103 protein-coding genes and 1 tRNA gene (2 of these 104 running past the window's edge) are annotated in these 115,343 nt (G+C 36.7%); 72 read left to right on the top strand and 32 right to left on the bottom strand.

What is annotated here, in order from left to right; all coding sequences use genetic code 11:
* The 5 genes from EL165_RS08525 to EL165_RS08505 all read right to left on the bottom strand — a co-directional run.
* Positions 1-1,217, bottom strand: the 5' portion of a protein-coding gene (locus EL165_RS08525) for a SusC/RagA family TonB-linked outer membrane protein (RefSeq protein WP_002977837.1). It extends 1,738 nt beyond the left edge of the window; 1,217 of the gene's 2,955 nt are visible here — the first part of the coding sequence; its start codon is at positions 1,215-1,217; the stop codon falls past the left edge of the window.
* Positions 1,218-2,191: 974 nt separating this feature from the next.
* The gene (locus EL165_RS08520; protein WP_002977842.1) at positions 2,192-3,661 is read right to left on the bottom strand and encodes a TolC family protein; all 1,470 of its coding nucleotides are present in this window, start codon (positions 3,659-3,661) and stop codon (positions 2,192-2,194) included.
* On the bottom strand, positions 3,654-6,815 hold the full coding sequence (locus EL165_RS08515) for an efflux RND transporter permease subunit (protein ID WP_002977844.1): 3,162 nt from the start codon (positions 6,813-6,815) through the stop codon (positions 3,654-3,656). The genes EL165_RS08520 and EL165_RS08515 overlap by 8 nt, the downstream gene beginning before the upstream one ends.
* Positions 6,816-6,830: 15 nt before the next feature.
* Entirely contained in the window at positions 6,831-7,916 is a 1,086-nt protein-coding gene (locus EL165_RS08510) for an efflux RND transporter periplasmic adaptor subunit (RefSeq protein WP_002977846.1), read from the bottom strand.
* Between the two features lie 106 nt (positions 7,917-8,022).
* Positions 8,023-8,448: a hypothetical protein gene (locus EL165_RS08505; RefSeq protein ID WP_126358606.1), complete on the bottom strand. Its 426-nt coding sequence runs from the start codon at positions 8,446-8,448 to the stop codon at positions 8,023-8,025.
* A gap of 349 nt (positions 8,449-8,797) precedes the next feature.
* On the opposite strand from EL165_RS08505, the gene EL165_RS08500 reads away from it, so the two are divergent.
* Positions 8,798-10,306, top strand: coding sequence for an amidohydrolase family protein (locus EL165_RS08500; protein WP_002977854.1), 1,509 nt, complete (start codon positions 8,798-8,800; stop codon positions 10,304-10,306).
* 81 nt (positions 10,307-10,387) lie between these two features.
* On the opposite strand, the gene EL165_RS08495 is transcribed toward EL165_RS08500, so the two are convergent.
* Positions 10,388-11,599 (bottom strand): winged helix-turn-helix domain-containing protein, encoded by a 1,212-nt coding sequence (locus tag EL165_RS08495; RefSeq protein WP_002977856.1) that lies wholly within the window; start codon positions 11,597-11,599, stop codon positions 10,388-10,390.
* A 309-nt stretch (positions 11,600-11,908) separates the two neighbouring features.
* Here EL165_RS08495 and EL165_RS08490 point away from each other — a divergent pair, with 309 nt between their 5' ends.
* On the top strand, positions 11,909-13,579 hold the full coding sequence (locus EL165_RS08490; RefSeq protein WP_002977858.1) for a hypothetical protein: 1,671 nt from the start codon (positions 11,909-11,911) through the stop codon (positions 13,577-13,579).
* 111 nt (positions 13,580-13,690) lie between these two features.
* On the opposite strand, the gene EL165_RS08485 is transcribed toward EL165_RS08490, so the two are convergent.
* From EL165_RS08485 to EL165_RS26630, 3 genes are all read right to left on the bottom strand, one after another.
* On the bottom strand, positions 13,691-14,134 hold the full coding sequence (locus EL165_RS08485; protein WP_002977860.1) for a hypothetical protein: 444 nt from the start codon (positions 14,132-14,134) through the stop codon (positions 13,691-13,693).
* A 1,770-nt stretch (positions 14,135-15,904) separates the two neighbouring features.
* Positions 15,905-18,301, bottom strand: coding sequence for a hypothetical protein (locus tag EL165_RS08480; protein WP_002977861.1), 2,397 nt, complete (start codon positions 18,299-18,301; stop codon positions 15,905-15,907).
* A gap of 203 nt (positions 18,302-18,504) precedes the next feature.
* The gene (locus EL165_RS26630; protein ID WP_425551525.1) at positions 18,505-18,645 is read right to left on the bottom strand and encodes a bacteriocin-like protein; all 141 of its coding nucleotides are present in this window, start codon (positions 18,643-18,645) and stop codon (positions 18,505-18,507) included.
* A 210-nt stretch (positions 18,646-18,855) separates the two neighbouring features.
* Here EL165_RS26630 and EL165_RS08470 point away from each other — a divergent pair, with 210 nt between their 5' ends.
* Entirely contained in the window at positions 18,856-19,527 is a 672-nt protein-coding gene (locus EL165_RS08470) for a hypothetical protein (RefSeq protein ID WP_002977864.1), read from the top strand.
* A 404-nt stretch (positions 19,528-19,931) separates the two neighbouring features.
* Positions 19,932-20,570: a hypothetical protein gene (locus tag EL165_RS08465; RefSeq protein ID WP_002977866.1), complete on the top strand. Its 639-nt coding sequence runs from the start codon at positions 19,932-19,934 to the stop codon at positions 20,568-20,570.
* A gap of 150 nt (positions 20,571-20,720) precedes the next feature.
* Here EL165_RS08465 and EL165_RS08460 read toward each other — a convergent pair whose 3' ends face one another.
* From EL165_RS08460 to EL165_RS08445, 4 genes are all read right to left on the bottom strand, one after another.
* Entirely contained in the window at positions 20,721-21,134 is a 414-nt protein-coding gene (locus tag EL165_RS08460) for a hypothetical protein (RefSeq protein ID WP_002977868.1), read from the bottom strand.
* A 206-nt stretch (positions 21,135-21,340) separates the two neighbouring features.
* The gene (locus EL165_RS08455; RefSeq protein ID WP_002977870.1) at positions 21,341-23,683 is read right to left on the bottom strand and encodes a DEAD/DEAH box helicase; all 2,343 of its coding nucleotides are present in this window, start codon (positions 23,681-23,683) and stop codon (positions 21,341-21,343) included.
* The gene (locus EL165_RS08450; RefSeq protein ID WP_002977871.1) at positions 23,677-24,375 is read right to left on the bottom strand and encodes a Hachiman antiphage defense system protein HamA; all 699 of its coding nucleotides are present in this window, start codon (positions 24,373-24,375) and stop codon (positions 23,677-23,679) included. The genes EL165_RS08455 and EL165_RS08450 overlap by 7 nt, the downstream gene beginning before the upstream one ends.
* A gap of 175 nt (positions 24,376-24,550) precedes the next feature.
* Complete coding sequence (locus EL165_RS08445; RefSeq protein ID WP_002977873.1) at positions 24,551-24,784, bottom strand: helix-turn-helix domain-containing protein; 234 nt, start codon at positions 24,782-24,784, stop codon at positions 24,551-24,553.
* A gap of 88 nt (positions 24,785-24,872) precedes the next feature.
* Between EL165_RS08445 and EL165_RS08440 the strand changes: the two genes are divergently transcribed.
* Positions 24,873-25,415 (top strand): hypothetical protein, encoded by a 543-nt coding sequence (locus EL165_RS08440; protein WP_002977875.1) that lies wholly within the window; start codon positions 24,873-24,875, stop codon positions 25,413-25,415.
* Positions 25,416-26,863: 1,448 nt separating this feature from the next.
* Here the strand turns inward: EL165_RS08440 and EL165_RS08435 are convergent.
* Positions 26,864-28,081, bottom strand: a complete 1,218-nt coding sequence (locus tag EL165_RS08435; protein WP_002977879.1) for a hypothetical protein — start codon at positions 28,079-28,081, stop codon at positions 26,864-26,866.
* A 476-nt stretch (positions 28,082-28,557) separates the two neighbouring features.
* Between EL165_RS08435 and EL165_RS08430 the strand changes: the two genes are divergently transcribed.
* The 11 genes from EL165_RS08430 (at position 28,558) to EL165_RS08385 (ending at position 39,392) form a co-directional block, all read left to right on the top strand.
* Positions 28,558-31,056, top strand: a complete 2,499-nt coding sequence (locus EL165_RS08430; RefSeq protein WP_002977881.1) for a PIG-L family deacetylase — start codon at positions 28,558-28,560, stop codon at positions 31,054-31,056.
* 100 nt (positions 31,057-31,156) lie between these two features.
* Entirely contained in the window at positions 31,157-32,848 is a 1,692-nt protein-coding gene (locus EL165_RS08425) for a sodium:solute symporter family protein (protein WP_002977882.1), read from the top strand.
* A gap of 35 nt (positions 32,849-32,883) precedes the next feature.
* Complete coding sequence (locus EL165_RS08420; RefSeq protein ID WP_002977885.1) at positions 32,884-33,402, top strand: DUF2911 domain-containing protein; 519 nt, start codon at positions 32,884-32,886, stop codon at positions 33,400-33,402.
* 128 nt (positions 33,403-33,530) lie between these two features.
* On the top strand, positions 33,531-34,427 hold the full coding sequence (locus EL165_RS08415) for a helix-turn-helix domain-containing protein (protein ID WP_002977887.1): 897 nt from the start codon (positions 33,531-33,533) through the stop codon (positions 34,425-34,427).
* A 102-nt stretch (positions 34,428-34,529) separates the two neighbouring features.
* Complete coding sequence (locus EL165_RS08410) at positions 34,530-35,333, top strand: enoyl-CoA hydratase/isomerase family protein (RefSeq protein ID WP_002977889.1); 804 nt, start codon at positions 34,530-34,532, stop codon at positions 35,331-35,333.
* A 4-nt stretch (positions 35,334-35,337) separates the two neighbouring features.
* Positions 35,338-35,631: an alcohol dehydrogenase catalytic domain-containing protein gene (locus tag EL165_RS26575; protein WP_002977891.1), complete on the top strand. Its 294-nt coding sequence runs from the start codon at positions 35,338-35,340 to the stop codon at positions 35,629-35,631.
* A complete protein-coding gene (locus EL165_RS26570) occupies positions 35,588-35,911 on the top strand; it encodes a zinc-binding dehydrogenase (protein ID WP_002977893.1) in 324 nt (107 codons plus the stop codon). Before EL165_RS26575 ends, EL165_RS26570 begins: the two co-directional genes overlap by 44 nt.
* 301 nt (positions 35,912-36,212) lie before the next feature.
* Complete coding sequence (locus tag EL165_RS08400) at positions 36,213-37,091, top strand: helix-turn-helix domain-containing protein (RefSeq protein ID WP_002977896.1); 879 nt, start codon at positions 36,213-36,215, stop codon at positions 37,089-37,091.
* A 90-nt stretch (positions 37,092-37,181) separates the two neighbouring features.
* Positions 37,182-38,237 carry an alpha/beta hydrolase gene (locus EL165_RS08395; protein ID WP_002977898.1) on the top strand — a complete coding sequence of 352 codons (1,056 nt, stop codon included), beginning with the start codon at positions 37,182-37,184 and terminating at the stop codon, positions 38,235-38,237.
* Positions 38,238-38,310: 73 nt separating this feature from the next.
* Positions 38,311-38,874 carry a DapH/DapD/GlmU-related protein gene (locus tag EL165_RS08390; protein WP_041461674.1) on the top strand — a complete coding sequence of 188 codons (564 nt, stop codon included), beginning with the start codon at positions 38,311-38,313 and terminating at the stop codon, positions 38,872-38,874.
* Positions 38,871-39,392, top strand: coding sequence for a cupin domain-containing protein (locus EL165_RS08385; RefSeq protein ID WP_002977902.1), 522 nt, complete (start codon positions 38,871-38,873; stop codon positions 39,390-39,392). The genes EL165_RS08390 and EL165_RS08385 overlap by 4 nt, the downstream gene beginning before the upstream one ends.
* A 170-nt stretch (positions 39,393-39,562) precedes the next feature.
* Here the strand turns inward: EL165_RS08385 and EL165_RS08380 are convergent.
* A tRNA-Arg gene (locus EL165_RS08380) sits at positions 39,563-39,636 on the bottom strand.
* A gap of 59 nt (positions 39,637-39,695) precedes the next feature.
* On the opposite strand from EL165_RS08380, the gene EL165_RS08375 reads away from it, so the two are divergent.
* Genes EL165_RS08375 through EL165_RS08365 form a run of 3 tightly spaced genes read left to right on the top strand, consistent with a single transcriptional unit; the run spans position 39,696 to position 43,474 of the window.
* Complete coding sequence (locus EL165_RS08375) at positions 39,696-40,742, top strand: ABC transporter substrate-binding protein (protein ID WP_041461425.1); 1,047 nt, start codon at positions 39,696-39,698, stop codon at positions 40,740-40,742.
* A 43-nt stretch (positions 40,743-40,785) separates the two neighbouring features.
* Positions 40,786-41,430 (top strand): monofunctional biosynthetic peptidoglycan transglycosylase, encoded by a 645-nt coding sequence (gene mtgA, locus EL165_RS08370; protein ID WP_002977905.1) that lies wholly within the window; start codon positions 40,786-40,788, stop codon positions 41,428-41,430.
* Positions 41,431-41,443: 13 nt separating this feature from the next.
* Entirely contained in the window at positions 41,444-43,474 is a 2,031-nt protein-coding gene (locus EL165_RS08365) for a recombinase (protein ID WP_002977907.1), read from the top strand.
* 45 nt (positions 43,475-43,519) lie between these two features.
* Here EL165_RS08365 and EL165_RS25790 read toward each other — a convergent pair whose 3' ends face one another.
* The 5 genes from EL165_RS25790 to EL165_RS08345 form a co-directional block, all read right to left on the bottom strand.
* Complete coding sequence (locus tag EL165_RS25790) at positions 43,520-43,687, bottom strand: hypothetical protein (protein WP_002977909.1); 168 nt, start codon at positions 43,685-43,687, stop codon at positions 43,520-43,522.
* Between the two features lie 76 nt (positions 43,688-43,763).
* Positions 43,764-44,057, bottom strand: a complete 294-nt coding sequence (locus EL165_RS08360; protein ID WP_002977911.1) for a DciA family protein — start codon at positions 44,055-44,057, stop codon at positions 43,764-43,766.
* A 58-nt stretch (positions 44,058-44,115) separates the two neighbouring features.
* A complete protein-coding gene (locus tag EL165_RS08355; RefSeq protein ID WP_002977913.1) occupies positions 44,116-44,493 on the bottom strand; it encodes a four helix bundle protein in 378 nt (125 codons plus the stop codon).
* A 131-nt stretch (positions 44,494-44,624) separates the two neighbouring features.
* On the bottom strand, positions 44,625-45,704 hold the full coding sequence (recF, locus tag EL165_RS08350; RefSeq protein WP_002977915.1) for a DNA replication/repair protein RecF: 1,080 nt from the start codon (positions 45,702-45,704) through the stop codon (positions 44,625-44,627).
* A 3-nt stretch (positions 45,705-45,707) separates the two neighbouring features.
* The gene (locus EL165_RS08345) at positions 45,708-46,463 is read right to left on the bottom strand and encodes a UbiA prenyltransferase family protein (protein WP_002977917.1); all 756 of its coding nucleotides are present in this window, start codon (positions 46,461-46,463) and stop codon (positions 45,708-45,710) included.
* An 18-nt stretch (positions 46,464-46,481) separates the two neighbouring features.
* Here EL165_RS08345 and EL165_RS08340 point away from each other — a divergent pair, with 18 nt between their 5' ends.
* The 9 genes from EL165_RS08340 to EL165_RS08300 all read left to right on the top strand — a co-directional run bounded on the left by EL165_RS08340 (position 46,482) and on the right by EL165_RS08300 (position 59,422).
* Positions 46,482-52,415, top strand: a complete 5,934-nt coding sequence (locus tag EL165_RS08340) for an alpha-2-macroglobulin family protein (protein WP_002977919.1) — start codon at positions 46,482-46,484, stop codon at positions 52,413-52,415.
* 149 nt (positions 52,416-52,564) lie between these two features.
* Positions 52,565-53,053 carry a serine protease inhibitor ecotin gene (eco, locus tag EL165_RS08335; protein WP_002977921.1) on the top strand — a complete coding sequence of 163 codons (489 nt, stop codon included), beginning with the start codon at positions 52,565-52,567 and terminating at the stop codon, positions 53,051-53,053.
* Positions 53,054-53,595: 542 nt separating this feature from the next.
* On the top strand, positions 53,596-55,014 hold the full coding sequence (locus EL165_RS08330; protein ID WP_002977923.1) for a TolC family protein: 1,419 nt from the start codon (positions 53,596-53,598) through the stop codon (positions 55,012-55,014).
* 11 nt (positions 55,015-55,025) lie between these two features.
* The gene (locus EL165_RS08325) at positions 55,026-55,982 is read left to right on the top strand and encodes an HlyD family secretion protein (RefSeq protein WP_002977925.1); all 957 of its coding nucleotides are present in this window, start codon (positions 55,026-55,028) and stop codon (positions 55,980-55,982) included.
* Between the two features lie 66 nt (positions 55,983-56,048).
* Positions 56,049-57,257, top strand: coding sequence for an ABC transporter permease (locus tag EL165_RS08320; RefSeq protein WP_002977930.1), 1,209 nt, complete (start codon positions 56,049-56,051; stop codon positions 57,255-57,257).
* A gap of 277 nt (positions 57,258-57,534) precedes the next feature.
* Positions 57,535-57,990 (top strand): DUF1569 domain-containing protein, encoded by a 456-nt coding sequence (locus tag EL165_RS08315; protein WP_002977932.1) that lies wholly within the window; start codon positions 57,535-57,537, stop codon positions 57,988-57,990.
* 12 nt (positions 57,991-58,002) lie between these two features.
* Positions 58,003-58,473, top strand: coding sequence for a hypothetical protein (locus EL165_RS08310; protein ID WP_002977934.1), 471 nt, complete (start codon positions 58,003-58,005; stop codon positions 58,471-58,473).
* A gap of 70 nt (positions 58,474-58,543) precedes the next feature.
* Positions 58,544-58,915 carry a VOC family protein gene (locus EL165_RS08305; RefSeq protein WP_002977936.1) on the top strand — a complete coding sequence of 124 codons (372 nt, stop codon included), beginning with the start codon at positions 58,544-58,546 and terminating at the stop codon, positions 58,913-58,915.
* A gap of 57 nt (positions 58,916-58,972) precedes the next feature.
* Complete coding sequence (locus tag EL165_RS08300) at positions 58,973-59,422, top strand: VOC family protein (RefSeq protein ID WP_002977938.1); 450 nt, start codon at positions 58,973-58,975, stop codon at positions 59,420-59,422.
* Positions 59,423-59,511: 89 nt separating this feature from the next.
* Here the strand turns inward: EL165_RS08300 and EL165_RS08295 are convergent, their stop codons facing one another.
* Positions 59,512-60,357 (bottom strand): T9SS type A sorting domain-containing protein, encoded by an 846-nt coding sequence (locus tag EL165_RS08295; protein WP_002977939.1) that lies wholly within the window; start codon positions 60,355-60,357, stop codon positions 59,512-59,514.
* Between the two features lie 265 nt (positions 60,358-60,622).
* Between EL165_RS08295 and EL165_RS08290 the strand changes: the two genes are divergently transcribed.
* The 14 genes from EL165_RS08290 (at position 60,623) to EL165_RS08225 (ending at position 71,604) form a co-directional block, all read left to right on the top strand.
* Complete coding sequence (locus EL165_RS08290) at positions 60,623-60,949, top strand: hypothetical protein (RefSeq protein WP_002977940.1); 327 nt, start codon at positions 60,623-60,625, stop codon at positions 60,947-60,949.
* Positions 60,950-60,966: 17 nt separating this feature from the next.
* Positions 60,967-61,599: a hypothetical protein gene (locus EL165_RS08285; protein ID WP_002977941.1), complete on the top strand. Its 633-nt coding sequence runs from the start codon at positions 60,967-60,969 to the stop codon at positions 61,597-61,599.
* Between the two features lie 21 nt (positions 61,600-61,620).
* A complete protein-coding gene (locus EL165_RS08280; protein WP_002977942.1) occupies positions 61,621-62,397 on the top strand; it encodes a sensor histidine kinase in 777 nt (258 codons plus the stop codon).
* A gap of 11 nt (positions 62,398-62,408) precedes the next feature.
* On the top strand, positions 62,409-63,098 hold the full coding sequence (locus tag EL165_RS08275) for a response regulator transcription factor (RefSeq protein WP_002977943.1): 690 nt from the start codon (positions 62,409-62,411) through the stop codon (positions 63,096-63,098).
* A 304-nt stretch (positions 63,099-63,402) separates the two neighbouring features.
* Positions 63,403-64,080, top strand: coding sequence for a DUF2490 domain-containing protein (locus EL165_RS08270; protein ID WP_002977944.1), 678 nt, complete (start codon positions 63,403-63,405; stop codon positions 64,078-64,080).
* Between the two features lie 72 nt (positions 64,081-64,152).
* Positions 64,153-65,157 (top strand): bestrophin family protein, encoded by a 1,005-nt coding sequence (locus EL165_RS08265; RefSeq protein WP_002977945.1) that lies wholly within the window; start codon positions 64,153-64,155, stop codon positions 65,155-65,157.
* A 121-nt stretch (positions 65,158-65,278) separates the two neighbouring features.
* Positions 65,279-66,892, top strand: coding sequence for a Na+/H+ antiporter (locus tag EL165_RS08260; protein WP_002977946.1), 1,614 nt, complete (start codon positions 65,279-65,281; stop codon positions 66,890-66,892).
* A gap of 215 nt (positions 66,893-67,107) precedes the next feature.
* Positions 67,108-67,533 (top strand): SRPBCC family protein, encoded by a 426-nt coding sequence (locus EL165_RS08255; RefSeq protein WP_002977947.1) that lies wholly within the window; start codon positions 67,108-67,110, stop codon positions 67,531-67,533.
* Positions 67,534-67,536: 3 nt separating this feature from the next.
* Positions 67,537-68,043 carry a GNAT family N-acetyltransferase gene (locus EL165_RS08250; protein ID WP_002977948.1) on the top strand — a complete coding sequence of 169 codons (507 nt, stop codon included), beginning with the start codon at positions 67,537-67,539 and terminating at the stop codon, positions 68,041-68,043.
* Complete coding sequence (locus EL165_RS08245; protein ID WP_002977949.1) at positions 68,040-68,423, top strand: VOC family protein; 384 nt, start codon at positions 68,040-68,042, stop codon at positions 68,421-68,423. Before EL165_RS08250 ends, EL165_RS08245 begins: the two co-directional genes overlap by 4 nt.
* A gap of 35 nt (positions 68,424-68,458) precedes the next feature.
* Positions 68,459-69,481, top strand: coding sequence for a glutaminyl-peptide cyclotransferase (locus EL165_RS08240; RefSeq protein WP_002977950.1), 1,023 nt, complete (start codon positions 68,459-68,461; stop codon positions 69,479-69,481).
* A 91-nt stretch (positions 69,482-69,572) separates the two neighbouring features.
* Entirely contained in the window at positions 69,573-70,523 is a 951-nt protein-coding gene (locus tag EL165_RS08235) for a hypothetical protein (RefSeq protein WP_041461426.1), read from the top strand.
* A 27-nt stretch (positions 70,524-70,550) separates the two neighbouring features.
* The gene (locus EL165_RS08230; protein WP_002977952.1) at positions 70,551-71,165 is read left to right on the top strand and encodes a deoxynucleoside kinase; all 615 of its coding nucleotides are present in this window, start codon (positions 70,551-70,553) and stop codon (positions 71,163-71,165) included.
* 88 nt (positions 71,166-71,253) lie between these two features.
* Positions 71,254-71,604: an ArsC/Spx/MgsR family protein gene (locus EL165_RS08225; RefSeq protein WP_002977953.1), complete on the top strand. Its 351-nt coding sequence runs from the start codon at positions 71,254-71,256 to the stop codon at positions 71,602-71,604.
* Between the two features lie 46 nt (positions 71,605-71,650).
* On the opposite strand, the gene EL165_RS08220 is transcribed toward EL165_RS08225, so the two are convergent.
* From EL165_RS08220 to EL165_RS08210, 3 genes are all read right to left on the bottom strand, one after another.
* Positions 71,651-72,127, bottom strand: a complete 477-nt coding sequence (locus EL165_RS08220) for a hypothetical protein (protein WP_002977954.1) — start codon at positions 72,125-72,127, stop codon at positions 71,651-71,653.
* A gap of 65 nt (positions 72,128-72,192) precedes the next feature.
* Entirely contained in the window at positions 72,193-72,498 is a 306-nt protein-coding gene (locus EL165_RS08215) for a DUF493 family protein (RefSeq protein WP_002977955.1), read from the bottom strand.
* Between the two features lie 40 nt (positions 72,499-72,538).
* A complete protein-coding gene (locus EL165_RS08210; protein ID WP_002977956.1) occupies positions 72,539-73,210 on the bottom strand; it encodes a DUF4197 family protein in 672 nt (223 codons plus the stop codon).
* Between the two features lie 359 nt (positions 73,211-73,569).
* Between EL165_RS08210 and EL165_RS08205 the strand changes: the two genes are divergently transcribed.
* The 18 genes from EL165_RS08205 to EL165_RS08130 all read left to right on the top strand — a co-directional run bounded on the left by EL165_RS08205 (position 73,570) and on the right by EL165_RS08130 (position 95,335).
* Positions 73,570-76,398 (top strand): SusC/RagA family TonB-linked outer membrane protein, encoded by a 2,829-nt coding sequence (locus EL165_RS08205; RefSeq protein WP_002977957.1) that lies wholly within the window; start codon positions 73,570-73,572, stop codon positions 76,396-76,398.
* Between the two features lie 11 nt (positions 76,399-76,409).
* Positions 76,410-77,834 carry a RagB/SusD family nutrient uptake outer membrane protein gene (locus EL165_RS08200; RefSeq protein WP_002977958.1) on the top strand — a complete coding sequence of 475 codons (1,425 nt, stop codon included), beginning with the start codon at positions 76,410-76,412 and terminating at the stop codon, positions 77,832-77,834.
* Positions 77,835-77,910: 76 nt separating this feature from the next.
* On the top strand, positions 77,911-79,302 hold the full coding sequence (locus EL165_RS08195; RefSeq protein WP_002977959.1) for a glucoamylase family protein: 1,392 nt from the start codon (positions 77,911-77,913) through the stop codon (positions 79,300-79,302).
* 75 nt (positions 79,303-79,377) lie between these two features.
* Positions 79,378-79,971, top strand: coding sequence for a carboxylesterase family protein (locus EL165_RS08190; RefSeq protein WP_232529175.1), 594 nt, complete (start codon positions 79,378-79,380; stop codon positions 79,969-79,971).
* Positions 79,911-80,084 carry a hypothetical protein gene (locus tag EL165_RS26275; protein ID WP_232529174.1) on the top strand — a complete coding sequence of 58 codons (174 nt, stop codon included), beginning with the start codon at positions 79,911-79,913 and terminating at the stop codon, positions 80,082-80,084. The genes EL165_RS08190 and EL165_RS26275 overlap by 61 nt, the downstream gene beginning before the upstream one ends.
* Positions 80,084-80,470, top strand: a complete 387-nt coding sequence (locus EL165_RS08185) for a hypothetical protein (protein WP_002977961.1) — start codon at positions 80,084-80,086, stop codon at positions 80,468-80,470. Before EL165_RS26275 ends, EL165_RS08185 begins: the two co-directional genes overlap by 1 nt.
* 46 nt (positions 80,471-80,516) lie before the next feature.
* Positions 80,517-82,844: a beta-glucosidase BglX gene (bglX, locus tag EL165_RS08180; protein ID WP_002977962.1), complete on the top strand. Its 2,328-nt coding sequence runs from the start codon at positions 80,517-80,519 to the stop codon at positions 82,842-82,844.
* 92 nt (positions 82,845-82,936) lie between these two features.
* On the top strand, positions 82,937-83,332 hold the full coding sequence (locus EL165_RS08175; protein WP_041461681.1) for a hypothetical protein: 396 nt from the start codon (positions 82,937-82,939) through the stop codon (positions 83,330-83,332).
* 120 nt (positions 83,333-83,452) lie between these two features.
* Positions 83,453-83,863 carry a hypothetical protein gene (locus EL165_RS08170; protein ID WP_002977964.1) on the top strand — a complete coding sequence of 137 codons (411 nt, stop codon included), beginning with the start codon at positions 83,453-83,455 and terminating at the stop codon, positions 83,861-83,863.
* Between the two features lie 669 nt (positions 83,864-84,532).
* Entirely contained in the window at positions 84,533-85,306 is a 774-nt protein-coding gene (locus EL165_RS08165) for a hypothetical protein (protein WP_002977966.1), read from the top strand.
* Between the two features lie 564 nt (positions 85,307-85,870).
* Positions 85,871-86,014 (top strand): bacteriocin-like protein, encoded by a 144-nt coding sequence (locus EL165_RS25785; protein ID WP_002977967.1) that lies wholly within the window; start codon positions 85,871-85,873, stop codon positions 86,012-86,014.
* Positions 86,015-86,397: 383 nt separating this feature from the next.
* Complete coding sequence (purB, locus tag EL165_RS08160) at positions 86,398-87,825, top strand: adenylosuccinate lyase (protein ID WP_002977968.1); 1,428 nt, start codon at positions 86,398-86,400, stop codon at positions 87,823-87,825.
* A gap of 48 nt (positions 87,826-87,873) precedes the next feature.
* Positions 87,874-88,854, top strand: a complete 981-nt coding sequence (locus EL165_RS08155; protein WP_041461683.1) for a WG repeat-containing protein — start codon at positions 87,874-87,876, stop codon at positions 88,852-88,854.
* Between the two features lie 188 nt (positions 88,855-89,042).
* Positions 89,043-92,738 carry a phosphoribosylformylglycinamidine synthase gene (locus EL165_RS08150; RefSeq protein ID WP_002977973.1) on the top strand — a complete coding sequence of 1,232 codons (3,696 nt, stop codon included), beginning with the start codon at positions 89,043-89,045 and terminating at the stop codon, positions 92,736-92,738.
* Entirely contained in the window at positions 92,719-93,132 is a 414-nt protein-coding gene (locus EL165_RS08145) for a barstar family protein (RefSeq protein WP_002977974.1), read from the top strand. The genes EL165_RS08150 and EL165_RS08145 overlap by 20 nt, the downstream gene beginning before the upstream one ends.
* A gap of 451 nt (positions 93,133-93,583) precedes the next feature.
* A complete protein-coding gene (locus tag EL165_RS08140) occupies positions 93,584-94,213 on the top strand; it encodes an SGNH/GDSL hydrolase family protein (protein ID WP_002977975.1) in 630 nt (209 codons plus the stop codon).
* Positions 94,213-94,545, top strand: a complete 333-nt coding sequence (locus EL165_RS08135; protein WP_002977976.1) for a gamma-glutamylcyclotransferase family protein — start codon at positions 94,213-94,215, stop codon at positions 94,543-94,545. The genes EL165_RS08140 and EL165_RS08135 overlap by 1 nt, the downstream gene beginning before the upstream one ends.
* 331 nt (positions 94,546-94,876) lie before the next feature.
* The gene (locus EL165_RS08130) at positions 94,877-95,335 is read left to right on the top strand and encodes a GyrI-like domain-containing protein (RefSeq protein WP_002977977.1); all 459 of its coding nucleotides are present in this window, start codon (positions 94,877-94,879) and stop codon (positions 95,333-95,335) included.
* Between the two features lie 133 nt (positions 95,336-95,468).
* Here EL165_RS08130 and EL165_RS08125 read toward each other — a convergent pair whose 3' ends face one another.
* Positions 95,469-95,825 (bottom strand): diacylglycerol kinase family protein, encoded by a 357-nt coding sequence (locus tag EL165_RS08125; RefSeq protein WP_002977978.1) that lies wholly within the window; start codon positions 95,823-95,825, stop codon positions 95,469-95,471.
* Positions 95,826-96,009: 184 nt separating this feature from the next.
* Here EL165_RS08125 and dnaN point away from each other — a divergent pair, with 184 nt between their 5' ends.
* From dnaN to EL165_RS08095, 6 genes are all read left to right on the top strand, one after another.
* Positions 96,010-97,140, top strand: coding sequence for a DNA polymerase III subunit beta (dnaN, locus tag EL165_RS08120; RefSeq protein WP_002977980.1), 1,131 nt, complete (start codon positions 96,010-96,012; stop codon positions 97,138-97,140).
* A gap of 310 nt (positions 97,141-97,450) precedes the next feature.
* Positions 97,451-98,284 carry a M23 family metallopeptidase gene (locus EL165_RS08115; protein ID WP_002977981.1) on the top strand — a complete coding sequence of 278 codons (834 nt, stop codon included), beginning with the start codon at positions 97,451-97,453 and terminating at the stop codon, positions 98,282-98,284.
* Between the two features lie 51 nt (positions 98,285-98,335).
* Positions 98,336-99,166, top strand: coding sequence for an AraC family transcriptional regulator (locus tag EL165_RS08110; protein WP_002977982.1), 831 nt, complete (start codon positions 98,336-98,338; stop codon positions 99,164-99,166).
* Between the two features lie 62 nt (positions 99,167-99,228).
* Complete coding sequence (locus EL165_RS08105) at positions 99,229-99,837, top strand: DUF417 family protein (RefSeq protein WP_002977983.1); 609 nt, start codon at positions 99,229-99,231, stop codon at positions 99,835-99,837.
* Positions 99,838-100,050: 213 nt separating this feature from the next.
* On the top strand, positions 100,051-102,453 hold the full coding sequence (gene pheT, locus EL165_RS08100) for a phenylalanine--tRNA ligase subunit beta (protein ID WP_002977984.1): 2,403 nt from the start codon (positions 100,051-100,053) through the stop codon (positions 102,451-102,453).
* A 560-nt stretch (positions 102,454-103,013) separates the two neighbouring features.
* A complete protein-coding gene (locus tag EL165_RS08095; protein ID WP_002977985.1) occupies positions 103,014-103,424 on the top strand; it encodes an META domain-containing protein in 411 nt (136 codons plus the stop codon).
* Positions 103,425-103,473: 49 nt separating this feature from the next.
* On the opposite strand, the gene EL165_RS08090 is transcribed toward EL165_RS08095, so the two are convergent.
* From EL165_RS08090 to EL165_RS08065, 6 genes are all read right to left on the bottom strand, one after another.
* A complete protein-coding gene (locus EL165_RS08090) occupies positions 103,474-103,713 on the bottom strand; it encodes a hypothetical protein (protein ID WP_002977986.1) in 240 nt (79 codons plus the stop codon).
* A 51-nt stretch (positions 103,714-103,764) separates the two neighbouring features.
* Entirely contained in the window at positions 103,765-104,655 is an 891-nt protein-coding gene (locus tag EL165_RS08085) for a 3-hydroxybutyryl-CoA dehydrogenase (protein ID WP_185097074.1), read from the bottom strand.
* Positions 104,656-104,665: 10 nt separating this feature from the next.
* A complete protein-coding gene (locus tag EL165_RS08080; protein ID WP_002977988.1) occupies positions 104,666-105,076 on the bottom strand; it encodes a hypothetical protein in 411 nt (136 codons plus the stop codon).
* A gap of 31 nt (positions 105,077-105,107) precedes the next feature.
* The gene (locus tag EL165_RS08075) at positions 105,108-105,986 is read right to left on the bottom strand and encodes an extended-spectrum class A beta-lactamase CGA-1 (RefSeq protein WP_002977989.1); all 879 of its coding nucleotides are present in this window, start codon (positions 105,984-105,986) and stop codon (positions 105,108-105,110) included.
* Positions 105,987-106,051: 65 nt separating this feature from the next.
* Positions 106,052-107,782 (bottom strand): cellulase family glycosylhydrolase, encoded by a 1,731-nt coding sequence (locus EL165_RS08070; protein ID WP_002977990.1) that lies wholly within the window; start codon positions 107,780-107,782, stop codon positions 106,052-106,054.
* Positions 107,783-108,213: 431 nt separating this feature from the next.
* A complete protein-coding gene (locus EL165_RS08065; RefSeq protein ID WP_002977992.1) occupies positions 108,214-109,176 on the bottom strand; it encodes a Gfo/Idh/MocA family protein in 963 nt (320 codons plus the stop codon).
* A gap of 135 nt (positions 109,177-109,311) precedes the next feature.
* On the opposite strand from EL165_RS08065, the gene EL165_RS08060 reads away from it, so the two are divergent.
* The 5 genes from EL165_RS08060 to EL165_RS08040 all read left to right on the top strand — a co-directional run bounded on the left by EL165_RS08060 (position 109,312) and on the right by EL165_RS08040 (position 112,583).
* The gene (locus EL165_RS08060) at positions 109,312-109,959 is read left to right on the top strand and encodes a hypothetical protein (RefSeq protein WP_002977993.1); all 648 of its coding nucleotides are present in this window, start codon (positions 109,312-109,314) and stop codon (positions 109,957-109,959) included.
* A gap of 101 nt (positions 109,960-110,060) precedes the next feature.
* Positions 110,061-110,711, top strand: a complete 651-nt coding sequence (locus EL165_RS08055) for a protein-L-isoaspartate(D-aspartate) O-methyltransferase (protein ID WP_002977994.1) — start codon at positions 110,061-110,063, stop codon at positions 110,709-110,711.
* Between the two features lie 204 nt (positions 110,712-110,915).
* On the top strand, positions 110,916-111,179 hold the full coding sequence (locus EL165_RS08050; protein WP_002977995.1) for a hypothetical protein: 264 nt from the start codon (positions 110,916-110,918) through the stop codon (positions 111,177-111,179).
* A 74-nt stretch (positions 111,180-111,253) separates the two neighbouring features.
* Positions 111,254-112,240 (top strand): 2-hydroxyacid dehydrogenase, encoded by a 987-nt coding sequence (locus EL165_RS08045; protein WP_002977996.1) that lies wholly within the window; start codon positions 111,254-111,256, stop codon positions 112,238-112,240.
* Positions 112,241-112,289: 49 nt separating this feature from the next.
* Entirely contained in the window at positions 112,290-112,583 is a 294-nt protein-coding gene (locus EL165_RS08040; protein WP_002977997.1) for a hypothetical protein, read from the top strand.
* 114 nt (positions 112,584-112,697) lie between these two features.
* Here EL165_RS08040 and EL165_RS08035 read toward each other — a convergent pair whose 3' ends face one another.
* Positions 112,698-113,135 carry an endonuclease domain-containing protein gene (locus EL165_RS08035; protein ID WP_002977998.1) on the bottom strand — a complete coding sequence of 146 codons (438 nt, stop codon included), beginning with the start codon at positions 113,133-113,135 and terminating at the stop codon, positions 112,698-112,700.
* Between the two features lie 293 nt (positions 113,136-113,428).
* Here EL165_RS08035 and hutU point away from each other — a divergent pair, with 293 nt between their 5' ends.
* Positions 113,429-115,343 carry the 5' portion of a urocanate hydratase gene (hutU, locus tag EL165_RS08030; protein ID WP_002977999.1) on the top strand. 71 nt of this gene lie beyond the right edge of the window, so 1,915 of the gene's 1,986 nt are visible here — the first part of the coding sequence; its start codon is at positions 113,429-113,431; its stop codon lies beyond the right edge, outside the window.

Below are 115,343 nucleotides of genomic sequence, written 5' to 3'. Positions count from 1 at the left end.
TGAAGGTTGCCTACAGGATTTTCAAAAACAGCATAAGATCTTGTGGCGCCGTTGGGTCCCTGGCCGTCTCCATAGTCATATAGAGCATTTCCATACTTGTCGTAAAGTCTTTGGTAATTGTTGTCCCGCAGGAAGACAGGATAGAAAGGAGCAATATTTCTGGCAAACTGGAAAGGGTTGGAAAAACCGCCGGTCTCACCAAAATCCTGTTTGCTGTAAGTATAAGATAAAGCACTGGTTAATTTCAGTTTTGAAGTGATGGAGTAGTCTACATTAGACCTGATTCCGAATCTTTCAAAGCCTGAAGAAATTAAATATCCCTTATCGTCAAGATAATTAAGCGAAGTATATGATTTTACCTGGTCACTATTGGCATTGATTCCTACGGTGGCTTCCCTTCTCAAAGCAGGCCTGAAAAGCAGTTTCTTCCAGTCGTCCTGGTATAATAATTTCGCATCGGGATTGAAGGAACCATCCTTTGAGATCAGTTGATTGAAAGGAACATTATAAGCATTATATCCCAGTTTGGTCAATGCTGCAAGGCCTACATCATGAGGAGAAGCACCAGACGGAACAGAACCCGGTTGTTTCAGCCTTGCAATTTCACCTATTCTGGCTCTGTTGTAGTAGGCTGCATAATAATCCTGCGGAGAAGTATACACAGAATAATCTTCAATAGATCTGAAGTTAACCCCGGTTCGCACATCAGCCTCAATGCTCAGTCCTTTGCTTTTCCCTCTTTTTGTATTCACAATGATTACTCCATTGGCCCCTCTGGAACCATATAAAGCATTGGAAGAAGCATCTTCAAGAAAGGAAATGCTTTCAATATCCGATGCGGCAATACTGTTGAGATTTCCACTGTACGGAATGCCGTCCAGTACAATTAACGGGTCGCTGGATGCATTGATAGAGCCAATTCCTCGCATCCTGATGGTAGGCTGGGAACCTGGCTGTCCTGAGGAGATTACCTGTACTCCCGCTACTTTTCCTCCAATTCCCTGAAGAATATTTCCGTTTTGAAGATTAGAAAGATCCTTGGCCTTCAACGACTGTACAGATCCTGTAATCTCTTCTTTTTTCTGCTTTCCAAAGGCTACCACCACAACTTCTTTGATGGAGGTTTCCCTGGAAAGGCTGTCTTTGCTTTGGGCAAAACCATATTCCGCGAATAGCAGTAAGGCCAATACACCAAGCTTGCATTGTTTCTTTTTCATTATATTAATCTAGGTTTAAAGTTGAATTGTGTATTACTGCTGATCTCTATGTAAGAAATAATAATTCCCTGCCTCCTTTTCCAGGGAGGATATAAAAAAAGATTAAAATTTACAGGAGATGTACCCGGATGAAAGAAGCCTTGAACTCTCTGGCTTTAATTCCTACAGTAATGAATGTATCTCTTAAAAAGTTAGCACATCATCATCATGCACATCATATCAAAGCACATGTCTTGAGAAATGCAGTTGTGCTGTGAAAGGACAGACATTCCACAACAATTTTGCTGTGCAGGAGCTGCCGCCGTAATGGTGCATAGGTAAGAATTAAAGGTATTCTTATTCATGAGAATAAAGTTTATGTTTTTTTAACTGGGTCAAAATTATTTAATAAAAGACAAACACCTGTAAAAGGAGAATATGAGATAAATCATATTAGTCTACTAAATTAGTAGATTAATTGATTTAAATGAAATTTTTAAATCGTAAATATTTGATTTTGAATATATTGATTGTTATTTTGAAAATGTTAAAAAATGATAAAAAAGTTAATTTTCAATTATGAATTAAAATTAAAATTAGAAGTCTATTTATTTTGTAGACTTTTTGTTTATTTTATAGCTGTATTTTCATGAGAATAAGGATCAGGAGCTTCATCCTGCTATCCGCTCATACTCCTCGCACCTGGCTGAATCCACTTTCTGCTGTGGGGTAACCGCTGCTATCAGGGCTAAGGACGATTTGAATTATAAGTGATGAATGATGAATGATCGATTATCAATCATCAATTATGATATAAAATAATCTCAAACATATGTGTTTATCTGTGTAATCAGTGGGAAAATTGAGAATATTCAATAGAAACGGGCTTTAGCCTGTTTATTAAAAAATAAAATTTCATCTGGCTTTAGCCAAAACCATAAAAAAGAAGCCTGCCTTTTGGCAGACTCCTATAAAAACAAGATTGAAAAAGAATTTTATTGTTTGCTGATATCCGGAACAGCCAACGGAGTCTGGTCCCAACCGCCACCCAAGGCTCTGTAGACAGCAACACTCGCTTTGAGCTGATTAACCTTCTTTTCTACCAGCTCAAACTTAGATTCCAGGGCATCCCGCTGAGTAAGCAGGACTTCCATATAATCGGCACGGGCATATTTGAACAGGTCGTTGGAAATATCTATAGATTTTGTTAAAGCATTTACTTCCTTCGATTTGATGTTCACACTGCTTTCCAGATTATGGATTTTCGATAACTGGTTTGCTACCTCAATATAAGCTCCCAGAATGGTCTGTTCATAATGATAGACAGCCTGGATCTGTCTCGCATTCGCATTATAATATGCAGCTTTAATCGCTCTTCTGTTGATCAGTGGAGCGGTAAGCTCTCCTGCAAGAGAAAACAGAAACGACTGAGGTTTGATGATATACAGCGGATTAAAAGCCTGTAACCCGATTCCGGCAGAAAGATCAAGAGAAGGGTAGAACCTTGCCTTGGCTGCTTTGATGTCAAGTTTGGCTGCTGCAAGTTCATATTCTGCCTGCTTGATGTCAGGGCGGTTTTCTAAAAGTTCAGAAGGCATTCCTCCATACACTGCCTGCGGAACAATAGAATCAAAAGAATTCTGGCTTCTTTCTACAGGCTGAGGAAATCTTCCTACCAGATAATTGATTTTATTTTCAGTTTCAACAATTTTCTGCTGAATATCATACTGCATTCCCTGAGTTTTCAGGACCTGGGCTTCAAATCGCTGCACTGCCAGCTCATTGGACCGGGCATTCTTTTTTAAATCCTTGATAATCTCCAGCGCATCATTCTGAATTTTAATATTCTGATTCAGAATAACCAGTTCATTATCCAATGCCAGCAGCTCATAATAAGAATCTGCAATCTCTGAAATAAGATTGGTGGTCATGAAATTTTTGCCTTCAATGCTGGCAAGATATCGCTGTACCTGAGCTTTCGTTGCATTATGAAGTTTTCCCCAGATATCTGTTTCCCATTGTGCCTGGGCACCTACTCCAAAATCAAATAATGGCTCCGGCATTTCACGGCCGGGTTCTATTTCAGTGTTGGCCTCCATAGCCCCGATATTGGTATAGCGGCTTACCTTATCTACTCCTGCACCGGCTTTTAAACCCACAGACGGAAGATATTCCCCTTTTTTGGCTTTGATTTCATTTTTAGACATTTCAATTTCCTGAAGGACAATATTCAGTTCCTGATTATTTTGAAGAGCCTGCGTAATCAGTTCCTGAAGATGCGGGTCACTGAAGTATTCATTCCACTTCATCTTTCCCGTATTGATAGTGTCATTTTCTGCTGAACCGTATTTTTCAGGGACGGTTTTATTTTCAGCACGCTGTTCTATTTCTATAGGTTTACAGGCAGTAAGACTTAATAAGAAGACTGCCAGACCTGCATATTGATATATTTTTCTTTTATTCATAATGGATCATGTCTTCGCTTAATGGAGATTCATCTTCGTCTTTAATCATTTTTTTACCATCAGACCACTTGGCAAATATGTAGTAGAGGCCCGGAATGACAATCACCCCGAATAGTGTTCCTATCAACATTCCTCCCAGTGAAGATGCTCCAATGGTATGGTTTCCAATCGCTCCCGCACCTCTTGCAAATACAAGCGGAACCAATCCTGCAATAAAGGCAAAAGAAGTCATCAGGATTGGCCTGAAACGGGCTTTGGAGCCTTCTACTGCAGCTTCAAGAATAGAATCTCCTGCCTGACGCCTTTTCACGGCAAACTCTACAATAAGTACTGCATTTTTACCCAGTAATCCGATAATCATGATCAATCCTACCTGTGCGTAGATGTCGTTTTCAAGTCCCATTGCTTTTAATAATAAGAAAGACCCGAAAACTCCCACCGGTAAAGAACAAAGTACAGCAAACGGAATCAGGAAACTTTCATACTGAGCCGCCAGAACCAGATACACGAATACCAGCACAACAAGGAATACATAGATGGCTTCATTACCACGCTGCGCTTCATCGTAAGACAATCCTTCCCATGCCACTTTATATCCGTGAGGAAGTGTTTTTGCAGCGGTTTCATTGATGGCCTGAATAGCATCAGCGGTGGTATATCCTGCCGCCGGAAGTCCGCGGATGGCAGCTGAATTGTACATGTTGTAACGGGTAATTTCGTTAGGTCCCTGCGTCTTTTTCATCGTCATAAATGCGGAATAAGGTACCATTTCGTCACGGTCATTTTTCACATACAGATTCATGATATCCGTAGGAAGTCTTCTGAACTCAGGAGATGACTGTACATACACCTTAAAGAATTGTCCGAAACGGATAAAGCCCTGTTCATACGTACTACCGATCAGAATGTTAAGGTTATCCATCGCTTTTCCGATAGAAACTCCTTTCTGCATGGCGGCATTATTGTCAAACACCAGTTCATACTGAGGATAATTGGCAGCAAAGAAGGTAAATACTCCTGAAAGTTCTTTACGCTTTTTTAGCTGGGCGATGAAATCTTTATTGGCTTTGTCAAATTCCTGATAATCGGTAGTTCTGTTCAGATCCAGCAATCTCATAGAGAAACCTCCCGAAGATCCGAATCCCGGTACAGCAGGTGGTTCAAAAAACTCAATCGTAGCGCCAAGGTCTTTTGATTTTTCTTCCAGCTCTTCCATGATTTCCTTTACAGAATGATCACGGTCATTCCAGCTTTTAAGATTGATCAGACAGGTCCCTGCATTGGAGCCGCGCCCTTCCGTCATAATCTCATATCCAGCCAGTGACGATACAGATTCCACACCGTCTACGCCCATACATATTTTCTGTAAGGTCCTCGAAACTTTATTGGTCTGCTCCAGGGTAGAACCCGGAGGAGTCTGAATAATGGCATAAATAGTTCCCTGGTCTTCATTCGGGATAAATCCGCCTGGCAATACTTTGTTGATCACAAAAATTCCGGTGCAGAAAGCAATCAGAATTCCCCATGTCACCACTTTTCGGCTCACAATTTTTCTAAGGAATGAAGCGTATTTTCCGGTTACTTTATCAAAACCGCTGTTAAAGGAGTCTAAAGCTTTGGTAAAAATATTTACTTTTTTAGGTTTTCCATGATGGTTTTTCAATAACATTGCCGCCAAAACAGGAGTCAGCGTAAGGGCTACTACCGCAGAAATTACGATAGAACTTGCCATGGTAATAGAAAACTGACGATAGAAAGTTCCTACAGGACCTGTCATAAACGAGATCGGAATGAATACGGCTACCATCACGGCTGTAATGGCAATAATAGCTCCGGCAATTTCACCCATTACTTCTTTTACCGCTTTGTAAGGTGAAATATTACTGTCTTCCATTTTGGCGTGAACAGCTTCTATCACCACAATAGCGTTGTCAACCACAATACCGATGGCCAATACCAATGCAAAAAGGGTAACAAGATTGATGGTTAATCCAAAAAACTGAATCACAAAGAACGTTCCGATCAGAGAAACAGGTACGGCAATAATAGGAATCAGGGTAGAGCGCCAGTCACCAAGGAAAATGAAAACTACAATAGCAACGAGGATAAATGCATCCCTCAGGGTGTGCATTACCTGTTCTATGGAAGCATCCAGGAATTGCGAAACATCATAACTGATCTTGTAATCAACTCCCGGAGGGAAGTTCCCCTTCATTTCTGCCAGTTTCGCTTTCACATCTCTGATCACGTCATTCGCATTACTTCCGTAGTTTTGTTTTAAAACGATAGAAGCGGAAGGATGCCCGTCAAGATTGGAGTAAATATCAAAGAATTCACTTCCAAGTTCTACTTTGGCAATATCTTTCAGCTTTACATTCTCTCCTTCTGCGTTGGAGCGCACAATGATATTCTCATATTCTTCCGGCTTATTGTACTGCCCTTTGTAGGTTAATACATATTCCAGTGACTGTGCAGCAATACCGGAACTTTGCCCGATTCTTCCCGGACGCCCGATAATACTTTGTTCGCCAATAGCTTTCATCACCTCATCTACCGAGATATCATAAGCACGCATACGGTCAGGATTCAGCCAGATACGCATGGCATATCTGCGGCTTCCCAGGATCTGAGATTTTGCAATCCCGTGGATACGGTTAATTTCCGGGATGATATTTACCATAGAGTAGTTGTACAGGAACTTTTCATCCATACTTTTATTCGTACTGTAAAGATTCACGTACATCAGCATACTCGGCTGGATAGGGTTTACCACAACCCCTTCTTTCTGTACCAGTTCCGGTAATAAAGGCATTACCTGATCCACTCTGGTTTTTACCAGAACTACTGCCTCATTCGGATCAGTTCCGGGATCAAAAACAACGTTTACAGTAGCTTCTCCGGCACTGGTGGCATCGGTTGTGATGTACCGCATTCCCTGAACTCCGTTGATGGCATTTTCAATCGTAATCAAAGATGATTTTACCAATACATCTGCACTTGCTCCGGGATAGGCAATGGAAACAGCTACTGTGGTTGGAGCAATCTTGGGAAACTGCTCCGTAGGAAGCTGCTTCATGGCAATCCCTCCCATAAACAGGATTACAACCGATATCACAATGGCGAAGACCGGTCGGTGTATTACTTTTTTAAACATAATGCTGCTTTGGGGTTACTCGGCGTACAGATCCAGGTTAGACATTACTTTTTCAGGCTTTTGATATTTTGAGCTGATCTTTTGGTTTTCCTGAACCATTCTAAGACCTTCCAGAAGGATTCTGTCATCCTTTCCAAGCCCTGAAGCGACTACATAAATATGAGGTAATTCGGCAGCAACTTTTATTTCTCTGGCATGTACTTTACCATCTTTACCGATCACATAGACATATTTCTTTTCCAGCTCTTCGAAAGTAGCCTTCTGAGGAATCATCATAGCATTGGCGTAAGGTGACGTAATGACGATGTTTCCGGTTTCTCCGTATCTCAGCAGTCCTTTCGGATTCGGGAAAGTGGCCCTGTAAGCGATATTTCCGGTCTCATTGTCAAAATCAGACTCTATGGTCTGTACGATACCATCTTGTGTAAACTCTTTCCCATTGGCCATTCTAAGGCGTACATGCATCGGACTGTTATCCTTTTTCGCATCCATCTGGTTAAGATATTCAGCTTCCGGAACATTAAAATATACCCACATTTTGCTGTTGTCGGAGAGTTCCGTTACCAGTTCCCCTTCATCCACCAGACTACCTTTTCTGACGTGTAATTTTCCTACAATTCCACTAAAAGGTGCACGGATTTCGGTAAATTTTAAATGGGTGTTCATTGAAGCCAGTTCAGCCTGGGCTTTTTCATATTTTGCTTTAGCCATTGCCATTTCCTGGGGAGCGACGATGTCTTTGTCGGAGAGGTTCTTGGTATTCTGATATTCAATTTGTGCATATTTAGACTCTGCTTTGGCACGGTTTACATCAGATTCATAAAGATTAGGCATAATTTTGAACAGCAGCTGGCCTTTCTGTACGAACTGGCCTTCATCTACATAAATAGACTGGATATATCCCTTTTCCTGAGCACGGAGCTCAATATGATTAATAGAACGGATTTGAGCAACATAATCTTTGTTAACCAAAGTATCTTTTACAAGCGGACTTGTAACGTTGAAAGACGCTGCTTCTGTTTTTTCCTTTTTTTCAGATTGGCAGCCTGCCAACAGGAAAATAAGGCACAAGCTGATATACATGAGACTTTTCTTGACCATGATAAGTATTGTTTTTATAATAATTTATAATTGAAAAAATAGAGTTACCGGCTCTCAAAATAAATTAAGAAAGCTGATAAGGTTTTCGGAAAAAATTACTATAAAATCACAGTCGGATGACCCTATACTGGATGTACAGATCATCATGTAAAGGTTTTAAATGTTCTGACTGAGAAAGTGAAACAGCGATTTGTCTGTCGTGAAATGTAGTGACGAAGCCTGAGATCAGATGCCAGAAACCTTCTTTGAAAAGGGCAAGAAGTTCTGTAGAACCGGATGTTTCTACATTATCATCATTTTCGTTGTCATTTTCGGAAAGATTCGCTCTGATTTTGTTGTAGCGGGGATGGCTGATATTGTAAGCATCATTGGTCTCGTGATTTTTAAGAAATGCAAACGATTTTTTAATGCTTTTTTTCTGGTGAACCAGAAGATCCGTAGTAAAGTGAAGATCAGAAGGAATATCTGTTGAGATATACTGCTGGATTTGCCCATAGTACCAACCTAAAACGGTAAGCAATGCAAATAACAAACTGTACAAATATTGATAAAACCTTTTCCGCATCCCAGAGACAAAGGTAATTAAACTTCAAAATAAGTACAACCGTTATAGATTAAAAAAGTGTTAAAAAGTGCCCTGTTTATTGAAAAAAATAAAAAGAAGAATATGATTTTGGCATTTTCAGCAAGAGATATCGGAAACATAAAAAAAGGGTTTGCAGAAAAAGATGGTCTGAGAAATGGTTATTGGTGCATAATTTAGTGTTTTTAACAGAAAAATTAATCTTATTTTTGAAACGGCATTATTCTGCATAATTTTTGCTGTAACAAGCTACTTTTAACGGTTAAGCATAACCGTTGTTACAAAATCTTCCAATATTATGATGAAAAAATACCTTATTTATATATCACTTTTAGGAGCACCCTTATTTTGGGGACAAGGTAAAATGACTGAAACGTCTGTATACCGGCATAATCTGGCTTTATCAGAACAGGAAAACAAAGCGATGGCATTTGATGCTGATATCAGCTTATCTGAGGCGGAACTTCTTTTGGATAAAAAAATATCCGGGATCCGTAAACAGCTCCTCAGTGATACGGAATCGAAGAAAATATCTCTATATAACAGTTCTTTTAATGAATTAAAACCATTAATAGAAGACAGCAATCTGTTTCAGCTTCTCCAGACGATGCCGAAAGGAGGTTTGCTGCATACCCACAGCGGAGGGATAACAGATGTGAAATGGATTATTTCCAGGGTGAGAAAATATCAGGAAAGCTATGTTTACGACCAGAAAGATAATGATCAGTTTATTTTCGGGCAGCTGGCTTTTTTTGAAAAGGGAAAAGTGCCCGCAGGATTTGTGAGCCTTGATAAGAAACTGGCTTCAAGCCCTGGATTTGAAAAAGAACTGCAGGATCTTCTTACGTTGAAACGTGACCATCTTTGTTCTTATACAGATTATTGGATTGAATTTGAAAAACGCTTTAAACGTATCAGCCTGCTGCTTCCGTACCGTCCTTTCTTCAAGGAATATTATCTGAAAGGATTCCAGGATCTGATAAAAGATAAAGTACAGCATGTGGAAATCAGATATATTTTTGATGAACTTTACGATTTTGAGCATGGAAAATATCCTTTGAAAACTTCCATCACAGATCTGCAGGATATTCTTAAGCAGATACACCAATCGGATCCGCAGTTCACGCTGAAGCTTATCTATTCAAGCTTTAAATTCTTAGATAATGAAAGTATTGGAAAACAACTGGAAACGGCTTTCGTAATGAAGAAAGAATTTCCGGATATGATCTCAGGCTTTGATCTTGTAGCAGATGAAGCGGCGGGACATGATATCCGTTTTTTTGAGAAAAGCTGGGCAAAAATGGACGAACTTCACAAAAAGTACGGCGTGGAACTGCCTCTTTTCCTTCATGCAGGAGAAAGTAATTCTGCCCTGAATGAAAATGTTCTCGACGTAGCCTTGTTGAACAATAAGAGAATTGGTCATGGGCTGAATCTTATCTATTTTCCAAAAACAATGGAGCAGATCAGAAAACAGAACAAGCTGGTTGAGGTAAGCCCCATCAGCAATCAGATTTTAGGATATGTAAGCGATCTGAGAAACCATCCTGCCAGGGTTTTATTAAGCAACGGAATACAATGTTCAATCAATAGTGATGATCCTTCTGTGTATGGATATACGGGGCTGAGTTATGATTTCTGGACAACACTGGTGTATTGGGAACTGGATGTAAAGGCATTGAAAAAACTGGTCTTCAATTCTATTCAGTATTCTTCTTTGAATGACAATGAGAAAAAGAAAGCCACAGCCTATCTGAACCAGCAGTGGAATGATTTTGTACAGAAAGCTAACCGGCAATTTAACTAATCAGAAAAGATTTCCCTGATAAAATAAATCGTATCATTGAAGCCAATGATGCGATTTGTCTTTTCAGCGGATCAGTAAAGATTACCTTTTTAGCTTTAATCTGGACAATTCTTTTTTGATAACAGTACCCAGTTTTGAAGGGCTTACTTTTGTCAGAACCAAAGATGCACAACCATTGAACACAGCGAAACGTTTTAAGGTTTCTGCAAAAGGAATAAGCCAAAGTTCAGGGGCGACGGTGCTGTTTTCAATATGTAAATGAATAAGCTCAAGCTTTTTTTCCTTTCTGTGGGCTTTACAGTCGACTCTTCCGATAAACTGATCTCCAAACAGGATGGGAAGACAGAAATAGCCATACTGTCTTTTTTCCTTCGACGTATAGCATTCCAGCCGGAAGTCGAAATCAAAGATCTGTTTCACACGGTCCCGGTGGATAATTGAGTTATCAAACGGAGACAGCAGCCATACTTTGGAATCTGTCAGATCCAATGTTTTGTTCAGTACATCATTCTGTACAAAAGCAGAAGTTCCTCCTTCTGCCTTGATTTTTGATATTCTGCCTTCTTCCAGCATACGTTGCAGTACTTCACTGACATTTTTCTTCAGCTCATTTCCCTTACGGAGATGAGTGATCTGCTTTACTGTCGTAAATCCATAGGCTCGGAGATTGGTTTTGACCAGATATTCTGCAAATTCAAGTGGGGTAGGTTCTGTGGTGTTCACAGAAGAAGGCAGCACTCTTTCAGCCAGGTCATAAGTTTTCTGCATTCCGGAACGGCCGCTGATCATCAGGTCTCCCTGCATGAAAAGCCGTTCAAGGGCTAGTTTGGCAGGTTTCCAGTTCCACCAGCTTCCGGCTTTATGGCTTTCATTTTCAAAATCTCTTGCTCTTTTAGGTCCTTCATTACGGATGGTATCTGTGACGTACTCCATCACTTTAGGATCCGCATTATAATAGCGGGATTCTCCGCGTTTGATGGCCAGCATCTGGGGTAAAACATACCGGAAATCCTGCATGGGAAGATAAGATGCTGCATGAAACCAATATTCAAATACTTTACGTTCTTCTACCAGTTCGTCCAGATAATTAGCCTGAAAATCGGGGATTCTTGTCCAGAGCGTATGATGGTGTGCACGTTCCACCATAGATAAAGTATCAATCTGTATATATCCGAGATGCTCCAAAGCGTTAAGAACCGCATCTTTTCCGGTTCCGAACGGTGTATTTTGCGTTAATCCCTGACTATCCAGCGTTGCAAGTTTCAATTGTTCTAATGCCAGCTTCTTTTCCATATCCGAAGAAAACAGTTTGTGATGTTCTTTTCAAATATAGTGATTAAAAGCTTTTGTGACTTTTGTAGTGGTTTTTTATGGTATATTTTCACAGATTTTCACTTACAAAGTAGGACAGTAATTGTATACGTGAAAATGCTTATGTATTACAGTACAAATACTTAGCGTTAAAATTAGAGATTTATACTCTACAATTCGTTCCTTTTTCGCCGTTACTTTGGTATGTTCAAAAGAAGCTTCATAACCTGAACAACGGCAGCATCCGAAAAGCCATCAAAAAGAGTAGGAACAATACCAATATTATTAATCATGAAAAATCCTGAAAGTGTTGCTCCTTTTGTAGAAGCCTCACAAATTATCACAGAACTGAAAGACAGAGCCAACGAAATCCTGTCAAGCGTTTTAAGTACAGACCTGTCTGCTATTACCATTAACGGAAAAGGAAATTTCCCATATTACTGGCAGGACCCTTCCAATCTGAAATTTAACAAGAAAACCTATGACTGGATAGCCTGCAACCTGAAAGCTGATACTGAGCCGGTGCAGCTGGACCAGGTATTTACCAATTATTTCATTGATGTTTTCTCGAAAGTCAATTATTCCTTATCTGAAGAAGATACAGCTGTACTGAATGATGCCCATTCAAGAGCTACAGATCAGCAGATGGCTTTACTTACTGCATGGGTGGGAGCCTATGGCTCACTTCCTCCTGCTACAGACACTATGCAGCCAATTGATATCATTATGGATAGAATTGCTACGGAATGGGCCAACCCTGCCACTACTTTATATCAGATCCAGAAAAGTGAAAACCTTGATGCTTTACTGAATAAAACACCGGCAAGCGGAAAACCTATTCTTCCTGTCTTGGCCAGTTATCTGGATGCTCTGGGGGCTACCATATCTTTACAGAATAATGTCACGATGAATAATGGTTATCTGTCCAGAGTTCTGAAGAATGTACAGAATCCTAAAAAAGAAAACGGAGGACTGCAGCTGAATGACGACAGTATTTTACCAGCTTTTGAGGTGACAACCCCGCTCGACAAGATTTTAAACGGCCTTAAAAATACTTCACAGGCAGCCCAGATCGATATGGAGGTCAGCCGTGAATCTGAAAGCCGGTTCCGTGTTTCCGTACAGGGGAAAACGGGTTTTTCTATTCCTATCTTTGATTTCTTTACGCTGGGAATAGGCGGTAATGCAAATTATTTCAGTGAAAATATAGCCATCAGCAAAAATTCTATCAAAATATCCATGTCATTTACCGGGGTTACCCTGGTGACCTTTGGTCCGAAGGATTTTAATATTGCCAGCAATTTGTACTGGGCCTGGTTTGATCCTATCCGAAAAGCGCAGATCAACAGCAGAGACAAACAGGAAGAAAAACATATTTCAGGATACAAATTCTCTCCGGATCCGGCAACGAAATTCGGGCCTGACGGACCTTTCGGTTTGCTGAACGGAGTGGCAATTTCCAATTATCCAAGTGTTGAGATCACAGTAACCGGTGAAGATTATAAAAGTATTCAGAAAACTTTTGAGCAGTCTACTTCTGCTACGCTTTCTTTCTTAGGAATTCCTCTGGCAAGCGTTAAGGAATCTACCTATTCTTCTTCTTATTCTGTAGACCATTCAAAATCTACGATCAAGATTACACTGACGCCTCCTCCAAGCCTGGTGGCCGGTAATAATAAAGATTCCATAGCCTGGGTACTTGGTGCTATTGTAGATTATCCTGCCCAGATAGGTGAAGGTGTTGAACTTCTTGATGATGAGGAATTAGTAGCGAAAGGAGCTTATCCTAATTATCAGCTGTATAAAGATAATACCGGAACTACTTACTGCTCGGTAAAAAAAGTAAAATCCCACGCAGTGGGCAGCGAATGGATAAGTGAGTGTCTGGCAGCCCACCCAGGAACAAGCCCATCCGGAAAACCATGGACCAGCCCTCGACAATCAGGAGTAATCTGGCCTTAAACCAATAACAAATAAGCTATAAGAAAACAGACTGTCTCAACGAGGTAGTCTGTTTTTTATATCAAGATCTTCTAATATCGGTATAGTTTAGTATTTTTTCCGGAAAAAATACTATTTGACAAGCAGATAGATTCCAACGCCAATGGCAGCATAGGCCGTCACTGTAAGAATATCAGCAATAGGCTGTGAAAAACGTCTTTCCGCAATCTTCTCACTATTGATCTGATTCTTATGGAATTTCAGATTTTTTTTAGCATTATGTACCGGATGCACTACCAGGCTGTCACCTTCCCATCGGTCAACAATAACTTTGTAGCTCTTGTTATCCACTTCAATTTTAACGTTTTTACCGGCGGCCAGTTTCTCCTGAACATTAACTGGAGCTGGAGGCTGCTGAACATTCAGGGTCTGGGAAGCAGGGTTGCTTTTCGGTTGAGGAGCGGTATTATTAGCAAGCTTATTGTTGGCTGCCGGATCCGCAGGCTTTTTTACCTGGTACGTATAGCAGCTGGTAAGGGAACATAATATAATGATGAAATAAAGATTCTTTCGCATGAGCCAAATTTAAGAATTAAACGGAATATTTGGGAGTTTGTTTTGAAAGATCGTGTTTTTTTGGAAAATACTGTTGAGGAAAGGCTGCTGACTTTGAGCATGTCAATAAAGAACTTTCGAAATCGGAGAATATATATCGAAGGTTCGGAAAGTCTTTGAATGTAACTCTCAGGTGAGGTTCTTCCTTCGTCAGAATGACAATGATAGGTGAAAATTAAACGCAAAGACCTAACAGCATTATGTCATATTTAAGTGAGCAAAGATATTAATCAACGAGGTTGATTTTTCTAAGCGAACGCATAACCATGCAGCTTCATCTGCGACTTTGTCGCCTTCTTTGCTCCCTTAAAGATGGAACAGTTTGAATCTGAACTTTGCGTTTTAGAAATAAGACTTGAGATTAAAGGGTTAGAAGTTGAGGTTTTTTGAGTACAGGGAATAAATCATTGTGGAAAGTTGAAAGTCTTTTGAATGTAACTCTGAGGTGAGATTCTTCCTTCGTAAGAATTACAATGATAGGTGAAAATTAAACGCAAAGATTTAATGGCATTATCGTCATATTTTAAGTGAGCAAAGATATTAATCAACGAGGTTGATTTTTCTAAGCGAACGCATAACCATGCAGCTTCATCTGCGACTTTGTCGCCCTCTTTGCTCCCTTAAAGATGGAACAGTTTGAATCTGAACTTTGCGTTTTAGAAATAATACTTGAGATTAAAGGGTTAGAAGTTGAGGTTTTTTGAGTGCAGGGAATAAATCATTGTGGAAGGTTAAAAGTCTTTGAATGTAACTCTGAGGTAAGATTTTTCTTTCGTCAGAATGACAGTGATACAGGTGAAAATTAAACGCAAAGATTTAATAGCATTATGTCATATTTTAAGTGAGCAAAGATATTAATCAACGAGGTTAATTTTTCTAAGCGAACGCATAACCATGCAGCTTCATCTGCGACTTTGTCGCCCTCTTTGCTTCCTTAAAGATGGAACAGTTTGAATCTGAACTTTGCGTTTTAGAAATAAGACTTGAGATTAAAGGGTTAGAAGTTGAGTTTTTTTGAGTGCAGGGAATAAATCATTGTGGAAAGTTGAAAGTTTTTTGAATGTAACTCTGAGGTAAGATTTTTCCTTCGTCAGAATGACAATGATAGGTGAAAATTAAACGCAAAGACCTAACAGTATTATGTCATATTTTAAGTGAGCAAAGATATTAATCAACGAGGTTGATTTTTTGAAGCGAACGTATAACCATGCAGCTTCATCTGCGACTTTGTCGCCCTCTTTGCTTCCTTAAAGATGGAACAGTTTGAATCTGAACTTTGCGTTTTAGAAATAAGACTTGAGATTAAAGGATTAGAAGTTGAGGTTTTTTGAGTGCAGGGAATAAATCATTTTGGAAGGTTAAAAGTCTTTGAATGTAACTCTGAGGTAAGATTCTTCCTTCGTCAGAATTACAATGATAGGTGAAAATTAAACGCAAAGACCTAACAGCATTATGTCATATTTTAAGTGAGCAAAGATATTAATCAACGAGGTTGATTTTTCTAAGCGAACGCATAACCATGCAGCTTCTGCGACTTTGTCGACCTCTTTGCTCCCTTAAAGATGGAACAGTTTGAATCTGAACTTTGCGTTTTAGTATTCTTCCTTCGCCAGAATGATAATTATGCAGTTGAAGTTTAGCGTGAAAGTTTATAAGATTTCTGCTATAAACGGATGGTCTTCGGCCTCCTTCCTCCAAACTAAAAGAGAGACTATCTCAGTCTCTCTTTTATTATTTTAAAACCTGCTGGTCATAAAGAATATTATCATCTTCATCAAAGCTTATGATGAGTACTTTAAATTGCTTTGCACTGTCGTTATTGAAGAACTTGATTCTTGGCGGAACGTAATCGCTGTCGAAGAGATTTGGATTCCAGTAAAGGGTTTCGCGCGTGTCGTTTTCAATTTTTTCCGGGGCGTTATCATCAATCATTTCAATAGGAAATTCAGAAGGTTTATCATATCCTTTGATGATGGCTGAGTTGTTCTTTTTCGCTTCTTTTTCGTTGCTTTTAGGTTTCATATTGCCTCTCATCGTATAGACGGCCACGGCATCGCCTACTAACCCTGCTCCTTTAATAATTTTTACCATCGCAATGTTGTCAACGGGAAGATTGGCAATCATGGAAGCATCGGTAGGTATTTCATCTAAATAAAGCTTAGCCTGCTGCCCCCGGATGTAAGGTACATTGACGCCTGTACTATTTCTCTGAAATGTAAGGCCGGCAGCTCTTCCCTGCAGCCAGTCGAGGATATTGACTGATCCTGAAGCATGCTGGTCTTCATTCACAAAGTCAAATATGGTAGAATTGGCAGAATTGAACATGCCGCTGGACAGCTGTTTATCCAGTTCTGCCTTCGGATCTTTCTTTTTTCCTACCAAAGCAACTTCCTGAATCTGTATGTCATTACTCTCTTTCTTTTTAATGTTTTTTTGAGTATTGATGGCCCTTGAAATTGTTGGAGGAAGCGTTTTATTTTTATCAGCTTTTACCAGTGTATATTTTGTAGCCGGGAAATTGCCTTTGAATGTTGTAGGCGTCACTAACGGTTCTGCGGTCACAAACAGATCTTCATTTCCTGATTCTTTATTTTCTGCATTGACGAATGCTGAAATTTCCAGAGGTTCACTAATGTTGAGGTTATTTAAATAAATATATCCGTTCTGATCTGTTTTAAACTGGCTGAATGCCGGCTGGCCCTGACCTGACTTTGACAATAAGTTAACCGTCGTGTTGATCATCAGGGCGTTGTTTTTAACAGGTTTCAACCGGTAAGAAAGATATTGCTGAGACTGGGTTTTAATGGTGGGGGCAGCTCCGCTCAGTACGGAATTCCAGTCAAATCTTTTCCAGTTTTCAGAGATAAGCAGGGCATCCAGCGCTTCAGTATTGGCATTTTTAGAAAAATACTGTGCCGGGCTGTCTATTCTTGTTGTAAAATCTCCCGTCAGCCAAAGTCCGCTTAAAAGATTTTCTTCCTCAGGAGCCTGGGTTCCGTTATCTTCACTTACGACAACCGTATAATTTTTAAAATAAGATTCCGGGGAAAGATCAATGCTGTTGAAAGCTCTTGGTATTGTTTTCAGGCTTTGGCCTACAATTTCAGCCTTTTCAATTTTTAAATTACCGGGTTTTATAAAACAAAGTCTCTGTGCAGCAATATTGTCCTGCTCATCAAAAATCACCAATTGTAAAACCCCGTTAGCCCCATTACTGATTTTGGTAGGGATAAGGCTTGATACATCATTGGTCAGATGGTTGATGTTGGCTCTGTAAGCAAGGTGATTATTGATAAGTCCTACAATTTTATACCCCTGAAGCTGTTGTTTCAGGTTAACACCTTTCAAGGTATATTTAATCCCTTCTTTGGAGCTTGAAACCTGTATATTCAAGCCGCTGTCCGCTACCGGTGGCAGGTCTATTGTCTGGCTTTTTCCCGCATTGTCCCGGATGATAGCCTGGTATTTCTTTCCTGCAGCCGGAGTTATTGTAAAAGAGGCTACATTTTTATCAAAAGATGTAAAAGTGGTAATCGGAGTGTTTGGGTTCTGGCTGTCGATTACTTTTCCGGTCCAGTTTTCCGGCAGGGAAGAATTACTTGATAATCTTACTGCAAATTTTACCGGCATACCGCTAATGAAAGTTCCGCCTTCCGGAAAGGTTTTGGCAGACCAGTCCGGGCTTTTGGCAACCACCAATGACTCTGCAGAGTTCGGATTATAAACCGGAATGGTTTTAACAATCTGAAAATCTTCACTAAAGTTGGTCATATAAGGCGTATATGCCCTTACAAAATAAACCTGTTCCGGAAGATCTTCTTTCAGCTGAAAATCTCCGCTGCCTTCACCATTGGTAAGGAGCACGGTTTTCCAGTCAATTAATTTTTTATCAGAATTATAAAGCTCAACAAACAGGGTAGTAGATAATGGCGAGCGGTTATATCCGTCGAATACAAAACTTTTGAACCATATTTTATCACCCGCTGCATATTGGGGTTTATCGGTGAGTATATATACTTTTTCCTGTTCGTAATTATTCTCAAGATTGGTGATGGCTTTTTCCAGTTTGGTTTGTGCCAGTAAAGGCTGTACCATAGAAAGAAGCGCTACACAGAATATATTTTTCATAGAAATCTCGGCGCATTTTAATTCTGTGCTAATGTAGTTAATTAAACGTTTCGGAAATTGATATTTACAGGTTATTTCACAGGAAATCATAAAGAGGAAAATGATAGGCACATAAAAAGAGACAACTATTGAACAGCTGTCTCTTAAATTAGTTATCTTTTAAAGTAAACCTTGTTGTTTTTAATTAAAAAGGTTGTTGATTTTTATGGTTGAAGCGCAGGGCCTCCACATGAGCTATACGGAACGCATGTTAACTTATCATTGACAAAACACATTCTTACACACTCTGATCCTCCGGCAATTGTCTTTAATTCTTCTTTGTTAAGCTTTTTTAAATTTTTCATATGAATATATTTTATGTTCATAACAAATCTCTACATAATTATCTTACGATAACTGACATTAACAAACTTTAACGCTAACATTACCTGTGACTTTGACTATATTTTTTTCTATATTTAGAAAGAAGTATATGAGTGGACTCATATCAGGAAATGACTTGTTTTTGTATTTTGTACACTGGTATTCCTGTCTATATAATTTAAAAGAAAACAATGCCGATAAACCCAATACCTCCGGACGGAGGCCTGTTATATAAAGAAACAGATATGACTCAGTTTTTCCCTGAGCCGTTGAATGCAATTACTGCTGTATTATTTTTAGCCATAGCCATTTTCTGGACCGTTCAATTGAAAGGACGTTTTAAAGAATATCCTTTTTTAACCTACTGCCTGGTTTTATTATATATTGGAGCCATAGGAGGAACGGTTTACCATTCATTCAGGCAATGGCCGGTTTTTATTATGATGGATTGGCTGCCCATTATGCTACTCTGCCTGTCTGCCGGATTTTATTTTATAGCGCAAAGTACCAGATGGTACTTTGCTGCTGTAATGGTTCTGGGATATGCAGTACTGATGTTCGCTTTAAGGAACTGGATTCTGGCAGATAACCCTTCTCTTTTTATCAATGTCAATTATGCCATCATGGCGTCGTTTGTAGTTTTCTCGGTAATAAGGTATCTGATGTATACCCAATGGAAAGCCGGCAAATGGGTAGGCTTTGCTGTATTGTCATTTGTTTTTGCACTAACCTTCCGTATCGCTGATAAATGGGAATGGGTCAGTTTCGGAACCCACTTTCTATGGCATACTTTCGGGGCTATAGCGACGTTTTGTATGTTTAATTATATTTATCTTACCCGGGATATCATTAGGAAGGCGTAATTTGTTAGATCTTTCATCAGATCCTGACTGGAATTCTTTTTTAATGCAAAGTTCATTGATCATTTCGTTGTAGTGACCTAAGTGCTTTGACTTCGTCGCTCACGAAGCGGTGTGCTTATCCATGCGTGTCGAGGCATCAGCAAAGTTCATTCTGCATTTTTGCGATCTTAAAAATCATCAGTTTCAAAAGTAAAAGTCTCCGTCAAATCTCATCAGTACTTTATCTTTTTATTCACTGAATTACTTAAAATTAGGGATTTCCTATCCTCATTTTTATTTGTAAGTTAGTGCCGCAAAAATAGTACAGGATAAAATATACAGAACGATTCTGATGAAGAAGGATTCGTATTGTTTATCGTTCAATGTTTTAAAAAAATTATACACCCAAAAACTAATTTATTAAAATGAAGAAGACACTGATTATTCTATCAATAGGCGCTTTGCTTGCTGCCTGCAACAAAAAGGCTGAACAGAAAACAGAGGCAGCTAAGGATACTGTCGCCATAGGAAATACTGCAGCCACAGAAAAATCTGCGGGAGAAACTACTCAGTTTGACATCAACGCTGTGCCGGTTTCCACCGCTGAGGTAGGAGATTTTCCCTTTTTCGGTTTTCCCAAAGGCCTGGACTTTCAAAACAAACCGGTACAAAGAAGCTTTGACAGGCTGTATTTTCCACTTAACGGCGTAATGACGCCCATAGAAGGAAAAGTATGGAAAACATATGTAGTCAATGGGAAAGGTAATACGGAAGAATGGTCATTGCCGTATTTTTTGAAAAGTTATGATGAGGCTATTACAAAAGTTGGCGGTGTAAAAATATTTGATGGTAAAGTTTCCCAGCCAGAGCTTGACAGAATAAAAGAAGAGGCCAAATACTTTGGCGAGGAAGGTTCTATAGATTATTGGAATGAACCCGTAAAAGTGTATGTCATTAGAAGGACAAATGGCGATGATATTTATATTCAGCTTTATGGAAATACCTCTACTGGAGCCATACAGATTCTACAGAAAGCTCCGGTTGAGCAAGGTACAAAACCGTAGAATGAAGATGGTGAAAATATAAGGTAAATCTTGTGACAATACAGACTTGCAGTTTGTTTTGCTTAAAAATCCTAACGAAAGCTGTTTTTTTTTTTTTTTTTTGGTAGTTGCGTAAGTTATTGTAATTTAAATAGTTGTTATTTTACTTTGTTATTCAATATAAGTAACATATCCAATAACATCGAAGCTTAGATTGTAAGTATGCTTAAAATAACCATTTGAATCGTGCAAAAAAATTTGCTTCATAATATCAGACTGTTTATTTAATTCTACTTCTGGAGTTTGAGTTAAATGGATTTGATATATTGGTGTTATAATATCTTCATTATAAAAATTTTCAGCTTCTTCATTAGATGAGTCAAGACACTCTTTATTAGCTTCAGGAAAATTATCTAAATTTTGTAAAGTATAATGAATAAATAAATCAGCCTGTTCTTTTGAAAAGCATATTATTTGATAATCATCATATTTATTTTCGATTACAAACCATGTTACATGATATATATCTTTTTGTATAAAAGAATTATATGCAAAATTTGTGAATTTAGTTAAAATTTTTTTCATTTTTTTTTTTTTTTTTTTTATCACAATAATAACAAAATGTACAATATCAGAAATGAAAAAATTATTTACTTATTACATTAAAAATATGTAAAATTACTATATGTGAAGTGTTTTTACTTTGAGCTATGAAACTAAAAATATTTGTAAACATACTTAGAAAATTTCAGAGAGTAAGGTATAAAAGCTTGATTTTTAATGTTTGTAATTTATAGATACCTTGCAACCATTTTAAAATTATCAGGATTTTCAATAAATTCAGTTATCGTACTTTTAAAGATGATTTCTGTTTCATCTATTTTTTCAACATACTTTATAACTTCTTCAATCTCATCAAAACTAAATCCATATTTAATTAGCCAAATTTCGGTTTCATTATTTGTTCCATATTTCAGATAGTTACTTAATATTTTAGCTCTAATATCTTTTGTTTTTTGATAATAAAGAAGGAAAGCACTAGAAACTGGATCTTTTATAGATAGTGATAGTACCTTATCTATATAGTCATAAGTATCATAGATTACCTTGTCAAAATCAATATCAAGAACATTTGTATTTCGAGAGAATAGGGGAACAGGTTGTTTAAATGATTTATTAGGAAGGGATTCTGCAATACACGAGAATCTAACTTTTTTCTCTGATAATAATAATTTAAATTCTTTTGTGTTAATCTCTTTTGCCAGTAGCTGACGTCTAAGTTTTCTTCTATAATCTTTTTCAGATAAGAAAGCATATCTCAATGAAACAATTTCAGCAAATGATTTACCTTGAATTTGCCAAAGCAAAATTGGTATTGAAGTACTTAATACATTTTTCTCTCCTTTAGATAATTCTGTACGCCTAAGGTGAGCTTTGTAAATATTTTCAAATGATAATTTTATTTTTTTTCTTTTACTATTTTCTAATCTATAATATTCTTTTACAGTTAGTGGTTCTAGTTGCTTATTTAAAAAATTTTCTAAAATAAATAATATTTCAGAATCAAGATTAGCATTGATTATTCTTGTTATTTGACTTTCAGGTAATTGTAAGTCAATATTAAATGTGTCATTTTTAATTGCTTCTACAATGTCAATAAAATCTTCATTATTTGGATCTGTTTTATTATCTAAATTTGAAGTAATAGATAATGATGATTCTTTATTTAATCTTTCAATAAAGAGTTTTTTATTCTTCTTCTCAATTATAACATATCCGTAATCGAAGTAATTATTTTCAATGGTTGTTCTCCCAGCTCGACCAATTAGATTTTTAAGATTTAGTGTTTTTTGATCTTCATCACCTGTAAATGAAAAGTTATTAATCCATACAATATCAAAGGGCATATTTATTCCTTGGATTAATGTTGATGTAGAAAAACAAATTTTTGCATGGTGTCCATTTACAAATTCTTCTATTATTAAACGAGCTTTAAGAGGTATTGAACCATGATGAATAACAATCCCTTTTTTCATTAAATAAATTAGTATTGAATTTTTTTCTCGATCACCTTTTGTCCCTAAAAATTCCTCAAGTTTATTAATGTAAAATAAACTATTTTCATTTGTTAGTTCAGGGCATAGTTCGATGTAATCTGCGAATGATGTTAAAAAGCTTCCATCATATATTTTCGATTTCGATATATATATCAAAACTGTTCCTTTGTTTAGGATAACATCTTTAACTATATTGTTCTCTATAGTTTTTCCATTTATTTTGTCTTCAAAAGGAGAAAAGTATTTAAAGTTATTTTTAAAGTGTTCAATATAAATTTTCCCTACTGTCTTCTGATTATATGTCTCAGAATCTATATTGTTTGTAATATTATGCTTTCTAAATTGAGCATCTGGGTTTAAAACGAAAGGGTGCGTGAAAACTTTTTTAATATTTTTTAATTTTTTATCAATCCTTCTAACTAAAGAGTCAAATTTCATTCCTCTAATTCCTTCTTCTGAAATTTGAGCTTCGTCTAATAATATAAGTTCTAAATTTAGTTTATCAATGTTTCTAAAAATTTCCTCACCTCTTTCTGGTGTAATAATGTATATTCTTTTTTTTGTACGTTTTGTATTAACAATTTCAATGAACTGTAAAACTAAAGTTTCATTTGAAACTAAATTTTTCACTTTTATTAAATATTCTGAAAGTAATGCTCTAGATGGTAAAACTATTATAATATCACCTTGTGCTTCCTTGATTAACTCTTGGAAAAGAAAAGATTTACCAGCACTTGTTGGTGCTGAAAAAGAAAAATTTGTATATTTTTTAATTGAATTATATGCGTCTGCTTGAACAGGAGTGAAATTATGTCCAGTTTCTTCAATTATTGATTTTGCATAGATATCATAAATAACTTCAAGAAAAGTATCTGGGTTATCTGTTTTATAAAATAGCCCCATCAGGAACATTAACTTTCCTTCATACTTTTTAAACTCTTCTTCGTTATTTTTTTTTAAATATGATAAGGTTTCAAGATGGCTATTATTTACTGGACCGTTTTTGTGAAAGTCAAAAAGAATTTCTTTTATTAATTCTTTACTAATTCCGTTTTGAAAGAGGATTTCGCCTAACATAGTTCTACAGCTATTAAATACAATTCTTTATTTTGAATAATCTTTTTAATTGGTGAGGATTCAAGAGCATTATTTAAGATTTTAATAATACTATTACCATTAAATGAAAAAGCAGCGGCATACCCTTTTTCATCATTGATTATATTTGTTTTTGTTTGTTCATCTAAAAATGGCTGTAGCCAAAATAATTCTCCATTATCTTTATCACCAATAAACTTTTCTATTTGTTCAAGTGCGTCAGATCGAGGTGTAGAATCAATGCTGAATTTAGCTTCTCCAAAAATCAAATAATTAGTTGAACTAATACTATGAAAATCAAATCCTGGATTTCCTGAAATTTTTTCCTTTAAAAGTTCTGCAAGTGGTATCTTTTTATGAGAAAAGTTTATTTCTAATGAATGTTGTGCCGAATATGAAACAATGTATTCTCCAATATCTGTATTTATATTGGAATCTACCTTTGCAATTATATCATTTACAATCTTATTAATAGTTTTTTCAGCATTTGCTTTAAAAACTTTTTTGGAAAGTTCGTCTAAATCATTAATCCAACTTGTATCGGATATGTCTGCTTCAATTTCCTTAATAATGGGTTTGATATCATTAATTTTTACGTGAAGACAATGGATATTACAGCTTGAATCACTAGGTAGTTTTTCAAGAGTTTTATTATCAATATGGTCAATGGTCATAGTAATTAGTTTTTCATCATTTATAGATAATCCACAAATCTATAAAACTTTTGTTAACACAGTTTATGGTTTTCCGTAAACAGTAAAAATAAAAAGTACTTCCAAATTTTAATTCAGTATTTCTACGGAATCTCTCCGAAATCTTATCACAAAAAAACCCCAACTTTCGTCAGGATTATTCATTTATAAGTTTAAAGAAATCAGATAAACTAATTTTTCTTGCTTCACATATTTTAAAAAGTGTTTCAACGGGTATTCTGTATGTTTCTTCACTTTTAATTTTTCTAATGGTACTTTCTTCCACACCATGATTTTTGGCAAAAGAATTTTGTGACTTGCCTTCCTGAAGCCAAGGTATCAACCATTTCTTTGTAATGTATGAACAAATTTTTTCGTTTATATCTGTCATGGAACAAATGAAATAATTAAATAATAAAAAATTACGGTCGATCGACCGTAATTAAATTTCTTTTCTTACATTTATAAAAAATACAAACATGAAAAAAAGTAGAACAAACTTCGATCCCCGGTTTCGGGCAGAAAAGAAGAACTCCGGGTTGCAGCTGATAGAAACTTTCTTTCAGTTCAATGAGCTGGATGTTTCCAAAGAAAGGCTCAGCAACATTACGAATTATGCGGTAAAGCGAAACAGCTGGATCCATGAAGATCCGGCGGTGATCTTCCAGTTTCATCAGTCGATGAGGTCATTGATCCGGGCAGGATATCTCATGCTGAAGGACAGAAAATGGACGGTTGATACACGGCCGGAAAAGGTTTCCCCGTGGGTTCTTGGCCTGCTTTCAGAAAAGGAATACCGGAATCCTCTGCTGGTTTTTAAGAATGCTTTCAGCGCATACACCCTCAAAGAATTTGATTACTTTATGTCCGGAATTGTCTATTTCTCAATGGGAGTCTATGAAAATCTGCCGGAAAGAAATATCGTAATGCCTTACATCCACACGGTGAAAATGCTGGATGCGGCGCACCTTATTCTTCAGAGAAAGAAGGAAAAAAAGAGGGCTGACACTATTTCAGAATAGGGGACAAGTGCAAAACATAGGAAATGACATATTACCTATAGCATTTAAACCATTAAGGAAAATGAAGAGGATAAGATAAGTTAAGATTCATCTTTGATGAATGAAGAAGACCGTTTTATCAATAGCTTTAGCTATATTCTTAACGGCTTAAAAAATCTTAATGGTTCAAAGAATTATAAGAAGAAATTAAACTTCGCCCTTTTAAATAAAACGAAGTTAATAATAGAAACTTTGCGTTCATCTTTTTAATCAGGAATAATTTAAAATACAAATTGATGATATTTTTTTTCAGACGCAAAGATTTCATTTTTTAACTGTTGATTCTAAGGGAGAAAAGAAAAGAATCAACGAAGTTGATTCGCTGAAGCTTATGGATAAGCATGCCGCTTCATCAGCGACAAAGTCGCATTGCTTTGCCCACTTAAAATAAAAAGGAATTATAAATAGAAACTTTGCGTTCATCTTTTAAATCAGGAATAATTTAAAATACAAACTGATGATATTTTTTTCAGACGCAAAGATTTCATTTTTTAATTGTTGATTCTAAGGGAGAAAAGAAAAGAATCAACTTCGTTGATTCGCTGAAGCATATGGATAAGCATGCCGCTTCATCAGCGACAAAGTCGCATTGCTTTGCCCACTTAAAATAAAACGGAATTATCAACAGAAACTTTGCGTTCATCTTTTAAATCAGGAATAATTTAACATGCAAATTGATGATATTTTTTTCAGACGCAAAGATTTCATTTTTTAACTGTTGATTGTAAGGGAGCAAAGGAAAGAATCAACTTCGTTGATTCGCTGAAGCATATGGATAAGCATGCCACTTCATCAGCGACAAAGTCGCATTGCTTTGCTTACTTAAAATGAAACGGAATTATAAACAGAAACTTTGCGTTCATCTTTTAAATCAGGAATAATTTAAAATACAAACTGATGATATTTTTTTCAGTCACAAAGATTTCATTTTTTTAGCTGTTGATTGTAAGGGAGAAAAGAAAAGAATCAACTTCGTTGATTCGTTGAAGCTTATGGATAAGCATGCCGCTTCATCAGCGACAAAGTCGCATTGCTTTGCCTGCTTAAATAAAACGGAATTATAAATAGAAACTTTGCGTTCATCTTTTTAATCAGGAATAATTTAACATACAAACTGATGATATTTTTTCAGACGCAAAGATTTCATTTTTTAACTGTTGATTGTAAGGGAGAAAAGAAAAAAATCAACTTCGTTGATTCGTTGAAGCTTATGGATAAGCATGCCGCTTCATCAGCGACAAAGTTGCATTGCTTTGCCCACTTAAAATAAAACGGAATTATAAACAGAAACTTTGCGTTACACTTTTTATCAAAAATGATTTATAGATTCCTGAAATACAACGCAAAGTTTCTATTTAAAAGCCTGTCTCAAAACCCAGGTTTTTTCACTGTTGAGACAGGCTTTTATATTATTGAGCTTTTACCTGCTCTATTTTTATGTATACTTTGGAAAGGTTGGGCTGGGCACTGCCTGAAGTAGGAGCTCCTACCATAATGGTTGCGGTATAAGCCGTTTTTGAAGAAGGGTTGCTGTCTATCCAGGTGTATCTTCTGTGCTCAGGTCCGCCTCCAGATCCGTCTATAATCCCTACATTCCCCCAGTAGGCACTTCCTATTGCTCCTGTACCCTGAGGAACCCAGGAAGTTGATGAATCTGCCATACCACCCCATACTCCTGAAGTAATATTATTTGTGGTTACTGCTGAACCAATATAACCGCCATATTCGGTGTTATAATTCCAGTACAGATTAACGGTGGATCCTGTATTATTATACAGTTGTACATTAGGAATAGCAGCGGTTGTACCACTGGTGGTATCAAATATTACCCTGATGGAATACTTACCGTCCGGGGTTGCAAGAGGTAAGGTATACGCTTGTTTACCGTTGGCATCGGTGGTAAGGGTAGGATATCCCATTACAGCAACAGGTGTAATGTCTGCACGGCTGCTGTTTCCCACTGTAGCGGTACAGTTTTGCGCTGCTGTTAGGAAAGAAACCGTACTGTTGGTCATAGGAATAGTCATGTCATTAGCAGTAGTAGGAGTTCCGCTTACTGAGAATACCAGTTCTCCATCACCAAACTCTAAAGTTCCGGGTCTTAGCTGGAAAGTCAGTCCGTTGATGGTAAAAGGAGTTCCTGAATTGTATGCACCACCGTTTCCTCCGTTATAAGTAACCCTCAGGTTTCCGGTGAAAGGAGTACCGGGACTATAGGTAGAAGGACTTAAATAAGCTGTAGTACATTGTAATGCAGAAATTGCCGGAGCGACAGCATTGGTGGCCTGTGTAAGTCTTTGCCATACGGTTCCGTCAAAATAATAATAGCCCATCGCAGTAATATTGACACGCTGTCCTGCGGTATCTCCGCCGGTGATGTCTGTAATATAAATTAATGCTCCGGTCTGATTGCTTCCATACGTAGCAGTATTGGCTGTAAGCTCAGCTCTGGTAAGCCTTGGCGCCTGTAATCCGAATGTTTGTGTGTTATTCGTAATCACTCCTGAAGTATCCCTTGTAGCAGATACATCCAATGTTGTTTTGGGCGAGGTTGTATTAATACCTACTTGTGCAAATGAAAGCCCTGAAACGAGAATAGCAGTTAGCTGTGTAAATTTTGTTTTCATATAAAGGTGTTATTGGGTTAAGTCAAATATAACTTTTTTTTATGAAAAATAAAAAAAAACGCCCTTGTAATTGATAAAAATTAACTAATTATTCATATTATGTTTCATTGTTGTAGGCATTTCTTGCCTAAAGATTTTATCTTTTTAATATTTTCATTGTAAGAGAGCAAAGGAGTAAATTAACCTCATTGTTTAGCTGAAGTTACAGATATTTAAGTTATTGACCTTATATGCTTTACATATTAGAAGTATTCTTAAATTTCGTTGAAAAACAAAGATGTTCATCTTATGTGAACTTTCGCGCGGCAGTTACTCCTGCTTTCTAAAGTGTATAAAGTATTTAAAAAAATAAAATTCTTGTGACCTTTGTGATTTAATGAAAAATTTAAACCGTTTTTTGTGAAATTCACAGTCTGGTTCTTTTAATTTTGAAAGAAAGATGATTTACTTATATTTGTTCCGCAAAGTAAAACTAAATGTTCAAAAAAGTAAGCACTGTATTTATCCTTGGATTTTATACGGTTTTTTGTTCTGCCCAGCAGATCCGGCCTTTAAAATCATCTGAAATTTACCGCGACCTCAAAACCCTTAAACATCTTCCCAAAGTCTTATACCTTGCGGCACATCCTGATGATGAAAATACAGGATTGCTCTCCTGGTTAATCAACGATCAGAATGTTGAAACAGGCTATCTGTCTTTAACCAGAGGAGATGGCGGACAGAATTTATTGGGCACAGAGCAGGGGGCAGCCTTGGGGTTAATCAGAACACATGAGCTTTTGGAAGCAAGAAAATTAGATGGTGCTCAGCAGTTTTTTACCCGTGCAATTGATTTCGGATTTTCCAAAAATACAACGGATACTTTTAAACAATGGAATGCAGACAGTATTACGGCAGATGTAGTCTGGGTAATCCGTCAATTCCGTCCGGATGTTATTATTTGCCGTTTTCCTCCTACTGCGGCGGCGGGTCACGGACAGCATGCGGCTTCGGCGGTGGTGGCAGAAAAAGCTTTTAAGCTGGCAGGCGATAAAAACGCTTTCCCGGATCAGCTGAAATATGTGAATGTATGGCAGCCAAAACGTGTATTGTGGAATACCTTCCGCTTTGGCGGAGTCAATACAACTGCTGAAAATCAATTGAAGGTTACCGTTGGGCAATATGATGCGCAACTGGGAATGGGATATGGTGAACTGGCCGGATTAAGCAGAAGCTTACATAAAAGCCAGGGTGCAGGAACGCAGTCTGTAGCCGGCATCAGAACTGAATATTTTTCACATGTTGTTGGCGAACCTGCAAAAACAACGCTTTTTGACGGAGTAACTAAAACCTGGACTTCACAGGGAAATGCTGATATTGACAAGGCACTGGATCAAATTATTACCGCTTTCAATTTTAATACTCCTGAACAGAGCCTGCCTGCGTTACTTGCTTTGCGAAAAAAGATAATGATGCTGAAGGATTCAGACCTGAAAAAAGATAAAATTAAATCTCTTGACCATATTATTTTAAGCTGTGCCGGGTTTATGGGTGAGGTAGCTACCAATCAGGCTGAAGCAGTTGCCGGGGATCATTATAATTTCCGGTTAAATCTGATTTCAAGGTCAGCAGATCCTGTCGTTTTAGAGAATGTTAAATGGTTAAATCAATCAGAAAGCTTGAACAGGCTATTATCAAAAGATTCTCTGATTACCATTCAGCATGACATTCAGATTCCTACGGATGCAGCCCTTACAGAACCTTACTGGCTGGCAAAACCACCTGCGAATGCGGCAACTTTCTCTGTTCCGGATGAAACACTGATCGGTTTACCTGAAGCAGAATCACCACTGAATGTTTTGGTTGGTTTAAAAATAGGTTCGGAAAAGTTTCAGGTTAAGCTTCCATTATCTTTCAAGAAATTAGACCCGGTACGCGGTGATGTGGTGGAAGCCTTGCGCATTGTTCCTGCTGTGGAACTGAAATTCACGCAACCGCTTTATCTTGTTAAAGAAAATGAAGATTTGCATTTGAGCTTACATCTTAAAGTTAATTCTGATAAACAGTTGGGTAAAGGTAACTTAAACCTTATGTATAACGGAGAAAAGTTAGGAGGCACCGATGTAAACTCTTTCAATGGAAAAGATTTTACCGTTGACTACGTTATCCCGAAATCTAGGCTTGCTTCAATAAACTCATCCCGTTTGCAATTGGATGCCAACTTTGTTGCAGATGGAGTAACTTATAATAAAAAGCAGGTATTAATCCAGTATCCGCATTTGCCTTCCTTACAGTATTTTGCCCCTGCAATGGTAACCGTAATGAAAGGGGATATTCAGGCAAAGATTAAAAAAGTGGGTTACATAGAAGGTGCAGGCGATTTTATTCCTGAGTTCCTGCGCATTGCAGGCGTTCAGGTAGAGGTGTTGAAAGACGGAGACTTTTATGGCAATACAGATGCATCCGGCAGCAATCAAAACAAACTGTCACAATATGACGCCATTGTGCTTGGTGTTCGTGCCAATAACACAGAGAAGAAGCTGGGCCGCTGGATGCCTTTTTTATATTCTTATGTGAAAGAAGGAGGTAATCTGGTGATGCAGTACAACACCAACCAGGATACAACCGTTGACCAATTGGGAATGTATAATTTCAGTATTGCCAATAAGCGTGTTACCGAAGAAAATGCAACGGTTACGTTTTTGAATCCAAATCATAAATTACTGAACTTCCCGAACAAAATTACTGCTGATGATTTTAAAGGCTGGGTACAGGAGCGTGGCGCCTATTTCCCTGCTCAATGGGATGCAGCGTATGAACCGCTTTTTGAAATGCATGATACAGATGAAGAGCCGCTGAAAGGTTCTACTTTATATGCCAGATACGGAAAGGGTAATTTTATCTATACACCGCTGGCGTTTTTCAGGCAGCTGCCTGCGGGAAATGTTGGTGCGGCACGTTTATTTTTTAACTTTTTATCTGCACAGAAAAACTGATGAACAGGAAACTTAAAAACTGGAATATCTGGTATATACTATTAACAGTTGTTTTAGTACTGCAGATCGCATTTTATTATTGGTTTACTAAATTCTGGGCATGAGTACTATAGACTGGACCGTTCTTATTGTTACACTTGTTGCAGTGGTGGTTTACGGCGTATTCATCGGTCGTGGCCAGAAAAGCAACGAATCTTACCTGAAAGCAGATAATAAAATGCCCTGGTACATTGTACTTATCGGAATTATGGCTACACAGGCAAGTGCCATTACATTTCTTTCGGCACCGGGCCAGGCTTATACAGACGGCATGCGTTTCGTACAGTATTACTTTGGTCTGCCTCTGGCGATGATTGTGATCTGTATTACTTTCATTCCGATTTTTCAGCGCTTAAATGTCTACACAGCTTATGAGTATCTGGAAAACCGTTTTGATAAGAAAACAAGGGTCCTCACTTCACTGCTTTTCCTTTTTTCGAGAGGTTTGTCAACAGGAATCAGCATTTATGCTCCGAGTATCATTTTATCAAGCGTCTTAAACTGGAATATTTATTTAACGAATGTTTTAACCGGAGGTATCCTGTTGATTTATACCTATGTTGGCGGAGCAAAAGCAATTGCGCATACCCAGAAATTACAGTTTCTTATTATCCTGGGAACCATGGCTTTTGCAGGATATCTGCTTATTCAGAATATGCCGGATGGAATTGGCTTTAATGATGCGCTGTATCTGGCGGGAAAATCCGGAAAGCTCAATGTCATCACCACAGAATTCGACTGGAAAGACAAATACAATATCTGGAGCGGATTGATTGGCGGGTTTTTTCTGGCACTTTCTTACTTTGGTACGGACCAGAGCCAGGTGGGAAGATATATCACTGCGAAAGATAATACCAACGCAAAAATGGGCCTGCTGCTAAACGGTTTGGTTAAAATTCCGATGCAGTTTGCTATTCTTCTGATCGGTGCTTTGCTTTTCGCTTTCTTTTCTCTGAAACCGGCTCCGATTTATTTTAATGAACGCTCTTATCAGTATTTAAAAGAAAGACAGCCTGAGCAGGCTGCGGTTTTTGAAAAAGAACATCGCGATTTACAAATAAAATTTAATGCAGAATCGAAAGAAATTCTAAAGCTGAAGGAAAATAACGCTCCTCAACTCAAACAGGCCATTCAGGATTTTAAAGATACGCAAACGAAGGTAAAAGCATTGCATGGCAGAGTAGAGGAAGCAATCAATAATTCAAACTATAATGCCGAGAAAACGGATACGAATTACATTTTCCTGTATTTCGTAAAAAATACCTTGCCTGCAGGGATGATCGGTTTACTGTTTGCCGTCATTTTCCTGGCCAGCTGGGGTTCCATTTCGGCAGCGCTGAATTCCCTTGCTGCCTGCTCATTAAAAGACGTTCATTTGATATTCAGTAAAGAAATTCCTGATGAGAAAACCGAATTAAAATACAGCCGCCTGCACACTTTAGTCTGGGGTATTTTCTCAATTGGTGTAGCGATGTTTGCTACTCAGATGGGTTCCCTTATTGAAGCGGTTAATGTATTGGGCTCCCTTTTCTACGGCCCGATATTGGGGATTTTTCTGGTCGCATTCTATTACAAAAAGATCAACGGTGCAAATGTATTTATTGCTGCCATTTTATCAGAAATTGCGGTTATTGCCGTGTATCAGTTCGATATCGTTTCCTTTCTCTGGCTTAACGTAATCGGGGCAGCAGCGGTCATTATATTTTCTGCAATTGGATTGCTGTTTTATAAGCAGAAAACAGTAAATTCGTAAACAAACAATCACAAAAACAAACAAATAAAAATATTATGAAAACGATTCTTAAATCTGCAGCTGTACTTGTTGCTACGATGACGATCTCAATGAATGCCTTTGCACAGGACACTAAAAAACCTGCCAGCCCTCCGGCTACTGCTACGGGAAAAATTAAAGATGCCACCATTACAATAAACTATAGCAGCCCTTCTGTAAAAGGACGTACCATCTGGGGTGGTTTGGAAGCTTATGATAAAGTCTGGCGAGCGGGAGCCAATGAAGCAACTACCTTCGAAACGGATAAAGATATTACCGTTCAGGGTAAAAAACTGCCTGCCGGAAAATACAGTTTTTTCTTAATCCCTAAACAAAGCGGAACCTGGACAGCAATTTTTAACAAAGAGCCAAAACAATGGGGAGCTTATAAATACGAACAGGCTAAAGATGCTTTACGCGTTGATGTAAAAACAAAAGCTTTACCGGCAACACAGGAAACTTTAGTTTATAAAATAAACAGTAATGGATTCACAATGGATTGGGACAAAATCTCAGTTCCTGTAGAGATCAAATAAATTGATATTTAAGAAATTAAAATCCCGGTTAGTCCGGGATTTTTTTTGTTGAAAGTCTGATCATTGACAACAAAAAAAATTGAAACAGCCAAACGATTATATAAGAACAATTTCGCAATTTTGCTTCTATGAAAACTTTCAATGATTTAGACAGCTATAATAAATATCTCAATCTCACAGCTCCTCTGCATCCATTGATGGACAGCAGGGTCTGCAAGCAGGCTATCCCGAACTTTCCGCAGGTGAGCGGTGAAATTCAGGTGAATCTGTTCAAGATTTCTTTAAAGAAAAACTTTACCGGAGACATCAATTACGGAAACAATAAATATTATACCGAGAACGGATTGATGCTTTTCAGCGAGCCCGGACAGGTAGTTTCCTGGGACAGTCTTACTTTCTGGGATGGGTATGCGTTTGTTTTTCATCCTGATCTCATCAAACAAAATCCGGTTGCTGCTAAAATCCTTCAGTATAAATATTTTAGCTATGAAATCAATGATGCTTTGTTTATGACTGCGGAGGAGGAAGAGACTATAACATGGCTTTTTACAAAAATTCACATGGAATTGGCAGAAAATAAAGCTAATGCCAACACCTCTATTATTTTGTCGCTGTTAAATGTCGTGCTTTCATACGCAGATGTTTTTTATGAAAGGCAGTTTAAAGATAAAGCAACAAAAGCTGTTTCAGTTTCTTCAAAATTAAAAAGCTTACTGCAAAATCATTATAAAGATTTATCCAGACCCGTTTTAAATTTCCCTACCGTTTCGTCTGTTGCCGAAGAACTTAATATGTCTTCCAATTACCTTACGGATCTTCTCCGTGCAGAAACCGGGAAAAGTACCATCAGCTATATTCATGAATTTTTGATTGAACAAGCCGAAATTTTATTGCTCCAGACAGATATGAATATCAGCGATGTGGCTTATCAATTAGGTTTTACAAACGTTCCTTATTTTTCAAGATTTTTTAAAAAGGTTAAAGGCATTTCTCCAACCAAAATCAGAAATCAGAGAAAAGTATAAGATATTCCCCGATTTGTGTTAAAAATCCAGCATTTGTGCAATTAATTTTGAACAGACAAAAAAAATATGTCTTAAAGATTTACATCAATTAAAATTATTACTATGATTTTTACAACACAAAAAATAAGCGAAAGCTACTGGAAAGTGATTATCAATAATCCTCCGGTAAATGTATTCGACCCAGAATTTTCAGTTCAGCTGAGAATAACGATGGAAGAGTTGGAGGCTAATAAAAATCTGAAAGTTGTAGTTTTCGAAAGCGGCAACCCGGATTTCTATGTTGCCCATGCTGAATTGGTTAATATTTTTGATTTCCCGAAGGGAACAGGAGAAACAGGACTTTCTATTTCCTGGCCTGATGTTGCAAAACGTCTGGAGCAGGCAGCATTTGTAAGCATTGCTTCTATCCGAGGAAGAGCCAGAGGCTTGGGTAGTGAATTTATTCAGGCTTTCGATATGCGTTTTGCGAGCAGGGAAAAAGCTGTTTTTACCCAGCCTGAAATCGGAATCGGCTCTTTTCCCGGCGGAGGCGGGCTGGAGCGTCTTCATTTGTTAACAGGAAAAGCAAGAGCTTTGGAAATTATCTTAAGCGGTGACGATTATGATGCGGAAACAGCAGCGAATTACGGCTGGATCAACAGAGCTTTCCCTGATAATGAACTGGACACTTTCGTTGAAAATCTGGCAGATAGGATTGCATCATTTGACAAAAAAATCATTACAACGATAAAATCCATTATGAATGAAAGGGTAATCATTCCAAAAAATGAGCATATTATGGAAACCCAAACCCGTTTCTTTGCATCATTAACTGAACCGGAAGCAAGAACAAGAATCAAAAAGCTGCTGGATCAGGGATTGCAGACCTATGGAGATGTAGAGCTTAATCTTGGTAAATATTTATAGTACAATGAAAGCAATCATATTAAAATCTCCCGGAGATGTTGATCAATTGGAATATACAGAGCTTCCGATTCCTGAAACCCGTCCGGATGAAGTTTTGATAAAAGTAAAAGCAATTAGCATTAATCCAGTAGACACAAAAACCAGAAAAGGAGAAGGCATGTATGGTCTGATGAAAAAAGACCATCCACTTATTTTGGGATGGGATATTTCAGGTATTGTGGAAAAAAGTAAAAGTTCAGATTTTAAAGTTGGGGATGAAGTTTTTGGAATGCTCAATTTTCCCTGTTGGTGGAAATAATATCAATAATTCTATTGAGGTTACGAAATCAGGTGGAACTATTATAAGTATTCCTACTGGTCTGAATGAAGAGATAACTGAAAAAGCTAAATCAAAAGGTATCAATAGCTATTTTATTTTAGTAAAATCAAACGGTGAACATATGAAGGAGATTGCATCCCTTTTGGAAAATGAAACTATTAAACCACATATCTCTACAATATTTTCTTTTGACGAGATAAAAAAAGCACACCTTCAACTGGAGTCGGGCAGGACGGTTGGTAAAGTAGTTGTGGTTTAAACAAATTGTTTCTTTATATAAAAAAAATCGCGAACTGCATTTAGTTGGCGATTTTTAGTTTAGTGTGACCAGGACGAGCGTATCTTCAAATACCTTTATCGAAGATTGGGTTCGATTGAGTCAAATTAAACAAGACTTATGAAGCTCACTTTTATTGGTAATTTTCATACACTTTAAACGGCTTGCAATATAATTTAGGTATTTAAAAAAATGAAGATTGACATTCTGAAGAATAATAAAGTTATGGTAATCTACATTTTTAGTGCTTATACTTATGGTTTGATTTTCTTAACTTTGAAAAATGAAAGAAAAGGTAAAAAGAGTTGTTTCGGAGTTTAATAGTGAATTAAAACTAAAGGGTTTCCGTGCCTTCCAGATTGAGCAGGATGGCAGTGAAACCCGTGTGTACAGCAGAAAAGAATTCTATAAAATCTGCCTTACAACCGGGAAAAGTAAGATTCATTATTCCGATAAAAGTTTCGAGCAGGAAGGAACTGTGCTTTTTTTCGGAAATCCGCATATTCCATATTCCTGGGAAACGATTTCAACGACTTATAAAGGATATACCATTCTTTTTTCCGAGGAATTTTTTAAGAATTCTGAACGCTCTGAAAGTTTACAGCACTCATCTTTCTTTAAAATTGGTGGAACGCCTGTTCTGAAAATTACCGAAGAACAAAGACAATTTCTTAATACTATTTTCCAAAAGATGATTGCAGAACAGGAAAGTGATTATGTTTATAAGGATGAACTGATACGTAACTACATAAGTCTTATCATTCACGAATCTCTCAAGCTGGAACCTGCAGAGGATTTCGAACAGAATAAAAATGCGGCATCAAGACTATCATCCGTTTTTCTGGAACTGTTGGAAAGACAATTTCCCATTGAAACTACAGACCAATCTCTGCAGCTGAAATCAGCTCAGGATTTTGCGAAAAACCTGAATGTTCATGTTAATTATCTCAATCGTGCTGTTAAAGAGATTACAGGAAAATCTACAACGGCTCATATCACAGAACGCATTCTCACAGAAGCAAAAGCATTGCTGCAACACACCGACTGGAATATCTCAGAAATTGCTTTCGCTCTCGGATTCGATTATCCGACGTATTTTAATAATTTCTTTAAAAAACAAACGGGCACCAATCCAAAAGCATTTCGTTTGACAGAAGTTTGAATTTCTTAATTTTTGGTTTGATTATCATTAACTGTTATCATTCAGCTGTTTCTAATTTTGTACAAATAATTTTTAATACAAAATTCAGATATGAAGATAGTAACAGCAGTGATGGCTTTGTCCTTTGTTTTCATCGGACAGGCATTTGCGCAGAATAAAAAATCAAATCAAAGAACAATGAATGCAACCGAACAAAACGAACATTATACATTTAAATTAAGCGATAAAGTAACCCGGAAAGCCGTTACCTTCAAAAACCGTTACGGAATAACGCTTTCCGGAGATTTATATCTTCCCAAAAATACTGGGAAAGAAAAATTAGCAGCGTTGGCAATCAGCGGGCCTTTTGGTGCGGTGAAAGAACAATCTTCAGGTTTGTACGCCAACCAAATGGCGGAAAGAGGTTTTGCCGTTATCGCTTTTGACCCTTCTTATACCGGCGAAAGTGGAGGTGAGCCGAGAGATATTGCTTCCCCAGACATCAATACGGAAGATTTCAGTGCAGCAGTTGATTTCTTAGGACTTCAACACAATGTAGACCGAAACAAAATCGGAATCATCGGAATCTGTGGCTTTGCAACTTTTGCGTTGAATGCGACCATTGCTGACAAACGAGTGAAAGCAGTAGCAACAACAAGTGCTTATGATATTTCAAGAGTGAGTGCCAAAGGATATTATGATAAAATGACTCCCGAAGAACGCAAGAAAGCTTTCGAAACAATGAGTCTGCAACGTTGGGTTGATGCTGAAAACGGAAAGCCTGAATATCCGACAACCCATTTACCTGAAAAATTGAACGGTGATGAACCTCAGTTTGTAAAGGATTATTTTGATTATTACAAAATGCCGAGAGGGTATCATAAACGTTCTTTAAACTCCAATAAAGGCTGGACGAAAACCAATTCGATGTCTTTTGCCAACTCGGTGATGTTGAGTTATATCAAAGAAATTTCGCCAAGGCCTATGCTTCTGATTGCCGGAGAAAATGCACATTCCAAATATATGAGTGAAGATATTTACAAAATGGCTGCGGAACCGAAAGAATTGATGATTATTCCGAATGCTGTTCACGTAGATTTATATGACAAAGTGGATGTGATTCCTTTTGAAAAACTGGATCATTTCTTCAGAACGAATTTAAAATAATTGAACATTGCAATAGTTAAATCCGCTTGTTAAAATGGCGGATTTAACGTTTTTATATTCTAAATATTTAAAAATGAGCTTTAACAAAGATATTTTCACCAGACTTCGGAATGGTGAAACAATAATGCCTGATGATCCTGAAATTCACAAATTGCTGCAAGCTTCCTATGAAGTTAAAAAAAAACTTAATCTATTAAATACTTACACAGAACCGGGTGAGATTTTAAAAATATTAAGTGAGATTGTCGGTGAAGAATTGGAGAATGTGACGGTATTTACCCCTATTTATATCAACTACGGAAAGCATCTCAACATCGGTAAAAATGTATTCATTAACTTTGATTGTACTTTTCTGACTTTGGGCGGAATTACGATTGAAGACGATGTGTTAATCGGCCCGAAAGTTAGTCTGATAACTGAAAATCATCCTTTAACACCTCAACACAGGAAAGGATTGATAGGAAAATCTATTCATATTAAAAAAAATGCGTGGATTGGAGCCAGTGCAACCATTCTTCCTGGAGTGACAATTGGTGAAAATGCTGTGGTTGCAGCTGGAGCTGTAGTTTCCAAAGATGTTCCAGATAATGTTTTGGCGGGAGGGATTCCTGCAAAAATCATAAAAACAATTGAATGATACAGTATTTAATCATCATTCTTTTAGTGTTCAGTCCAACTGTAATCATACAAAATAAAGTAAATTCAAACAAAATAAAATCTAACAAAATAAAAACAAATATTCCCACAATAAGTGATTTTCCGACAGGTGAAGAAAATATTGCTTTTGCACAATATTTTATTGGCAAGTCATATCTGGCGCCTCTTACAAGTAATAAAGATTTAAATGTTCCTATTTCCAACGTTACATTTGAACCGGGTTGTCGTAATAATTGGCACAGTCATACTGGAGGACAACTTTTGATTGTTGTTGGCGGTGAAGGCTTATATCAGGAAAGAGGGAAACCTGCGCGTCGTTTAAAATCTGGTGATATTGTAGAAATTGCTCCAAATGTTGAGCATTGGCATGGTGCAACTGCCGAAAGCTGGTTTTCACATTTAGCAACAAATGGTAATCCGAAAACCAATCAAAATACATGGCTGAAAGCTGTTTCAGATGAAGAATACGCTGAAGCCAACAAAAATACTTTTCTATAAAGAACAAAAAACAAGTGTCTTCAATAGATAATTGTACTATATAACTACCTTATAACTACCTTTTTTGCACACTTAATTTTGGAAATTTAATTAAAGGCTTTAGAGGAATTAATATAAGAAAATAAAAAAATAACGCCAACTGTATGCAGTTGGCGTTATTTGACTATTTGTGACCTCGACAGGATTCAAACCTGTAACCTTCTGAGCCGTAATCAGATGCGCTATTCAGTTGCGCCACGAGGCCATTTGTTAACTTGTTGTTTAACGGTTGCAAATATACCACTTTTTTCCGTTCTTTGAAACATGAAACAGAAAATTTTACTTTTATTTACGGTCTTCTCGCTAATTGCCTGTAAAAGAGAATCAAAAATTTCGTCCGCAGACTGGACAAATATCTCCGCTCGTACCCAGTTTAAGGAGCATGATGGTATCATGGAACTAAAATCGGGTAATTTCACTTACAGTTTTAAGCAAAATCAAACACCTTTCAGGAAAATAATCCTGTTGAATGCAAGTATGGCGGGCTATATTTCGGAGCTTGGGGCAGAAGATGTAATCATAGGTGTTTCCAGCCCGGAGTATATTTATTCAGATAAAATTCAGAATCTGATTAGAGAGGGAAAAATTCAGAATGTAGGAAGTGAACAGAAATATGATGTGGAAAAGATCATCTCTATGAAACCGGATGCTATTTTTACCAATCACATTGCCAGTTTTGACAATACCTATGAACTTTTGAAAAATAACGGTATTCAGGTGATATTTCTGGATGAATACATGGAGCAGAAACCTTTAGAAAAAACAGCCTATATTAAAATTTTCGGAGAATTTTTAGGAAAAGAGAAAGAGGCTGAAGCTAAATATCAGGAAGTAGAGAAAAACTATAACGACCTAAAGCAGCTCGCGTCAAAAGCAAAAGAAAAACCTGTTGTACTTGCCAATGAGATGTATGGAGATGTCTGGTATCTTCCGGGAGGAAATACTTCCGTAGCACATTATATTTCAGATGCCAATGCCAATTATATCATGAAAGATAATAAAGACGAAAAAGCATTAACAATGAGTTTTGAGGAAGTTTATGCAAAAGCGGGAAACGTTCAGTATTGGGTAAATGCAGGAAGCCACACCTCAAAAAAAGAGATGCTGGGTATGAATCCTTTCTATGGGAAACTGGATGTATTCAATAAAGGGAAAATTTATACCATTGCCGGAAAAGAAAAACTGAAGGCAAATGATTTCTTTGAAAGCGGTGTGGTAAGAGCAGATTTGATTCTCAAAGACTATATTAAGATCTTTCATCCTGAATTTTTACCGGATTATCAGCTTACTTATATGAAAGAATTGCAGTAACTCGCAGTATTTGCTTATTTTTGCCTTTCCTTTTTATCAAGTTATGTGGAAAAAAATTAAACAGCTTATCTTCATCATTCTTGTACTGAATGTAGTTTTTATCATCTGGGGCAGATTCTTCAATCCACCAATTACCCTTACCCAGATAGGAGGACTTTTTGAATACGGAAAACTGCACAGAGACTATATTTCCTATGACGAAATGGGAAACAATGTGAAAAAGGCGGTAATTGCATCTGAAGATCAGAAATTCTTTGATCATGACGGTTTCGATTATAAGGCAATCGAAAAGGCTATGAAATATAATGAGAAAGGCAAAAAAATAAGAGGAGGAAGTACTATTTCCCAGCAGACGGCAAAAAATGTATTTCTATGGCAGGGAAGAAGCTGGGTGAGAAAAGGGCTGGAGGCTGTTTATACTTTCATCATCGAAAAAGTATGGACTAAAGACATTATCCTTGAAAGATATCTGAATTCCATTGAAATGGGGCAGGGCGTATTCGGAGTAGAAGCAGCTGCTCAATATTATTTCGGAAAATCTTCCAAAGATTTAAGTGTCTCAGATGCAGCATGGATTGCCGCTGTATTGCCTAATCCAAAGAAGTATGATCCTAAAAATCCATCGCCGTATTTAAGAAAGAAACACAATTGGATCATGAGACAGATGAGGAATGTGAGTTTGAAATAGTATCTTTGTACTAATGAAATTCTTTAATTCCAGCACAAATTTTGAGTCAGTTCTTAAAAAATATTTTTCTTTTAAGAACGAAACTCTTTCTTTAGAGCCTTTTGCAGAGTTTTTAGAAACCATAAAAGAGGCGGACTTTACTGATGTGCTCAATTTTTTCAGAAGTAATCCCAACTTTGCTGAGAACTTTAAATATTATATTCACAATATTTTTAGAGGAAGACCTTTTAACCTTTCTCTGACAGAAGCTAATATTCTTTCAGAAAATGCCTTTTTTCCGGAACTTAAAAAAAGAATTCTGAACAAGGTTCTGCCACCTGTTGAAAATGAGAAAACGGTGTGGTACATGATTGATAACGTCAGCCTGCGGCCGAAAAAAGATCTGAAATACCTGCATAATCTTCCTGAAAATGAGATTAATGAATTTTTAAACATATTAGGAGCTTCGGATTTTATTATTCGTCCTAATGTGAAAAAAGAGCTCATTTTCTCTATGAATATCCTTTCCTGGAGGGTTACAGGAATGGCTATGGAAGTAGAGGTAGTAAGAATGGCTCCGCAGTACAGAAATCTTGATAATCCGTTTCTTGCCCTGCAGAATGAACTGGAGACATTAGCTGAGGATCTGGCAAAAGATCCCTATGTACAACTGCATTCCAAAGACAGCAGATATAAGCAGATCAAAATTTATACAGAGCAGTGCCTTGAGTTTGTTAATATTGCTTTTAAGAATTCTGCCAAATACGGAATTTCAGGGAAGATTAACCAATCCCTTCTGAAAATCCGCCAGCAGACCGAAAGAATTTATGAGATCGCACAATTACTGGTGATTGATACTGATGAGGATGTTCTTATAAAATCTAAACAGCTTGTTTTTAATATTCTGAACTACAAATCTCATAAAAATAATATTTCAGATCTGATCAATGACAGCACGAGACTAATCTCCCATCTTATTACGAATCATACTGCAGAAACCGGAACACACTATATCACTTCTACCCGTAAAGAGTATATGACGATGTTCTATAAAGCAAGTGGTGGAGGAATTATTGTAGGAGCACTATGTGTTCTGAAAATGCTTTACGGATATATCCCGGGAAGTGATTTTTCGCATGCTTTTCTGTACTCTATGAATTATGCGATGGGGTTTGTGATGATTTATCTGATGGGCTTTACGCTCGCAACAAAACAGCCTGCGATGACGGCTGCTACCATGACAAAAGTACTGTCTGAAGAAGGAAATGCCCAAAGAAATAATACAGAATTTGCCCATTTGGTTTCTAAATTATTCCGAAGTCAGTTTATTGCCTTTGTAGGAAATGTATTGCTGGCGTTTCCCATAGCACTTGCCATCATTTACGGACTGGATGTCTTTTTTTCTCAGAATCTTGCTGTAGAAAGGTCTGATAAATTGCTAAAAGATCTTGATCCATTTAAATCCAAAGCGATTTTACATGCCAGCATTGCCGGATTTTATCTATTTATTTCCGGGATTATTTCAGGAAATATCGGAAACAATTCCGTGTTTTATCAGATTCCGGAAAGGATTGCTAAAAATCTGTCTATCAGAAGCTTTTTCGGGAAGAAATTTGCAAAAGGATTGTCAAAATATTACGCTAAAAACTGGCCGGGTATTGTCTCTAATTTCTGGTTTGGTGTATTCCTGGGTGCTACTGCGCCAGTCGGAATGTTTTTTGGGCTGGATCTTGATATCAGGCATATTACCTTTGCTGCCGGCAATTTTGCATTAGGGTTATATGGAAAGGATTTTTCGGTAGATTCCTACACCTTCTGGATATCTTTCCTAACGGTATTCCTGATTGGTTTCTTCAACTTTCTGGTAAGCTTCAGTTTATCGATGTTCCTGGCATTCCGATCAAGAAAAATGAATTTCGGACAGGTAAGTGAGATCTATAAAGAAATCTTCAGATATTTTATTAAACATCCGTTAAAGTTTTTCCTGCCATTGAGTTCCGGACTCGATAAAAAAGCGGATGATCTGATGAGCAGTACGATTTCCAATAAATCAGAAGAACATTAATAAATAAAAATGCTACCCTCGGGTAGCATTTTCTATAATTTACTTTTAAAGACAAACAGGAAGTAAAGGACATTTTGCAGGTAAAGTTGTCCAATAAGCACATTCGTTCTCATTAGCACAGCTTACGGCACAGCAAATCTCTCCAACACCACTACCTTGTATTGTTCTTAAAGTTTTTCTTGCCAGTTTTTTTGATGCAATTGATTTTTTCATGATATTAATTTTTTTGTTCGTTAAATATATCAATTAATATCGATTTCTGTACATAATATTTTAAAGCCCTAAAAATTTATAAAATCTGTAAATCACGGAACTTTTCTGCCCCAAATTTATCCTGAAACTTTTTGAGATAAAAGCTTTTACGCATTTTAAAATCATGTTTCAACAGAGGAGAATCAATTTTGATGATGATACATTCATTTTCAATATTGACGCTTCTGATTTCTTTGAAAAGACTTTCGTCAAGATATTCTTCAAGGAAATCTTTAATGTCAAAAGCAATAAGTTTATGTTCAAAACCATACATTCTGGCAAAAGATTTTACCAGTTCGGAGGATTGATATTCACGTTTTTTCTTCTTCATTTTCGGGGTGCGTGGTTCGTGGAGTTTTTAGTTGTGTGGTCTTTGGTCCGCGATTTTTTTACTGCAGATTATTTTTATTCCAATTTTCTATGACCCATTTTTTATAAAAGTTAATTTTTCCGCCTAATATATTATATTCATTTTTTAATGTTTCAAATGTCGTGGAGACATCAGGATATAGTATTATAATTTTCTCTAAATGATTAATGGTTTCATCATTACTTGCATGGCTGTAAATGAGGAAGCGAATGTAATCATTTTTATAAAAGGATCTTCCATAACCTTCAACAATATTTGTGATTATTGAATCTGAAGATCGCCTTAATTGGCTGCCTAATTCAAACAGTTCATATTTAGGAAGGAGATGGGTGGCTTTATGGGTCTTTAAAAATAAGTCAAAAGCCATTTTGTAAATTTCAAGATTTCTATAACTCATATCATTTATGTTTAGGATATTAAGTTAAGATAAAACCAAAAATAATATTCAAATTTTTTATCCAAAGTTTTCAACTTTGTACTTCAAATTCCCTAACTCGAATCACGTAACCCGCATCCCGTATCTCAGCACTAAACTTCAAAAATTATACTTTCCTCATTGATCTTTTTTACTACACTTTCCGTACGTTCTCTGTGAGTATCTGTGATGAAAATCTGGCCAAAACTTTCACGATTAACCAGTTCTATCAATTGGGAAACCCTTATATCATCGAGTTTATCAAAAATATCATCGAGTAAAAGGATAGGAGTCTTTTTCGTGAGCTCTTTTACAAGACTCATCTGAGCAAGCTTTAAAGAAATAAGAAAAGATTTCTGCTGTCCCTGAGATCCGATTTTCTTAATTAAAACATGATCCATTTCGAAAAGAAGGTCATCCTTATGGATTCCTTTCGAAGTGTAGGTTAGCATACGATCTTTTTCAAGACTTTCCTTTAAAAGATTTTCAAAAGAATCTTCCAGCAAATGAGATTCGTATATGACAGATACGGTTTCTTTTCCACCGGAAATAATCTTATAGAAATTCTGAACAATAGGATTAAGCTGTTCTACAAATTCTTTTCTTTTATTAAATATTTTCGTCCCGAATCTGATGATCGGGTCATCATAGATTTCCAGCGAATCTTTATCCCAGGTTCTGTTCTTGGCAAAATACTTAAGTAAGGCATTTCGCTGCTGAATGGTCTTCTGATACTGAATAAGGTCAAAAAGATACCCGGAATCCGTCTGCGAAATCATAGAGTCCAGAAACTTACGTCTGCTTTCCCCGGAATCCGAAATAAGATTGGAATCATAAGGAGAAATCATAACGCTCGGAAGATAGCCGATATGATCCGCAAGCCTGTCATAGCTTTTATCGTTTTTCTTAATTACCTTTTTGGCTTCCTTAGGCTGGGTAATTCTGATGATGTCTTCACTGTCCTCATTCTGGATTTCAGCATCAATGGTGAAAAAATCTTCCTCTTTTTTTATATTGTTAAGATCTGTATTGCCTAAAAAGCTTTTTCCTACAGATAAATAATGCAGGGCATCTAAAATATTGGTCTTTCCCACACCGTTATTACCCACAAAACAATTGATCTGTGGGGAGAATTCAAATTTTTTCTCAGTATGGTTTTTGAAATTGTAGAGGGAAAGCTTCTTGATAATCATTCGTCAAAAATACTTCATTATTAGTAAAAATAAAAAAGGAAGTGCAGAACAAGTTTCCACCCCGAATGAAAAATAAGCGTCATCCCTCTTATTTTCAGAGAAATAAATAAGAATATAGGTTGCAATACCAGCCATAAAAAAAGCTATAGCATATTGTAATTCAAGAAAGAAGATACCAATTATATTACTGATAAAAACGAGTGCGTAGGCAATATATTTGGTATTTTGTACCCCTATCAGCATAGGAAAGGTTTTTACAGTGTCACTATTCATATCCCGGATATCAAAGGGAAGGACAAGTGCTGTAATAAAGAAAAAACTGATCAGAAAAATAGGAATACTGAATTCCGGAAGCGTAAGCCAGCAGTTGACAAGTGCCCAGACCAATCCTACGTAAAAAACCTTCAGTAAAGGAATTTTACGGATATAAACATCAAGAAAAAAGCTGTTGTAAAGCAATCCCAGCACAACAATGATGAACCATTTCAAAAGCCTTATTTCATTATGATTTTGGATGATTAAAAAAGCACAAATAATTCCGGCTACAGCATTCAGAATCAGTATTTTGAAAAAATGTCTGGTGTATTGATATTTGGTATAAAGATAACCGCTGAAATAAGTGATGAAAATAAGCAGAACGGTAGGGAAACGGAATGTGTTTTGCTCTTTCATAAAAAATACTGCAAAAATAGTTCCCATAAGGGAGACATAAATCTGGCTGTCTATGACAGTTTTTTTCAGTACTTTTAAGATGTTCATTTATCAAAATTAATATATATGAAAAGATTTTCCAAGATTTTTCTGCTTTTGCTTGTAATGCTGAGCTTTTCAATGGTATCCGCACAAAAGTATTACGATACCCAATGGAAAAAAATTGCTGAAAACAGTACAAAAGGAGCGTATAAATCTAATCTTCCCATTATTTTAGACATACAAAAACAAGCCATGAAAGAAAATAATGCTTTTGAGCTGATCCGTTCTCTGAAAGCGGAATTCAGTATTGTAAACCAAACGGTGGATGATGATCAGAATGATGCTGCTTCCCAATTTTTCAAAAAACTTAAGGATACCGAAGGAAAGCTGAGCGGTGAAGGAAAATTGGTATACAAAGTCCTGTTGAACGGTTTCTTCATGGATTATTACAATCAGAATCTATGGAAAATAAACGGAAGAACCAACATCAATTCTCAGGATGTTTCGCAGATAGAAACCTGGAGTAAGCTTGATTACAAAAATTATCTTACCAAAAGCTTCCAGGAACTTGATCAGGAAAAACCTGAAATGAAAAAGATTTTACTGGAAAAATATAAGGATATATTTTCCGGAACAAACGATATCGCTTATTTCCCGACACTGTCTGATTGGTATGCGCTTAAAAAAGTAGAATTTTTATCCGAAAACAATATTTTCACAAAAAATGAACTGACTGCCAACCGTGCAGCGATTAATGCTATCTATGATGAGTTGATTGCACAGAACACCGGGAATGCAAAGCTGTATTTTATGAAAGAAAAGATTACAGAGAACTGTAATTTCAATCATTGCAAAGACAGGCTTGAGCAGCTTCAGAATCTCTTAAAAACTAATGTGGAAGGAGATTATAAAGTGATAATCATGGGAGATATCATGGATGAACTTGTTAACAGGAAGAAACCTAAAGAAGCACTTGCAATAGCTGCCCAGGCAAAAAGTGAATATCCGAAGTCTCCTTTTATTGAAAATATCAAAAGTAAGGAAGCACAGATCGTGAATCCGTACCTGACAATCAAATATGAATCCCAGACCCAGAATAACCTGCCGATTCATTTTGTGGCGCAATATCAGAATGTATCAGAATTTACCCTGAATATTTATGAAGTAAAAGATGATTTTACCTCACTGCTTCAGTATGTTCAGAATCCTTACTCCGATACTTTTGGAAAGCTGAAAAAGAATATCGTAAGAAAAGAAACATTCCAGCTTCCGGACCCTAAGGATTATCAGAGCCATAAAACATCACTGGAAGTTAAGCCGCTTCCGTCAGGGGTGTATGTTGCAGAATTTGCGGTTGCAGGTGCTGATATGAAAGAAACAGACTCAAGACAGAACTTTTATTTCCTGGTTTCCGGAAACAGAATTATTTATCAGAATAAAACGGATAGAAATCCTCTTTCTGATGAGCTGAAGCTGGTAAACAGTGAAAATGGAAAGCCGGTAACCAATGAAGGACTGAAGTTTTATGAATTTGTTTCTAATAAAACATTAAACAAAATAGATGGAACGACCAATGCAAACGGAGTATTTAAGTTTCCTTCTACAGAAAGCAAAGACTATTACAGAACTTTCCTTATTCAACAGCCTAAGACCAATGATTTTCAGATCATGCAGGTGTACGGAAACAGAGGCTATGATGACGATTATAACCCTAATAAACAAACCCGATCAACTGCTCAGATCTTTATCGACAGAGGTATTTACCGTCCCGGGCAGACCGTTTATTTCAAGGTCATCAATACAAGGCAGAATAAAGAAGTGGAAGCTGTTATTTCCGGATTAAAACAGAAAATAACTTTACTGAATACCAATAATGAGGAAGTTTCTTCCCAGGAATTCACGACCAATGAGTTTGGCTCCTATCACGGAAGTTTTATCCTTCCGAAAGGAAAGCTAAACGGTAATTTTTACCTGAGGATTGAAGGAGAAAGCCAGGGATACAAAAATTTCAGGGTAGAAGAATATAAAAGACCAAAGTTTGAAGTAACGTTTGAACCTGTAAAAGACGAGTATAAATATGGCCAGACCATAGAATTGAAAGGAAAAGCAGTGATGTTTTCCGGGGTTCCGCTAAGTAATACGACCGTAAACTATGAAATCAAAAAACAGAATATCAGATGGAGGTATTTCAGCTGGTATCCGCAGGATGATGATAATGAAAACTCGATTCTGGGCGAAGCAAAAACCAATGAAAAGGGAGAATTTGTCATTCGCCTGGAACTTAAAAAAGAAGAAAAACTGGAAGGGATACAGATTGATAATTATGCCATCAATGCATCTGTAACAGATATCAATGGTGAAACTCAGACCGCGGATACCCAATTGAAAGTAGCATCAGTTTCGCATTATATCCAGGCAGAAAATATCAGCAATACTTTTGCGGATGAAAATGTAAAAGTAAAGGTAGAAACCAAAAATTATAACGATCAAAATCTTAAGAAGCCATATCAGGTTAAGCTATCAAAACTGACCGCTCCTGACAGAATTTTCAGAGATAATTTCAAATCTGAGGTACAGAATCTTCCGAAATATTCAAAAGAAGAGTTCATCAGTAAATTCCCTCACGATCTTTTTGATAAAAATGATGAGATTAAAAACTGGAAAACAGAAAAAGTATTATTTGAAAAACAACAGCAGCCATCTGCAGATAATACCCAGCTTGATTTAGGGAAACTGGAAGCAGGAGATTATCAGCTGGAACTTTTCAATATCGAAGGAAAAGACACCATCAAAAGTGCTCAGAACTTTAGTGTTTGGGACAAAAAAACTTTAAAACCAAGCCAAAAGACATTCCTTACGGTTATCGCTCCAAAAGAAGAATTATCAAGAGGAGAAAAAGCAAAAGTGTATGTTTACTCAGCTGTTCCTGATGCGATGGTGAATGTTTTTGTACAGGATGGATCCGGAAAAACCGTTTCCGAAGTTCATCAGATGAAAAAGGGAATATTTGAGTACACGGCTGAAATTCCTAAAGATAAAAGTGTCTCTTCACTGAATCTTCAGTTTCAGCTGGTAGCATTTAATGATGTGAATACGGAATCTGTTTCCTTAAAGATAAAAGATACTGACAAACCTTTAAAGATTGAAACGGTAACCTTCAGAGATAAACTGGAGCCTAATGTTAAAGAAAAATGGACGGTAAAAGTAACCGGAAATGACAAAGAAAAGATCAATGCTGAGGTATTGGCGAATATGTATGATATGTCCCTGGATCAGTTTGCTGCAAACAGCTTTAGTTGGACGAAATTATATACCCCATTTGTGATTATTACTTCATATGGTATCAACAATTACTTGGAGCAGCAAAATTATCATAAAAGACTGAGATATTTCGAAGGTAAATATGTAACTGTTCCTCAGTTTAACTGGTTTGATGGAAGGTTTGGTAATAGATGGGATTCTGATGGTGATGGTGTGAGTGATAAAGATGATGCTTGTCCTACTGTTCCGGGGTCTCCTGAATATAATGGTTGCCCTAAACCTATGAGCGTAACTGCTTCTGAAGTTATAAGCTACAGATCTAGTAGGGGGGCGAAAGTTGCTATGCCGGCTGCTCCCTTAGCAAAAGAAGAATCCTTAGTAATGAAATCTGATGGAAGTGGTGTTTTAGACAATTCTGCCACAGAAAAAGCTTTGGATAAAGTAGCTGTCCGCCAGAACCTGAACGAAACAGCCTTCTTCTATCCGGATCTGAAAACCGATGCCGAAGGAAATGTCAACTTCGAGTTCACCTCTCCGGAAGCATTGACCAAATGGAAGCTAATGTTCCTCGCCCATACTAAAGACGCAAGAGCTGCTACCTTGGAAAAAGAAGTGGTAACACAGAAAGAATTCTCCGTGACTCCAAATTATCCAAGATTTCTGAGAGAAGGTGATGAACTGAACCTGCAATCGAAACTTTCAAATCTTACCAATAAAAAACTGAATGGTTCTGCTGAACTGCAAATTTTAGATGCCTTTACCAATGAAAATATTTCTTCAAAATTCGGAATGAGTTCAGGAGTACAAAATTTCAACTTAAGTGAAAACGGAAGCAGCGCATTGACATGGAAATTAAAAGTTCCGGACAATGTTTCCTCCGTTATTTTCAAAGTGGTGGCCAAGGCAGGTCAGTATTCAGACGGAGAGCAGCAGGCTATTGCTGTATTACCGAACAGAATGCTGGTGACGGATGCAGTTCCGGTTTTCGTGAAGGAAGGAGAAACCAAAACATTTGTATTGGATAATCTTAAAAATAATACATCAACAACGGCTTCTAATGTTTCCAATACGTTGGAACTGACAACCAATCCGATCTGGGAGATTATGTTTGCGCTTCCAAGTCTGAAAAATGATCAGAATAATTCTGCAGACGTTATCTTTAATAAATGGTTTGCTGATGTTTTAGCTTCAGAAATATTCAAAGCTAATCCAAAAATGAAAACCGTTTTTGAAGAATATCAGAACAAAGGACTATTACAGTCAAATCTTGAAAAAAATCAGGAGTTGAAGCAGTTGTTGCTGGAAGAAACCCCTTGGGTGCTGGAGAGCAAAAATGAAGGAGAGCAGATGCAGAAACTGGCATTATTATTTGATGTTAATACAATGAAAAATTCGATCAATCAGGATTGGGAGGATTTCAAAAAACTGCAGAATCCGGATGGTGGATTCTCATGGTATCCTGGTTATCCAAGTTCTTACGGAACATCGTTGTATATCCTTAAAAACTTAGGAAAAATCAATTCCTGGTTAAAAGATAATGTGAAAGATTATCAAAGTGCTGATCAGAAAGCTATTGTTGCTAAACTGATTCAGTATGTAGACAATGAAGTTAATAAGTATTTTGATGTGAAAAAAGGAAATGTCTGGAACAACTGGGCAATAGACTATCTTGATACCAGAAACTATTGGGAAAAGCAATATCCTTTAAAAGGGAAAGGAGCTGCTCTGAAAACGATGGTAAAGCAAAAAGCCAAGACCGCTAAGATCACAGATTTTACATTCTTCGGGCTTCACCGAGCGGCATTATTAGTGAACGATTATGGTCTGAAAGAGGTGTCTGATAAATTAATGACTTATCTTAAAGAAACTTCTACAGATACCAAAACACAAGGTGTATACTGGAAACAAAACCTGAATGATTGGGGATGGTTTGGTTCAAAAGTAGTTAACCATGCCGGAGCAATGGAAGCTTTCAATACGTTGAAATCTAACGATCAAAACTTTATTGAAGATATGAAGATCTGGCTGGTAACCCAAAAAGAAGTCAACTCATGGGGAAGCTCAAGAGGAACAGCAGAGGTGATCTTTACCATTTTGAATTCAGGAAAATCATGGACAGGAACTGAGAGTGATAAAGCTACTATCGTTTGGGGAGGAAAAGAATTAACTCCTCAGACACAGGCAACAGGTTATGTAAAATCAACTTTGAAGCCAGAAACTATAGATAAAAACTTAGCCTCAGTAACCGTTACCAAACCTGGTCCCGGAATTGTTCAGGGAGGATTGTTCTGGCAGTATTACGAAGACCTGGATAAAATCAAATCTTCTGAAAATTATATTTCTGTAACGAAAGAGCTTTATAAAAAAGTAAAAACGATAAACGGAGAAGAGCTTCAGAAAATATCTCCAGAAACTCCATTGAAAGTAGGAGATAAAGTGACGGTAAGAATGATTCTGAATACAGACAGAGCAATGGAATTTATTCATATTAAAGATATGCGTGCAGCAGGATTTGAACCTGTAGATGTATTATCCGGATATCAGTGGAAGAATAATCTTGGATATTACCAGTCGACCAAAGATGCTTCTACCAATTTTTATATCCAATACATGCCGAAAGGAAAATATGTATTTGAATACGATGTAGTGGCCAACGCATCCGGTAAATTCTCCAACGGAATTACAACGATGCAGAATTATTACGCACCGCAGATGAATGCACACACCAAAGGAAGTAACGTAACAATTTCAGAGTAACTGATAAGCATAAAACTGTAGTAATTTTTACTGCAGTTTTTTGTTTAAAGATTTTGAACAGAATAGAATTAAATCGAAAAATCAAACAAATGTTTAATTTTGGAATGGTTTTTGAAATTAGATGAGTACAAATTAAAAAAATTATAAAGATGAAATTTACTAAAACTTTAATTACAGGATTGGTATTGATGGCAGGGGTAAATGCTTTCGCTCAAAAGAAAGCAGAAAAGTTTGAAAAACTACAGATTGAAATGTTCCCAAAGGCAAAAGAAGGATATAAGCAGGTATATATTCAGCTTCCCGTAGCAAAAAACGAAAAAGATTTAAAAGTAGAACTTTTTGTTGGGGCTGAAAAAATGTTAGACTGTAACAATTACTTCCTGATGGGAGAAATGAAAACCCAGGATCTTCAAGGTTGGGGATACAACTATTATGAAGTAGAGTCCAATGGAGAAACAGGAGGAACAATGATGGCTTGTCTGGATAAAAAACTGACTAAAAAGTTTGTGACCTTAAAGCCTGAAATCGTAAGATACAATAGTAAACTTCCGTTGGTATTCTATGTACCGAAAGATATCGAAGTTCGCTACAGAATTTTACGTCCGGATGCTGCGATGAAAAAAGCAGTTCAGAAGTAAATCAGGGTATTATAATGATACAGAAAACTCCCCACAGTGATGTGGGGAGTTTTCGTTTTATTTGAAGTATGTATTCGTGTAAATTCAACGTCATTTCTGTCATGCCGCAGGAATCCAGCTTCCAATATTCAGAGTATAAATGATAGTGTTTTCTGTTACCAATGTTTTTAGATAAAGCCCGTTCCTATTGAATATTATTTCCACAAATTTTATAGATTAAGTAATTTATTATACAAGCCTATTCATCCAGTTTGTCATTTCGAAGGAATCCAAATTCAGAATGTTTTTTTTCCAGAGAATGTTCTTTTTTTCCTTTTGTTTCCTGAAAAAGTGTCGTAAAAAACAATGCAGAAAAAGTAGAGTTAAAATTTTTTTTCAGATTTTCTAGTATTTAATTAACATTTAAACGACTCCGACAAAACTTTATTTTATAAGGTTTTAAACTTAAACATATTTTAAACTTACTTTAAATTCACTACATTGTAGAATTATCTTTAAGTATTTAACCTTTTTTTGCATTATATTTGTTGTAAACATAAACCATGAAAAACAATTTATTGATTTTTACGTTTAGTTTTTTTGCTTTCCCCGCTTTTGGCTGGGCACAGTCTGCGCCGGATTTTAAAGAACTTCTGGATAGTGCTATGGTTCGTGATTCGAACCTTAAAATGCAGATTACCCAAAACAAACTTACCGATCTGGATGAACATAAATTGAAAGATATCTTTCTTCCAACACTGGAACTTAGTGGCCAGGCCGGTTATCTCAACGGAACAGCAAGACTTACGTCACCGGAATTCAATCTCACACCCTTTATCAATATTCCGGAAGGGACTTTCAACAATAATTTCAATGTATCAGGATTTTCAGGTATTGCTAAGGCAGATGCCAAAATGCTTCTGTATTCGGGAGGAAAGGTTAAATACATGAAAAAAGCGGTTGAAGAAAAGAAAAAATCTGAAGATATACTTCTGGAGAAAACAAAAGATGAAGTGATTGCCACTATTTCCAGAGCGTATGATCAGCTGGCCCTGATTCATCAGTCTAAAAAAGTGCTGGACGAAAGTAAAAAAAGACTCGATATCAACAGGAAAACAGCAGACAAAGCGTTAGGCTATGGTCTGATTACTCCTTACGATCATAAGAAAATTGAGCTGGCACAGGCTACGTTGAATGCTAAAATGGTAGAATATGAAGGTAAAAAAGAATTACTTCTTACCCAGCTTTATGTTTTAACCGGAATCAACAAGGAAAGACTCAGAATGATTGATCCGGTATTATCTCCGGTGGAACTGCTTGCTGCAGAAAAAGGAATAGAGCAGAGAGCAGAAATCCGTGCTTTGGAACATGGCATCAGTGCTGCAGATTATAAGATAAAAGCCGAAAGAACATGGATGATTCCTAAAGTCCAGCTGATGGCTTCTGCTTATTATATCGGTTTGTACGGAAACAGAATAAAATCCTCAGAAAATGTGATTCCTGCAGTTCCGTTGCTTGGATATGAAGGGAAAAAACTGGACTGGAGGCCCAATAATATTAATGTATTTCCATTGATTACAGCAGGAGTAGGTTTTAAATGGGAGATCTTTGACGGAAAAGAGGGAAAACATGCTGAAGAAACAGCCAAAGTCGGAAAAGAGGTATTACAAAACCAGAAAGAAGATGCGCTGAAAAAATTAACACTGAATCTGGCCAATAACCAAACCAATTATGATATTGCTTCCGCACAGATTACCCTGAAAGTTAAAGAAAAGGAGCTGGCAAAAAATGCACTTGTACAGGCAGAAAAAGAATTCAGATATGGGATGAGCAAATCTTCACAGCTCATTGATGCAGAAAACGATCTTGAAGCTGCCGAACTGGAATATCAGAATGCTGTTTTCAACCAGAGAAGAGCGGGAATAGAACTGATGAGGTCTACCCAGGAGCTGGATATCACTAAATTTTATTTAATTCCTTAACCATTTAAATCATGCATAAAAATATATCTATACTCTTCGCCGCTCTGATTTTGTTGGGGAGCTGTGACAAAAAAAACGAAAAGATCAAAGAGCCGGAAGGGAAAACCAAGAAAGAGGTGATCTCTTTTGCCCCAAAAGTCACCGGAAGGATTTTAAAAATATATGTTTCCGAAGGGCAGACTGTGAAGAAAGGGGATACCCTGGCACAGCTTGATGTACCTGAAGTCTCCGCAAAAATAGCGCAGGCACAAGGTGCAGTAAGTGCTGCTGCCGCCCAGGAGCAAATGGCTAAAAACGGTGCAACAGCAGATCAGCTAAAGCAGCTTCAGGCCAAATATAAAGGATTGAAAGAACAATACGAATTTGCCCAGAAATCATATAGAAGAGCGAATAATATGTTCCGTGACAGCTTGATGTCTCCGCAGGCTCATGACGAAATCTACGCAAAATTACAGGGAGCTAAAGCTCAGTACGATGCTGTAGTGGCAGAGCTGGATGATGTAAAAAGGGGAACCCGCGTCGAAAAAGTGGAGATGGCAGCAGGACAGGCATCACAGGCTAAAGGTGCTTTACAGGAGGCCAATGTTGCCTATTCAGAGAGATATATCATTGCGACCAACGATATGGAAATAGAAACTATTAGCTTAAACACCGGTGAGCTTGCAACAGCAGGATTTGCATTATTTAACGGATATATCCCGGAAAGTACTTATTTCAGGTTTACCATTCCGGAAAGTGCTATTTCAAAATATAAAAAAGGGCAGGAGGTAACGATGCAGGTGGTGTACAATAAAGAAAACCTTAAAGGAACTATCGTCTATATCAAACAGCTGACAAAGTATGCAGATATTACTACTGCGTACCCGGATTATCAGCTGCAGGACGCAATCTACGAAATCAAAGTAAAACCGAAGGATATGAATAAGGCTAAAAATATTCTGGTAAATGCCAATGTAATCCTTAAATAAATGATACAGAACGGATAGAGTTTTAGTGAAATTCCATTACGTTTTTCAACCTATAAAAATATTCAGATGAAAGAATTTTTCCGTCTTTTAAAACGTGAGTTCAAACTTTTTATCGGCAATTCTACCTTGAGAACGGTGTTCTTTCTGGCACCGGTATTCTATGCAACCTTGCTGGGGTTTGTCTACAAAAGCGGAAAAGTTGAAAATACTCCTGTATTGGTTGTCGACAGAGATAACACGCCTTTGTCCAATCAATTGACAGAAATGCTCGAAGACAATAAAAGCATTAAGGTCTTCAGATACCTTCAGGAGCCTCTTAGTATCAAAGATGAGGTGATCAGACATGAGGCTGCAGCTGTAGTTATTATCCCTTCCAGGTTTGAAGGAGATATGCTGCAGAAAAAGTATCCTGAACTTAATGTTTATATCAATACCGGGAATGTTTTAACGGCCAATTTTGCTTCCAAAGCACTTCAGCTGACCATCGGAACATTCTCAGCCGGAGCTTCCATCAAAGCCCTTCAAAAGGCGGGAATGCCAGCCGCAAAGGCTGCTACCCAGTATGAACCTTTTAAAGCCAACTACATTACCCTTTTCAATACAACGGGGAACTATCTTATTTTCATGTGGCCGGCGATGCTTGCCGTAGTTTTACAGCAGGTAATTCTGTTGGCTATGGCTGTAAGTTTTGCTGCTGAATTTGAAAGAGGATCTTTCATAAAAGAATATCAAAAAATGAAAAGATGGGCTTTCCCGACTATGCTGATTAAGGTAATACCTATCTGGGTGTTTTCTGTACTTATTGTAGGCATTTATTACTTTATGCATATGATCTTCAGAGTTCCGATGCCGGAAGGGATACTCAATTTTATTCTTCTGACAGCGGTTTTTGTAGGATCCGTTTCATTTCTGGGAGTCTTTGTAAGTATTCTGATCCCGGATGCATTGAAAGCAACACAGATCCTTATGGTTATCGCTTCACCAGCGTTCATTATCAGTGGTTTTACCTGGCCTCTGAATGCTATGCCTGCCTTTGTTCAGTTTATCGCGAATATTATTCCGCTCACTCCCTTTCTGCAGGCCTTTAAGATTCTTTTGATTCAAAAAGGATCGGTAGAACTTACCTTTCCTTACCTGAAGCATTTAAGTATTCTTTTAGTAATATATGCTGTTATTGGCTGGATTGCTTTAAAGATCAAGCTTTGGTTTATATTCAAAAAAGCCGCACCGCAGGAAATTGCTGTGGAAAATAATTCTCCGGAGGATAGTGAGTAGTTTCTGGTTTTGGCTGATTGGTTACTGTTGCAGTTGTATTGGTTAATTGGTTAAGAATATTTATATTAAATTATTCAAAATCAAATCCCGAAACCCTGCAATTTACTACCTTGTATCCCGGAACTCCAGAATTCGCAACTCAGAACTCGTAACCAGCAATAAATAACGCACAACATCGTAACACGAATCCCGAAACCATCCATGTCCAATTTTTTCAACCGACTATAAAATCAAACAAAAAAACTGATATATTTGTCTGTAGTAAAATAGAAATTATATGGAAAATGTATTTGATGCAAAAGATGCTCAAAACTATATAGATAGAATCAACAGGCTGGTGGAAGATACCCATGGTTTATGGGGCAAAATGACGGTGGATCAGATGCTGGCACATTGCTGTATAACCTACGAAATGGTGTACGAACCGGAAAAACACAAAAAGCCTGGAGCTATTGCAAAATTTATATTGAAGACTTTTGTAAAACCTAAAGTAGTAGGAGAAAAAGCCTATCCGAGAGATTCGCCTACAGCACCTCAGTTTTTGATTACCACTAGAAAGAATTTTCATGAAGAAAAAACAAGACTGATAGGTTTTATTCAGAAGACACAGCAATTGGGAGCAGATGCTTTTGATGGGAAAGAGTCTTTCTCTTTTGGGAAATTAAATGCACAGGAATGGAATAATATGTTTGCCAAGCATCTGAACCATCACCTGGCACAATTTGGAGTATAAACACAACCTTACATGAAAAAACTTTTATTACTTTTTGTTCTGGCTGCCAATTTTGTATTGGGCCAGATGCCGGATATTTCCAATACATGGCTGAATAACAGTAAACCTTATATAGGAACTATCGGAAACAAGGGGCAGGAACTGAAACTAAAGATCAATATCTCTGAACAGAATAAAAAAAATGATCAGGAATATTTCGTTTCAGGATACTCTCTTGTAGATACCAATTATTCAAAATTCGAAGGTAAAATTACCATTTTAAAGTATAAAGATTCCAGAAAACAGGGAACTGTATATGGCGAATATGAACTGGCAGAAGAGAATAAAGGAAAACATTCCGGACTTTTCAAAGGAAAATTTACCTATAATTTTAAATGGAACAAGAAAACAGAGAAAATTGAAGGGCAGTACATCGAGCTTACAGGAGACTGGAAAAGTTATGACGGAACCCTTGAATTCAAGACCCATCTGAAAAATCAGTAACACCTCATAATTTTATATCGGACTTAAAAATATCTCAGACCTCGGGTCTTATCTAAAACTCATTAATACTATGAAACTAGGCGCATTTTCAATCAGCTTAAGCGTAAAAGATCTTCAGAAATCCAAAGATTTTTATGAGAAGCTGGGTTTTACAACAATGGCAGGAACTGAAGAACAAAATTACCTGATCATGAAAAACGGATCTACACTGATCGGGCTTTTTCAGGCAATGTTCGACGGAAATATGCTTACTTTCAACCCGGGATGGGATGAAAATGCACAAAATCTTGAGTCTTTTGATGATGTGCGTGAAATTCAGAGAAGACTAAAAGAAAGCGGAGTGGAAATCGGAAGGGAAGCTGATGAAACAACTTCAGGGCCTGAACATATCTACCTGAAAGATCCTGACGGTAATATGATTCTTATAGATCAGCACAGATAGATCAGGATCATTATATAAAGATGACTTAAAACAAACTTAACTTATAAAAAAACAATCATGGCAACAGTAAACGTTTATTTAACATTCAACGGTAATTGCAGAGAAGCATTTGATTTCTACAAATCAGTGTTCGGAGGAGAATATCCTTACATTGGAACTTTTGGAGAAATGCCTCCAATGGAAGGAAAAGAAACTCCTGAAGAAGACAAAAACAAGATCATGCATGTTGCACTTCCGATCTCTAAAGAAACAATTTTGATGGGAAGTGATACAGGAGGAGAGTGGTCTTCCAACTTTAAGGCAGGAAATAACTTCTCTATTTCTGTGAATGCTGAATCTAAAGAAGAAGCAGATAAATTATTCGGTGGTCTTTCTGCAGGAGGGCAGGTGACAATGCCTATGGCAGATACATTCTGGGGAGCTTATTTCGGAATGTTTACTGATAAATTCGGAATCAACTGGATGGTAAACTATGATGATCCTGCAAAAATGCAGCAGCATCCGTAAATTCATATTTCATTTCAAAATAATAAAAAAAACCGACAGCTATTTGTCGGTTTTTTTATTTACTGTAAGCTATTTGCAGGAAATAGTTTTTAGTTCTTCTTGATGATTTTATAGCTTGCTGTTTCTGTTTTGATGAGATAGATTCCTTCAGGCAGCTCGGTAATGTCAAACGTATTTTCATCATTTGTCACTTCCGCAGATTTTATGAGCTTTCCGGACTGGTCATATAAAGAGATTGTATCATTTTTTTTCAGATGATCAATATGGAAGATGCCGGTAGTTGGATTAGGATAAATATTCTCTTTTTCTTTCATGGTGCTTTCTGAGGTTCCCAAAGTTGAAATTTTTGTCCATGTAAATGCATCAAGGCACATATAGACATAGGATCCGGTGGATTGCAGCTGGATCTCATCAATTACAGTATTGCTGTTATTCTGATTATTCAGAGTGGCAAGGTCAATTAGGGTAAACCCATTGCTGATACCTGTCGTTCCTGTAGTTGCATTAAATGTTGTATTAAAGCCGGATGTTTTGGTGGTGGTAAATTTTGGAATTCCTCCTAATTTCCCTGTGATAATAAGCGTTCCTGATGAGGTAGACTGGTTTAAAGCTATATTGCTTAAAAATACCCAAAATTTTGAGACTGTAAATGAAGAACTGCTCTTAAGACTGAATGAAGGAGAAATAATATTCGTTGTTCCGGTATTGTCAATGTAGACATTATCATTCACGGTTCCGTTCCAGCCGGTGTTTGGATAATTGCCCTGAATTCTGAAAGTTCCGGCCTGTGAAACAATATTAAAAGTATACCCATTACTGATAAAACTGGTACTGCCGCCAGAAGCATCTTCAAAAGTTACAGTTGTTGTCTGTGCATTGATCAATGCAATCGCGCTTAAGAAAACAAAAATGACAAAAGAGATAATTTTTTTCATGATACAGATTTTTAGTAGTTAGAGAAAGTGATACCACAAAGTAACGATGAAACATAAAGCGGTTACAGCGTATTAAATGCCGGATTTAAAAACACGTAGAAATACGCAATGTTGTTTATTGCTATAGTTATAATTTTGAAAAATGAATATTATGTTAATGAAAATGAATTTATTTCACAGTATGGTTAGTTTTTTCATAACTTGTAGTGTGCAATTGCAGAAACTTTATTTTAAACCTATTATATAATTTAAAACAAGAACAACTATGGAATTACCTAAGCATGCAGTATCATTGGATGATGCTAAAACATGGATCAGCAACTGGCAGAATAGAAATGATATTGACGGGATGTCAATAAGAGCACATATTATTCCTGTACAAGATGTAAATGATATTTTCAACAAGGATAAAGGCTTTGAACAATATCGCGGATATAATGCGATCACAGATCAGGGAGAGTTTAAATTTTTAATGGTAGGAGTGGATGCTTATGGGAATGATATTGTCAATTATGAAGACGGATTTTATGTATATGACATGACCACACCCTGTCCAAGCGTATGTTCTGCTGAGAAATGGTGGAATCTGTAACCTGAAAACCGGAGATCTTGGATCATTGGATTGAAATATTGTCATTAATTGGAAAAGGCATTCTGCTGATTAATCTGGCAGTATACGGTATAGGCTTTTACGGTTCCGGAAAAGCCTATACATTTTTCATCGGTTACCTGACGTGGATATTAATTTGTGAAATCGTATTCTATGTACTGAATTCCCAAAAGATTAATAATCTGTTTTTCTCACATTATTATCTGATAGGTCAGTTTTTGCTGCTGGGATTGTTTTTTCATGAAATTTTAACGGAGAAGTATCAGAAAAAAACAGCACGTATTCTTTTAGTTACTATCCCTGTCATTCTCATCATACAGTATATGATAGATCCGGAAAAATATTATGTTTTTAATCTGTTTGAAATTTTTGTCACGTCTTATTCTATTATAATTCTGGCATTATTTCATTTATATAATATATTGGATACTCAGAAGAAATACAATTATATAAGTCTGGGACTTTTGCTGTATCTCATAAGCAGTACAGTTATATTTTTGTCCGGAAATCTGTATACGGTGATGAACAGGAAGCTGCATAAAGAGATATGGGTTTTCAATGTTGTTATGTTTATTGTGTACCAGATTTTTATTCTGGCTGAATATCTTTCTTCCCGTAGAAAAAATGTGTAATTACTGTTATGATTTTACAAAATGAATGAAAATACAATTATTTCCACTATCGTTTATACCTTTCTGGCATTTACTTTACTGGCCGTTACGCTGATCATATTTTATTATTTTTCAAACAAGAAAATAACCAGAAATCTTATTCAGAAAAAAGAACTGGAACTCAGGTATGAGAAAGATCTTACCCATGCTATTATAAGTGCACAGGAAAAAGAAAGACTGAGAATTGCTCAGGATCTGCATGATGACATCAGTTCAAAACTGAGTGTGGTTTCTTTAAATATCCATCTTTTGGATTTTGATAATCTGCCCAGGGAAGAGTACAATGACCTGAAAAATAAAATCATACATCTGGTCAACAAGACTGCCGAAAGTGCAAGGCAGATTTCTCATGATCTGCTGCCTCCTATTTTAGAAAAATTTGGACTGCATGCTGCCATAGATGCATTGTGTTCAGAAATTAACCTGTCCAAAAACCTGCAGGTTACCTACTCGAGCAGTTTATACTTTGCAAAAGCAGAAGATGAAAAAAATTTACATATCTTTAGAATACTTCAGGAACTTATCAATAATTCCATCAAACATGGCGAAAGTACTCATATTGATATAGAATTTTTGGGAAAAGATGGAAAAAATACCTGTATTTATAAAGATGATGGCAAAGGATTTAATCTTGATGAAAATACCTTGAAAGGAGGACTCGGCTTGCGAAATATAAGAAGCCGGGTAGAACTGATCAATGGAACACTGAAAATTGAAAGTGAAAACAATAAAGGAATCACTGTAGAATTTACATTTTAAATATTGATGAGATGGAAAAAGATATCATTCGTGTAGCAATTGTAGACGATGAAGCACTGTTTCGTCAGGGGATTTCATTGTTAATACAAAGAGAAAAAGATATTGAACTGGTAAACGAATTCAGTAACGGGAAAGAACTGCTCGATGAGCTTATGACGCTTCAGGAACTGCCGGATATCATTCTTATGGATCTCAACATGCCGGAAATAAACGGGGTAGAGGCCACTAAACAAATTCATGTCAAATATCCCCAGATCAAAATCATTGCATTAACCAGCTATAATACAAAAGCCTTTATTGTCAATATGATACAGTCAGGAGCCTGTTCCTTTCTTAAAAAAAACTCAAGTCCCGCTGAGTTGCTTACTGCAATCCGGGAGGTTTATAGCAAGGGTTTCTTTTATAATAATGAAGTAATGGAAGCATTACATCAAAACCTTACAGAGCCAAAAAAGAAGGTTTCCAGTATCTTTGATGCCAATCATATTTCCAAAAGAGAAAAAGAAGTATTGGAGTTAATCTGTAAACAATACAACACTGCAGAAATTGCAGACCTGCTTTTTATAAGTTCCAGAACCGTTGAAGGACACCGCAACAGCCTTTTACTGAAAACCGGGGCCAAAAATACTGCAGGATTGGTGGTATATGCCATTGAAAGTAAAATTGCAGATATGAACTACTTAAAAGACCGTTTCGAATAAGCATTCATAGAATCATTTCGCTAAAGAATCAACATCCTTTTATATTTTTCGATTCATTCAGTTTTATGTTTTTCTAATCTGGAAACATATATTACAACAGTCCGAAAAATGCAAAAGGATGAAATCCCATATTAAGAACATTCTCATAGTCAATCTGATAATCTGGCAGAAATCCGATCTGCTTTTTATATAAAATCAAATACAAAAGAAAGTCCCTTTCTGTCGTGCTATTAAATATTGTTTGTTATTATTGATTTAAAATATTAATTTTGTTAAAAACGATAGATAATAGTAATTGACAAATATGAGAAAGGTTTTTACGAAGTTGGCATTCACAGTATTAAGTTTGGGGTCCATATGGGTATGTGCTCAAAAGAGTGATCTGGGAGCATGGTATATGTATTTCGGAAATAATAAGATCAGCAAAAAGCTGAACTGGCATAATGAAATTCAGTACCGTAATTTCGATGCTGCTGGAGACCTAGAACAATTACTTATCCGTACAGGAGTCGGGTATGACCTTACAGAAAATAACAATAATGTTTTATTGGGATATGGTTTCATTCTCAGCCAGCCCTATGTAAACGGCGAGAAAAAGGAGAATATTGAACACAGGATTTTCCAGCAGTATATTACCAAGCAAAAATTCGGGCGTTTCAATCTTCAGCACCGCTACCGTTTGGAAGAACGTTTTCTTGAGGATGATTTCAGAATGAGATTCCGCTATATGATTGGATTGAATATCCCGATTACTCAAAAGGAAATGCTGCCAAAAACACTATATGCATCGGTATATAACGAGATTTTCCTGCATTTCGATAATCCCGTTTTCGACAGAAACAGAGTGTATGGAGCGTTAGGATATGTCATCAACAAAAATATGAGGATTGAAGCAGGGTATATGAATCAGATTCAGGAGAACAGAAACCGGGGACAGATTCAGATTGGTTTTTATAACAATATTCCGTTTACTAAAAACTAATGAAGCAACTGCTGAATGCCCTGATGAAAACCTTAATTTGAAATAAAAATTAAACACAAAAAATAAACACTTATGCATTCAGGAAAAAGATTTGGAGCCCGGGAGTTCATTATCTGGACCAGACGGAGTATTTACGCTCTGATTATATTATCTGCAATCCCTACAGTTCTGTACTTTTTGGGTTGGACGTTTCTCTCCGTTCCATGGCAGCCGATTGCCATTATGGGAACAGCGGTTGCCTTTATCGTTGGATTTAAAAACAATGCCAGCTACAGCAGGCTCTGGGAAGCTAGACAAATTTACGGAGCCATTATTAATGACAGCCGTAGCTTTGGGTATATCCTGAGAGATGCGCTGCTTTCTAAAGATCCGGGCAAGGTCAAAGAAATGTTTCTTCGTCATTATGCATGGCTTACCGCATTGCGATTCCAGCTTCGTGAATCCAGAGCATGGGAAAATATGGGTACAGATCAGTTTGATGAATATGCTAAAAAGTATGATATTCCGGAAAGACTCTCCAGGCTGGATGAGGAACTGAAAAAATACCTTTCTGAGCCTGAACTTCAGTATATTTTAAGCAAAAAGAACAGGGCTACACAATTGGTGGCCAGCCAGAGCAAAGCTTTGTCAGAAGCTTATGAAAAAGGGGAAATCAATGATTTTCAATGGACTCAGATTAATCAGCAACTGGTAAAATTTACCGATAATCAGGGAAAAGCTGAAAGAATAAAGAACTTTCCATATCCCAGAAATTTCTCTTCCATCACCACTTATCTTTTGCTTTTATTCATTGTTTTTGTGCCTTTCGGTTTACTAAAAGAATTTGATAAACTGGGTGACGGAACTATGGTAGAAGGATGGACGTTATGGTTTAATATTCCGTTCTCTTTGCTCGTGACATGGTGTTTTCATACCCTGGACAGTGTGGGAGAAGCGTCAGTTAATCCCTTTGAAGGAAGTCCCAATGATGTTCCTATCACTCAGATCAGCCGTACCATCGAAATCGATATGCGGGATATGCTGGATGAATCTGATCTTCCGGCAGCCATCACACCAAAGAATAATATTGTGCTTTAATTTTTTTCGGTTGTTAAGAAAAAGTCTAAACTTCGGATTAAATTAAACCTATAAGATTCGGATAATAAATATTGATAGATATCCCAAAATAAAAAATAACACTTAAAAAAACTAACTTAAAATGATTCACAGCTATGTTATAATATCCATTGCAGTACTGCTGTCTGTGATGATATTGGTAATGATCGGCCAGAAATTAAAAGTCGCTTACCCTATTTTTCTTGTCATTGCAGGATTGCTGATAAGCTTTGTGCCGGGAATGCCGCGTATTGAAATAGAACCTGATCTTGTTTTCCTGATCTTCCTGCCGCCTATTTTGTTTGAAGCAGCCTGGTTTACCTCATGGCAGGATTTTCATAAATGGAGAAAACAGATATTTTCGATGGCTTTCGGATTGGTATTTTTAACCTCAATAGTGGTCGCTTATCTTTCGTCTTCCATCATTCCGGGGCTTACCGTAGCCATGGGATTCCTTCTGGGAGGAGTGAATTCACCGCCGGATGCTGTTGCCGCAACTTCGGTTCTTAAGCATATGAAGATTCCAAAGAAAATCACCAATATTCTGGAAGGAGAGAGTCTTATCAATGATGCATCCAGTTTAATTGTTTTTAAATTTGCTTTGGCAGCCGTTATTTCCGGACAGTTTATCTGGAGAGATGCTGTTCAGGATTTCTTTACGATGGCGATCGGAGGAATTGCAGTGGGAGTGGCGGTAGGTTTCCTGTTTGGGGCATTACTAAAAGTTATCCCAACCAATTCCAATATTGATACCATTATTACCCTTATTGTACCTTATATTATGTATGTGGGAGCAGAGCATTTCCATTTTTCAGGAGTGCTTTCTGTAGTTGCAGGAGGATTACTGATGTCTTATAACTCGCACTGTTATTTAAGCCATACCTCAAGGATTCAGTCTGGTAACGTATGGAGTGTATTGATATTTCTGATGAATACAATTATCTTTATTTTGATTGGCCTTGAGCTTCCTATTGTAGTGGAAGGAATGAAAGAGTATACTATTTCTGAAGGTATTTTCTATAGTGTAGTCATTGGAGGCGCAATTATCGGAACAAGAATTCTGTACAGTTATGCACTGATGTACTTTCCAAGAATCTGCTCCAAAGAATTAAGATTAAAAGTTCCTAAACCGGATTGGCGGGAACCGTTCATTATCAGTTTTGCTGCAATGAGGGGAGTGGTTTCACTGGCAGCAGCTCTGTCAATTCCTGCTTTTCTGCCAAACGGAGAGGCATTCCCGCACAGAAATATTATTCTATTTGTAACTTTCGTTATTATATTGATTACCCTCGTAGGACAGGGATTATTGCTAAGCCCGATTTTAAAGCTATTGAATATTCAGGATGCCGGAAGTGAATTGCCGGAAGAAAAGCAGGAAGTTATTCTTATGCGTAAGCTGAAGGAAACAGCATTACACAAACTGGACAATGACTTTTCTGAATTAACGGTAACCAACAGCCTGGTACGTCACCAGAAGCATAAGCTGGAAAATGAAATGATGCTGATGGCAGACAAAGCCCAATGCATGGCTTCCACGGGAGATTATGTATCGGCAATCAATGAAAATAAAGATGTCTTACGGCAGATCATCCAGGCACAGAGAAACGAACTGCACCGGATGAAAAGAGAAAAGATATTTGATGATCATGTGATGAGAAGTATTGAAATGCAGCTGGATTTTGATGAAGCCAAGATTACCGGCTTTTCACATGGGTAAAAGATAAACCACAAAAGCCAAAAAGAATATAGACTGGAATAAGCTCGAATGGTGAAGAGGTTACAAAATGAAAATCCCTGGATTTTCAAGACTTAAGGAGACTTTTCAAGAGTAGAAGCTTACACTTTAAAACAGCTTAATTATTTAAAAACTTTTGTGACTTTTGTGGTTGAATATTACAAAATGTGTACATTTAAACATATTAAATTGGTAATATGAGCACACCCATCACAGTTCAGTATACAATAAATGCTCCGGTTGAAAAAGTCTGGAAAGCATTAACCGATAAAAATGAAATGAAATCCTGGTATTTTGATATCCAGGATTTTGTTTTGGAAGCAGGTAGGAAATTCAACTTCTTTGAGCCTGGAGGAGCCAATAAATATCATCATCAGGGTGAGATTTTAGAGGTGATTCCCAATCATAAATTAAAGCATTCCTGGGCTTATCCCGATTTTTCAGAGCAGAAAACAGTGGTAACATGGGAGCTGCAGCCTGATAACGGCCAGACACTTGTAAAGCTGACCCATGAAGATATTGAAAACTTTAAAGACTTAGGAGAAGGTTTTGCAAGAGAAAATTTTACAGAAGGCTGGAATACGATTTTGGGACAGAGCTTAAAAGAATATTTAGAAAAATAAAAAATGGCCACATTACACCCTTTTACGATAGAGGATGCTCCTCTTCTTATTTCAAAGATAAAAGACGAAAGAATGCTTCTTCAGTTTGCCGGACCTGCTTATCGTTTTCCCCTTACAGCAGAACAGCTGCAAAAGGATTTGTCTGATGAAAACAGAACTCTTTTCAAAATTACAGATCAGAGCGGACAAATAATCGGACATGCCCAGATATTTTTAAAAGAGAAGACATTTCTATTGGGAAGAATTCTGATCTGGGATGAGAACAACAGAGGAAAAGGGTATGGCAAAAAAGTAATGCACGAACTTCTGAGATATGGCTTCAGCCATTTTGATAGGGAAACAGCAGAACTCAATGTCTACGACTGGAATACCGGCGCTATTGAATGTTACCGGAAAGTAGGCTTTACTTTTGATCCGGATGTTAAAAATGAGGCAAAGATTGATCATGAAACATGGATTTCCCTGAATATGAAAATCCATAAAAATACTTTTGAATTACAGGAATCATGACACAGTTTACCGCACTAAGACCTGTTTTATGGACAGAAAATCTTGACGAAACCATAGGGTTCTATATGCGTGTCCTCGGATTTACGCTTATGGGTAGAAATGATGACTGGCAATGGGCATCTCTCCGTAAAGATGAAATATACATTATGCTGTCTCAACCCAATCAGCATGAAGCTGTTTCTTCAATCGGTTTTTCCGGCTCGTTCTATTTCAATGTCAATAATGTAAATGATCTTTGGGAAGACCTCAAAACAAAAACCAAAATCTGCTACGAGATTGAAACGTTTGAATGGGGAATGAGGGAATTTGCGATCTATGATAACAACGGGTATATATTACAATTTGGTGAAGCAGCAGATAATATTGGCAATACGGAATAAAATTTGCTATTTTTGGAGAAATATTTAGAAATTCAATGAAAAAAAATATAATAGCGGGTTTCGCAGCGATTTTATTATTGGCGTCTTGTAATAAGGATAAGGAGATTCTTAATACATTAAACACTTATAATACTTCAATGGAAGCGAAGGGATACCATTTCGGAGATAAGCTTGAGCTTCCGAAAGAGGTAACAGAAAATGCAGAAAGCGTAACCATCAGCTTTGGAGATAAAGAAACAACAAACCTTACCATTGATCCTAAGTTTTTCACATTAGGTGATAATGCTGTAACGTTCAATATTAAAACAAAAGGAGGCGAAGTCCTGAATCAGGATGCCACCATTAATGTATTTGCAAAAAATCCTGAAAAAAATATTCCTTATCAGATTGTAGCGGAATATCCTCATGATCCTAAGAACTTTGTACAGGGATTCCAGATTGAAGGAAATACCATCTATGAAAGTGACGGGCAGAACGGATCTTCCCAAATTTTAAAGTACACGTTAGGAACAACAACTCCGCTTGCTTCCACAAAACAGGCACAGGAAGATTTTTCTGAAGGAAGTACTATTGTGGGGGATAAAGTATATCAGCTGACATGGCAGAGTAAAAAAGGATATATCTATGATAAAAGTTCTTTAAAACTGCTTTCTGAATTTGCTTATCCAAATGTGTTGGGTGAAGGCTGGGGGTTGACATACGATGGGAAAAACCTTATTGCTTCTGATGGGAGTAAACTTTTATATTTCCTTGATGCTAATGACCCTTCCAAACTAATCAAGTATATTGCTGTGGCCGGAAGCTCGCAGGCATATGATCAGTTGAACGAACTGGAATATCACAACGGCTTTATCTATGCAAATGTCTGGCAGAAGCCCATTATTTTGAAAATCAATCCGGCAAACGGAGAAGTGGTGGGAACTTTTGATTTCACAGAGATCGCAAAACAGAATACCAAAGGAAGTGATGATGTCCTGAACGGAATTGCTTTCAAAGGAGATAATATGCTGGTGACCGGTAAGAATTGGCCAAAGATTTACGAAGTTGTTATTAAATAAGAAAGTTTAGTAATAATTTTCATTTGAATAAAATAAAGTATGTAAATTGGTAGCGTTCCTAAGGGAACGCTATCTTTAGTAAAAAAGAATTTTGAGATTACTATATCTGATATTGATTTTCCTTTTCTGTACGGCTTCGGCGCAGAATATTCTTCCTTTGGATACTTTGAAATTAAAGGAAGCAAAGGATCTGCTTGCCGATGACTATGGAAATCTGTACATCTATAAAAACAAAGATTTCAGTTTTACCAAATATGATTCTTTAGGAAAACAGATCGGAAAAATGATGCTTACCGTTCCATACAAAGTGCAGACCGTACAAAACCCACTGAATGTGCCTTTGTTTTCTGAAAATGCCCAGGAAATGAAATTTGTGGACCAGAATATGAATGAGATTCAACGGTTGGATTTTAAACAGAAATTCGGGTTCATCAGAATGGCTTATGCCGAAGATCTGCAGCAGCTGTGGCTTCTGGATGACAGTACAAAACGTTTGATACAGTACAATTTCAGGAATGACACCACCATTAATTCTTATCCTTTTGATATCAGCTTTGAAGATCTGATGGATATGCTGGTCTATGAAAATAAGGTCTATATTTTAACGAGAAAGCATATCCGGATTTACAGCCTTAAGTTTGAAAAACTTTTCGAAGCCCCTTTGGAAAACGGAAAACGCTTTAGAAGAGAGAATGATCTTATCATGGTTGTCGCCGGTAATTTCATCTCACAATACGTTCCTGAAAAAGGAATGACGACTATCTTCGAAGACCCGGATGCACAAATTGTGGATAAAAACATACTCTCTTATTTTGCAATCAAAGGGAACAAACTCTATCTTTACAGCCTTGAAAAAGTAAAGAAAGCCAAACAGCAAAAACAGCTGGAAGCTCAGCCGGAATCTCTGCAGCAGCCTACGGAAAAACCTGTAGAGAAGACAGATGGAAATGCGGCAGAGAAGCCTTCAGACAATACCTTACAGAAATTGATTGAAGAAACTTCCGAAGTTCAGACTGAGGCTATCGAAAAACTTATCAATTAATCAGTAAATACAAGGAAAAAGAATATTATGCATATTGCAGTTACAGGAAACATCGGAGCAGGAAAAACAACTTTGACAACGATGCTTTCCAAGCATTACGGATGGGATGCACAATTTGAAGATGTAGATCATAATCCTTATCTGGAAGATTTTTATTCAGATATGAGCAAGTGGAGTTTTGCATTGCAGGTGTATTTCCTGGGAAGCAGATTCCGTCAGGTGAAAGAGATCAGAGAAAGTGGTAAAAACATTATTCAGGACCGTACGATCTATGAAGATGCCCATATTTTTGCTGAAAACCTGAATGATATGAATCTTCTTTCAGACAGGGACTTCAACAACTATTCATCGGTTTTTGACCTCATGAAGTCTTTTGTATCAGCTCCGGATCTTTTGATCTATTTAAAGTCAGATGTTCCCAACCTGGTTAAAAAAATCTACAAAAGAGGACGTGAATATGAAGCGTCTATCAGTATTGAATACCTTTCAAAACTGAATCAGAAATATGAAAAATGGATTTCCAATTATACAGAAGGAAAACTTCTTATTGTTGAGGTGGATGATCTTGATTTTGTTGAAAAACCGGAAGATTTCGGATTCATTCTGGAGAAAATTGAGGCAGAACTGCACGGGTTGTTTTAACATATTTTTATCAGTACATTAAGAGAGAGTCAGTGTAATTCTTTTTAAATTTGTTTGGATCAAGTCAATTTTTTTGAATAATTATATCATGGTAGTTAAAGTTTTACATAACGGAAACTGTTCAAAGTCAAATGCTGTATTAGAGTATCTTGATGAAAACGGAGTACCTTTCGAGATCATTAATATTATTGAAGATCCTTTAAGTGTGCTTGAAATTAAAACAGTACTGAAAAAGCTTAATCAAAGTGTTTTTCATATCATCCGTAAAACAGATAAGCTGTATATTGAAAATTATGCTGATAAAAATTATTCGGAAGAAGAATGGATAAAGATTCTTTCTGAAAATCCATCTCTGATACAGAGGCCCATTCTGGTAAAAGGTTCAGTAGCAATGCTGGGAAGGCCTATTGAAAATGTAAAGTTCTTTATAGAAAAATAAGTCAATTTAATAAATAGAAAAATCCGTTCTTTTAAAGAGCGGATTTTTATTTATTGGGATCTATTCTCTTAGGCCCGTTTATCGCATTATATAAAGCTTCTAACTCTTTTGGAGGGTGTCCGGAATCAAAGTCTGAGGAAGTATATTCTTTTCCATCAGAAGTAATGATAATAGATGTTATCATTGCCTGATCGGAATGTCTGCCTGTAGTAGGAGATTTCAGTTCTGCTATCTTAGGTAAGTCAATAGCTGCAGCCAGTTGGGAAAAAGTTTTCCATTCCGCAGGAGCTATCTTGGTATTAGTAATCTCTTCGTTGATATTGGATTCTTTTGAAGAAGGAGTAACGATAATGCTTTTGCTGAACCCTCTTGTTCTTTCTACTAATTGAATCCTTTCAATCTTTTGCTGTTGCACGGTAGTGGTGATATTTGATGTATTGTTTTCGCTGTTGTTTCTGTGAATGCAGCTTGTTGCGGATGTTCCTAAAATAACAGTAAATAGGATCAGTTGGATATTCATCATATTTTGTTTTTATGCTTTAAGTAATAAAAAACCGCTTCATTACTACAATGAAACGGTCTTGTTTTTTACAATAGAATAACGCCTTCTATTTTTGCTACTTCTTTATAAATATTCACAACCTGATTAGCATCCAGAACAAATGCATTAATGTTGCAGGCTGTGTATTTTCCATTTTTGCTTTCGCGGTTTCCCAGTGTAAATTTAATGCCATCAAAAACTCTGTAAATTTCAGTAAGTTTTGCCTGGTCAGTAGGAATGATAAATTTAAATAAATAATCCTCCGGAAAATCATGATGATCCTCCAGCTTCTCCCTCAAAGACTTATAAAAATCCTCAGGGCTTGCGTGTTGATTTCCTTGTAATATATCCATCTGCAATTGTTAATATAATATAAATATAACGAAAATTTCCCTATTTTCCAAATGGCCCAAGCAGCGATTGGGAGTTTTGGTGCTCATAATCTTCGATGATATTGAATAGTCCGTTTACCAGTTGTTCAGAAGCGAGCTTACTCAATCCTCCTGAATTCACCGTGTTATTATTTCCGCCTAAAAGACTGCCCAGAAGATTACTTCCTGATAATGCTGTATTGATGGTTTTTACAACTCCATACTCATTCAGTTTTTCATGTACTTTAGGGGCAATGGCTGCAATAAGCTGCTGGGATGTTTTTTCTTTCAGAATCTGAGTAGCGGTAGTACCCTGCATAATTCTCGTTACATCCTGCGCGTTCAGACTGTTTACAGCATCCTGCAAAATAGGTTTTGAAGTTGTAACAGTATATGCTGCTGCCTGAGCAATATAATCTCTTTCTTTGGCTACCAGGGAAGGGGCAATCTTCTCCAGTGTAGCATTAATGTCTCTCAATTCTTTAGGAAGAGCTTTATCTACCATATTGTTCTGCAGAAATGCTTCTTTATTACTGTAGATTCCCATTCCTTTATCAATACCATTGAGCAGAATTCTTTTAATAATGGAAAGCCCCATATCGGATGTAGCCAGTGTTGTGCATGATTGAACACTGGTGGTAATAACAGCACCGGTCCCGATAATTAGAGCGGCTGCAATGATATATTTTTTCATTATCTTTTTATTATCTATTTCTAAATGCTTTTGTCAAAAAGCGCACCAAAGGTAATTACTATTCTCTATTTAACAAAATATTAAATTGAGTGCATATTTTGGTGAATATTGTGTCAAAAATGTTAAATTGTCCTTTAGAGATATGATGAATAAAGGATACTAATTTTAAATATAAAATTATAAAATTTAAGTATTTGTCTTTTTTTGTTTAATAAAACAGGTCAATTTTTAAATGTTTAAGATAATTTAACAGAGTTCGATATTTTTTATATTTTTGGCTAATGTCTTTTTTTGAGATTTTAAATAACTCCACTTAGACAGGTACGAAATTGAATTTATTTGAATAAAATTGAAACTATATGAAACAAAGTAATTTAAAGTATTCATGTCTCATTGCTGCTTTATACTTCGGTATGAACGTCAATGCTCAGACTACTCCAAAAGACACTGCAGCCAAAGAGCAGAAGATTGAGGAAGTAGTTTTGATAGGATATGGATCTCAGAAAAAAGAAAACGTTACCGGAAGCATCGGAATGGTTTCTGCAAAAGATCTTGCTGATAAACCGAATGCTAACCCAATAAGCTCAATCCAAGGAAGACTTGCGGGAGTTAATATTACAAACACAGGTACTCCGGGAGGTTCTCCAAGAGTAGACATCAGAGGAGTTGGCTCGTTAACAGGGAATACCGTTTTTATTGTAGACGGTATGATTACAACTGATATTTCTTATCTTAATTCTCAGGATATTGAATCCATGAGTGTTTTGAAAGACCCTTCGAGTTTGGCAATTTTTGGAGCTCAGGCAGCAAATGGTGCAATTATTATAAAAACCAAAACTGGAAAAGGAAAACCTGTTTTTAATCTAAATTCATATTTAGGATTCAAAACAGTAACTAATATTCCTAAAATGGTTAATTCTGATCAGTATATTGAGTTATACAACGAAAAGTTACTGAATGATAATAATGGAAACCCTGCAGGATCAATCTCCAGAGCTGACTTTCCCGCAGATACTGACTGGTTCAAAGAAATTTTCCGTACAAGTATCATTAATGCTAATGATTTTTCTGCAACGGGAAGTATAGGAAAACTGAATTACTATGGAAGCATAGGATATCTTCAGGATGAAGGTAATCTTGCAGCAGGCCACGGAATTAACTCAGGAAGTGGGTTTAACAGATTTAATACAAAACTAAATCTTAGCTACAAAATTACGGATAATATTACCATCGGAGATAACTTCAGTTTTTCAAAAATGCGTACTGATGTGGCCCAAAACCCTCTTTTAGATGCGTATAATGCACCTCCGATATTTTCAGTAATGAACCCTGCTACAGGCAATTATCAGTTTTTTAATGGCTATTCCATACCAAATCCCAGAGCTAAACTGGATTTGTATCGTTCTCAGGTAAGACAAGAGAGGTTGCTTAATAATATATGGGGAGAATTGAAATTTTTAAAGGATTTCACATTCAGAATCAGCTATTCTACGGATAATTATAATCCTAGCCAATATGAATATACACCAACGCTTACCTATGTTCCTGTTTCTAGTCAGGTGAAATCTACATTGATTACAAGGAATTTTAGAAATAGTAATTATGTCTGGGATAATACAATCAATTGGAAAAAGAAATTAGGTGATCATAATTTTGATGTGCTTGCAGGTTTTTCAAGAACAAGAACTACCTTATCACAAGATTATTGGTCTGCAAGAAGCGTTAATTATGATGGAACCAATGGCTCTTTGAATATTGCCAATGGAACAGACATTGTTCATGTGGAGGGTGTAGATAGGGATGATGCCGTTGTTACTGGTGTTTTCCAGGATCAGCAAAGAATTGAATCATTTTTTGGAAGATTAAATTATGATTATAAAGGAAAATACTTATTAAATGCATCTATACGTAGAGATGCCAGTTCACAGATTAGCGTAGATAGATCAAGAACTTTTCCTGCAATTAGTGTGGGTTGGGTAATATCTAAGGAAGACTTTATGAGTGGACAGAATGTCTTTAATTTATTAAAACTAAGAGCAAGTTATGGTGAATTAGGAAATTCGAATGTTCAGAGAAAATTTAATGCAAATACAACTATTATTGGTGGAGGTGCATATTTTGGCAACACGGGTTATCCTGCTCAGACAATTGATAAGTTTGTTGATCCAAATATTGGTTGGGAAACTACAACAGGAAAGGATATAGGATTGGAGATGGCCTTGTTTAATAATAAGCTGAAAATAGATGCTGCCTATTATGATAAAGATTCCAAAGATGTGGTTTATGCTATAACTCAGGGAACTGTATCCGGTGCCAGCAACTGGAAAGACTTTTATACCAATGCTTATTCTTTCAATAATAAAGGTTTTGAATTATCTGTAAATTATAATACTAAAATCAATGATAATATCAATTTTGGTATTTATGGGAACTTCACCTCACTTAAAAATGAAATTACATCAGTTTACGGAGGTTCATACCTGGAAACGGGAGCCAGCTTATTTGGAAACTCTATTGTAAGGCTACAGGCTGGACAGGCTGTTGGTGCTTATTATGGGTATCAGGTAGCGGGTGTTTTCCAGACTGATGCGGAAGCAGCTGCATCCGGGCAAAGTGGTGCAAAAGCCGGATGGTTTAAATTTGTAGACCAGGATGGAAACGGTGTTATTGATTCAAGAGATAAAACGTATTTAGGAAACCCGATTCCAAAAGGAACCTATGGATTTGGAGTTAATCTAAATGTTTATTCATTTGATTTCGCTATTGATTTCCAGGGAGTATTTGGTAACAAAATATATAATTATAACAGAGAACAGCGTTACGGAAACGAGACCTGGGATCTAGATATGTATAATAACAGATGGCATGGAGCAGGTACATCTAATACCAATTCAATGATTACCTCTAACCAATCTATTATTTTACCAAATAGTTTTTATGTAGAGGATGGAAGCTATATCAGGATTAGAAATATTCAGGTTGGATATAACTTACCAAGAGAATTTGCAAAGGCTCTTTCCATTACAAAACTTAGATTGTATGTAAGTGCACAGAATCCTTGGACTAGTTTCAAATATCATGGTTTTTCACCGGAGATAACGAATACGGATAGAGTACAAATGGGTATAGATAATAATATTTATCCAATTTCTGCAATTTATACGGTAGGAATGAATTTAACATTTTAATTAAAAAGATCATGAAAAAAATATTTTTAACACTTTCTATACTTTCCTTAATTGTAAGTTGTAATAATGACTTTGTAGATATCAAGGATGAAGGACAAACAGATGTAAGCAACTTCTTCACAACGCAGGAGGATGCTATGCAGGCAACAAGTGCTATTTATAGCTTTTTAAGAAGCTGGGAAAATTCTGGTTTTCCTGCACAATATGTATTTGGAGTAACTGGAGATGATGTAGAAAAGGGATCAAATCCGGGAGATGCATCATTCATTAATGCATATGATAACTTCACATTTACAGTAAGTGATGAAGGAGTAAGAGGTTATTGGATTGGGCAATGGCAAGCTGTTAACAGAGCAAACCAGGTTATTACAAATGTTCCGAAAATAGATATGGATGCCACTCTTAAAAATAGACTGATAGCTGAAGCCAGAATGTTAAGAGCCTATTTTTATTTTAACTTAGTAAGAATTTATGGAGGCGTTCCTATATTTGATGGATTACCAGCTGATGGAAATTATATAAAACCGAGAAATTCTGCAGCAGAGGTTTATAACTTTATTGTTTCTGATCTTACTGCCGCCGCTGCTGTCTTACCTCAAAGTTATCCTGCTGCAGATCTGGGAAGAGTTACAAAAGGCGGAGCCTTAGGATTACTTTCAAAAGTATATTTATATATGAAAGATTATCAAAAGGCCTATGAGACTTCTAATCAGGTCATTTCGATGGGATATTCATTAGACCCTGATTTTAACCATTTATTCAGACCTGCAGGTGAGTTTGGTCCAGAGTCTGTTTTTGAGGTTAACTGTGATTGTTCTGCAGCATATGGAGGAAGTCAATATGCGGAGGTCCAAGGTGTGAGGAATCAATTCGGATGGGGTTTTTTCACCCCAACCCAGGAATTGGAAAATGCATTTGAGCCAGGAGATATCAGAAAAGAACTAACTATCCTAAGAGAGGGTGAAACAACTCTTGAAGGAGATTTGATTCACAAAGGAGATCCTCAGGCAGGTAATATGTGGAACCAGAAAGTTTATGTACCATCATCTTTGAACAATAAAGCATGTGGATACGGTTCTATTCAGAATATAAGAATTTTAAGATTTGCTGATATCCTTTTAATCAATGCAGAAGCTGCCAATGAATTAGGGAATACTTCTGCAGCAATAACTAATCTTAATAAAGTAAGAACAAGAGCCCATCTTGCCAATACTACAGCATCTACTCAAACTGCTCTTAGAATGGCTATTTGGCAGGAAAGAAGAGTTGAGTTGGCTATGGAAAATGATAGATTCCCAGATTTAGTAAGAACAGGACAGGCAGCTACTTATTTAGGACCTAAAGGATTCAAGACTGGTAAAAATGAGCTTTTCCCGATTCCTTTGGACGCAATGAATCAAAGTAACGGAGTCTTTGTTCAAAACCCCGGCTATTAAATTTAATCAATAAACTTTAGAGGAGAATGAAAGTTCTCCTCTTCTTTTAGTTAGAAACCCTATAAAAAGAGATCTCATGAAAAGGAACGTATTATCAATGGCTATTACCTCTTTATTCTTTGTGTATTCCTGTAAAAATGCTCCCGTTGTCCAACAGGAAGCTGGAAAACCTGAAGCTGTAAAAAACAATATCACAGATGAACAACTGATGGACAGAGTACAGAAAGATGCTTTAAAGTACTTCTGGGACTACGCAGAACCTAACTCGATGCTGGGAAGAGAGCGTTACCATGAAGACAATATTTATCCGGATAACGATAAGCACGTAATCACTACAGGAGGCTCAGGATTTGGGTTGGCAACTATTCTGGTAGGAGTGGAAAGAGGATTTGTTCCAAGAAAAGAGGCTGTGAAAAGGCTTACTCACATCATGGATTTCCTGGCTAAAGCAGACCGTCACAAAGGGGCATGGTCTCATTGGATCAATGGGGAAACCGGGAAAACAGTTCCTTTCGGGAAAAAAGATAATGGTGGTGATCTTGTGGAAACAGCTTTCCTTACTTCAGGAATACTGATGGTCCGTGAATATTTTAAAAACGGAAACGCAGAAGAAAAAGCCCTTGCAGCAAAATGTGACGAGCTGTGGAAAGGAATCCAATGGAACTGGTATACCAAAGGAGGACAGAAAGTTCTTTACTGGCACTGGTCACCGGATTACCAATGGGAAATGAACTTTCCTCTTGAAGGATATAATGAATGTCTGATCACGTATATCTTAGCAGCATCTTCACCTACCTATTCCATTGATGCTGAAACCTATTATAAAGGATGGACCAGAAACGGAACTTACCTTACAGATAAAACAAAATACGGGTTACCCCTGTATGTAAAACATAATTATGCCGAAGAATATGGCGGTCCGCTTTTCTGGGCACAATATTCATATATTGGGCTTGATCCGACAGGATTATCTGATAAGCTCGTGAAAAATTACTTTGAAGTCAATAAAAATCAAACCCTTATCGACTATAAATACTGCGTTGAAAATCCAAAACAGTGGAAAGACTACGGGCCCAACTATTGGGGACTTACAGCCGGTTACACAAGAAATGAGGACGGAAGCACTGGATATACGGCGCACATGCCAGGCAATGATAACGGAGTGATAACACCTACGGCGGCATTGAGCAGTTTCCCATATACCCCAAAAGAATCAATGACTTTCCTGAGATTCATTTATACTCAAAAACCTGAATTCATTGGATCTGCGGGACCTTATGATGCCACTTCTATCCATTACAACAATTGGTTTACCCCAAGATATCTGGCTATTGATCAGGGAACCATAGCCCCAATGATCGAAAATTACAGATCAGGATTCCTTTGGAAACTGTTTATGAATGCTCCTGAAATTCAGCAGGGATTGAAAAAATTAAGCTTCCAGTCAGCCAAATATGGGATAAAGTAAACTCAATAGAAACGGGCTTTAGCCCGTTTAAAAATAAAAAATTCAAATCCATGGTTTTAGCCAAAATCTGATAATATGAAATTAAAACTGAAACACCTCCCGCTTTTACTGCTGCCGCTTTCATTACAGGTGAATGCGCAGGAAATAAAAACGGAATTCAATAAAGAAATTAAAAGACAGGATAAAATGTCCTATATTCTGGATTACCCGCAGAATGTAAAAGGAAATGTACCGTTAATGGTCTTTTTACACGGTTCAGGAGAGCGTGGGACTAATCTTGATCTGGTAAAAGCACACAGTCCGTTTACCTACAAAAATCTGATCAAAGAACCGGTCGCTATTCTTGCTCCCCAATGTCCGGAAGGAATGTGGTGGGATACGGTTACGGTTTATAACCTGATCAAAGAAATTCAGAAAAAATATAAAATAGATGCTTCCCGTATCTACCTTACCGGACTTTCAATGGGAGGATGGGGAACTTTGAAGCTGGCCATGGAGCACCCTGAAATGTTTGCAGCAGTAGCTTCTGTCTGTGCTCCTACAGATCAGGTGATGACCGCCAATATTCATAGGTTTAAAGATTTGAATCTGAAAATATTTCATGGGGAATGGATGATATTGTACTTCCTGCCAACGCTTTTAATTTTTATCAGAAGCTGCACCCTGTAAATCCAACGGCAGAATTGGTGATCTTCCCGAATGATAACCATAATTCATGGGATTCAACCTATTCAGATGCTGCATTGTATGAATGGATGCTTTCGAAAAAGAAAAATAAGTAATGGAATTAATTTTTATCGGATTAGATAAACCTGATGATGATATTCTTCTGAATGAACAAAAATTTCTCGAAAAATATACTACAGAAAAGCTATTGTTTGAGAATAAATATATCAATGATTGGAATTTTTTTAATTTATTAAATTTTATTTTTCAAACAGAAGTAAAACTAGAGAATATCAAAGAATCCGGAAGCAGAAAATTGATTAATTTATCACAATATAAAGGGCAGCATCTTCATCCGGATCTGCTTGAAAACAAATATTTTGAATGGCTGAATATTTCCCGGAATGATAATACAATGAATGAATATGGAAGTTTAATCTGTGTATTGGGATATTTAGAATCAAATAAAAAAAAGAACGAATTGTACTTGATTGTAGAATAGTTCAGAGATTAAAATAAAAATAGAATTAATTTAAGAAGATAGATTTATGAAAAAGTTAATTGTAATCGCCACTTTAGCATTGGCTCCCGTAATTTCCGCGCAGGAAATGGTAACGAAGCCTGTTCAGTCTTATCAGACGGCACAGTATCAGGCCAAAAAGAAAGCTTTTGTAGACAATCTTTTATCTAAAATGACATTGGATGAAAAGATCGGTCAGATGAATCTGCCGACTTCCGGAGATTTCACTACAGGCCAGGCGCAAAGCTCTGATATCGGGAAGAAAGTAGAGCAGGGATTAGTAGGAGGATTATTCAATATAAAAGGAGCAGATAAGATCAAAGCTGTTCAGAAAGTAGCTGTGGAAAAGAGCCGTCTTAAGATCCCTATGATCTTTGGAATGGATGTTATTCACGGGTATGAAACCACTTTTCCCATTCCTTTAGGTTTGGCGGCTTCATGGGATATGAATCTTATCCAACAGTCTGCAAGAGTAGCTGCAAGAGAAGCTGCTTCTGACGGAATCAACTGGACATTCTCTCCAATGGTAGATATCTCCAGAGAACCAAGATGGGGAAGAGTATCGGAAGGTTCCGGTGAAGATCCTTACCTTGGAAGTGAAATTTCCAAAAATATGGTATATGGATATCAGGGGAAAGATCTGGCAAACGGGAGTAATATCTTAGCTTGTGTAAAGCATTTTGCATTATACGGTGCCGGAGAAGCGGGAAGAGATTACAATACTGTTGATATGAGCCATGTGAGAATGTTCAATGAATATTTTCCTCCTTACAAAGCCGCTGTAGATGCAGGGGTTGCTTCGGTAATGGCTTCTTTCAATGAAGTGGATGGAGTACCGGCGACAGGAAACAGATGGCTTCAGACAGAAGTATTGAGAAATCAATGGAAATTTAAAGGATTCGTAGTAACAGATTACACCGGTATCAATGAAATGGTAGAACATGGTATGGGCGATCTTCAGCAGGTATCTGCTTTGGCTTTAAAAGCCGGCGTTGATATGGATATGGTGGGAGAAGGGTTTTTAACAACATTAAAAAAATCCCTTGCAGAAGGAAAAGTTACACAAGCTGAAATTGATATGGCGGCAAGAAGAATTCTTGAAGCAAAATATGACCTTGGCTTATTTGATAATCCATATAAGCACGGCGATGCAAAACTGGCGGCAAAGGAAGTCTATAATATGGAAAATCGTAATATAGCGAGAAGCACCGCTGCTCAATCCATGGTTTTGCTGAAAAACGATAACCAGGTATTGCCTTTGAAAAAATCAGGAACAGTTGCCGTAATCGGACCATTGGTGAATAACTCAATGAATATGGCCGGAACATGGAGTGTTGCTACAAAACATGCTTCTTCAGTTTCTTTAATGCAGGGATTACAATCAAACTACGGAAAAGAAGTTAAGTTTTTATCAGCAAAAGGAGCCAATATAGATTATGATGCTAAATTAGAAGAAATCTATGCTGCGCACGGTAAAAAAACAGACAGAGACAACCGTTCCAAAGAAGAGCTATTAAAAGAAGCTGTTGAGGTGGCAAACAAAGCTGACGTTATTGTTCTGGCAATCGGAGAATCTGCTGAAATGAGCGGGGAATCTTCTTCAAGAACAGAAATCACCATTCCTCAGTCTCAGGTTGACTTACTCAACGAATTAAAGAAGACGGGAAAACCAATCGCAATGGTTCTTTTCACAGGTCGTCCTTTAGCTTTAACCAATGTCAAAGACACTCCGGATGCTATTCTGAACGCTTGGTTTGCAGGATCTGAAGCAGGAAATGCAATTGCAGATGTTCTGTTCGGAAAAGTAAATCCTTCCGGAAAACTTCCGATGACTTTCCCAAGAAGCCTTGGACAGGTTCCTATCTACTATAACGCTAAGAATACAGGCCGCCCGTTAAGTCAGGATAAAGTGGACAAATGTACCTATGAAAGATTCCGTTCAAACTATATGGATGAATGTAATACACCTTTATATGCCTTTGGATACGGTTTGAGCTATACGAAATTCAACTATTCCGATATGACAGTTTCCAATACCAGCCCGAAAGGAAATCAGACTGTACAGGCATCTGTTACAGTAACCAATGCAGGAAACTATGACGGTGCTGAAGTCGTTCAGCTGTACATCAGAGATATGGTGGGAAGCATTACCAGACCGGTAAAAGAATTAAAAGGCTTTCAGAAAGTATTTCTTAAAAAAGGAGAATCTAAAAAAGTGACTTTCGATATTACTCCTGAAAATCTTAAGTTCTATAACGGAGAATTGAAGTATGACTGGGAACCAGGCGAATTCGACATCATGATCGGAACAAGTTCTGATCATGTTCAGCACTCAAAAATTAACTGGAGCAAATAATATAAAAAAGTTACTCACAGAATTGTGTATTATGTCTTTTTTGGCATGATTTTTAATAATACCTCGGTAATTACTATTATATGCAAATCGACATGAAAAAAACAATTTTATTGAGCACAATGTTCCTTGGTTCTTTGGTATTCGCACAACAAACTCAAATAAAAGGGGGCGACAGAGATGCGCACGGATGTATTGGCTCTGCAGGGTATACATACTCTCAGATTAAAAAAGACTGTGTAAGAACTTTTGAACAGAAAATCAAGTTAACAGAAGTAGCTCCAAAAGATAGCTATACTTCTATAGCTGCAGTTATTTTCAGCAAAGACATGAAAAAAGCTGAAGTTTTTGTAAAAGATGCTGAGACTGGAAGTATTATCCTTACCAGAGCAGGTAAAGCCAAAGCATGGAAAAAGGATGGCTATACATTGGTTCCTTACAAGAAAAACGGTTACCAGCTTAAAAAAGATAATATCGTGATCTATCATTAAGATCAGATTTAAAGATGAAAACCACTCGCAGGAGTGGTTTTTTTCGTACCTTAGAGAGAAATTAATTAATATCACATTTTTGGGATATTTTAAACCAATCAGAAAACAAAAATTTTACCTATGAAAAAAATAATTTTATTCAGTGCCTTGTCCCTTGGTTCCTTAGTTTTTGCACAGAAAAGTACTCCTGTTTTAGGAGGTGACAGAGATGTTCATGGCTGTATCGGTTCTGCAGGATATACCTACTCACAACTCAGAAATAATTGTATAAGAACTTTTGATCAGAAAATAAAGTTAAAAGAATTAAATACCGATAAAAGTTATACTTCAATGACTGCGATTATTTTTAATAAAAGCATGACTAAGGCTGAAGTATTTATTCCGGATGGAGCTGCAAAAAGCATTATTTTGGACAAGCAGGGAAAAGAAAAGATCTGGAAGAGCGGTTCTCACATTAAAGACAGCTATGTTCTGACACCTTACAAAAAAAGTTACCAGATCAAAAAAAATGATGTTGTCATCTATCAGTAGATCAGATTAAAAATAGAAAGCCACTCGGAAGAGTGGTTTTTTTATGCATTAAAATGAGTTGATAAATTTTATACGATAAGTTTTGTCGTTGTTGATGGATATTTTTACATCATAATAGAATGAAGATAAAACAAAATAGATAGAATTTTATTATTAATAGTATGATTTACAGGATACCACATTAAATTGATTTTCATGTCTTAAAAAATGTTAGATTCGCGAAGTTTTTTATAACTAATTACTAACTCAAAACAACAACACGGGAATGAAAAAAATCTATCTCGAGGCGCTCCCCTTATGCGCTTTTTTTGGCGAATCTACTCAGGAAGTGGTATGGCAGAAAGATAAATCTGCCAGGCTGGAGAAGTATTATGTTTCCATGGACATATCAACGGCATGGATAACCCTTCACGAAATTATTATTATAACAATTTTAAGTTCTAGTATAACCAAAAGGTATTTCATAATGCTTTTCTATAAAATGAGATCAATTATCACAACGTATGCTTGTGATCGATTAATTGACGTTCGAAGTATTACTCCTCCATCGGATCAGGGAGTATATTTATAATTCGGCTAAAAGGTTTAAAGAAATCAGAGAAAAACAGCCAGGTCGGTAACTTATTAAAAGAATTCAAATATAATTATAAACAATAAAAAACATAAATTATGAAAAAAATAATAGTCATTGTAGGGATTTTAGCAGCTCAATTGTCTTTTGCACAGTTATATACACCTGCAGGTGCTGTCAATCAGACCTCAACACCTGCATCAACTAACGTAGGAATTGGGGCAAGTACCCCTAAAGCTCCATTAGATATTCAAAATAGATTTTTAATATCTGGAAATGCACCTGTATTAGGTGCCGCAATTAGATCTTATGATACATACTGGGCCAGAGGATATGGATTTGTTGATACCTCTGTTTCAAATAACATGGGACAATTCGGTGCGGTAGGACCTAAAGACAGTATAGATTATTTTTATATAGGAAAAGATTACAATAATACTATTGTTAGTTTTTATCCTGCGGATAAAAAAACTATTTTTTATGGTAATATGGCGTTAAATGGAAAAGTAGAAGCAAAGGAAGTTAAAGTAACCTTAACTCCGACAGCTGATTTTGTATTTGAAGAAAACTATCATCTTCCTAATCTGGAAGAAGCAGCCAAACATATTAAAGAGAAAAAGCACCTTCCTGAAATAGCCTCTGCAAAGGTAATGGAAAAAGAAGGAGTAAACGTTGGCGAATTTCAGATCAAATTATTACAGAAAATTGAAGAACTTACTCTATATGCTATTAAACAGGAAAGACAGTTAAAAGACCAGCAGGGAAAAATACAGAAATTAGAAGGAGAGAATTCAGATCTTAAAAACATTGTTTCAGAAATTAAGCAATTGAAAGAACAGTTTCTTATGATGAAGCCCAATGTAACCCATTGATGAAAACTCCAAAGCAACCTTATATATATTTTGATTACTCTTGTTTTCTTTTTTACAATTAATAAAAATGCTATTAAGAAATAAGATCTGCATAATTACCAAAGGATAGAATAGATTTCTAAAAAACAAAAGTTGATAATGAATGTAAAAACATCGAGAAAATGTTTAAAAAAGCCAAATAAAAAAAGAAATAACTTTTCTACAGTTTCGATACGGGTTGTATGAAGTTAATTTTAATGAATAGAAAATTAAAATTCTCAGAGACATATGAAGATATTACATTTTTCTAATCCTTCTGCTGACTGTTCGACGTTTACACATTAATTAATACCCTTTACAATTATAACAAAACCTCTGCAATAGCGGAGTTTTTTATTTTCTTTTTTTTAAAAAACATATTAAATATAGAAGAATGATCATCAAAAGTTAATAAAAATCTTTGTAAATTCTATAAAATGAACAGGTTATGTTTTTGTATTCCAAAAATCTCTATATTGGTATTACCAAATTAAAGCGTAATCCGAAAAGCATATAGAGTAGGAGAAAAATCAAAAAGATGTTACTATGAAAAATCTAAGAAAACTTTCAAAAAGAGAATTAAAAACCGTTCAGGGTGGGATCCCAATGTGTCTTGCAGGATACTTCTGGTGTACATTTGAAAAAAAATGTATCCCCGTAGGATCACCATGCGGACTTATTATCGATTAACTAATTAAAAATAGTAAAACAGGCTGTCTCAGAAATGGGATAGCTTTTTTTATGTGCTCACTATCAATCGACTTAGGAATCAGTAGCGTTAAGAAAATTTGGATGTAATCCGTTAAAAAATTTCCACTGTCTGAGCATGGGATGTATTTGGAACCGAAGCAGAACCGAATGATCCATGCGGGTTTGGAAATTTTAGGAGTACATTCCAATTTTTAGCGAATGATTCCCGTCTTGAACTTTTGTATACTTTTGTTTGACTACGTCGAATCTTCGATTTCAAGGCAAAAGTATAAGTAAAAATCATGAATGAAAATCATCAAATCTGGATTTTCAACTCTCACTGAAAAACCGTATTTTTGTACATCTAAAAAGTAAAAGAACGAATGAATTCCTACAAAAATCCATTGGAAGAGCGCTACTCCAGTGAAGAAATGTTATTTAACTTCTCACACAATAACAAATTCCAGAATTGGAGAAAGCTTTGGATAGCTCTTGCTGAAATCGAAAAAGACCTTGGACTTGAAATTACAGACGAGCAGATCGCTGAGTTAAAAGCTAATGCTGAAAACATCGATTATGAGAAAGCAGCAGAGTATGAGAAAAAATTCCGTCATGATGTAATGGCTCACGTTCACGCTTACGGGGATGTGGCGCCTTCAGCAAAAGGAATTATCCACCTTGGAGCTACTTCAGCTTTTGTAGGAGACAATACGGACTTAATTCAGATCCGTGACGGGCTTTTAATCCTAAAGAAAAAGTTGGTTAACGTAATGAAAAATTTAGCAGACTTTGCTATTCAGTATAAAGACCTTCCGACTTTAGGATTCACACACTTCCAGCCGGCTCAGTTGACAACTGTTGGAAAAAGAGCTACGCTTTGGTTACAGAGTTTGGTTCTTGACATCGAAGAACTGGATTTCTTCCTTGAAACCCTTCGTTTCAGAGGAGTAAAAGGAACTACAGGAACGGCTGCAAGTTTCCTTGAACTTTTCAACGGTGATTATTCCAAAGTAAAACACTTAGATAAAGAACTTTCAAAAAGATTTGGCTTTGATAAGGTTTTCGGGGTTTCCGGACAGACTTACGACAGAAAAATTGATGCGAAAGTTGTTGCTTTATTAGGAAATATTGCACAATCTGCGCATAAATTCACAAACGATTTACGTTTACTTCAGAACCTTAAAGAAATTGAAGAGCCATTCGAGAAAAACCAGATCGGTTCATCGGCAATGGCCTACAAACGTAACCCAATGAGAAGCGAAAGAATCGGGGCATTGGCAAAATATGTAATGTCTCTGACAACAAGTTCTGCCATGGTAGCTTCTACACAATGGTTCGAAAGAACATTGGATGACTCTGCCAACAAGAGATTAACCATTCCTCAGGCATTCTTAGCTGTTGATGCTATTCTGTTAATCTGGAACAATATCCTGAACGGAATCGTAGTATATCCGAACAGAATCAACAAACATATTATGGAAGAGCTTCCTTTCATGGCGACAGAATACATCATCATGGAAGAAGTAAAAGCTGGTGGTGACCGTCAGGAAATCCACGAGGTAATCAGAGTTCATTCTATGGAAGCTTCCAAAAAAGTGAAAGAAGAAGGAAAAGAAAACGACCTTATAGAGAGAATCTTAAATGATAACTCTTTAAAACTGGACAAATCAAAACTGAAAGAAGTTTTAGATCCTAAAAACTTTATTGGTTTCGCGCCGATTCAGACGGAGGAATTCATCAAAAATGAAGTGCAGCCGATTATAGACCAAAACAAAGACTTAATAGGATTGGAAGCTGATCTTAAAGTATAAAACAATATGCAGTCTTTTGGGCTGCATATTTTATTTCCAGCCTCAACTATGAAAAAACTGTTTTTGACCATTTTATTGATGCCAGTCATGTCTTTTTCTCAGGAAAAAGAGGTGTTAAAATATTTTATTTCCAAGGACAGTTTGGTGGGAGTGAAAAATCAAAAAGGAGAGATTATTATTCCGGCGCAGTTTATTAATCTTACAGGAATGAAAGACAACGAAATTGTTGAGTGTACAAATAATACTGTTTTTTTTGATTCTTCTCTGGCTAATAAAAGTAAAATTGAGAAAAATTCCTGGGGAGTTGTTTTTGACAGAAAAGGAAATCTACTTTACCAGCCCTATTCTTATGACAATGGAGCAGATTATTTCTCTGAAGGGCTGAGAAGATTCGTTAAAAACGGAAAGGTAGGATTTGTAGACAGAAATGCAAAAACAGTTATTGAAGCTGAACATGATTTCGTTGCTCCTTTTAATTATGGATACGCAGCGTTTTGTGACGGTTGTGACTGGGAGAAAACCGGAGATGAGCATAGAGCAATTGTAGGTGGGAAATGGGGAGTGATGAATGTCAAAGGACAAATTGTTCAGCCATTGGCAAAACCATCAGAAAAGGATGTTGAAATAGACGGGAAATACTACCCGAATCCGTTTCAGTACAATGAAAAGGAGAAGAGTATCCTTCAGTTCTTTGAAAAGCAGAAGAAAAAACTGTCAGATCTTTATTATGTAAATTTTTATGACAAATTATCTGAAAAGGAAAAGAATCTGTTTTTTGAAATCGTAGAGAGACCAAAAGAAAACTTCTCTTATTACCAGGTGAATACTTATAATGACAGGAAGAAAGATTTGGATATGCTTTACAGCTTCAAGTTCCTGGTCTCAGAAGATGGAAAAACATTTTATGCCATTGAGGATTTTAATGGAAAGAAAGTTCCTTTTGAACGCTGGCTTAAGGAAGAAATAAAAAATGCAGAAGACTTTCAGAAGGAGAATCCGGATAATCCCAATAAGTTTATCAACAAATAAGATAAAATTGGAAATTCCAGGGTTCAAAGTTGAAGAAAATACGACTTATTCCTTTAAATTTGTACGGAATAATGGTTGGAGGGAAAATCTCTTTCAAAAATTTTCAATATAATGGGTTTAAAGAAAAAACTTTAACTCAGAAAAAGTAAAAAGAAAAAATAAATCTAATATTAAAAATCTGACATCTAATGTCTAATAACAAAAGAATTTTCGTAGAAAAAAGAGGAATTTTCGATGTTGAAAGTCCAAAAATTTTTGATGAAGTAAAAGCGGTGGTTCCGGCAGTTCAAAGTGTGAAAGTATATAATGTATATGATATTTTCAACCTGAATGACGGAGAATTTGAAAAAGTGGTGAACAACACTTTCGTAGACCCTGTTACTGATATTTTACATACAGAAAACCCTGCAAAGTCTATTCATTTCGGAATGGAATTTTTACCGGGACAGTATGATCAGAGAGCAGACTCTGCGCAGCAGTGTATCGCTTTGCTGACTGAAAATGAAAAATCAAAAGTAAGAAGTGGAAAGCTGATCGAATTTGAAGGAGTTTCTGAAGCAGATTTGGTTAAAATCAAAGACCTTTTGATCAACAAAGTGGAATCTCAGGAAAAAGACTTATCCATTCTGGATATTCCTGCAGAAGAAACGCCGTCAAAAGTAATTATTCACGAAAACTTCATTAATTTCAATGATGCAGAACTTGAAAGTTTCTATAACGACCATGGTTTTGCATTAGGATTAGATGACCTGAAATTTATTCAGGAATATTTCAAAACTGAAGAAAGAAATCCTACGGAAACAGAATTAAAAGTATTAGACACGTATTGGAGCGACCATTGTCGTCACACGACATTCGAAACAGAATTGTCAGACATTCAGTTTGAAGGTAAGTTCAAACACACATTGGAAACTATTTTCAATGATTATATCGAAAAAAGAAAATTCTTAGGCCGTGAGCTGAAGCCGATTTCTTTAATGGATCTGGCAACAGTATGCGGTAAATATTTCCATAAAACAGGGAATCTTGAAAACCTTGTAATTTCTGATGAGATTAATGCATGTACCATTCAGATCGAAGCAGAATATGACGGTAAAAAAGAACCCTGGTATTTATTATTCAAAAACGAAACGCACAATCACCCAACGGAAATTGAGCCTTTCGGAGGTGCTTCTACTTGCTTAGGAGGTGCAATCAGAGATCCTTTATCCGGAAGATCTTTCGTTTTCCAGGCTATGAGATTAACGGGAGCTGCAGACGTTTTGGAATCTGTTGACAAAACATTACCGGGCAAATTACCCCAGAAAACCATTACGAAGCAGGCTGCCAACGGCTATTCATCTTACGGTAACCAGATTGGTCTTGCTACTACGATGGTTTCTGAAATCTATGACGAAGGCTATAAAGCCAAGAGAATGGAAGTTGGTTTCGTTACCGGAGCTGTTCCTGTAGATTGGGTAAGACGTGAGAAACCTGCCAGTGGTGATTCAATCATCATTTTGGGAGGTGCAACAGGCCGTGATGGTGTAGGAGGAGCAAGCGGAAGTTCAAAAGAACAGGACGAAACTTCCATCCACACCATGAGCTCAGAAGTTCAGAAAGGAAATGCCGTAGAGGAACGTAAAATCCAGAGACTATTCAGAAATCCTGAAGTAACGAAGCTGATCAAAAAATCAAATGACTTCGGAGCAGGAGGTGTTTCTGTGGCAATTGGTGAAATTGCAGACTCTTTGGAAGTAAACCTTGACGTATTACCATTAAAATACGAAGGATTAAACGGAACAGAACTGGCTATTTCCGAATCTCAGGAAAGAATGGCGGTAGTTGTGGATCCTCAGGATAAAGAAAAATTCATTAAATTCTGTGAAGCTGAAAACATTGTTGCCGTAGAAGTAGCAAAAGTGACAGATTCCGGAAGAATGCAGATGTTCTGGAAAGGAGACAAAATTGTAGACCTTTCAAGAGCTTTCTTAGATACCAACGGATGTTCAAAATCTCAGGAAGTGAAAATCACTCACCTTGAAGAAGTAAAAGAAGAAACAAAAGCTTTCACAGCAGAAAACTTCCTGAACATCTTAAAAGATAAAAACGTAGCTTCCCAGAAAGGACTACTTGAAATGTTCGACTCTTCAATTGGAGCTACTACAGTAGCAATGCCTTTAGGTGGAAAATACCAGCAGACCCTGATGGAAGGAAGTGTACAGACACTACCGATCTTAGGAGCAAAAGATATTAAAACCGTTTCTCTGGCAAGCTGGGGATTTGATGCTGAAATCTCAAAACAAAACTCCCTGTTAGGGTCATCTTACGCCGTAGTAGAGAGTGTAGCGAAGATTGTAGCGATGGGAGGTGATTATAAAAACATCAGATTAAGCTTTCAGGAATACTTCGAAAAATTAGGGCAAAATCCTGAAAAATGGGGTAAACCTCTAGCATCACTTTTAGGAGCTTATGATGCACAAATCAATTTAGGTCTTGCAGCGATCGGAGGAAAAGATTCCATGAGTGGAACCTACCAGGATCTGAATGTTCCGCCAACCCTGATTTCCTTTGCATGTGCTAACGGAGATAAAGAAAATATCATCTCTCCTGAATTGAAAAACGCAGGAAACAAACTGTATTTCTTCAATCACGTTGCTCAGGAAAGCGGACTTCCAAACTATGATGCTTTAAAAGAAGTTTTTGAATTCATTTTTGAAAATATCAAAGCAGGAAAAATTGTTTCTGTGAAAACAGTGAAAGAAGGAGGTTTGGCTGTAGCTTTAGCAAAAATGAGCTTCGGAAACAGATTAGGTGCCGAGATCAATGCCGATGAAAATGTTTTATTAGCGAAAAATATCGGTAGCTTAATTATTGAAGCAAAAGAAGAATTAAGTGCTGTAAACCTTCAGTTGATTGGAAAAGTAGTTGATGATGAAATTTTGAGCATCAACAATTTCAAATTTCAAATTTCAAATCTCGAATCCAGTTTTACTGGTACTTTCGAGAATCTCTTCCCGACAGTAGAAAAAGAAAAGATCACGGTTGAAATTGATGCTAAGCACAACTCTGTCAACCCAAGAAATATTATCATTAAAAAACACGGAATTGCTCAGCCAAAAGTATTTGCTCCGGTATTCCCGGGAACAAACTGTGAGTATGATACACTGAATGCATTCCAGAAAGAAGGAGCTGTAGTAAGCAGCCTGCCATTGATCAATATCAATCACCAGCTATTGGATGAAAGTATTGATGCGTGGGTAGAAGAGATCAGAACCTCTCAGATTCTGGCATTCTCCGGAGGCTTCTCTGCTGGTGATGAACCGGATGGTTCTGCAAAATTCATTGTCAACGTTCTGAAAAACGAGAAAATGAAAAATGCAGTTCATGAATTATTAGACAGAGACGGGATGATCATCGGGATCTGTAACGGATTCCAGGCACTTGTGAAATCAGGATTGCTGCCTTACGGAAGAATCAAGGATTTGGATGAAAACTCTCCAACGTTAGCTCACAATGCGATCAGAAGACATATTTCTCAAATGGTTACTGTGAAAGTAGTGAATGATGAAAGCCCTTGGTTAAAAGGAATGAAAGATCAGACTTTCACTATTCCAATTTCTCACGGAGAAGGTCGTTTCATGGCTTCAGAAGAAGAAATCAGGAAATTGTATGAAAATGGGCAGATTGCCACCCAATACATAGATCTTGACGGAAACATTGCACACGGAATGCCGTTTAACCCGAATAACTCATTATTCGGAATCGAAGGAATCACCAGCCCATGTGGAAAAATCTACGGAAGAATGGGACACCCGGAACGATTTGCTGAAGGTCTCATGAAAAATATACCAACCGCGAATTATCACAACATATTCAAAAACGGTGTTGAATACTTCAAATAACAATACAAGAAAAATGATCGTCATCCATGGCGGTCATTTTTCGTCTTTAGACAGTTTCTATGAAGAAGCTTCAAGCGTTCTGATGAAAGATGTTGATTGGAAAGTTGGAACACTAGATGGTTTTGATGACATTCTCTACGGTGGTTTTGGTGTATTCGAAAATAAAGAAGAAATTGAAATCATCTGGAAAGAATCAAAAAAATCAAAAAAAGACTTAGGCTTTGCTGCTACCCATGAATTCTACGAAAATAAAATCAGACAGGGACAACCTTTCAACATAAAATTAATCCAACAGAAATTAGATGATCTATTGGAAGGAAAAGGGCAAACGCTTTTTGAAATTCTGATGGAAATTATAGAATCACATAAGAATATTACACTGACATTAGAATGATGAGTAATGAGTAATGAGCGGAATTTTTTCCAGCTAGCTTCATCAAATCAACTTGTTGATTCTCTCTTTGCTTCCTTGAATCAAAAGAATAGCGATAATATCTTTGCGTCAAAAAGCAGAATACATTTTAAACCATTAAGAATAATAAAGATTGTAAGAAAAGTTAAGATTCATCGCTGATGAATAAGGCATTCTTCATAATAGCTTTAGCTGTTGCCTTAATAATTCTTCATCCCTTCAAAAATCTTAATGGTTCAAATTACTTTGTTCGGTTAGGGTATAAATTGATCTATTGCTGAGTGAAACGCCCTTGCGAACGAAAACATGGAATTAATATAAAAACTTTGCGTCTTTTGCGTTAAAAATCACACAAATTAAGGCGAATTATTTCCCTTAACAATTTTTTCTTAATATTTTTACTTTAACAAAAAATAGGAAAGAATAAAGTTGAATGAAAAAGATTACTTACGGGCTGTTCTTCGGTGACAGCATTACTTACGGGGAATATGACGGTGTTTTTGGAGGATGGGTAGATATTCTGAAAAGATATGCCTTACAGAAATTTCATGAAGGAAACGGAGATGAACTGATCCTTTTCAACCTTGGAATAGGTGGAGAAACCACAGAAGGCTTACTCAAAAGAATTCCTCATGAACTGGAGGCCAGAAATTCTGCTGACGGGAACATTATTTTTTTAAGTTATGGTGCCAACGACCTTGCTATAAAAGATGGAAAGCAGGTTGTAGAACCTGAAAAATTTAAAAATAATATTACGACAGCTGTTAATCATGCCAGACAGTTTTCCAATGAAATTTATCTTGTGAGTATTCTGCCATTTTCCGAAAGGGTAGACGGAGTAGTGGTAAGTTCAGGGAAGTTGAGAACCAATGAAGAAGTGATTGTCTACAATCAGATTCTTAAAGATCTTGCTGCAGAGCATTCGCTGGGGTATATTGATTTTTACTCTGCTTTTCTCGAAGATAAGGAGATTTTATTATCTGCAGACGGAGTACATCCCAATGAAAAAGGCTATGGAATGATGGCTGAAGTAGCTATACCAATCATTGAAAAATATTTATAATGCCTTACTTATTCTCTTATGGAACCTTACAAAAAAAGCAGGTTCAGATAGAAACTTTTGGAAGACTCTTACAAGGTGAAAAAGACACTTTATCAGGTTACAAATTAAGTATGCTTGAGATCACAGATCCCGAAGTACTAAGAAGAAGCGGGCAGAAATACCATCCCGTGCTACAGTTTTCAGGGAATGTTGACGATCAGATAGAAGGTGTGCTTTTTGAGGTGACCGAAGCGGAAATCCTTCAGGCAGACGAATATGAAGTAGATGACTATAAAAGGATCGAAACTGTTTTTAAATCCGGGAAAAAAGGATTTATTTACGTTGGGAAATAGTTCCTCATCTTTAAAACATACCCATACTGTCATTGCGAACAAAGCGAAGCAATCCCACTGTTTCATATAAAGCTTCAACGAGGCCTTTGTCATTCCGAGCAAAGCAAGGAATCTAAATTTGAAGTTTTCTCACAGCTTTTGCAAATGGAGTAACTTTTAGACTTAATATGTGCTTTTCTACTAATATGACAAATTTAATATTCAATAGAAGTGGGCTTTAGCCCACTTATCTTATAAAATAAATTCATTGGCTTTAGCCCAAATTTAAAAAGCTACTGACATACCCTTGTCAAAACCTGTTCCTATCTTTGTCCTACAACAAAATCAAAAAATGAATAAAGTAAAAGTCGATCCTTTTAATGTGATCGGAATCTCCGTAAGAACAACCAACGAAAATGGACAGGCAGGAAAAGACATCCCTTTATTATGGGAAAAAATGATCAGTGAAGATGTCCTCCATTCAATTCCGAACAGAGTAGACAATACCATCTATTCCATTTACACAAATTACGAAAAAGACCATACCAGACCTTATACTACAGTTCTTGGATGTAAGGTGGAAAATCTTGAGAACATCCCGGAAGGTATGGCTGGCTATTCTTTTGATGGTGGAGATTACATAAAATTTACTGCAAAAGGAGATCTTTCAAAAGACTTAGTGATCAATGAATGGATGAAAATCTGGAATATGGATTTAGGCAGACTTTTTACTGCCGATTTTGAAGTCTATGGAAAAAAAGCACAAAATTCTTCAGACGCGGAAGTAGATATCTTCATCGCTGTCAAATAAGGAAAAAGCAAAAACTTCTTGCCCTCACAACCTTTGAACTGAAGATGTGAAATTCCCTTCCCTCGGAGAGGTGGCAGAAATTCAAAGAATTTTTGACGGGGTGGTTTAAAACTTCCAACTTCTTTCTTCCAACTCAGCTGAAAACATATTTCCAATACACCAGAATTCCGACAGTTACCGCTGCAATGGCTGTCAGAACTACAGCTCCGGCAGCAATATCCTTGATAAAGCCTATCCTTTTATCAAAATCAGGTTGGATGATATCACATATCTTTTCAACAGCGGTATTAAAGATTTCAGCACTCAAAACAGCAAAAGAGACGATGAAAACCAATGCTGCATCCGTATTGTTCAGTCTGAAATAGAAGATAAAGAAAAGGTTGATGAAGAATATAAAAAGTTCAACTTGGAAATTTCTCTCTGTTTTAATCATCATGAAAACACCTCTGAAAGCATTGAGAAAACTTTTATGGATGGGAGGTTTTTGCATGATTTTCGAAGTTTTTTCACAAATATAGGTTTTGTATTTGATAAAAAAATGTATATCCGCAGAAATCTAAGTATAATATCAAGGCTCAAAACAAATTAAGGATCTTTGTTAAAAACTCCTCCATAATATTCTTTTCTTTATTGTATCTATTTATTATATTTGTAGAAACTTATTTTATAAATCTATGAAATTTATTATTTCAAGTGGTGAACTGCAGAAGGCTTTGCAAACTGTAAGTGGCGTAATATCAAGCTCTCAATCGAGACCGATTTTAGAAAACTATCTTTTTGAATTAGACGGAAATAATGTTACCATTACAGCATCTGACGGCGAGACAACTCTTGTTACTTCCCTGGAAGTAAAGTCTGATGACACAGGTAAATTTGCTGTTCCTGCTAAAATTTTTCAGGATTTTATCAAGACTTATGGTGAACAGCCTCTGACATTTGTTGTAAAAGACAATGCCGAAGGAACCGGAAGCCAGCTTGAGATTTTAGATGAAAAAGATAATTTCGCAGTAGCATTAGACAATGCTGATGACTATCCTGAATTACCGGAATTCGACGCTTCACAGAGTGTAACGATGCCGGCAGGAGTGCTGTCTGAAGCTTTGACAAACACACTATTCGCTACAAGTAACGATTCTCTTCGTCCGGTAATGACAGGAGTACTGTTCCAGTTTGGAGAAAATGAAACCAATTTCGTTTCTACAGATTCCCACAGATTGGTGGTATACAAAAGAGCAGACCTTATGAATGCTGAACCGATGGAGTTTATTATGCCTAAAAAGCCTCTTAATATTTTCAAAAATATCCTGGCAAGTTCCAATGAAGACGTTACCATCGACTTCAATGAGAACATGGCGAAGTTTACCTTTGGTAAACATATCTGGATATGTAGATTGATCGACGGAAAATATCCGAACTATACGGCGGTAATTCCAAAGGAAAATCCAAACGTATTGACAATTAACAGAAATCTTTTGTTAGGAGCAATCAAAAGGGCGTCTATTATGTCTAACAAATCTACCAACCAGGTAAGGTTCAAGCTTTCAGGCAATATTCTTCACCTACATGCAGAAGATACTGAATACGCCAACAAAGCAGACATGCAGATTCCTTGTGATTACAACGGAGAAGATATCAATATCGGATTCAGTTCCAAATTCTTAACTGAAATGCTGACTATCTTAGGATCTGACGATATCACGATGAAAATGTCTCAGCCAAACAGACCAGGTATCATTGAACCTGTTGACGGTCTTGAAGAAAACGAAAACATATTAATGTTATCAATGCCGGTAATCGGATTGTAATAGTAATATACCAAATAATAGAAAGCCGGAATTTTCCGGCTTTTTTTGTAGCCTGCTCTCTCACCTATAGTTATAAGTAGGGTGTAATCGACCTAGGAAGTAGGAGCGTTAAGAAAATTTAAATGTAATCCGTTAAAAAATTTCCATTGTCTGAGCATCGATGAAATTTAGAACCTATCAAGAATTGCAGAACCCATGCGAGTTTGGGAATTTTAGAAGTACAATTAAATTTTTAGCGGATGGTTCCAGTCTTTAATTTTTGTATACTTTTACTTCAAGGTAAAAGTATAATAAGAACAATTTAATAAACATGAAAAAAATAACAACTCTTTTTATACTACTATCATCTATTACTTTATTTTCACAAAATAATATTAAGGTTTATCATGAAAAAAAAGGTGATACTTTAAGCCTTTACGCGGATAACCAAGCAATTTATCCAATGTCTTTAGTGTTCTCGGGACATCCAGAAGTGGAGAATATGAAAATTCCCCAACCTTTTAAAACAACACAGATTATTCCTGCTAAATCGGTAAGAAATAAGGTTGGATATTTTGTCATTGCAGATAAAATGAAAAGTTGGAAAGTTAAAAATATTCCAGGTTATATGATGTATGTCGGAGATGTTACATTAAAAAATTATGATAAAGACTATCAGTATGATTTACCGTTTAAAAAAGGCAGATCATTTAACATTTATCAGGGATATAATGGAACTTTCTCACATCAGAACGAAAATTCTTTAGATTTTACAATGCCGGAGGGAACAGAAGTTGTTGCTGCGAGAGAAGGGCTTGTAACAGATCTTGTGAGTAGCAGTAATATTGGCTGTCCAACTAGAAGTTGTGTAGATAAAGCAAATTATATAACTATTTTACATCCAGACGGAACCTTTGCGCAATACTATCATTTAAAGCAGAACGGGGTCAAAGTACACATTGGAGATCAGATAAAAAAAGGAGATGTTATTGGTTTAAGTGGAAATACAGGATGGAGTAAGGGCCCTCATCTACATTTTGTATGCTACCTTCCAAGAGTAGAAAACGAAAAATACAGGGAAACTTTCAAAACTCTTTTCAGAACCGGTAACGGTAACAAAACAGAATATCTTATGGAGAAAAAAACATATTCAAAAGAGTACTAAATAATGTCATTTGTGAATCATTAGCGTCATTAGTGTTTAAAATACCTAATCATGAAAATAAAAATACAGTCTTATCACACTTCAGATTTCCCTTTAGAATTAAATACTGAAAACTACAGTGTTGCTCTGTTGAAAGAATCCGGAGTTTTCTCAGTTGACGGTATTAATTATTCTTACAGCGGATATAATATTCTGTTTCTTTCTCCTTACCAGAAGATGAAAATAGCTCCGGAATCTGAAGAAAATATACATGTACTTTTCTTTCATGGAGATTATTACTGTATAGAATACCATAAAGAGGAAGTCGCATGCAACGGACTTCTTTTTAACAATATTTATCTGAATCCCGGTGTTGAACTGTCGGAACAGTATTATCATTATATCCTTGAACTTTTCAATCATATTCAAAAGGAAGAATCTGAGAAACATCCATTTTCGGAATCCATTATCAAGACTTATATCCAGCTTATTCTTGCGATCGGCAGCAAGCAGAAAAGCAGTATTGAAAATAATGTGATTTCTAAGGAAAAACTTCCCAACAAAAATGCAGCAGGATTTAAGAAATTACTGGAATCTCATTTTAAAAACGAAAAAGAACTGTCGTTTTACAGTGCCAAACTGAACATTACCAACAATACGCTAAGTAAGGTAGTGAAGAAAGAATTTTCTAAAACACCTACGCAGCTTATCAATGAGAGAGTTATTCTTGAATCTAAAAAACTGCTTCATTTAACCTATCGGTCTGTCAAGGAAATTGCATCTGAATTAGGATTTGAAGATGAATTTTACTTTAGCAGATATTTCAAAAAATCGGTGGGCTGTTCCCCTAAGAATTACAGAGAAAAAGTAGGCATTTCTGTGGTCGCGAAAATGTCCATGTAGTATCCTGAAATGTCTATGTTGGTGCTGTGCGCATGTGAATACCTTTGGTAAAAATATTTCACATGAAAAACAACAGACTTTACCACCAGCTATTACAATGGGATGCTTATTTTTTCAACTTTCTCAGAATGTCAATTTTCATTGTTATGGCATGGATTGGAGGCTTGAAAGCCTTTCATTACGAAGCCGACGGAATTGTACCTTTCGTAGCCAACAGCCCCCTGATGAGTTTTTTCTACAAGAATGCAGACCATAAAGTTCTTAATGAAGATAAAAAGCTGGTTGCAGAATATACTTTGTATAAAAATCAGGAAGGAAAAGTGATCAAAAAAAATATTGACTGGCATCAGAAAAACGGAACATATAGCTTTTCCTATGGTTTGGGAACAATGATCACTGTAATCGGAGTTTTGGTAGTACTTGGAATTTGGTTTCCTAAAATTGGAGCTGTTGGAGCTGCTTTAACATTTTTAATGTCACTCGTTACGCTGTCATTCCTTATCACTACTCCTGAAGTTTACGTCCCCAATCTGGGTGGAGATGGAGTTACGCCTCAGTATGGGTTCCCGTATCTGTCAGGAGCAGGACGTCTTGTATTGAAAGATATTATCATGATGGCCGGAGGGCTGGTATTATTTTCTGATAGCCTGAAGAAAGTGATAAGACCGTAGGGCTGATAGTTTCCCGAATCATCAGCAGAAAGATTAACGAAAATTTATTATCTTAAAATTGTTCCTAAATTTCTCTATTTCTCAAAAAAACACGACATTTGTAGCTCGAAAAATTACACTTGTATAAGGTGTGGAATTTCAAGTAAAAGTTTCAAATTGAGCAGATGAATCCTTATTTCATCTGAAGAATTAAATAAGTAGATAGATTAACAAATGAAAATATCAAACAACTGGCTGAAGGACTTTGTAAAAACGGAATTAAAAACTGAAAGAATCGGTGAGTTCCTTACAGATATAGGTCTTGAAGTTGAAGGGATAGATAAATTTGAAAGTGTAAAAGGCAGCCTGGAAGGAATTGTTGTAGGGAAAGTATTAACCTGCGAAAAACATCCTAATGCCGACAAACTGAAGAAGACAACAGTAGATGTAGGAAACGGAAAAGTGCTGAACATTGTTTGCGGAGCTCCTAACGTAGAAGCAGGGCAGGCTGTTCCTGTAGCAGTTGTCGGAACTAAAATCTATGACAAAACAGGAAACTTTTTTGAAATCAAAGAAGCAAAAATCAGAGGAGAAGTTTCTCAGGGTATGATCTGTGCTGAAGATGAATTAGGTCTTAGCGATGATCACGGAGGAATTATGGTGCTGGACGAAACAAAATATGAAGTAGGAAAAAACTTTGCAGATTATTTTGAGTTAACTAATGATGAGGTTTTTGAAATCGGATTAACACCGAACAGAACAGACGCGATGTCTCACTATGGCGTTGCAAGAGATCTGCATGCTTATCTTTCTACCAACCAATTGAAATCTCAATTTAATAAAGTAGCTTCCGAAGCTTTGAATGGTGAGGGAACTCATGATTTTAAACTTGAAATTGAAGATGCAGAACTGTGTCCAAGATATATCGGAGCTGTTATTGAAGATGTAAAAGTAGCAGAATCACCATCATGGTTGAAAGACAGGCTGAAAGCGATCGGATTAAGCCCGATCAATAATGTTGTAGATATTACGAACTATATTCTTCACGGGTACGGACAGCCGCTTCACGCATTTGATGCAGATAAAATTGCAGACAAAAAAGTGAAAGTAGGCGTTGTAAAACCGGGAACTAAATTTACTACCTTAGATGGTGTTGAAAGAACTTTGAATGGTTCTGAAATCATGATCAAAGACGGTAAAGATAACCCAATGTGTATCGCCGGAGTATTTGGTGGTGAAAAGTCAGGAGTATCTGAAACTACAAAAACAATATTCCTTGAAAGTGCTTACTTCAACCCGATTGCTGTAAGAAAAGGAGCTAAAGCACACAGCTTGAATACAGATGCTTCTTTCAGATTTGAAAGAGGGGTGGACCCGAATCTTACAAGAACAGCAATTACTCATGCAATCAAAATGATTCAGGAAATAGCTGAAGGGAAGTTAGTAGGAGAGTTACTGGAAGAATATCCTAAGAAAATAGAAGATAACTATGTGATCCTGAGATTCTCTAAAATTGAGCAGATTTTAGGAACAAAAATTCACAGAGAAAAAGTAAAGGAAATCTTGAAAGCCCTGGAAATTCAGGTTTTAAATGAAATTCCAAACGGTTTTGAAATCTCTGTTCCTGCTTACAGAGCAGACGTAACAAGAGAAATTGATGTGATTGAAGAGATCTTAAGAATCTACGGATACAATAAAATTGATGCTCCTCAAAAAATTTCATTTACCCCTGTTAAGTTAAGTGCAAACGATCAGGATGAACTGGAAAACAGCTGGGCAAGAACTTTACAAAGCCTTGGTTTCAATGAAGTGATGAACAACTCATTAACTTCTGTAAAAGATGAAACTGATGCCGTAAAACTATTGAATCCTTTAAGCGGTGATCTGGCATTCATGAGAAAGTCTTTGCTGGAAGGACTTCTTCAGAATACAGTATACAATATCAACAGAAAGAACCAGGATATCAAGTTCTTCGAATTAGGAAAAATTTATCACAAAAAAGATAAATACGAAGAAAGAAAACAGCTGGCATTATTGGTTTCAGGAAGAGATGTTGCAGAAAACTGGCTTCAGCCTAAATCTGCAGTAAGTTTCTATAACCTTAAAGCTTATGTTAAAGTTTTATTGGAAAGACTTGCTGTAAATTATAAAGAAGTGGCATTAACGGATGACAGATTCTCTGATGCATTGGTATATGAAGCAGATGGTAAAGCATTGGTACGAATCGGAAAAGTAGCACCTGCTTTATTGAAAGATTTTGATATCGATCAGGATTGTTTCTATGCAGAAATTGAACTGGAATATGCTCAGGAACTTCGTTCTAAAAATGAACTGAAATTCAAAGATATTCCGAAATTCAACAAGATCAGAAGAGACCTGGCTTTATTGATTGATAAAACAGTTAACTATCAGGATTTATATCAGACTGCCAAAAAGAATAAATCTCCATTCATTAAGAGCATTAACCTGTTCGATGTGTATGAAGGGAAAAATCTTCCTGAAGGTAAAAAGTCTTACGCCATGAGCTTTGAGCTGTTAAACGAGGAGAAAACACTGGAAGAAAAAGAGATTACAGAAGTAATGGATTCCTTAATCAAATCTTTCCAGAAAGAATTCAACGCTGAATTGAGATCTTAATATTTGAAAATATATATTTCGACATATATAGAAACGGACTTTTTAAAGTCCGTTTTTTGTTTTTAATCATTTTAGAATATCAGGATTAATATGTTTTGGCTGAAGCCATTGGATTTTTGGCTTTTTTAAGTAAACGGGCTAAAGCCCGTTCCTATTGAATTCCATTTGTGAATATTTTTCATGGTCAATTTCTCCACAATCTTTGTCGCTCCGTAGGAATCTCAGCGCTCTTTATAAACTTTGTAATAGAGATTCTTCGTAATGACAGAGCACTAGAGATTTCGTACTAAAGACTTTGAGCAATAGTTACTTGTATGAATATTCTTGTTTAATCAGTCTATCCACAATCTTTGTCACTCCGTAGGAGTCTCAGCACTCTTTATAAACTAATTGTAGTAGAGACTCTTTCGGAATGACAGAGCACTGGAGATTTCATAGTAAAGCTTTTGAAATAGCCGGAAATTATTCGAAATACCAAGTGTTAAAGAATAATAAAATTCACGGCAGCCCGTTTAAATAATATAAATTCCGTAAATTTGGGTTAATTCAAAAAGAAAAAAATGAAAAATCTTTTTTTAAGTATATGTACAGCTGCAGTACTGGCTTCATGCGGATCAATGACAAGCCCTTCTGCATCTAAAGTAGGAAAAGCTCAGCCTGCTCTTGCCAATACAAAGTGGACATTGGCAGAAACGGTAAAAGGTAAAGTTCCGACATTGAATATTGAAGGAGAGAAAATCACAGGAAATGCAGGTTGTAACAACTATTTCGGAACTGCCAGCATAGATCCGTCTACAGGTAGTTTTACAGCAGGGCAGATGGGATCTACAAAAATGATGTGCAATAACATCGGTGTAGAGCAGAACTTTATGGATATGATGGGAAAAGCAAACAAATATGTGATTTCCGGGAACACTTTAGAATTGTATAAAGACAATCTTTTGCTATTGAAATTCACAAAATCAGAATAAAAAAACAAAAGGAACTCAATTGAGTTCCTTTTTTATGTTTAGAGTGTTATTAATCTTCCTCTTCTTCGTCGTACTTAGCCAACTCTTCGTCGCACCATTTGAACGCTGCTTCTACTACTTTAGTCGCTTCGTCTGCCATAGTTTCTTCATCATCACCTTCAAGATCATCTAACCACTCAACTTCTTCTTCCTCAACGTTTAAGATAAATCTTGGATATTCTGTGTGAACTACGAATAGATCCTCTGGAAATTCCGAATTATCTGCTAATAAAAACTTTGGTAATTTCATTTTTTTAATGTTTTAACTTTCTCAAAGATAAATAAAATTATTGACTTAAAATTACTTCAAAAACATTTTTGAAACTTTTTCAGCTTTTTTGCTTTCAGAATAATCGTAGAAACCTTCCCCTGATTTTACACCAAGTTTCCCTGCCATTACCATGTTTACCAATAATGGATTCGGAGCATACTTAGGATTTTTGAATCCGTCATACATGACGTTCAGGATAGCAAGACATACATCAAGACCAATAAAATCTGCAAGCTGAAGAGGACCCATCGGATGAGCCATTCCCAGTTTCATCACAGTGTCAATCTCTTCTACGCCAGCCACTCCGTTATAAAGTGTTTCGATAGATTCATTGATCATTGGCATTAAAATTCTGTTAGCCACAAAACCAGGATAATCATTTACTTCTACAGGAACTTTTCCTAAAGTCTTACTCATTTCATAGATTGCATCAAAAGTTTCTTTAGATGTAGAATATCCTTTGATGATCTCTACCAGTTTCATAATTGGAACCGGATTCATAAAGTGCATACCAATTACCTTATCAGCTCTTTTGGTAGCTGCTGCAATTTTTGTGATAGAAATAGAAGATGTATTGGTGGCAAGAATGCAATTGGCAGGAGCCAGTTCATCCATCTGTCCGAAGATCTTCAGTTTTAGATCCTGGTTTTCCGTAGCGGCCTCTACAATAAGATCAGCAGCTCCTACAGCGTCATTCAGTGCTGTAAAGGTAGTGATGTTCCCTAATGTTTCAGCTTTTTGCTCCTCTGTAAGATTTCCTTTTGCAATGATTCTGTCAAGATTCGTAGTAATGGTTTTTAAACCTCTGTCCAGAGCTTCCTGAGATACATCTACAAGATTTACTTTAAAACCGCTTTGCGCGAAAGTATGTGCAATACCATTTCCCATGGTTCCCGCTCCGATAACTACAATGTTTTTAATCATTTTTCCTTTATTTTTTATAGATAGTTAAATTTTTTACGTTTTTAAGATCCGATTGTGAAACAACAGTTGTTGAATCAAAGAAAACATTTCCGATGCTTTGACTTTTCTTATTGTTGTTCTGATTGGAAATAGCAGCCGTTAATCCTCTTATAAGACGGCTTTTTTGATTTTTTGTAAGATAATCTGTACCAATATATAATGTATATTCACCCTCTTTTCCCATACCTTTTCCCATCAGGATTTCCAGACTTCTGATCTGACTTTTATTTTTAAATTCCTTTAGAAAACTGATGACAGGTTTATCAGACGGAGGGCCGCAGCAGACACTTCCATAGCTGATCTCTAGGTAATTCTGATTCTTCTGCGAATAAAAGAATGCAAATGCCAGGAGAGCAGTTAATACTAATATTTTTTTCATGTTAAACCGCTTTAAAAATAAGCTTTAAATTTTATTTATTAAAATATTCCCAAACCTCCTTCGAAATATCTGAAATCATCCTGCAGTTCACTGCATCCGTTTCCATTGAATTACTGACAAATACAGCTAATGCATAATGTTTCCCGTTGGGTAAAGTAACAATTCCGATTTCATTTTCTGCGCCTGTTAAACCGGCATTATTCTTCCCGGAAGCTCCCGTTTTTCTTGCGACAGGTGTGTTTTTGGGAAGCTGTTCCACCATTTTATTCAATCCGGTTGAAGTAGAAAGCATTACTTTCATCAGATAGTCTGTGGATTTTTTGGATAATAATTTTCCGTCATACAACTTTTTCAGGACATCAGCAGCGGATTTTGTAGTACTATAATTTTCATACTGAACATTCCAGTCTTTATGCATATCCTCTTCATTGTATTTGATCTGAAAACCTTTTACTCCTTTAGAATCCATAAACTTCTGGACAACCTGGGTTCCTCCCAGCAGCCTCAGAAGAATATCACAGCCATTATTGTCACTTTTGGCAACTGTATATTCAATCACTTCGCTTAACGGAATTTCAATATTTCCTGCCGGATACTTATCACGAAGCGGCGACCATGTATTTTCCAGTAAATTCGATTGGTTTAGCATAATTTTCTGATCCAGAGAAAGTTTTCCCTGATCTACAGCATTCAGGACTGCTGCTGCAATGTGAAATTTAAACACACTTTGCATCGGGAGTTTTTTATCTCCGTTTTTATCGTACTTAAAGCCATTTTCAAACCCAAGAACAGAAACACCGACTGTAGCTTTTTTGTTCTTAATGATTGAATTAATTTTTTGTTCCAATAAAGAAGTCTGAGCCAATGAAAATGCTGAAATCAGAAGAAAAAGAAGTGTTGTTTTTTTCATAATACGGAAATTAAAAAGCTCTCTTCTGAAGATGAGAAGAGAGCTGCAATTTAAGATAATTATTACTATTTTAATTCAAAATAATTCAGATTGGCACCATCACTTTCAAAGAAAATTCTGATTTTGTTTTCTCCCTTCTGAAGCGGAACGCTTTTTACAGAAACTGTTTTCCAGTTTTCATTTCCTCCGCTGGATGGCAGTGATACATTAGCCAGGACTTTTCCGGGAGCGGTCTCAATTCTTATATGAGAATCTTTTGCTCCCGAATATCTGATATCAAGTGTATAATTTTTATCTGCTTTTGACTGAACCGTATACTGTAGCCATTCTCCGGATTCCGTTTTTCCTACATAATACTGATTTGTAATCTTATCTTTACACTTATAGATGTCCACACCATCATTTCTCATTTGCTGCCCGGAATTCCATTCTGATCTTTTGGCCGGATCGCTTACCCAAAGATTAATGAAATCCTTATCCAGATAAGCTGAACCCATTCTTCCAAGGTCATATTCTGAAGCAAATATTCTTCCCGGAGCCTGATGATCTTTAAATGGCTTTGTTGAAGCATCTTTTGTCTGTCTGAACATGGCATCAATAACGTCTTTTTTAACTTCCGTATTGCTCAGCTTGTAATGTTCGGCAATCTGCATCAACGCTTTTTGGGCATATTCTTTTGATGGCTTTTCGCCGCCGTTTTTCCAGTAATCCAATAACTTTTCATATTCAGGGGTAATTTTTACATTCGCAATTCCGGCAATATTATCAATCTTTTTCATAGGCCAGAATGCATATCCGATATTATGCTTATCCAGAAGCTGTATCAATTCTGTAAACCAGACATTGGAATTCTCACCGGTCTCACCCAGCCAGATCGGGATATTATGTTTTTCCCTGAGGTCCAACGCAAATTTCAACGTCTGGTCATCATTATAATTCCAGTATTTATGGAAACTGAAAGCCATATTGTTGTCCCAAAGTGCAGGAAGTCCGTTATAATTGTTTCCCCAGCCGTTACCTTCAATGAAGATCATATGTTTTTTATCAACTGCTCTGATTGCAGCAGTAATATCTTTCTGCAGCTTCCATAGCGGAGCATTGGACATTTCATCAGTTCCATTCGGATTTTTGCCGGTGAAATTAATATTAGGCTCATTGATCAGGTCATACCCTCCGATCCATGGATGATTCTTATATCGTTCTGCCAGTTTTTTCCATAAAGCTATTGTTTTTCTTTGATTCTCTTCACTTTCCCAAAGTGAAGGTTTAGACTTATCATTATCCGAAATGTTGACATCGTTTCCCTGTCCGCCAGGTGTGGCATGAAGATCCAGGATCAGGTATATTTTATTGTCGGCACACCATTTCAGTAATTCATCTGTCATTTTAAAACCTTCTTCCAGCCATGTATCTTTTCCTTTTACCGGCTCCTTTTCAATCGGAAGGGTATAAAGGTTGTAATGCATCGGAAGTCTTATTGAATTAAATCCGGATTGGGCCAGAAGATCAATATCCTGTTTGGTAATGCCGTTTTTCAGGTAAGCTTTGTAAAAAGCATTCATGCCGTCTTCACCGATTAATTCTGCAATTTTTTCCTTAATCTTATACTGCGGACCGGCAAAATCAGCAGTTTTCAGCATATAACCTTCCTGAAGCATCCAGCCGCCAAGACCAAGACCTCGCAGTTGAACATTTTCACCTTTATCATTAACAATTTTCTGTCCGGAAGTCTTCAGTAATTGTGATGTCCCAAATTGAGACAATAAAAATGCGGATAATAGAATAGCTCTTGTCATAGTGGTTTTAATGGTTTAAAATAATAGGGAAGTATTAGAAATGATACGGAATGGTAATGGCATGAGATGAATCAGAATTCATGTCATCAGGTTTGCCAGATATCCATATATGTAAAACAAAATCTTTCAATATTGTATTGAATTATTCTCCAAATATATTGCTTTTTTATTTTGAAAAAGATTTTTTATTGGTAAATCTGTAATTATTAATGAATTGTTTTTCTTTTGTATGAGTTTCTTAAAAACAAATTCTGAATTAATTTAATATGCAGCTTCATCAAATCAATTTTAATGGATTCAATCTTTGCTTACTTACATATGATCCGTCGCTGAAAATGAAACTTTGCGTTTTTTCATAATAAAAAATGCTATCTCATAATCCATTATTCTGATTATAAGATAGCATAGTATATTTAAGAATCAGTATGTTTTTAAATGATCAGTTTCATAATCTCCAAAGCTACTTTTAACGCTTCAGTTCCGTCCTCCAGAGAAACCTCAACATTTTTATCTCCTGTGATAGCATCTGCAAAAGAGTTCAATTCATCCAAAATCGCATTGTTAGGCTGGATATTCGGATATTCAAAAAGGATCTGATTCTTTTCTCCTTCTGCATTTTCAATGATCATATCAAATGGAGTAGGATTTTCAGGAGCATCCTTCATTCTGATCACTTCTGCCTTTTTTTCAAGGAAATCAACAGAAATATAAGCATCTTTCTGGAAGAATCTGCTCTTTCTCATAGCTTTCATAGAAATTCTGGAAGTTGTAAGATTAGCAACACATCCGTTTTCAAATTCAATTCTTGCATTGGCAATATCAGGAGTCTTGCTTACTACACAGACACCACTTGCATGGATGTTTTTAACCTTAGATTTTGCCATGCTCAACAGAATATCCAGATCGTGAATCATCAGGTCCAGTACAACAGAAACATCTGTACCGCGTGGATTGAATTCTGCCAGCCTGTGGATTTCAATGAACATCGGATTGCTGATGTATTCCTTAGTCGCTATAAAAGCGGGATTGTATCTCTCAACGTGTCCTACCTGTGCCTTTATTCCTTTTTCCTGGCATAAACGTAAAATTTCTTCTGCCTGCTCAAGAGTCTGGGTTACCGGTTTTTCAATAAAGAAGTGAAGACCTTTTTCAATGGCTTTTAAAGCATAATCATAATGATAAATCGTTGGGGTGACAATATCCAGCATATCAATCTGCTCCAGTAAATCATCAAAATTTTCAAAATATTTATACCCGAATTCGGCTTCTAATTTCTTTCCGTTTTCAACATCTTTATCATGGAATCCTACAAATTCATATCTATCTGACTGATTAAGAAGTTTTAAATGTATTTTTCCCAAGTGTCCGGCACCTACCAAACCTGCTTTTAACATAGCTGTATTAAATTTTTGTAAAGATAGTGAATGTACATTTATTAAAATACATGACTTTTTACTTGGAGATTTTTAAGATTAAACACCTCTGTTCATTAAAGAAATTGCAGTAAATTCAAAGCTTGAAAAGTAACTATGAAAAGAATAATTTCGATTGTATTTGTATTCGGATTACTTACTACGGGATGTATAGGAGATAGTCCATATGACCCGCAGGCTAAATGTGGAACTCCTGCAAATCTGATATTTGATAAAGTGAATAACCAGCTTTCCTGGAACATGATCAGTCAGGGCGAAGGATATTATGAAGTACAGTATGGAGAGCAGGGGTTCACTTTAGGAAAGGGAACAACCGTTGTCACCAGTAAGACTTCCTGCAATCTTCCGTTGTATAAGAATAATAAATATGACCTTTATGTAAGAAAAAACTGCGGAGCTGACAATGGCCGGAGCAACTGGGCAGGACCTGTTACCGTATTGGCGACTAATACAACCACCTGTATAAAGCCAGCGTATGCAACCTATTCAAAAACAACCTCTTCTGTTCATTCTTCTGTTTTTGATGCTACAGTAACCTGGGAAAATGATGGAGTTTCTATATATGAAACTGTTTTGACAACCAGTCCTGCACCACCGGCAGGTGGAGAACAGGTGATTTCAGGTCAAAAAGCTGTTTATATAGGGTTAAGTAAAACGGTGAATTATAACTTTTTTGTAAGAAAAAGATGTGCAGATAACACCTTCAGTGATTTTTACGGACCTTATCCGATAAAATGGAATTAAAAGATAAAAGAAAAGCAGTTAACAGATGTTTGCTTTGTTTTTGTGGATAATTCTTTCAGGCGATTTCTGAAATCTAATTTCTAATTTCTTATTTTTGTCAAATGCAGGATTCGTTTGTACATAAAGGAAAAAGAAAGATTTTAGTAGATTACCTTCGAAACAGAATTGGAATTTCAGACGAAAATGTACTTTCGGCAATGAGTGAAGTTCCGAGACACCTTTTTATCGAAAGTATTTTTGAAGATTTTGCCTATGAAGACAGGGCATTTCCCATTCTGGCACACCAGACTATATCCCATCCTTCCACGGTAGCGGAGCAGTCTGAGCTGCTGAAGGTAAAACCCGGTGAAAAAGTGTTGGAGATCGGTACCGGATGTGGTTACCAGACCGCTGTTTTAATGGCAATGAAGGCTCATGTTTACACAGTAGAAAGACAGAAAGATCTTTTTGATTTTTCTAAAAAGAAACTCAGGGAACTTCATCTGTTTCCAAAATTCCAGAGTTTTGGAGATGGCTTTGCCGGGCTTCCTACCTTTGCTCCTTTTGACAAGATTATTGTTACCTGTGGAGCCTCTACTTTACCGACAGAATTATTAAAACAACTGAATGTCGGAGGAATAATGGTGATTCCGTTAGGTCCCACAGATGAACAGGTTTTATACAGATTTACCAAGGTAGGTCCTACAGAATTTGAAAAAGAAGAATTCGGGGCGTATAAATTTGTTCCCATGCTTGGAAGTACCAATCAATAATTGTATCACAGATACGGAATTGGCAGACGAGTGGTCTCAAACAACAGTTTCATTGTTAAAACAAGATAAAATAAGAACGGACTATTGAGTCCGTTTTTTTATGAGTAAAATTCAAAAGTTTTAAAATAAAATTAAAATATTTTAACTGATTTCGGAATGAAAATTGAACTCATCACAGAACCCAATCACTAAAATCTTACTATTATGGATACGAACAGATTCAAAGCGTCACATGATTTTAGCAATCTTCAGAAAAACCTGCACAATAACCCGGGATATAGTGTAGAAAGCTATTCTCAACAGGTAAAAGATTACATCAGCGACATGAAAAAGAGGAATCAGGAAGCTACCAAGCAGGGATTTATGGCGCAGGCTCAGAAATCTGCAAAAGAAGTTTGGGCTGAGATTCAGGAAATTGCTTCGGAAGCCTGGGAGAAGAATAAAAACCATTCAGATGAAAAGAAATAATTTTTAATATTAAAGTTCAGAAACCTTACTTTTTGCGAGTGAGGTTTTTTATTGACAACCATTAATCCATCACAATGAAAGTCTTTATCAATAAAAGAATTCCCGAAGCAGGAATTAAAATGCTGGAAGAAGCTGGTCTTGAAATAATTTTCCCGGAAAAAGAAAATCTGTCTTATGAAGAGTGGCTGAATTACTGTAAAAATACCGATACTATTTTAAGTATTGGCACAGAATTTACATATGACAAAAATTTCTTTGAAGCCTGCCCGGATGTTAAAGCCATTGCTTTATATTCTGTAGGTTTTGACCATGTAGATACTAAAGAAGCCACCCTTAAAAATATTCCGATAGGGAATACCCCGGATGTACTCAGCCGGGCGACTTCGGATGTCGCTTTCTTACTCATGCAGTCGGTAGCAAGAAGAGCAAGCTATAATTTCGGGAAAGTAAAAGAGGGAAGCTGGGGTGCATTTGATCCTTTACATGCTTTGGGGCAGGAGCTTTATGGAAAAACGCTGGGGATTTTTGGACTGGGACGTATCGGATATGAAATGGCAGAAAAATCTAAGAAAGCCTTTGGAATGAATATCATTTATCACAACAGGCATCATAATGAAGAAGCAGAGAAGGAGCTGGGTGCCACGTACGTTTCTTTTGAAGACCTGATCAGAAACTCAGATGTTTTGAGTGTGCATGCCAACTTTACTCCGGAACATAAAGAATTATTCAATAAGTCCCTGTTTGAGCAGATGAAGTCAAATGCTATTTTCATCAATACCGCCAGAGGGGGCTTTCATAATCAAAAGGATTTATACCAGGCTTTGGTTGATCAGAAAATATGGGGTGCTGGTCTGGATGTTACCAATCCTGAACCTATGGCTGCGGATGATCCCATTCTGCAGCTTTCAAGTGTTTGTATTCTTCCGCATATTGGTTCGGCTACTGTTGAGGCCCGAAACGGAATGGCCAGACTAGCTGCAGGAAATATTATTGCTTTTTCAGAAAACAAAAAAATGCCAAATTGTGCTAACCCTGAAGTTTATTCTAGTCGTTTATCCTAACTTGGAATTATTTTTGTTCTGATTACAGAAACCTTTAAATCGTAATATTATGTCACCAGAAAACAATATTAATGAGCAAAACAGAAAGCTGGAACAGATGGATTATAACCCCAACGAAGATATATTCAAAAAAGAAAAACATATTCCGCTTGACGGAGACGGAAATCCTGTTTTAGATGAGGATTTTGATGAAGATAAAATTGATAAGGGACTGGATATTCCCGGTGCAGAAGAAGATGATGAGATGGAAGAGATAGGGGCGGAAGATGAAGAAAATAACTATTGGAGTCTCAGCGATAATGAAGATGACCATGAAGAGGAAAATGATGATGTTCTAACTTAAATTTTTACGATAAATAAACCAACCTTGCTGAATTTAGTAAGGTTTTTTTTATGTTGAATAACAACCAATATGGGTAAGGACAATTCTCTTCCCTCGGTGGGGTGGATTCAAAAATTAAATAATTTTTGAAGACGGGGTGGTTCCATAATGCTGCACAATAAAGTCTTCCAATTCTTTCATTACCACGTTCAGATTATTCTTTACATCAAAATCACTTATTCTGAAAACCAAAAGCCCCAAAGATTCAAGATATTCCTCTCTTATGCCGTCATAAACCTGCTTTTCATCATGACTTGATCCATCTATTTCTATAATTAATCCCAATGTTTTTACATAAAAATCAACAATATAATTTCCTATTATTCTTTGTCGGTCAAAATCAATCTTATGAAAATTTTTTGCACGGACTTTCTTCCAGAATATCACTTCACCCAAAATCCGGGCTTTACGTTTTTCTTTTAATAATGCTTTTAAATGGGGATTGTAGGGAAGGTTTTCAACAAAATTCCTGCGGATCGGAACTCCAATGATAATGGTTATGATTTCTTTCATGATTGTGTTTATTTTTAACCACCCCGTCTTCCAAAGTTATCAACTTTGAAATCCACCCCTCCGCGAGAGGGGAATTAAGGTATATTTATTCAAATATAGTATTTACTATCAAATGTTGGCTGGTTTACAACTTTTATAACTTTGCTTAAACCTTAAACCTTAAACCTTAAACCTTAAACCTTAAACCTTAAACCTTAAACCATTCTTCCCTTCACCCCTTGCCTATATTTCCTAATTTGAATATCTTTAAAACTTCAAACATTGTTTAAAAACATAGACGTTTAAATAGTAATATGACATTTCAAGAACAGATACAGCAGGGGATTCCTGATCAGCTGCCACAACCGAAACCATACGAGACCAATATCAACCATGCTCCGAAGCGTAAAGAAATTTTAGGAGAAGAAGAGAAAAAACTGGCATTGAAGAATGCTTTACGTTATTTCGATCCTAAATTTCATGCAGAATTAATTCCTGAATTTAAGCAGGAACTCGAAGATTATGGAAGAATCTATATGTACCGTTTCCGTCCGGATTATGAGATGAAGGCAAGACCGATCACAGATTATCCCGGAAAATCTGAGCAGGCGAAAGCAATTATGCTGATGATTCAGAATAACCTGGATTATGCAGTAGCGCAGCATCCTCACGAATTGATTACCTATGGTGGAAACGGAGCCGTATTTTCAAACTGGGCACAGTATCTGCTGACAATGAAATATCTGTCTGAAATGAGTGATGAGCAGACATTGGTAATGTATTCCGGCCATCCGATGGGATTATTTCCTTCTCATAAAGATGCACCGAGAGTGGTAGTTACAAACGGAATGATGATCCCGAACTATTCAAAACCGGATGATTGGGAGAAATTCAATGCATTGGGCGTTACCCAATACGGACAAATGACGGCAGGAAGTTATATGTATATTGGCCCGCAGGGAATTGTTCACGGGACAACGATTACGGCTTTAAATGCTTTCAGAAAAATTAAAAAAGAACCGAAAGGAGGTCTTTTCGTAACTTCAGGATTAGGAGGGATGAGTGGAGCCCAGCCAAAAGCAGGTAATATTGCAGGCTGTGTGACCGTATGTGCAGAAGTGAATCCGAAAATTACCAAAATCCGTCACGATCAGAAATGGGTGAATGAGATTCATGAAGATCTTGATGCACTGGTAAAAAGAGTAAGAGAGGCACAGGCTAACAAAGAAACTGTTTCTTTGGCTTACCTTGGAAATGTAGTTGATGTATGGGAGAAATTCGATCAGGAAGATTTAAGAATTGATATCGGATCAGACCAGACTTCCCTTCACAACCCCTGGGCGGGTGGTTACTATCCTGTGGGACAAAGTTTTGAAGAATCAAACATAATGATGGCTGAAAACCCTGAATTATTCAAAGAAAAAGTTCAGGAAACGTTGAGAAGACATGCAGCAGCGATCAATAAACATACAGCAAAAGGAACTTATTTCTTCGATTATGGAAATGCCTTCTTACTGGAAGCTTCCAGGGCAGGAGCTGATGTAATGGCAGAAAACCCAACATTAGGAAGAGAGTTCAGATATCCGAGCTATGTTCAGGATATTATGGGACCAATGTGTTTTGATTACGGTTTCGGGCCGTTCCGTTGGGTATGTACAAGCGGAAATCCTGAAGACCTGAAAAAGACGGATGACATCGCATGTGCCGTATTGGAAGAAATGATTAAGAACTCTCCTGAAGAAATCCAGCAACAGATGAAAGACAACATCCAGTGGATTAAAGGAGCACAGGAAAATAAACTGGTGGTAGGTTCCCAGGCAAGAATTCTTTATGCAGATGCAGAAGGAAGAATGAAGATAGCAGAAGCCTTCAACAAAGCTATTAAAAACGGAGAGATTGGACCTGTGGTATTAGGTAGAGATCACCATGATGTGTCAGGAACAGATTCTCCTTACAGAGAGACCTCCAATATCTATGACGGCTCAAGATTTACTGCAGATATGGCCATTCATAATGTGATTGGTGACAGTTTCCGCGGGGCTACCTGGGTTTCCATTCACAATGGTGGCGGTGTAGGCTGGGGAGAAGTAATCAACGGAGGTTTCGGAATGCTTCTTGACGGAAGTGACGATGCCGACAGAAGACTGAAGTCTATGCTTTTCTGGGACGTAAACAACGGAATCTCAAGAAGAAGCTGGGCAAGAAATGAAGGTGCCATTTTCGCTATCA

This window comes from Chryseobacterium gleum, assembly GCF_900636535.1.
GTDB classification, from domain to species: Bacteria; Bacteroidota; Bacteroidia; order Flavobacteriales; family Weeksellaceae; genus Chryseobacterium; species Chryseobacterium gleum.
This window is presented reverse-complemented; position numbering and strand designations above follow the sequence as displayed.

Coding starts and splice junctions, on each gene's coding strand:
- EL165_RS08105 (WP_002977983.1), top strand. CDS start 99,229: ATGAAAAACAACAGACTTTACCACCAGCTATTACAATGGGATGCTTAT.
- EL165_RS08230 (WP_002977952.1), top strand. CDS start 70,551: ATGCATATTGCAGTTACAGGAAACATCGGAGCAGGAAAAACAACTTTG.
- EL165_RS08415 (WP_002977887.1), top strand. CDS start 33,531: ATGAAAACTTTCAATGATTTAGACAGCTATAATAAATATCTCAATCTC.
- EL165_RS08080 (WP_002977988.1), bottom strand. CDS start 105,076: ATGAAAAAAATATTAGTATTAACTGCTCTCCTGGCATTTGCATTCTTT.
- purB (WP_002977968.1), top strand. CDS start 86,398: ATGAATTCCTACAAAAATCCATTGGAAGAGCGCTACTCCAGTGAAGAA.
- EL165_RS08255 (WP_002977947.1), top strand. CDS start 67,108: ATGAGCACACCCATCACAGTTCAGTATACAATAAATGCTCCGGTTGAA.
- bglX (WP_002977962.1), top strand. CDS start 80,517: ATGAAAAAGTTAATTGTAATCGCCACTTTAGCATTGGCTCCCGTAATT.
- EL165_RS08035 (WP_002977998.1), bottom strand. CDS start 113,135: ATGAAAGAAATCATAACCATTATCATTGGAGTTCCGATCCGCAGGAAT.
- EL165_RS08410 (WP_002977889.1), top strand. CDS start 34,530: ATGATTTTTACAACACAAAAAATAAGCGAAAGCTACTGGAAAGTGATT.
- EL165_RS08220 (WP_002977954.1), bottom strand. CDS start 72,127: ATGATGAATATCCAACTGATCCTATTTACTGTTATTTTAGGAACATCC.
- EL165_RS08450 (WP_002977871.1), bottom strand. CDS start 24,375: ATGACCATTGACCATATTGATAATAAAACTCTTGAAAAACTACCTAGT.
- EL165_RS08340 (WP_002977919.1), top strand. CDS start 46,482: ATGAAAAGATTTTCCAAGATTTTTCTGCTTTTGCTTGTAATGCTGAGC.
- EL165_RS08175 (WP_041461681.1), top strand. CDS start 82,937: ATGAAAAAAACAATTTTATTGAGCACAATGTTCCTTGGTTCTTTGGTA.
- EL165_RS25790 (WP_002977909.1), bottom strand. CDS start 43,687: ATGAAAAAATCAATTGCATCAAAAAAACTGGCAAGAAAAACTTTAAGA.
- EL165_RS08240 (WP_002977950.1), top strand. CDS start 68,459: ATGAAAAAAAATATAATAGCGGGTTTCGCAGCGATTTTATTATTGGCG.
- EL165_RS08515 (WP_002977844.1), bottom strand. CDS start 6,815: ATGTTTAAAAAAGTAATACACCGACCGGTCTTCGCCATTGTGATATCG.
- EL165_RS08310 (WP_002977934.1), top strand. CDS start 58,003: ATGAAAAAACTTTTATTACTTTTTGTTCTGGCTGCCAATTTTGTATTG.
- EL165_RS08500 (WP_002977854.1), top strand. CDS start 8,798: ATGATGAAAAAATACCTTATTTATATATCACTTTTAGGAGCACCCTTA.
- EL165_RS08150 (WP_002977973.1), top strand. CDS start 89,043: ATGTCTAATAACAAAAGAATTTTCGTAGAAAAAAGAGGAATTTTCGAT.
- EL165_RS08040 (WP_002977997.1), top strand. CDS start 112,290: ATGTCACCAGAAAACAATATTAATGAGCAAAACAGAAAGCTGGAACAG.
- EL165_RS08460 (WP_002977868.1), bottom strand. CDS start 21,134: ATGAAAAAAATTTTAACTAAATTCACAAATTTTGCATATAATTCTTTT.
- EL165_RS08135 (WP_002977976.1), top strand. CDS start 94,213: ATGCCTTACTTATTCTCTTATGGAACCTTACAAAAAAAGCAGGTTCAG.
- EL165_RS08290 (WP_002977940.1), top strand. CDS start 60,623: ATGGAATTACCTAAGCATGCAGTATCATTGGATGATGCTAAAACATGG.
- EL165_RS08455 (WP_002977870.1), bottom strand. CDS start 23,683: ATGTTAGGCGAAATCCTCTTTCAAAACGGAATTAGTAAAGAATTAATA.
- EL165_RS08170 (WP_002977964.1), top strand. CDS start 83,453: ATGAAAAAAATAATTTTATTCAGTGCCTTGTCCCTTGGTTCCTTAGTT.
- EL165_RS08115 (WP_002977981.1), top strand. CDS start 97,451: ATGAAAAAAATAACAACTCTTTTTATACTACTATCATCTATTACTTTA.
- EL165_RS08430 (WP_002977881.1), top strand. CDS start 28,558: ATGTTCAAAAAAGTAAGCACTGTATTTATCCTTGGATTTTATACGGTT.
- EL165_RS08140 (WP_002977975.1), top strand. CDS start 93,584: ATGAAAAAGATTACTTACGGGCTGTTCTTCGGTGACAGCATTACTTAC.
- EL165_RS08355 (WP_002977913.1), bottom strand. CDS start 44,493: ATGAGTTATAGAAATCTTGAAATTTACAAAATGGCTTTTGACTTATTT.
- EL165_RS08095 (WP_002977985.1), top strand. CDS start 103,014: ATGAAAAATCTTTTTTTAAGTATATGTACAGCTGCAGTACTGGCTTCA.
- EL165_RS08305 (WP_002977936.1), top strand. CDS start 58,544: ATGAAACTAGGCGCATTTTCAATCAGCTTAAGCGTAAAAGATCTTCAG.
- mtgA (WP_002977905.1), top strand. CDS start 40,786: ATGTGGAAAAAAATTAAACAGCTTATCTTCATCATTCTTGTACTGAAT.
- EL165_RS08075 (WP_002977989.1), bottom strand. CDS start 105,986: ATGAAAAAAACAACACTTCTTTTTCTTCTGATTTCAGCATTTTCATTG.
- EL165_RS08245 (WP_002977949.1), top strand. CDS start 68,040: ATGACACAGTTTACCGCACTAAGACCTGTTTTATGGACAGAAAATCTT.
- EL165_RS08215 (WP_002977955.1), bottom strand. CDS start 72,498: ATGGATATATTACAAGGAAATCAACACGCAAGCCCTGAGGATTTTTAT.
- EL165_RS08195 (WP_002977959.1), top strand. CDS start 77,911: ATGAAAAGGAACGTATTATCAATGGCTATTACCTCTTTATTCTTTGTG.
- EL165_RS08485 (WP_002977860.1), bottom strand. CDS start 14,134: ATGCGAAAGAATCTTTATTTCATCATTATATTATGTTCCCTTACCAGC.
- EL165_RS08110 (WP_002977982.1), top strand. CDS start 98,336: ATGAAAATAAAAATACAGTCTTATCACACTTCAGATTTCCCTTTAGAA.
- EL165_RS08055 (WP_002977994.1), top strand. CDS start 110,061: ATGCAGGATTCGTTTGTACATAAAGGAAAAAGAAAGATTTTAGTAGAT.
- recF (WP_002977915.1), bottom strand. CDS start 45,704: ATGATTATCAAGAAGCTTTCCCTCTACAATTTCAAAAACCATACTGAG.
- EL165_RS08070 (WP_002977990.1), bottom strand. CDS start 107,782: ATGACAAGAGCTATTCTATTATCCGCATTTTTATTGTCTCAATTTGGG.
- EL165_RS08265 (WP_002977945.1), top strand. CDS start 64,153: ATGCATTCAGGAAAAAGATTTGGAGCCCGGGAGTTCATTATCTGGACC.
- EL165_RS08225 (WP_002977953.1), top strand. CDS start 71,254: ATGGTAGTTAAAGTTTTACATAACGGAAACTGTTCAAAGTCAAATGCT.
- EL165_RS08360 (WP_002977911.1), bottom strand. CDS start 44,057: ATGAAGAAGAAAAAACGTGAATATCAATCCTCCGAACTGGTAAAATCT.
- EL165_RS08465 (WP_002977866.1), top strand. CDS start 19,932: ATGAAGAAGACACTGATTATTCTATCAATAGGCGCTTTGCTTGCTGCC.
- eco (WP_002977921.1), top strand. CDS start 52,565: ATGAAATTTACTAAAACTTTAATTACAGGATTGGTATTGATGGCAGGG.
- EL165_RS08090 (WP_002977986.1), bottom strand. CDS start 103,713: ATGAAATTACCAAAGTTTTTATTAGCAGATAATTCGGAATTTCCAGAG.
- EL165_RS08435 (WP_002977879.1), bottom strand. CDS start 28,081: ATGAAAACAAAATTTACACAGCTAACTGCTATTCTCGTTTCAGGGCTT.
- EL165_RS08050 (WP_002977995.1), top strand. CDS start 110,916: ATGGATACGAACAGATTCAAAGCGTCACATGATTTTAGCAATCTTCAG.
- dnaN (WP_002977980.1), top strand. CDS start 96,010: ATGAAATTTATTATTTCAAGTGGTGAACTGCAGAAGGCTTTGCAAACT.
- EL165_RS08045 (WP_002977996.1), top strand. CDS start 111,254: ATGAAAGTCTTTATCAATAAAAGAATTCCCGAAGCAGGAATTAAAATG.
- EL165_RS08400 (WP_002977896.1), top strand. CDS start 36,213: ATGAAAGAAAAGGTAAAAAGAGTTGTTTCGGAGTTTAATAGTGAATTA.
- EL165_RS08420 (WP_002977885.1), top strand. CDS start 32,884: ATGAAAACGATTCTTAAATCTGCAGCTGTACTTGTTGCTACGATGACG.
- EL165_RS26570 (WP_002977893.1), top strand. CDS start 35,588: ATGAAGTTTTTGGAATGCTCAATTTTCCCTGTTGGTGGAAATAATATC.
- EL165_RS08490 (WP_002977858.1), top strand. CDS start 11,909: ATGAAAAATCCTGAAAGTGTTGCTCCTTTTGTAGAAGCCTCACAAATT.
- EL165_RS08510 (WP_002977846.1), bottom strand. CDS start 7,916: ATGGTCAAGAAAAGTCTCATGTATATCAGCTTGTGCCTTATTTTCCTG.
- EL165_RS08125 (WP_002977978.1), bottom strand. CDS start 95,825: ATGCAAAAACCTCCCATCCATAAAAGTTTTCTCAATGCTTTCAGAGGT.
- EL165_RS08210 (WP_002977956.1), bottom strand. CDS start 73,210: ATGAAAAAATATATCATTGCAGCCGCTCTAATTATCGGGACCGGTGCT.
- EL165_RS08260 (WP_002977946.1), top strand. CDS start 65,279: ATGATTCACAGCTATGTTATAATATCCATTGCAGTACTGCTGTCTGTG.
- EL165_RS08365 (WP_002977907.1), top strand. CDS start 41,444: ATGAAATTCTTTAATTCCAGCACAAATTTTGAGTCAGTTCTTAAAAAA.
- EL165_RS08300 (WP_002977938.1), top strand. CDS start 58,973: ATGGCAACAGTAAACGTTTATTTAACATTCAACGGTAATTGCAGAGAA.
- EL165_RS08470 (WP_002977864.1), top strand. CDS start 18,856: ATGCCGATAAACCCAATACCTCCGGACGGAGGCCTGTTATATAAAGAA.
- EL165_RS08275 (WP_002977943.1), top strand. CDS start 62,409: ATGGAAAAAGATATCATTCGTGTAGCAATTGTAGACGATGAAGCACTG.
- EL165_RS08325 (WP_002977925.1), top strand. CDS start 55,026: ATGCATAAAAATATATCTATACTCTTCGCCGCTCTGATTTTGTTGGGG.
- EL165_RS08280 (WP_002977942.1), top strand. CDS start 61,621: ATGAATGAAAATACAATTATTTCCACTATCGTTTATACCTTTCTGGCA.
- EL165_RS08495 (WP_002977856.1), bottom strand. CDS start 11,599: ATGGAAAAGAAGCTGGCATTAGAACAATTGAAACTTGCAACGCTGGAT.
- EL165_RS08385 (WP_002977902.1), top strand. CDS start 38,871: ATGATACAGTATTTAATCATCATTCTTTTAGTGTTCAGTCCAACTGTA.
- EL165_RS08190 (WP_232529175.1), top strand. CDS start 79,378: ATGAAATTAAAACTGAAACACCTCCCGCTTTTACTGCTGCCGCTTTCA.
- EL165_RS26575 (WP_002977891.1), top strand. CDS start 35,338: ATGAAAGCAATCATATTAAAATCTCCCGGAGATGTTGATCAATTGGAA.
- EL165_RS08315 (WP_002977932.1), top strand. CDS start 57,535: ATGGAAAATGTATTTGATGCAAAAGATGCTCAAAACTATATAGATAGA.
- EL165_RS08520 (WP_002977842.1), bottom strand. CDS start 3,661: ATGAATAAAAGAAAAATATATCAATATGCAGGTCTGGCAGTCTTCTTA.
- EL165_RS08390 (WP_041461674.1), top strand. CDS start 38,311: ATGAGCTTTAACAAAGATATTTTCACCAGACTTCGGAATGGTGAAACA.
- EL165_RS08320 (WP_002977930.1), top strand. CDS start 56,049: ATGAAAGAATTTTTCCGTCTTTTAAAACGTGAGTTCAAACTTTTTATC.
- pheT (WP_002977984.1), top strand. CDS start 100,051: ATGAAAATATCAAACAACTGGCTGAAGGACTTTGTAAAAACGGAATTA.
- EL165_RS08200 (WP_002977958.1), top strand. CDS start 76,410: ATGAAAAAAATATTTTTAACACTTTCTATACTTTCCTTAATTGTAAGT.
- EL165_RS08295 (WP_002977939.1), bottom strand. CDS start 60,357: ATGAAAAAAATTATCTCTTTTGTCATTTTTGTTTTCTTAAGCGCGATT.
- EL165_RS26275 (WP_232529174.1), top strand. CDS start 79,911: ATGGATGATATTGTACTTCCTGCCAACGCTTTTAATTTTTATCAGAAG.
- EL165_RS08270 (WP_002977944.1), top strand. CDS start 63,403: ATGAGAAAGGTTTTTACGAAGTTGGCATTCACAGTATTAAGTTTGGGG.
- EL165_RS08130 (WP_002977977.1), top strand. CDS start 94,877: ATGAATAAAGTAAAAGTCGATCCTTTTAATGTGATCGGAATCTCCGTA.
- EL165_RS08065 (WP_002977992.1), bottom strand. CDS start 109,176: ATGTTAAAAGCAGGTTTGGTAGGTGCCGGACACTTGGGAAAAATACAT.
- EL165_RS08425 (WP_002977882.1), top strand. CDS start 31,157: ATGAGTACTATAGACTGGACCGTTCTTATTGTTACACTTGTTGCAGTG.
- EL165_RS08375 (WP_041461425.1), top strand. CDS start 39,696: ATGAAACAGAAAATTTTACTTTTATTTACGGTCTTCTCGCTAATTGCC.
- EL165_RS08205 (WP_002977957.1), top strand. CDS start 73,570: ATGAAACAAAGTAATTTAAAGTATTCATGTCTCATTGCTGCTTTATAC.
- EL165_RS08440 (WP_002977875.1), top strand. CDS start 24,873: ATGAAAAAAAGTAGAACAAACTTCGATCCCCGGTTTCGGGCAGAAAAG.
- EL165_RS08250 (WP_002977948.1), top strand. CDS start 67,537: ATGGCCACATTACACCCTTTTACGATAGAGGATGCTCCTCTTCTTATT.
- EL165_RS08155 (WP_041461683.1), top strand. CDS start 87,874: ATGAAAAAACTGTTTTTGACCATTTTATTGATGCCAGTCATGTCTTTT.
- EL165_RS25785 (WP_002977967.1), top strand. CDS start 85,871: ATGAAAAATCTAAGAAAACTTTCAAAAAGAGAATTAAAAACCGTTCAG.
- EL165_RS08480 (WP_002977861.1), bottom strand. CDS start 18,301: ATGAAAAATATATTCTGTGTAGCGCTTCTTTCTATGGTACAGCCTTTA.
- EL165_RS08330 (WP_002977923.1), top strand. CDS start 53,596: ATGAAAAACAATTTATTGATTTTTACGTTTAGTTTTTTTGCTTTCCCC.
- EL165_RS08345 (WP_002977917.1), bottom strand. CDS start 46,463: ATGAACATCTTAAAAGTACTGAAAAAAACTGTCATAGACAGCCAGATT.
- EL165_RS08060 (WP_002977993.1), top strand. CDS start 109,312: ATGAAAAGAATAATTTCGATTGTATTTGTATTCGGATTACTTACTACG.
- EL165_RS08165 (WP_002977966.1), top strand. CDS start 84,533: ATGAAAAAAATAATAGTCATTGTAGGGATTTTAGCAGCTCAATTGTCT.
- EL165_RS26630 (WP_425551525.1), bottom strand. CDS start 18,645: ATGAAAAATTTAAAAAAGCTTAACAAAGAAGAATTAAAGACAATTGCC.
- EL165_RS08445 (WP_002977873.1), bottom strand. CDS start 24,784: ATGACAGATATAAACGAAAAAATTTGTTCATACATTACAAAGAAATGG.
- EL165_RS08185 (WP_002977961.1), top strand. CDS start 80,084: ATGGAATTAATTTTTATCGGATTAGATAAACCTGATGATGATATTCTT.
- EL165_RS08395 (WP_002977898.1), top strand. CDS start 37,182: ATGAAGATAGTAACAGCAGTGATGGCTTTGTCCTTTGTTTTCATCGGA.